Below are 113370 nucleotides of genomic sequence, written 5' to 3' on the forward strand. Positions count from 1 at the left end.
CGACGGCGCGGCCAAGGACGCCGCGCACCAGAAGATCGCCGACGGGGCCGACGTCATCGACATCGGCGGCGTCAAAGCGGGTCCGGGCAGCACCGTGGACGCCGACGAGGAGATCGCGCGCGTCGTGCCGTTCATCGAATGGCTCCGCGGCGAGTACCCCGACCAACTCATCAGCGTCGATACCTGGCGCGCGAACGTGGCCAAGCAGGCCTGCGCGGCCGGGGCCGACCTGATCAACGACACCTGGGCCGGCGCCGATCCGGGACTGCCCGAGGTGGCCGCCGAATTCGGCGCGGGACTGGTCTGCTCGCACACCGGCGGGGCCGTGCCGCGAACCCGGCCCTTTCGCGTCAACTACGGCGTCACCGAACGCGGCGTGGTGGACGACGTCATCGCCGAGGTCACCTCAGCGGCGCATCATGCCGTCGATGTCGGCGTCGCGCGGGACGCCATCCTGATCGACCCGACGCACGATTTCGGCAAGAACACTTACCACGGTCTTAGTTTGTTGCGCCACGTAAAAGATCTTGTAAATACCGGATGGCCAGTCCTGATGGCCCTCAGTAACAAGGATTTCGTGGGGGAGACTTTAGGTGTCGAACTGACCGAGCGCCTGGAGGGGACGCTGGCCGCGACGGCACTCGCCGCCGCTGACGGCGCCGCCATGTTCCGGGTGCACGAGGTGGGCCCCACCCGACGCGTGCTGGAAATGGTCGCGTCGATCCAGGGCGGGCGTCCACCGAGCCGAACAGTGAGGGGACTCGCGTGACCCTAATGCCCGAGATGACTGCTGAATCCATCGCTCGCCATGCGTGGCTGGCCGAACGCAGCTGGAGCCGGCCGGCGTGGACCATCGCCGAGCTCGAGGCCGCCAAGGCTGGCCGGACCGTCTCTGTCGTGTTGCCCGCGCTGAACGAGGAAGACACCGTCGCCGACGTCATCGACAGCATCAGCCCGCTGCTGGGTGGTCTGGTCGACGAGCTCGTCGTGCTCGACTCCGGTTCCACCGACGAGACCGAACTGCGTGCCATCGAGGCCGGCGCCCGGGTCGTCAGCCGGGAACAGGCGCTGCCCGAGGTGCCGGTACAGCCCGGCAAGGGTGAGGCGCTGTGGCGCTCGCTGGCGGCCACCACCGGCGACATCATCGTGTTCGTCGACTCCGACCTGCTCGACCCCGACCCGATGTTCGTGCCCAAGCTCCTGGGCCCCCTGCTGCTCGCCGACGGGGTGCATCTGGTCAAGGGCTTCTACCGGCGGCCGCTGAAGGTCGGCGGCACTGAAGACGCCAACGGCGGCGGCCGGGTCACCGAACTCGTGGCACGGCCCCTGTTGGCATCCCTGCGGCCCGAGCTGACGTGCCTGCTGCAGCCGTTGGGCGGCGAATACGCCGGCACCCGGGAGCTGTTGACGTCGGTCGGGTTCGCGCCGGGCTACGGCGTCGAGATCGGTCTGCTGATCGACACCTACGACAAGCTGGGCCTCGACGCCATCGCGCAGGTCAATCTCGGGGTGCGCACGCACCGCAACCGGCCGTTGAACGAGTTGGCCTCGATGAGCCGTCAGGTGATCGCGACGTTGCTGTCGCGCTGCGGCATCAGCGACTCGGGCGTCGGCCTGACACAGTTCTTCGCCGACGGCGACACCTTCACGCCCCGCACGTCGACGGTGTCACTGATCGACCGTCCCGCCATGAACACCCTGCGCTGACCCGCCCTCGCGGCGCTTGTCGGTGCCATCCGGCAGGATCGTCGGTGTGACACTGATTTTGATCTACCTCGTGGTGCTGATCCTCGTCGCGGTGGTGCTCTTCGCGCTGGGCACCGTGCTGTTCGGGCGCAGCGAGCAGCTGCCGCCGCTGGCACGCGGCACCACGGCCACCGTGCTCCCCGCATCCGGTGTCACCGGCGCCGACGTCGACGCCGTCAAGTTCACGCAGACCCTGCGCGGCTACAAGACCAGCGAGGTCGACTGGGTGCTGGACCGGCTGGCGCAGGAACTGGACTCGCTGCGCGGCGAGCTGACAACGCTGCGGGCGCAGACCGCGGACGCCGACCAATGACGAGTGCCGAGCGGACCCGCTGCGGGTGGGTCAACATCGGTGAGTCGGCGGACGCGGTGCTGTACCGCGACTACCACGACACCGAATGGGGGCGTCCGCTGCGCGGCACCCAGGCGCTGTTCGAACGGGTCTCGCTCGAGGCGTTCCAGAGCGGCCTGTCGTGGCTGGTCATCCTGCGCAAGCGGGAGAACTTCCGGGCGGCGTTCAAGGGGTTCGACGTGGCCACGGTCGCCGGCTTCGGGGAGAAGGACATCGACCGGCTATTGGCCGACCCGGGCATCGTCCGCAACCGCGCCAAGATCGAGGCGACCATCGCCAACGCCCGCGTGATCGACGGGGGCCTGGACCTCGACGAGCTGCTGTGGTCGTTCGCGCCACCGGCGCGGCCGCGGCCGGCCGACCTGGCGCAGGTTCCGGCGACCACACCGGAGTCGGTGGCCATGGCCAAGGAGCTGAAGCGCCGCGGTTTCCGGTTCGTCGGCCCGACCACGGCGTATGCGTTGATGCAGGCCACCGGGATGGTGGACGACCATGTCGAGGCCTGTTGGGTGCCCCGTTACAGCTTGTCGGAGGCGTGACGGGCGGGTCTTTCACACCCTCAGGTAGCGATAGGGAACAATAGACATAGTTCAGTTGCAGTTCAGTGCCGTGATCCGACCCACTGAGTGGGTAGATCCGGCCTTGATCCGGGACCGTGGATGCGGTCCGGGCGCGTGCGGAGGGAGCACCCGATGGCGGCGATGAAGCCCCGGACCGGCGACGGTCCACTGGAAGCAACCAAAGAGGGGCGCGGCATCGTCATGCGGGTACCGCTGGAGGGTGGCGGTCGTCTGGTGGTCGAGCTGACCCCGGATGAGGCCGCAGCCCTGGGCGACGAACTGAAGAACGTCACCAGCTAGTTCAGCCGCAGACGCTCCGATAGATGTCGAGCGTCTGCTGGGCGACCTGCATCCAGGAGAACTCCTCGATGCACCGCCGACGGCCGGCCTGCCCGAACGTGCGGGCCTGTTCCGGGTTCCGGACCAACGCATTGACCGCGTCCGCGAGCCCTGTCTCAAACCCCACCGCATCCGCGGCGTCGTAGTGCACAAGTGACCCTGTGCTGCCTTCGTCGACCACCTCGGGAATGCCGCCGACGTCCGAGGCGACCACGGCGGTGCCGCAGGCCATCGCTTCGAGGTTGACGATGCCGAGCGGTTCGTAGACCGACGGACAGACGAAAACTGTTGCCGTCGCCAGGATTTCGCGGATCTTCTCGAGCGGCAGCATCTCCTGGATCCAGTGCACGCCGGCGCGCGTCGCGCTGAGCTCTTTCACCGCGGCCGCCACCTCGGCCGCGATCTCCGGGGTGTCGGGTGCGCCCGCACACAGCACCAGCTGCACGTCCGGGTCGAACCGGTGGGCCGCCGCGATGAGGTGACCGACACCCTTCTGCCGGGTGATCCGCCCGACGAACGCCACGATCGGCCGGTCCGGGTCGATCCCGAGGTCAACCAGGGTCTGGCCCGCCTCGACCGGATACCAGTCGTCGGTGTCGATCCCGTTGCGCACCACGTGCACTCGCGCGGGGTCCAGCTGCGGGTAGGTGGCCAGGACGTCGGCCCGCATGCCGGCACTGACCGCGATGACGGCGTCGGCCGCTTCGATCGCCGTGCGCTCGACCCACGAGGAGATGCGGTAGCCGCCACCGAGCTGCTCGGCCTTCCACGGCCGCCGCGGCTCGAGCGAGTGCGCGGTCAGCACGTGCGGGATGCCGTGGAGCAGCGCGGTGAGATGCCCGGCCATGCCGGTGTACCAGGTGTGCGAATGCACCACGTTCGGCATGGCAGCCGGCCCGGCGAACGCGTTGTTGACCATCGCCAGATCTGCCGACAGCGTCGTCAGGGCCGCATTGGCGCCGGCGAGCAGGGGATCGGGCTGGGCCACGAAGGCGTCCCGCCGCTGCACGCCCATGCAGTGCACGTCGACGTCGCACAGCTTCGTGAGCTGCCCGACGAGCTCGGTCACATGCACGCCCGCGCCGCCGTAGACCTCCGGTGGATACTCCCGCGTCATCATCGCCACCCGCATGTCGATGACGTTAACGCGTGCGACGGGTTGGGGCGTATGTCTGGCCGCTTCGGTTGGTGGCTACTAGGTTTGGTGGCATGAGGGAACAGCCGCAGGTGCTGGGAATCGTCTTGGCCGGCGGTGAGGGCAAACGGCTGTATCCGCTGACGGCGGACCGCGCAAAGCCCGCCGTCCCGTTCGGCGGCGCCTACCGCCTCATCGACTTCGTCCTGTCGAACCTCGTCAACGCCCGATACCTGCGGATTTGTGTTCTGACGCAATACAAGTCGCACTCACTGGACCGGCACATCTCGCAGAACTGGCGGCTGTCGGGCCTGGCCGGCGAGTACATCACCCCGGTCCCGGCGCAGCAGCGCCTGGGCCCGCGCTGGTACACCGGCTCGGCCGACGCCATCTATCAGTCGATGAACCTCATCTACGACGAGGACCCCGACTACATCGTGGTCTTCGGGGCCGATCACGTGTACCGCATGGACCCCGAGCAGATGGTGCGGTTCCACATCGAGAGCGGAGCGGGCGCGACGGTCGCCGGCATCCGGGTGCCGCGCGCCGAGGCGTCGGCGTTCGGCTGCATCGACGCCGACGAGTCCGGCCGCATCCGCAGCTTCGTCGAGAAGCCGGCCGACCCGCCGGGCACGCCCGACGACCCCGAGCAGACGTTCGTCTCCATGGGCAACTACGTGTTCACCACCAAGGCGCTCATTGACGCCATCCGGGTGGACGCCGAGAACCACGACTCCGACCACGACATGGGCGGCAACATCATCCCGCAGATGGTGGCCGACGGAATGGCCGCCGTCTACGACTTCAACGACAACGAGGTGCCCGGCGCCACCGAGCGCGACCACGGCTACTGGCGCGACGTCGGCACGCTCGACGCGTTCTACGACGCCCATATGGACCTGGTGTCGGTGCACCCGGTGTTCAACCTCTACAACCGGCGCTGGCCCATCCTCGGTGAGTCGGAGCATCTGGCCCCGGCCAAGTTCGTCAACGGCGGCTCGGCCCAGGAATCGGTCGTCGGCGCGGGCAGCATCATCTCGGCTGCGTCGGTGCGCAATTCGGTGTTGTCGTCCAACGTCGTGATCGACGACGGCGCCATCGTGGAGGGCAGCGTGATCATGCCCGGCGCCCGCGTCGGGCGCGGTGCCGTGGTGCGGCACGCCATCCTGGACAAGAACGTCGTCGTCGGCCCCGGCGAGATGGTCGGCGTGGACCTGGAGAAGGACCGCGAACGCTTCTCGGTCAGTGCCGGCGGCGTCGTCGCGGTCGGTAAGGGCGTCTGGATCTAGACGGCCGCATCGGGCGTCCGGCGGCGTCTGCGGCGGAGTAGCGCCACCGCCGCCCAGACCAGCAGCGCGAGCGCGACGACAACCAGCACCGGCAGCACGATCGCGACGATCACCAGCCCGACGCTGGCCACGTCTTCCACCGTGCTCAGCACGGGTGCCGCGAGCCCGCCGGTGGCGACATTGGCGACGGGCCGCACCGTCGACTTGGTCAGCGACACCACGAGCGCGGTGACGGCCCCGATCACCACGGGAATCCACTGACCGGAACTGGCGAACGCGCCGGGATCGGTGACGGCGGCAGTCTGTGCCGCGGTGCCGGAGCCGAAGACGATGCCGCCGGACGTCGGCCGCACGAACGTCTGGATGACGTCGTTGACGCTGTCGAGGGCGGGCACCTTGTCGGCGACGATCTCGACGACCAACAGCACGGCCACGATGCCGATCACCCAGCCGTTGGTCAACCACGCCCACGGGTGCGGGAGCTCCACGAGGTTGGTGAAGCGTCCCAGCAGGCCCATCGCCAGCAGGGGAATGTAGGCGTTGAGGCCCGACGCGGTGGCCAGACCGAGGCCGGTGAACAGTTCCACCCGTTCAGTCTCCGGGATTTGTGCACGATTTCCCGCGCTGTCCGCGGATTTTCGTGCACAAATCCCGCGGTGTCACCAGACGTAGGGGAGCAACCGGTAGCGCACCTTGTGGGTGTAATCGACGTAGCCGGGCAGTTCGGCGCGCAGCATCTTCTCCTCGTCGAAGATGCGCGCCATGAGCGCCGGGGCGGCGGCCAGCACCGGGATGAGCCCCCAGTAGGAGCCCAGTGCCAGCGGGGTCGCGAGCATCATGATCAGTGCGCAGATGTACATCGGGTGCCGCACGATGCCGTACAGGCCGGTGGAGATGACCGGCTGGTTTTCCTCGACCGAGATGCTCGCGCCCGCGAAGTTGTTCTGGATGACGACCCACTGGGCCGCCAGCAGCGACACCGCGACGACGACGTTGCCGAGGATGACGACGGCCGTCGGCACGTAGGACCACCCGAAACGCCAGTCGAGTGCGCTGACGATGCCGGTTCCGATCACCGACGCGAGGATCGCCCAGATCGCCACCTTCTGAATCGGGCGCGTCTCGGCCGTCGGGCCGCCGTGCATCCGTCGCGCCAGCGCCTCGGGGCGCTTGATGGCCAGGTACATGCTCGGGCCCATGGTCGCGACCATGAAGACCGCGATGAAAACCCAAGCCTGCCAATAGTGGATGGTGCCGGCCGGCACGCACAGCAGCACCGCGAAGAAGACGATGCCCCCGGCCGCCGAGGCGAGCGCCTGCAGAGCGAGTTTCATGATTTCTCCTACCGTAGATCACGGCGCCGGAAAGCCAAGGCGCCCAGGATGATCAGAGTTGCGTCCAGAGCCAGCAGCCAGACCAGTGGCGTCGCGGTGAAGGTACCCGAACCAACCCGCGGGATATGGCTGAACGGATCGAGGTCCAGCACCCAGTGCGGTGAATTCGCCAGCGAACCAAGCAGATACACCGCGATGAAGCCGACCAGGGCGCCCCACGCCACCGGAGTGAATCGCGGCGCTGCCCCGAACAACACGGTCGTCACTGCGATCAGGAGCCAGATGGCGGGCAGTTGCACTGCTGCCGAGCCCAGCACCAGGGGCAGTTTGCCGCCGAGGTCGTCGGCCGCCGCGCCGTACGTCAGGCCGGCCAGCAGGCCCGACGTCAGCATCGCGACCGTGGTGCCGGCGAGCGCGATGGCCAGATAGCCGGTCAGCCAACGGATCCGGCTCACGGCTCCGGCGAGTAACGTCTCGGCGCGCTGGCCGGTCTCCTCTTGATGCGGCCGCAGGGCCAGCGATACCGCGAACGCGGCGGCGACCATGCCGAGCATGTTGAAGGCGATCGAGATGAACGCTTCCTCCAGTGCGCTGGTACCGCCGAGACGCGTGATGATGTCGCGTGCCGAGCCGCTGCCGCCCAGCTCGTCGCCGATGCCGTGTACGACGCTGCCGACGAGCAGCCCGTACAGCCCCAGCCCGACGGTCCATACCAGGACCGAGCCGCGGGTCAGCCGCCAGGCCAACCCTGTTGGGCCGCTGAGCATTCCGGTGGCCCGAGGCCGGCCGCGCCGCTCGGCGAACATCCCGGCTCCGACATCGCGGGCGCCCTGCAATTGGTACGCCAGTACCACCAGGGCGACGGTCAGTGTCAGGTGCAGTGCCAGCACACCGAACCGGTCACCGGCATACGGGCGGACCAGCAGTGACCAGCCCAGGGGAGAGGCCCAGGACAGTTCGCTGCCACTGGCGTCGCCCACCGCGCGCAGCGTGAACGCGGCGCCGAGAACGCCGAAGGCGATACCGCGGGCGACGCGCGCGCTGGCCGAGAGCTGCGCGGCCACGGCGGCGACGGCGGTGAACACCAACCCGGAGGCGGCCAGCGCGCAGCTGAACGCCAGTGAACCCGCCACGGGCACATCGGTATTCAGGAGGCCGAGGAAGCCGAGCCAACCGGTGAGCAGCGAGCCGCCACCGGTCAACAGCAGCGCGGCGGTCAGGCTCGCGTTGCGGCCGACGGCCGTCGAGTCGATGAGTTCGGTGCGGCCGGCCTCTTCATCGGCGCGGGTGTGCCGGATCATCGTGAGGATCACGGCGACGGCGATCAGCACGTGGAACATGCCGGCTTTCCAGATGCCGGCCGCGCCCAGGCTGTCGTTGTAGATGTTGCCGTAGATCGCGCGCTGGGCCGGGCTGGCCATGATGCTCGCCGCGAATCCGGCGCGGGCCGCCGCGGTGGGGTAGACGGCCTCGATGCTGCCGATGTACACCGTGGACAGTGGCAGAGACAGCAGCAGCACCCACAGGGGCAGCACGATCCGGTCGGTGCGCAGGTAAAGACGAAGCAGCCCAAGGGTTCCGGTGAAGCTGGAGGCCCCGGCGGCCGGCCGGGCGGGCCGGGCCGGGGCGGTCCAGGACGGCGGTCATGCCCGCACCTGCTCGGGTTCGCGGCGGTTCCGGCCACTGTCGTAGTGCCGCAGGAACAGATCCTCCAGCGTGGGCGGCTGGCTCACCAGTGAGCGCACACCGGCATCGCCGAGTGCCTTGATGACCGCGCCGAGACTCTCCGATTCGACGCGGGCTGTGAGCATCCGGCCGTCGAAGAAGATGTCGGAAACCCCTGGGAGGTGGTCGATCCGGCCCGGGTTGTTGATCATGTCGGCCTTGATGGTGGTGCTCGACAGGTGCCGCATCGACTCCAGCGTTCCGCTCTCGACGGTCCGGCCGGCCCTGATGATCGTCACCCGCTGGCACAGTCGCTCGGTCTCGGCCAGGATGTGGCTCGACAGCAGGACGGTGGTGCCCCGTCCGGCGGCCTCGGCGACGCACTGCTGGAAGATGTTCTCCATCAATGGATCCAGGCCGCTGCTGGGTTCGTCGAGTAACAGCAGGTCGGCGTTGGAGGCGAAAGCCGAGACCAGGGAGATCTTCTGCCGGTTGCCCTTGGAGTACGTACGGGTCTTCTTGGTGGGGTCCAGGTCGAACCGCTCGGTGAGTTCGGCGCGGCGTTTTTCGTCGATGCCACCGCGCATCCGGGCCAGCAGATCGATTGTCTCGCCGCCGGTCAGCGTCGGCCACAGCGTGACATCGCCTGGTACATAAGCGATGTGGCGGTGCAATGCCACGGAGTCGGTCCACGGGTCACCGCCGAGCAGCCGGACCGAACCGGAGTCGGCGCGAACGAGCCCCAGCAGGATGCGGATCGTCGTCGACTTGCCTGCGCCGTTGGGCCCCAGGAAGCCGTGCACCTCACCCCGCTCGACCCTCAGGTTCAGTCCGTCGAGTGCCCGGACCGCCCCGAAGTTCTTTGTCAGGGTGTCGATTTCGATAGCGGCGTTCACATTCACTCCTCGGTGCTGGTGACGATGGGTTGGCCTGATTCCTGTTGCGCCAGAAAGGCTTCGTACATCGTCGAATCGGCCATCAGGCCCTCGGTGTACACCTCGAGTGCGGGCAGCACCATGTCCTGCGCGTAGTCGTGCAGCACCTGGCGATAGTCCGTCGGGTTGTCGTGCAACTGGATGTACGTCAGGAAGGCACCGCCACTGGTCAGGGCCAGGAAGCGGGCGCGCGCCCTGGGGTCGTGACTCGGCTTGATGGTGCCGGCGCGGACGCCCTCTTCGAGATAGCCTTCGGTGTTCTCGATCATGTTCTGCCACAGCGACTTCGACAGTTCGCCGCCGGTCTGCAATGCCTGCATCAGGTAGGCGGTCATGGGTGCGAAGGATTCGATCTCGGCGAGCTGCGCGAACCACGCGCTCGGGCTGGCGTTCTGCATCGACTCGGTCTTGGCGGCCCGGACGGTCTCGATGACGTAGGCGTCGCAGGCTTCGCGCAGTTTCTCCTTGGAGCCGAAGTGGTGGATCACCAAAGCCGCGCTGACCCCGGCGGCCGTCGCAATGCTGCGGACGCTGGCCGAGAACCCGTGCTGGCCGAACTGTTCGATGGCCGCATCGCGGATACGGGCGACGGTGGTGAGGTCCTCGACTGAACGCATGTTCAATACGCTAAACACGCGTTCAGTCGGTCGTCAAGGATCTGACCCGTCAAGAGCTCGTAAAGATTCGACAGCGACGTCAACGGCGCGGCGTGAGCCGATGCTTGGCGGCCGTTGATCCAGCGGCGAGCGTGCGTGTCTGCAGCCGCCACGCCGTCAGGCGTGTGCATTTTGGTCCCGCTCAGCGGCGGCGAACGTGCGCGAACAGCACGGGTGGAGCGGCGTGTCTAGGTGCAGACACGCACGCTCGCGGGAATGGCTAGTCGCGGACGGCGGCCAGGAGCCCGTCGCCCAGCGGGACCAGGACCGGGGTCAGCCGCTCGTCCTCGGCGATGGCGCGGGTGGCCTCCCGCACGGCCGTCACGTCGCGGTCGTTGGCGGCGGCGTCGCCGGCACGGCCGCCGAGCGCGGCGCGGTGCACCACGATCACGCCGCCCGGTCGCAGCAGGCGGACGCCCTCGGTGACGAACTGCGGCTGGTCCACGGGCTCGCCGTCGATGAACACCAGGTCGTAGGACTCGTCGGCCAGCCGGGTGAGCACTTCCTGCGCGCGGCCCACGATCAGCCGGGTCCGCGACGGCCCGACACCCGCGGCGACGAACGCCTGCTTGGCCAGCCGCTGATGCTCGGGCTCGATGTCGATGGTGGTCAGCACGCCGTCTTCGCGCATGCCGGACAGCAGCCACAGCCCGCTGACGCCGGCGCCGGTGCCGACCTCGACGACGGCCTTGGCCGACGCGATCTTCGCCAGCACGCTCAGCAGTGCGCCGACCGCCGGGGTGACGGGGTTGGCCCCACTCTCCTCGGCCCGCTCCCGGGCCGCGGCGGTGATGGGTTCTTCGGTGATGGACCGCTCGGCGTGCTTGACGATGGCCTCGGCCGTGCTCGCTTTGGGAGCGGCAGCAGCGACGGGCTGGGCCGGTGCCTGGGCGGGTGCCGCCGGGGCCGGCTGCGCCGGGTCAGGCTGGTTGCTACCGGCCGAAACCGTCGGGTCATCGGTGCTGGACATGTGCGCAGCGTAACGAACGCCCAGCGTGCCGCCGCTCAGTACACGCGCAATACGGCCGCGCTCTCGGGCGGCGGCGGAGCAATCCTGAGCGGCGACGCGCCACGCCCGAGACCCAAGGTTAAGTTTTGGCGAACATATAACGGGTATTCGCAGGTCATGGAGCTGACGCGGGGTTTCTCAGGAAAAGTTCAGTTTGCTCATACATCAACCTCACCAGGGTGGGGAACCGTAATCGCCATGCACGCGAGTGTGAACGATCTGCAAGCCGATTCCGGAGTTCGGCAGTCGCCGGACATCCGCGGAATCGGGAATATCGGACTCCAGGTACCGGTTTCTGCTGATGCGTCATGTGCCAACGACGCGGAAACTACGGAACTGGAGATTGCCACGACCGCCATGCCGGCCCCCACAAAGCTCGCCCCGACCCACATGTCCCATGTCCCGGTCGCCGACGCCGAAGTGGATTGGGCTGAAGTCAGCGACGAATTGACCGGCACCGCCGTCTTCGATGCCACCGGCGATGTGGCCACCATGCCGTCCTGGGACGAGCTGGTCCGCCAGCACGCCGACCGGGTGTACCGGCTGGCCTACCGTCTGTCGGGTAACCCGCAGGACGCCGAGGACCTCACGCAGGAGACGTTCATCCGGGTGTTCCGCTCGGTGCAGAACTACCAGCCCGGCACCTTCGAAGGCTGGCTGCACCGCATCACCACCAACCTGTTCCTGGACATGGTCCGCCGCCGCACCCGCATCCGGATGGAGGCGCTGCCCGAGGACTACGACCGCGTGCCGGCCGATGACCCGAACCCCGAGGAGCTGTACCACGACTCGCGGCTGGGACCGGACCTGCAGGCCGCGCTCGACTCGCTGCCGCCGGAGTTCCGTGCCGCCGTGGTGCTGTGTGACATCGAGGGTCTGTCGTACGAGGAGATCGGCGCGACGCTCGACGTCAAGCTCGGCACCGTGCGCAGCCGTATCCACCGGGGCCGGCAGGCGCTGCGCGAGTACCTCGCCAGTCATCCGGGTGACTACTCCGAGGCGGCCGCGGCCATCTCCGCCAAGTCCGCCTGAGCGTTGTGACGTATCCGTCCCAGGTTGTCGCGCTACATTCAGTAGTAACGGCAACACGGACGAAGGCGTGGCGCGGAGAGGAGCTCGGTGATGGTCGACCGGGGACAGTTGTTCCGTCGTGCGTTCTCCTGGCTACCCGCGCAGTTCGCCTCCCAGACTGACGGACCCGTCGGCCCACGCCGCTTCGGGTCGACGGAGCACCTGTCGATCGAGGCCATCGCCGCATTCGTCGATGGTGAGCTGCAGATGGGTGCGCATCTGCGCGCCGCCCATCACCTGTCTCAGTGCCCGGATTGCGCCGCCGAGGTCGATGCCCAGGGGCAAGCCCGGAGCGCATTGCGCGATTCGTGCCCGATCATCGCGCCCACTGCGTTGCTGGGTGCGTTGGCGAACATCCCCAACGACACATCGATGCAGTTCGCGGAAATCCAGACATCCGGAATCGATGACCAGGACTTTGCCGATCGGCCGCCGCGGGAACGTCGTCGGCGCCGGTAGGGTTGACCCTGAATTTTGAGTGACCGAGACGCCCGTCAATGCGGGTCGTGCGGATAGAGCCAGCAGATGGGGAGTGGAAAACCGGTGACGAATCAGGACATGTCCGGAGATCGCCCCCGTCTGGCTCCGCGTCCGGTGACGCGTACCCCGGTGGACCCGGCGTCGCAGCGCGCGTTCGGCCGGCCAGAGGGCTTCACCGGTTCCTTCCTCGCCGAGGATCAGATTCGTAACCAGGGCGAGTACACCCCGACCAACCAGGCGCCCGATCCCGTGCTCGCCGAAGCCTTCGGCCGGCCCGCCGGTGGCGTCGATTCCCTGCAGCGCCACCCCGCCGACGCCGGCGCGCTGGAGGCCGAGGCCCAGGACGACGACGACGCTGTTGCCGACCCGTGGCGGGATCCGTCGGCCGCGCCGTCGCTCGGCACCCCGGCACTGCCCCCGCCGCCGCCGGTGGTGGTCGCCGCTCCTGTCGGCAAGCTCGGTGTGCGTGACGTGCTGTTCGGCCGCAAGGTCTCGATGACGGCGCTCGCGGTGCTGGCCCTGCTGGCGTTGGTCATCGGCGTGCTCGGCGGTGTCGTCGGGCGCAAGACCGCCGAGGTGGTCGAGGCCTTCACCACGTCCAAGGTCACCTTGAAGACCAGTGACGGCGGCGACCTGCCCGAGGGGCGGTTCGCGAAAGTCGCTGCCGCCGTGGCGGATTCGGTGGTCACCATCGAGGCGATGGGCGACACCGACGGATCGCAGGGTTCCGGTGTCGTGGTCGACGGCCGCGGCTACGTCGTCACCAACAACCACGTCATCTCCGACGCGGCCAAGAACCCCAGCCAGTACCACATCTCCGTGGTGTTCAACGACGGCAAGCAGGTGCCGGCGAACCTCGTCGGCCGGGATCCCAAGACCGACCTCGCGGTGCTGAAGGTCGACAACGTCGACAACCTGACCGTGGCGAAGTTCGGTGACGCCGAGAAGGTCAAGGTCGGCGACGAGGTCATCGCGGCCGGCGCCCCGCTGGGTCTGCGCAGCACCGTCACGCACGGCATCATCAGCGCACTGCACCGTCCGGTGCCGCTGTCCGGTGAAGGCTCCGACACCGACACCGTCATCGATGGCATCCAGACCGACGCCTCGATCAACCACGGCAACTCGGGTGGCCCGCTGATCAACATGAACTCCGAGGTCATCGGGATCAACACGGCCGGAAAGTCGTTGTCCGACAGCGCAAGTGGTCTCGGGTTCGCCATCCCCGTGAACGAGGTCAAGGCCACCGTCGAGGTCCTGATCAAGGACGGCAAGATCTTCCACCCGACGCTGGGCCTCAACGCCAAGTCGGCCAGCGACAAGGTCGCCTCGGGTGCCCAGGTCGTGAACGTCGTCGCCGGCAGCCCCGCGGAGAAGGGCGGCATCCTCGAGAACGACGTCGTGGTCAAGGTCGGCAACCGCAAGGTCGCCGACGCCGACGAGTTCGTGGTCGCGGTGCGTCAGCTGCAGATCGGTCAGCCCGCGCCCATCGAGGTGATCCGCGACGGCCGGCACGTGACGCTCACCGTCGTTCCCAACGCAGACACCCCGGCCAGCTGATGTTCGGCAACATCGGATGGGGCGAGATGCTCGTGCTGGTCATCGCGGGCCTCGTGATCCTGGGCCCGGAGCGGTTGCCCGGCGCCATCCGGTGGACGGCCGGCAGCCTCAAACAGGTGCGCGAGTACCTCAGCGGTGCGACCAGTCAGCTGCGTCAGGATCTCGGGCCGGAGTTCGAGGACCTGCGCCAGCCCCTCAGTGAGCTGCAGAAACTGCGCGGCATGACACCGCGCGCGGCGCTGACCAAGCATCTGCTCGACGGTGACGACTCGTTCCTCACCAGCGCCTTCGACACTCCCGCGCCGCCGGACCAGACCAAGCCGCTGACCACGCCCGAGGTCAACGGCATCCCGCCCACACCGGGCGCTCCGGGGGCGGCCCCGCAGTCGCAGACGCCGCAGTTCGACCCCGACGCGACCTGACGCCGCTAGAGATTCAGGGCCTGCAGGCGGGCCGGGTCGCGGTAGCGATCGGCGTTCTCGGCGATCTCTGCTGCCGGCGGCAGGATTTCGTCCGCGGCGACGTAGACGCCGCCCGCGCGCAGTGAGTCGTCGAGCATCAACCAGATCCAGCGGGTCAGGTCGTCGACCAGCGCGTCCTGGGTGTCGCGCAGCGGTTGTTCGAGCCAGTGCCCCGCGGCGGTCTCGACGAGGCCGACGATGCCATACGACAACCGCTCGGCATCAGCCTTCACATCGAAGGCGGCCACGTACACCTTGAGGACCGCGGTCAGCAGGTTGGCGATGGTGATCTTGATGTCGGCGAACGCGTTGAAGCCCTCATCGATGGAGCATCGCTGCAGGTACCGGTACAGGTTCGGGTGTTGCGTCAGGAAGTGGACGTGCGCGCTCACGCCGGCCCTGACGATCTGCGCCATGCTGCCCTCGGGCCGCCACACCGGCGCGAGTTCGGCGGTGATCATCTCGCTGGTCCGGTGCGCGACCTCGCGTTGCAGGTCCGCGGCGTCGACGAAGTGCCGATAGAGCTTGGTCCGGCTGACGCCGACGTGGGCGGCGATCTGCTCGGTCGAGGTCTGGGGCCCGTGTTGCTCGATCACGACGAGGGCAGCGTCGATGAACTCAGCGCGCCTGCGCTCGCGTTGGCCGGCCCAGCGACCGGTGGTGGCATCCGCCATGGCTCCTTGTTTACCTCATGTACCTGCCCGGGAGTTACCTGATGCAGCCAATCAGTGGGACTCTGGCTATCTAGTGGTACGTGCCGTACCATTTACGAAACCGCGCCGGTGGGCGCCTTCATGTTCAAAGGGGAACGACGATGGATGCTGTCGCCACTTTTCGCCGGGTCGCCGGTCTGCCGGTTGCGGACACGAAACTGACGCCCGCGGTCGACTACGGATTCTTCGGACCCGACTCGGTCACCTGGCGGGTGTGGAGCTACCCGACCTCGTTGCTGCTGGGCTTCGCCCGCGCCGTGACCATCGAGCACCTCGACCCGTACCTCGCCGCGGCGGTCGATGCCAGTGGTCAGGTGTACGCCCGCACCCGGCTGCGCTACGACCGCACCATGCAGTACTTCGCCCTGGTGGCGTTCGGTGACGCCGAGGCGGTCCTGGATGCCTCGGAGATTCTGGTCAAGATCCACGGCAAGGCCATCGGCACCGAGCCGATCACCGGCAAGCCGTTCGACGCCAACGACCCGTACTCGCAGCTGTGGATCCACCTGACCGCGTGGCACTCGATCCTCTACACCTATGAGATGTTCGGGCCGGGCAAGCTGACCGAGGCCGAGGAACTGCAGTACTGGGAAGAGTGCGCGCGGGCCGCGGAATTCCAGACCATCAACCCCGACGACGTGCCGCGCACGCGCGAGGGCATCCAGCAGTACTTCGAGCAGTACCGGCCGCAGATGGCCGGCTCCGAGGTGGCCCAGAACATGATGAACTACCTCGTCGACCTGGGCTATCACATCCTGCCCGAGCGGGTGCCGAGCTGGATGCGCCGCGTGTTCAACTGGCCGATGCGCCGGGCCATCATCGCGACCATGCCGAAGTGGATGCGCACCCTCGGCGGCATCCCGCAGAACTACTCCGACGACGTCATCGCCAAGCTCATCGCGCGGCCACTGCTGCGGGCGGTCGCGGGCATCCCGCGCCTGGAACTGGCGATCCTGGACTTCACCACCCCGCACACCACGCCGATCGTCGGCCCGACGCTGATGAAGATCCCGGCCCAGAACCCCGTCACCTACACGCCGGCCGAGGCCCGCGCGAAGTGGGGCCGGACCACGCCCTTCGAGCAGTATCAGGCGCTGCTGGCCAAGCGGGCACTCGGGCAGGGCCCCAAGCCGTACGAGCACAACCACAGCGACGCGCTGCTGGAATTCGAAGCACACGCCGGCTGATTCCGGCCCATACCGACCGCACCACCGGGAGAATTCAGCATATGACGGACATCGCGTACACGGCCCTGGTGGATCAGGCGCTGAATGAGCTCGCCGAAGGCGAGAAGGCTTGGGCGGCAACGCCTCTGGCGCGCCGGCGGGAGATTCTCGACGACGTGCAGCAGTTGGCGGTGCAGCACGGCGCCGAGTGGGTCGAGGCCGCGATCCGGATCAAGCAACTGAATCCGGAGTCGCCGCTGGTCGGTGAGGAGTGGATTTCCGGCCCGTACCCGCTGGCGGCCGGGGCGGCCGCACTGTCCGCGAGCCTGGCCAAGTTGGAGGCCGGCAAGAGCCCGCTGGACGGGGCCGACTTCAGCACCGCAGCGGGCCGGACGACCGTGAACGTGTTGCCGCTCAACGTCTTCGACAAGCTCCTGCTGTCCGGATTCAGTGCCGAGGTGTGGCTGCAGCCGGGTGTCAGTCGCGACGAGGCGCTACGGACCGCCGGTCTGGCGCAGCGGGATCCCGGTAAGACCAACGGAATCGGCGTCGTGCTCGGCGCCGGAAACATCACGTCGATCGCCCCGCTCGACACCGTCTACGAGCTGATCGCCAACAACCGCGTGGTGGCGCTCAAGCTCAACCCGGTCACCGATCCGATCCTGCCGGTGCTGACCAAGGTGCTGGCGCCGTTCATCGAGCTCGGCGCGGTGCGGATTCTCACCGGGGGCGCCGACGTCGGCACCTACCTGGTGCAGCACGACGCGGTCGACCACGTGCACATGACGGGCAGTGCCCTGACGCACGACGCCATTGTCTTCGGCGTCGGCGAAGAGGGTGCCCGGCGCAAGGCCGCGGGCGAGCCGATCCTCCACAAGGACATCACCAGCGAGCTCGGCGGGGTGTCGCCGACCATCGTGGTGCCCGGCAAGTGGAGCAAGGCCGATATCGCGTTCCAGGCCAACCACATCGCCACCCAGCGGCTGCACAACAACGGCTACAACTGCGTGGCGTCGCAGGTCGTGGTGCTGTCCTCGAAGTGGGCGCAGCGCGACGAGTTCGTCGCGGCCCTGACCAAGGCCATCGCCGCCGCGCCCAACCGCGCCGCCTACTACCCGGGCTCCGATGCGCGCGTCGCCAGCGCCGAGGCCGCCTACCCGAAAGCCCAGCGCCTCGGTGACCGCGTGCTGGTGGTGGACCCCGAGGACCGCACCGCGCTGCTGGGCACCGAGTACTTCTCGCCGGTGTACGGCGTCGTCGACCTCGACAGCGACGGCGTCGAGTTCCTCCGCGAGGCCACCCGCCTGGCCAACGAGGACTTCGTCGGCACGCTGGGCGTCAACATCGTCGCGGCGCCCGCCACCATCAAGGCGCTGGAAAAGGCCTTCGACGCCATGATCGAGGCGCTGCACTACGGCACCATCGCGGTGAACGCCTGGACCGGCGTCGGTTACCTGACGCCGCACGCCACCTGGGGCGCCTTCCCCGGGCACACGCTCGATGACGTGCAGAGCGGAATCGGTGTGGTGCACAACGGTTTCCTGATCGAGAAGCCCGAGCGCACCGTGGTGCGGGGGCCGTTCCGCCCGTCGCCGCGCTCGCTGATCGGCGGCGAGCTGTCGATCTCGCCGAAGCCGCCGTGGTTCGTCAACAACCGTACGGCCGCTTCGACCGGCCGGCTCCTCACCGCGTTCGCCGGCAAGCCGAGCTGGGCCAAACTGCCCGCGATCTTCGTGTCGGCACTGCGGGGCTGACGGGTTTCTCGGGGTTACCCGGGCAAAGCCCGGTCTGTGGTCATGCCACAGGCCGGGCTTTTTTCATGAAGTGGTCGTCACCGTCTGGTCATCGAACGCTAACCTACGCTACCGTAGGTTACGGTACCGTAGGTTCGAGAGGGTGTGGACCTGACGCCGACCACCGATGAAGGGAATGACCCATGGATACCCAGGCCGCCGTGCTGTACGAACTGGAGCCCGTCGTCGCGCAGAACCTCGACCGGCACCTCGAGATGTCGCGGGAATGGTTCCCGCACGACTACGTCCCGTGGAGCCGCGGGCGGGACTTCGCGTTCCTCGGTGGCGAAGACTGGCAGCCGGAGGACTCGCCGCTCGACCCGGTCGCCAAGACGGCCCTGACCGTCAACCTGCTGACCGAGGACAACCTGCCGTCGTACCACCGCGAGATCGCCACCCGTTTCTCCCGTGACGGGGCATGGGGCACCTGGATCGGGCAGTGGACGGCCGAGGAGGGCCGCCACAGCATCGCGCTGCGGGACTACCTGGTGGTCACCCGCGGCGTCGATCCCGTTGCCCTGGAACGGCTTCGCATGGAGCACACCGTCGCCGGCTATGACGCGGGGGACCGCAGCGCGCTGTCGGTGCTGGCCTATGTGTCATTCCAGGAACTGGCTACGCGCGTCTCGCACCGCAACACCGGCCGGGCGTCGGGCTGCCCGCTGGCGGACCAGCTCCTGGCCCGGATCGCGGCCGACGAGAACCTGCACATGGTCTTCTACCGCAACCTGATGGCCGCAGCGCTCGACATCGCACCGGACGACGCGATGGTCGCCATTCGCGACGAGGTCATCAACTTCGCCATGCCGGGGGTGGGAATGGCCGACTTCGCGAAGAACGCGCTCACCATCGCCAAGGCCGGCATCTACGACCTGCGCATCCACCACGACGACGTGCTGGTGCCGGTGCTGCGTTTCTGGAACATCTTCGAGCGCAACGATTTCGGTGCGGTCGGTGAGCAGGCTCGTGAGGAACTGATCGGGTTCCTCGGGATGCTCGACGAGCGCGCGCGGTTCTACGAGGAGAAGCGCAAGCTGGCCGCCGTGGCCGGCTGAGCGGCTATCCGGGGAGCCGGATCACCTGGGCGGCGTAGGCCAGGCCCGCGCCGTAGCCCAGGAGCAGCGCCACGCTGCCGGGCTTGGCCTCGCCGGTATCCAGCAGGGTGTACATCGCCAGGGGGATCGAGGCGGCCGAGGTGTTGCCGGCATCCTGGATATCTTGGGCGACAACGGTTTCCGGACTGAGTCCGAGGCCCTTGGTGAGCAGCTCGTTGATCCGGCCGTTGGCCTGATGCGGGATGAACACGTCGATGTCGTCGACCGTGAGGCCCGCGGCCGCGATCGCGCGCTTGCCGACGTCGACCATCTGGAAGGCCGCCCAGCGGAAGACGGTCTGGCCCTCCATGCGCAGGAAAGGTCTTGGGCCGGAAGGGTTCTCGGTGTAATCGATCCAGCTGAGGTCCTGCACGATGGCGCTGGACTGCTCGCCGTCGCTGCCGGCGACGGTGGGCCCGATGCCCTGCTCCTCGGTCGGTCCGACGACCACCGCGGCGGCGCCGTCGGCGAAGATGAAGGCGTTGCTGCGGTCGGTCATGTCGATGGCGTCGGACAGCTTCTCCGAGCCCACCACCAGGATGCGGCCCGCGCTACCGGCCCGGATCATGTCGGCGGCCACCCCCAGCGAGTAGCCGAATCCCGCGCAGCCCGCGGCGATGTCGAAGGCCGGAATGCCCTGCGCGCCAATCTCGGTGGCGACCTGGGGCCCGCACGGCGGGGTGTTGCGGAAGTTGGTGCTGGTGGCCACGATGACGGCGTCGATGTCCGAGCCGGACAGCTCCGCCGCGGCACAGGCGCGCCGTCCGGCCTCGCAGGCCATCGTGACCGCCGACTCGTCGCGGCCGGCGAAGCGGCGGTTCTTGATGCCCGTCCGGGAGTAGATCCACTCGTCCGACGAATCGATGGTCTCGCAGATTTCGTCGTTGGTGACGACGCGGCCGGGGCGGTAGGCCGCCACGCTCAGCAGGCCGACGTTCTGTGCGCCGCTGCGCGTATGGATATGTGTCACTTGTGGATTCCTGTCGGACGGGGGAGGCTCAGCGCCCAGCCGGGTCGAGCCCGAGCGACATCCCGGCCAGTCCGCGCTTGCGGCTGGACAGTTTGTCGGCGATGCCGCGCAACGCGGCGCCGGCGGCGGTGTCCGGTCCGGACAGCACCAGGGGCACACCGGTGTCGCCGGCGCTCACGAGCTGCGGGTCCAGAGGGACCTGGCCCAACAGCGGAACCTCGGCACCGACTGTGCGCGTGAGGCTTTCGGCGACCTGTGCGCCGCCGCCCTCGCCGAACAGCTGCATCGTGGTGCCGTCGGGCAGGGTCAGTCCGGACATGTTCTCGACCACGCCGACGATGCGCTGACGGGTCTGGACCGCGATGGCGCCGGCGCGCTCGGCGACCTCGGCGGCGGCCATCTGCGGTGTGGTGACGACGAGGATCTCGGCGCCGGGGATCAATTGCGCCACCGAGATGGCGATGTCGCCCGTGCCGGGCGGCAGGTCGAGCAGCAGGACGTCGAGGTCGCCCCAGTACACGTCGGCCAGGAACTGCTGCAGCGCGCGGTGCAGCATCGGCCCGCGCCACACCACCGGGGTGTTGCCCTGGGTGAACATCGCGATGGAGATGACCTTCACATCGTGCGAAACCGGCGGCAGGATCATCGAATCCACCTGGGTGGGACGATCCTGCACACCCATCATCCGGGGCACCGAGTGGCCGTAGATGTCGGCGTCGAGGAGGCCGACTGACAGGCCCCTGGCGGCCAGCGCGGCGGCCAGGTTCACCGTCACGCTGGACTTGCCGACGCCTCCCTTGCCCGACGCCACCGCGTACACCCGGGTCAACGAGCCGGGCTGGGCGAACGGGATGACCGGCTCTTTGTCGTCGCCGCGCAGCAGCTTGCGCAGTTCGGCGCGCTGCTCGTCGTTCATCACATCGAGGGTCACCTTGACGGCCCCGGTGCCCGGCACGTCGGTGACGGCCGCGGTGACCCGATCGCTGATCTCGGTCTTCTTCGGGCAGGCCGACGTGGTCAGGTAAATCTCGACGTGCACCGCGCCGTCGGACTCGACCGTCACGTCCTTGACCATCCCGACCTCGGTGATCGGACGGCGCAGTTCAGGATCGATGACTTTGCCCAGTGCGGCGCGCACAGCGGCTTTCAGCTCAGCAGACATTACTCGCGAGTTTATAACTGCCGGTCAGCGCACCGGCAGCTGGTCAGGGTAGGCCCGGGAAGGCGGGCGGCGGCGGACCCATGGCTTCCGCGGGCAACGGGCCGGCGGGAGCCGGCACTGCCGGGACCGCTGCCGGGCCGGGCGCGGGTCCCGGTGCGGCGCCGACCGGGCCGGCGGCCGGGGTGCCGACGCCGACCGCGGTGATCGGGATGGGACCCGGAGGCAGCGGCGCGACGGGCGCGGGTGCGGGCGCGAGCGGGGCCGGCGGCAACTGGAACGGCGGCAGCCCGAACGGGTTCGGCGCCGGGGCGTCCAGCGCCGGGGCATCCGGGGCGGGGACGGGCACGGCGCTCGGCGAGGGGCCGCCCTGCAGGCAGAAGACCGCGCAGTTCTGTTTCGGTTCGGCCGGCCCGGGCAGCGGACCCATGCGGCCCATCTGCAGCGCGGGCGTCATCGCCAGCGGGTCGTCGGACGGCAGTCCCATCGCGTTGATCGGCAGCCCCGGCCCGAGTCCCTCGGGGTTGTCCAGGTGCTGGTCGCCGATGGCGGGCGGCGGGCCGACGATCGGCGGCAGGTCGACCGGCGCGATGCCGGTGACGTAGGCCTTGGCCCAGCCGAGCACGTTCTGGGCGTAGGGCATCGAGTTGTTGTAGCGCAGGATCGCGGTCAGCACCTGGGACGGATCACGCAGGTTCAGCCCGCCGCTGCACAGGTAGCGGGCCGCGGCCAGGGAGGCGTCGTAGACGTTCTGCACGTCGGGCTTGCCGTCGCCGACAGCGTCCGCGGCGTACCGGGCCCACGTGCCGGGCAGGAACTGCATGGGCCCCAGCGCCCGGGCATAGGTCACGCGTCCGGCCGAGATGCTCTGCACGATGACCTCGTTGCCGGCCAGCGTGCCGTCGAGGACGGGCCCCAGGATCGGGGTGAGCGCGGTGCCCCGCGCGTCGGTGGCGCCGCTGTTGGCGTGGCCCGACTCGATGCGGCCGATACCGGCCAGCAGGTTCCAGCTGATACCGCAGCCCGGTGCGCTGGTCGCCATGATCTTCTCGGCGGTGCGGTAGGCGTTGAGGACGATCGGCGGGATGCGCAGCCCGCCGGGGGCCATCACGAGCGACGCCGGCGGCGGCGACAGGGCAGTGGTCGGGTCCATGTGCAGCGCGCGGGGCATCTGATCGGACGCGACGACCGTCATCCCGGCCCGATTGCGGGGGCCGGGCGTGGTGGGTGTGACGGCGGCCAGCGGCGTGACGCCCGTGGTGGCGCTGGTGTGCGCGGTTGTTTGCCGAGTTGGCGCCGAACCGCCGACGGCAAGCATCAGGACGAGCGGCGCGACGACCGCGACACCGGCCAACGGCCGGCGCAGCGCCCTGGCGATCTGCCGACGCCGACCGGGCCCGGCTTCGGTGGCGGCGTCGTTGTCATCGCCAACCGCGGCGTCGTAATCCTCGATGGCGTCGTCAGCCGGCTCGGAATCGCCGGGAAATGCGTGGGATTCAGTAGTAGGCGCAGCGTTGTCCGCGGAATCAGCGGTGTCGCCCCCGATGTGCACTGAGCCATCCTATGAAAGTGGAATACCGGAGTGACCCCGGTGACCTGTGTTGTGACCCAAGTCACCATACCTACTCCGCGGTCGGTTGTCGTAGCAATGATTCCGGAGAATGGAATCTCTTATTCGGCCGCGGTGGCGGAGTCGGCGGAGTCGGCCCGAGTGCCGCTGAAAGCGTCGTCTTCCTCGACCGGCGGCCGGGATTTTCCGGTCTTGCGTTTGCCGGATCCGCCCTTGCCGCCGTTCTGCTGAGCAATCAATGCCCGCAGCTCGTCGAGTTCGCGGCGGAGGTAGTCCCGGGTCGCCACCTCGCCGACGGCCAGCCGCAGCGCGGCCAGTTCGCGGGCCAGGAATTCGGTGTCGGCCTTGGTCTGGGCGGCGCGCCTGCGGTCCTCTTCGAGCGACACGCGGTCCCGGTTCTCCTGGCGGTTCTGCGCGAGCAGGATCAGCGGCGCGGCGTACGCGGCCTGGGTCGAGAACGCCAGGTTCAGCAGGATGAATGGATACGGGTCGAATTGCAGGCTGATCGCGATCAGGTTGAAGGCGATCCAGATGACCACGATCACCGTCTGGATGAGCAGATATTTGCCCGTGCCCAGGAACCGGGCGATCGACTCACTGAACTGGCCGACGGCCTCGACGTCGACCCGCGGGGTCAGCCGGAAACGGGACGTGCGCGGGATGTCCAGGCGCTGCCGCGCCGAAGGCTCGCTCACCGGCCGGCTCCCGAGATGTTGTCAGTGATGGCCTGCGTCGAGTCCGGCCCTGGTTCGTCCGCGCTCCGCCAGCCCGACGGCAGCAGGTGGTCGAGCAGGTCGTCGACGGTGACGGCGCCCAGCAGATGATTCTCGTCGTCGACAACCGGCGCGGACACCAGGTTGTAGGCGGCGAAGTAGCGCGTGACCTCGGCCAGCGAGCTGGTGGGGGACAGCACCGGCAGGTCTGTGTCGAGGATCCCGCCGACCTGGGTGGCCGGTGGTTCGCGCAGCAGCCGTTGCGTATGCACCAGGCCCAGGTACCGTCCGGTCGGCGTCGCGGTCGGCGGCCGGGCCACGAACGTCATCGACGCCAGGGCCGAGGTCAGCTCCGGGTCGCGGACGCGGGCCAGCGCCTCGGCGACGGTGGTGTCGGGGGTGAGCACGACGGGCTCGGGCGTCATCAGACCACCGGCGGTGTCGGGGGAGTGCTGCAGCAGTCGGCGCACCGGCTCGGAGTCCTCGGGGTCCATGCGGTCCAGCAGTACGGCGGCCCGGGTGGCGTCGAGCTCACCGAGGAGGTCGGCGGCGTCGTCGGGGTCCATCTCTTCCAGCACGTCCGCGGCCCGCTCGGTGCCGAGCTGGTTGAGCAGTTCGGCCTGCTCGGGTTCGGAGAGTTCCTGCAGGATGTCGGCCAGGCGGTCGTCGTCGAGGGCCTTGACGACTTCGTGCCGGCGCTTGACCGGCAGATCGCGCAGGGCGTCGGCGACCTCGACGGGACGCTGCCCCTCGAACTGCTCCAGCAGCTGTGCCACGCCTTGTCCCGGCAGCGCGAGCGCCGACGGCGTCAGCCCGGTGACGTTCTTCCAGTCGACGACGTGCACCGTGGTGCGCCGGCCCAGGCGGCGGTGACGCACGGCGACGCGGGTCACCAGCCAGTCACGCGACCGGGCCTGCTCGATCGCGAGATCGACCACGACGACGTCGAGGCCGGTGAGCTGTTCGAGCTCCGGGTCGGTCACGCGGACGCGGGTGTCCAGAATCTGCCCGAGGACCAGGGCCTCGCCGGGGCGCTGTTCGAACCGGCGCAGCGAGATGGTCGCTCCCGTGAGGGTGACGGAGTTGTGCTCGATGGACGTCACCCGCAGGATCGGCACGAAAATCCTTCGGCGCGTGGTCAATTCGACCACGAGGCCGAGCACCCGCGGTTGCTGGCGGACGATGCCCATGCTCACGACCACGTCGCGGACCCGGCCGACCGACTCTCCGTCGGGGCCCAGCACGACCAGTCCAGCGAGTCTGGCCACGTAGACCCTGTTGACCGCCACCATGCACCACAGGGTAGAGAGTGGGGTCGTGGAGAACCTGTATCGGCCCCGCCGTACATGCCTGTCCGTCCCCGGTAGTAGCGACAAGATGATCGCCAAGGCCAAGACGCTGCCCGCGGACCAGGTGTTCCTCGACCTCGAAGACGCGGTCGCGGCTGACGCCAAGGCCGCGGCGCGAACCCGGGTGGCGCAGGCGTTGTGCGAGCCGGGCTGGGCGGGCCAGCTGCGCGGCCTCCGGGTCAACGACTGGACCACACCGTGGACGTACGCCGACGTGATCGAGGTCGTCACCGCGGTGGCGCGCGGTGGCGGCGAGCTTGACGTCATCGTGCTGCCGAAGGTCAGCGACGTGTCGCACGTGCAGGCCCTCGATCTGTTGCTGACGCAGCTGGAGCGCACCCACGGACTGCCCGTCGGCGGCATCGGCATCGAAGCCCAGATCGAGGATGCCAGGGGGCTCGTCAACGCCGACGCCATCGCCGGCGGACCGCGGGTCCAGGCCCTGATCTTCGGGCCGGGCGATCTGATGGCGAGCCTCAACATGCGCACCCTGGTCGTGGGGGAGCAGCCCGTCGGTTACGGCGTCGGCGATGCCTATCACCACGTGCTGATGACGATCCTGGTCGCAGCGCGGGCGCACGGCATCAACGCCATCGACGGCCCGTACTTCAAGGTGAAGGACACCGAGGCGTTCACGCGCGTCGCCGGGCAGACCGCGGCGCTGGGGTACGACGGCAAGTGGGTGCTGCACCCCGACCAGATCGCCGCCGGAAACGAGATCTTCAGCCCGCGGCAGGCGGACTACGACCACGCCGAGCTGATCCTCGAGGCCTACGAATGGCATACCTCGCAGGCCGGCGGCGCCCGCGGCGCGGTGCTGCTGGGCGACGAGATGATCGACGAGGCCAGCCGCAAGATGGCGCTCGTGATCGCGGGCAAGGGCCGCGCCGCCGGCATGACGCGCACCGGTGCGCGGTTCACTCCGCCCGCGTGAGCGGGTCGGCTAGCCGCCGAGGATCAGGACGACCAGGAACAGGTTGAGCAGGAACGCCAGGGCGCCGCACGCGATGCCGATCACGGCCAGCAGGCTCCCGCGGGTGCCGCTGCCAGGGATGCGCTCGTAGGCGACCACCCCGAGCCCGACGCCGATGAGCGCCACGGGGCCGAACACCACGCCGGCCAGCGCACACACGACCGAGCCGACCGCCAGCCGGTTCACCCGCGCGCCGATCACAAGGTCGGGTCTTGGCGTGATGCCCAGTCGACCAGCACCACGAAGCCGACCAGGCCGACGATGAGGGTGATGGCACCGATGACGATGCCTGCGATCGCCATGTTCCTGCCGTTGGTCTGCGGCCGGCCTTTGCTCTGCGCCAAGGCGACGACGCCCAGGATGATGCCGAGCAGCGAGCCGGCCGGGCCGAACACGAAGCAGATGAAGTAGAGCGGCAGTGCGATCAGCGAACTCACCAGCGACCCGATGGCCATGCCGTCGCTCGACCTCGGTGCCGGGTACGACGAGTACAGCGGCGGCGGCAGGTAGCCGGCCGGCGGCAGGAATCCCGGTGGCGGTGGGAATCCCGGTGGCGGTGGGGGCGTCACCGGTGGCGGTGGGCCGTACGGGCCGGCGGGCGGGGTGCCGTAGAAGCCCGGCGGCGGGCCGGGAGGTGCGGGATAGGGTCCCGTCGGCGGCTGCGGTGGGGCCGGTGGCATGGGCGCGGGCGGACCCTGCTGCCACGGCGCGGAGGTGGGCCCGGGGTCTTCGGTCGCGGGGTATTCGTACACCGGGTAGTCGCTGGTCGCTTCGGCATCGGTGCCGGTCGGCCGGGGCGCGGAATCGGCTGGCCCCGACGGATCCCAGGAGGGTTGGCCCGACTGCCCGCCCGGACTTGTCATGCCGACCAACCTAGCGCACGAGTTCATGGCATCGTGGTAGCCGAAACGCGTTCCGAGGCGAGTGACAGGAGACCAGGGGAATGACGAATCCGCTGCAGCCCGACCGGACCCCGGGCCCGGGTGGACAGCCCGGATTGCCGACTCCGCCCAAGGGCTGGCCCATCGGTTCGTACCCCACCTATGCCGAGGCGCAGCGCGCCGTCGATTACCTGTCGGACCAAGAGTTTCCGGTGCAGCACGTGACCATCGTGGGCGTCGACCTGATGCAGGTGGAGCGCGTCACCGGGCGGCTCACCTGGCCGCGGGTGCTGACCGGCGGCATCCTGACCGGGGCGTGGCTGGGTCTGTTCATCGGGCTGGTGCTCGGGCTGTTCGGCACCAACGCGTGGGGCTCGCTGCTCACGGGCCTGATCGCCGGCATCTTCTTCGGCTTGATCACCTCGGGCGTGCAGTATGCGATGTCGCGCGGCACAAGGGATTTCAGCTCCACCATGCAGCTCGTCGCGGGCCGATACGACGTCTTGTGCGATCCGGTGTGCGCCGAACAGGGCCGCGATCTGCTGGGGCGGCTGTCGCTGTAGGGCCCTCCGGCCTCGGTCGCCATATCCGCCACTAGGTGGCGATATGTTGCATGGCACACCTGCCGCGCTCTACGGTTTGCGCGCGGGAGGTTCCCGTGAGACAGGAGGCGTCCGTGGTGCGCGCGGGAAAGCTGCGGGCTGCGCTGGCAGCGGGTGCGGCGGCGTGCACGGCCGCCACGTTGGTCTCCGCCTGCGGTTCCGGTGCGGGCGGCACCGTCGTCAGCGTGTACACGTCGGCCAATGAGAAGGCGACGTTCTCGGCCCTCGCCAGGCGGTGCAACGCCGAACTCGGCGGCCGCTTCAGCATCAAGCAGGTCAGTCTGCCCAAGGGCGCCGACGATCAGCGGCTGCAACTGGCGCGCCGGCTGACCGGCAACGACAAGAACCTCGACATCATGGGCCTGGACGTCGTCTGGACGGCGGAGTTCGCCGAGGCCGGCTGGGCCGTGCCGCTGTCCGACGACCCGGCCGGGAAAGCGGAAGCCGACGCCGCCGACGACACCTTGCCCGGACCGCTCAAGACCGCGCAGTGGCAGGGCCGGCTGTTCGCCGCACCCATCACGACCAACACCCAAATGCTCTGGTACCGGGCCGATCTGATGCCCGAAGCGCCGGCCACCTGGGACGACATGGTGGCGCAGGCGACGCGGCTGCATGCCGCCGGGGGACCCAGCTGGATCGCCGTGCAGGCCAAGCAGTACGAGGGTCTGGTGGTCTGGTTCAACACCTTGCTGACCAGTGCCGGCGGCAGCGTGCTGTCCGACGACGGCAAGACCGTCACCCTGACCGACACACCTGAGCACCGCGCCGCGACCGTCAAGGCGCTGCAGGTCATCAAGTCGGTGGCCACCGCACCCGGCGCAGACCCGTCGATCACCCAGACCGACGAGGGAACGGCGCGGCTCGCGCTCGAGCAGGGCAAGGCCGCGCTCGAGGTGAACTGGCCGTTCGTGCTGCCGTCGCTGCTGGAGAACGCGGTCAAGGGCGGCGTGCCGTTCCTGCCGCTCGACGAGCACGCGGAGCTCAAGAGCGCCATCAACGACGTCGGAACCTTCGCGCCCGACGATGCGCAGTTCACCACCGCCTACGACGAGAGCAAGAAGGTGTTCGGCTTCGCGGATTACCCAGCGGTGCAGCCCGGGGTGCCGGCCAAAGTCACCATCGGCGGGCTGAATCTTGCTGTGAGCAAGACCAGTACGCACAAGGCCGAGGCCTTCGAGGCCATCCGGTGCATGCGCAGCGCGACCAACCAGCAGTTCACGTCGGTGGAGGGCGGCCTGCCCGCGGTCCGCGCGTCGCTGTATGACGATGCCAAGTTCCAGGCCAAGTACCCGCAGTACGCGGTGATCCGCCGCCAGCTCGCCGATGCCGCGGTCCGTCCGGCCACGCCGCAGTATCAGGCGGTGTCGACGCGGATTTCGGCGACGCTGGCTCCGATCACCAAGATCGACCCGCAGCGCACCGCCGACAAGTTGGCCTCCGAGGTGCAACAGGCGATCGACGGCAAGGGGCTGATCCCGTGAGTCGTGGAACTGCCGACAGGCGCCTCGCCTATGCGCTGATCGCGCCCGCCGTGCTGGTGATGCTCGCGGTGGCCGCGTATCCCGTCGGCTACGCGGTGTGGCTGAGCCTGCACCGGGACAACCTCGCCGCGCCGGCGGAGACCCGCTTCGTGGGTCTGGACAACTACACGACAATCCTCACCGACCACTACTGGTGGACGGCCTTCGTGGTCACCCTCGGCATCACGGTGGTGTCGGTGGCCATCGAGTTCGTGCTCGGCATGACGCTCGCGGTGGTGATGCACCGGACCGTCTTCGGCAGCTCGGTGGTGCGCACCGCCATCCTGATTCCGTACGGCATCGTGACCGTGGCCGCTTCCTACAGTTGGTATTACGCGTGGACGCCGGGCACCGGCTACCTCGCGAATCTGCTGCCCACGGGCAGCGCGCCGCTGACCGAGCAGCTGCCGTCGCTGGCCATCGTGGTGCTTGCCGAGGTGTGGAAGACCACGCCGTTCATGTCGTTGCTGCTGTTGGCGGGGCTGGTGCTGGTGCCCCGGGACCTGCTCGACGCCGCCCAGATGGACGGCGCGGGTCGCTGGCAGCGGTTCGCCAAAGTGACGCTGCCGCTGATGAAACCGGCGATCCTCGTGGCCTTGCTGTTCCGCACGCTGGATGCGTTCCGCATCTTCGACAACATCTACGTGCTCACGGGCGGCACCAACAACACCGGCTCGGTGTCGATCCTGGGTTACGACAATCTCTTCAAGGCGTTCAACATCGGCCTGGGATCGGCGATCAGCGTCCTGATCTTCGCGACCGTCGCGATCATCGCGTTCATCTACATCAAGATCTTCGGTGCCGCGGCGCCCGGTGCGGAAGCCGAGGTGCGGTGACATGAGCGATCAGACACGTGGCGGCAGGTTGGCCGGCTGGGGCGTGGTCAACGTCCTGGTGGTGGTCTACGCGCTGCTGCCGGTGCTGTGGATCTTCTCGCTGTCACTCAAGCCGACGTCAACGGTCAAGGACGGCAACCTGATTCCGCGTCAGGTCACGTTCGACAACTACAAGGGCATCTTCACCGGCGGCGGCTTCGGCTCGGCACTGATCAACTCGATCGGCATCGGGCTGATCACCACCGCCATCGCGGTCACGATCGGTGGCATGGCGGCCTACGCCGTGGCGCGGCTGGACTTTCCGGGCAAGCGACTGCTGGTCGGCCTGTCGTTGCTGATCGCGATGTTCCCGCAGATCTCGTTGGTGACACCGTTGTTCAACATCGAGCGCACCGTCGGGCTGTTCGACACCTGGCCGGGTCTGATCCTGCCGTACATCACCTTCGCGCTGCCGCTGGCGATCTACACCCTGTCGGCGTTCTTCCGGGAAATCCCTTGGGATCTGGAGAAGGCCGCCAAGATGGACGGTGCCACGCCGGGGCAGGCCTTCCGGAAGGTCATCGCGCCACTCGCCGCGCCCGGCATCGTCACCGCAGCGATCCTGGTGTTCATCTTCGCCTGGAACGACCTGCTGCTGGCGTTGTCGCTGACCGCCACCCAGCGCGCCATCACCGCGCCGGTGGCGATCGCGAACTTCACGGGCAGTTCGCAATTCGAGGAGCCCACCGGTTCCATCGCCGCCGGGGCGATGGTCATCACGGTGCCCATCATCATCTTTGTTCTCATCTTCCAACGACGGATCGTCGCGGGCCTGACGTCCGGTGCGGTGAAGGGGTAGTCCATGGCCGAAATCGTTCTGGAGAACGTCACCAAGAGTTACGACGGCGGCGCAACGGCCGTGCAGGACCTGTCGCTCACGATCGCCGACGGTGAGTTCCTGATCCTGGTCGGGCCGTCGGGATGCGGAAAGTCGACGACGCTCAACATGATTGCCGGCCTGGAGGACATCAGCTCCGGCGAACTGCGCATCGGTGGCGAACGGGTCAACGAGAAGGAGCCCCGCGACCGGGACATCGCGATGGTGTTCCAGTCCTACGCGCTCTACCCGCACATGACGGTGCGGCAGAACATCGCGTTCCCGCTCACTCTCGCGAAGATGCCGAAGGCCGAGATCGCCGCCAAGGTCGAGGAGACCGCGAAAATCCTTGATCTGACGGCACTTCTGGACCGCAAGCCCGCCCAGCTGTCCGGTGGACAGCGTCAGCGAGTGGCAATGGGACGTGCCATCGTGCGTAGCCCCAAGGCCTTCCTGATGGACGAGCCGCTGTCCAACCTGGACGCCAAGCTGCGGGTGCAGATGCGCACCGAGATCGCCCGGCTGCAGGCCCGCCTCGGCACCACCACCGTCTACGTCACGCACGACCAGACCGAGGCGATGACGCTGGGGGACCGGGTGGTGGTGATGAGCGGCGGTGTCGCGCAACAGGTCGGCACCCCTGACGAGCTGTACAACGAGCCGGCGAACCTGTTCGTCGCCGGCTTCATCGGCTCCCCGTCGATGAACTTCTTCCCGGCCACACGGACCGACGTCGGGGTGCAGCTGCCCTTCGGTGAGGTCACCTTGAGCGACGAGGCCCGCGCGGCGCTGGACCAGCAGCGGCCGTCGGCCGACCTGATCGCGGGTGTGCGTCCCGAGCAGTTCGACGACGCCTCGGTGATCGACGCCTACGCGCGCATCCAGTCGCTGACCTTCGAGGTCGACGCCGAGCTGGTGGAATCGCTCGGCGCGGACAAGTACGTGCATTTCCGGCTCGAAGGGGCCGGCGCTCAAGCCGCCCAGCTGGAGCAGCTCGCCGACGACACCGCGGACGCCGGATCGAGCGAAAACACCTATGTGGCACGGGTTTCGGCCAAGTCGCCCGCGACGGCGGGCAGCCGGATCGAGCTGGCCCTGGACACCTCCAAGCTGACGCTGTTCGACCCGGCCACGGGCCGCAACCTGTCGTTGCCGCAGTGACCGACGTCCTCGGCGCGGTTCGTGCCCGTCTGACAACGCATTTCGCCGATCGCGGCAGCACCGCCGATCCGGTGGGCGCCAGCGTCACGTTCCTCGGTGCCGACCCCATCGAGGTACTGCGTTACGGGCCGACCGACGGGGACGTGTATCACTATGCGTCCCTGGGCTGTTCGCGCTACCCCATGACGGACCCGATGGACATGGTGGCCGACGGGATCAGCGGCCCGCGGGCGGAGGCGGTGCTGTCCCTGCGCGGTCCGACCCCGACGGCGCTGGCTCGCTCGATCGCGGTGTTGGCGTCGGCACCGGCCGTCGAAGGCCTGATCCTGGAACCGGATGCGCTGATCGATCTGCAGCAGCCGGTCTGGCAGGGGGCGGCGTTCACCGCATTCCTGTTGGGCGTCAGCGAGATCGGTGACGTCGAGCTGCCTGAGCCGTACCAGCCGGTGCGGATCCTCAGCGCCACACCGATCACCGCGACCGAGGCCGCCTGGGTGCGGCTCAAAGGCGCCGCCGCCATGCGGGATGCGTGGCAGCAGGACGGCGTCGACGTCCTCGATCAGCGACGCCGGGCCGCCGAACCTCGGGCCTAGGACGTGTTGTTCGGACAGGTGACGTCGGCCCACACGACGTCACCCTCGGCCGGTTCGTCGGAGGACGGGTTGTTGACGCGGACCACGGTGCAGCGGGGCAGGAGCACCGGCTTGTTGCCGTTGAGCCAGTTGATCCTGACGGTGTAGCCCTCGGCCTCGAGGTCTCTGATCACGGCGTCCGCGCCATTGGCGTGGGCGGCGGGTGCGGTGATGCCGGTGAGCACACCACTGGCAACGACCAACGCGACTACGGTGGAGCTGCGCCCAATTTTCATTGGAAGATCATGCCCGAACGGTTGTCACCGGCGGTCCGTTTTGCTAGAGGACGGTGTCACTCAGCGCGGTGCGAACCTCGGCCACGGCGCGTTCGGCCGCGCGTACCGCTCCTTCGAGGTAGCTCTCGAACTCGGGCGCGGTCTCGGTGCCGGCCCAGTGCAGCCGATCCACCGGGACGGTCGCGGCGTCGGTGTATCCCGTCAGCACCCCCGGTGCGCGCGTGCCGACACAACCGTTGATCCACGGTTCGTCGACCCAGGACTTCTCCACCACTTCAACGGGATTCGCCGCTTCGGGGCCGAACAGCGTGACCAGGTCGCGCACGAATGCCGCGTGGCGCGCCGCGGGATCGTTGAGTACCTCGTCGGTCCAGGTGAAGCCCGGACCTGCGCCTGCCGTGCCGACGAAGACCAGCAAGACGCCCACACTGCCGTCCGCCGGGGAGTTGTCGACCACGAAATGCGCGATCGGCAGGTCGGTGAGGGCCGATCCGTTGAAGCCCTGCTTGCGCCAGAACGGCTTGTCGTAGACCGCGAACACCTTGGTTTCGGTGCCGTTGTGCCAGGCCCGCTGCAGGGCCGAGCGACGCACCGGCAGTTCGGGAGTGACACGAATCCGGCCCGCGTCGGCCGGGCTCATGGCCACGATGACGCGCCGACAGCGCACGTCCGCACGCGCCGACCGGACCAGCACCTCGTGGTCGAGCTGGTGAATCTCGGTGACGGGAGAGTCCAGCAGCACCCGGTCATCCAGCCGGTCGGCGAGCGTCGTGGACACCAGCTGCATGCCACCGACCACCCGGGAGTCCTGTGCACCGTCTCGGGTGTTGACCATGAAGCTGATTCCGCCCGAGGTGGCGATCTGGTGCAGCACCTTGAGCAGTGAGACCCGGTGCGGGTCTTCGGCATACATCATGGTGAAGCAGGTGGTGAACAGGTGTCGTGCCTCGTCGACGAGGCAGTTCGTGTCCAGCCAGTGGCCGAGCGTCGTACTGTCCCAGGCGCCGGCCTTCTTCGCCGTCCACGGTGTCTTGGCGGGCACCCGCTTGGCCATTCGTTCCAGCCGGAACTGGGCCTGCGCGAAGTCGAGCAGGGCGAGGGGGCCCAGCGGCGGGATGGTGCCCGTGTAGGTGCGACGCTTCCCGTGCTGCAGGTAGATGGTGTTTCCCGCGGTGTACGTCTGGAAGGTCGACAGTCCCAGCTCTTCGATCAGCGCGTACATCCGCGTGTGCAGGGCGCCGATCCATTGACCGCCACCATCGGTGACGGCGCCGTTGCCGACGTCGACATTGACGGTCCGGCCGCCCACCCGATCACCGGCTTCGAGTACCACTACCGAAAGTCCTTGTTGGGAAAGCCGATACGCCGCGGTGAGGCCGGACAGCCCGGCGCCTACGACGACCACGTCGACGTCACGGTCGACACTCTGTGGGTTGGTCATTTCTCGCTGCCTCCTGGCCGCCCGCTCGTAAAACCAAAACTCGATTCGATATTGAGTTTAGGTGTCGGCGATCGTCGCCGTCAAGGAAAAATCGATCCGAGATCGGTTTTGGGCCGGACGGCAACATCAGCCAACCCGGGCCCTGCGTGCCAAGCGAATTGCCGTCAGCGGCTACGGCGCGCGCTCATCGCCCGAGCTGAATTACAGCCAGTGGTTGTGGCGGAACGTCCGGTACAACGCCGTGCACACCAGCACCATCACCGTCAGCACGGCGAAATAGCCGTAATGCCAATGTAGTTCGGGCATGTTGTCGAAGTTCATGCCGTAGATGCCGGCGATCATCGTGGGCATCGCGGCGATGGCGACCCACGCCGAGATTTTGCGCATGTCCGCGTTCTGTTCCATCCCGACCTTGCCGAGCGCGGCCTGCACCAGTGAGCTCAGCATGTCGTCGAACCCGGTGATCTGATCGGCGGCCTGGCTGTTGTGGTCGTGGACGTCGCGGATGTAACGGCGGACTTCTTTGGAGATCAGGTCGTTGTGGTCGGACAGCAGTCGCTGCAGCGCCATCGTCAGCGGATTCACCGAGTGCCGCAGCTCGACCACTTCGCGCTTGAGCAGGTAGATGCTCTCGATGTCGGTCTGGGTGTGTGAGGAGAAGACGCTCTGTTCGATGGTGTCGATGTCGGTCTCGACCAGCGCGGTGACTTCGAGGTAGCTGTCCACCACATGGTCGGCGATGGCGTGCATCACCGCGTACGGCCCCAGCGTGAGGATGGTGGGCGACTCGTCGAGCCGGTGCCGCACACCGGCCAGTCCGCTGTGCTCGCCGTGCCGCACGGTGACGACGAAGTCGGGCCCGACGAACACCATGATCTCGCCGGTCTCGACGATCTCGCGGGCATTGGCCACGGACTCGTGTTCAACGTAGCTGACCGTCTTGAGCACCAGGAACAGGGTCTGGTCGTACCGTTCCAGCTTGGGCCGCTGATGGGCGCAGACCGCGTCTTCGACGGCCAGTTCGTGCAGCCCGAAGACATCGGCGACGGCCTGCATCTGGTGCTGGTCGGGCTCGTGGAGCCCGATCCACACGAAGGCCTCGGCGCCGGCCGCGCGCAGTTCGCGCACCTTGGCGACGGCGGCACCGTGGGTGTACTTGCCGGGCAGCCGCGCGCCCATGGAGTAGACGCCGCAGTCGACAGTGGCGCGGGCGACCGGAACGTGGATGGAGCTGGCATCGGGGCCGGCGTGCGTCTTTTTCGGGACGGGACGGAAGTTCGATGGTTGGAGCGCGCGGAACGAGGGCATGCGGCTGACCTCCCGTGGGGCGGACTTCTCGGATCTGTAGACCAGTCGCAAATGCTACGCGGAACCGGCGAGTAACAATTGAGTGAAGTAGCCTGACGCGGTGTCAGATAAGTCAGGTGCTGTGCGCACACCCCAGGTGGTCATCGAAGATGCGGAAATTTTCGCCGCCCACGAAGGGGGCAAGCTCTCCGTAGCCCTCAACGAGCCGCTGGATACCCAGCGTGCGTTGTCGATCGCCTACACCCCCGGCGTCGCGCAGGTCAGCCGTGCCATCGCGGCCGACGCGACCCTGGCCAAGAAGTACACCTGGGCCAATCGCCTGGTCGCGGTCGTCAGCGACGGTAGTGCCGTGCTGGGCCTCGGCGATATCGGTCCGGCGGCCTCGCTGCCGGTCATGGAGGGCAAGAGCGCCCTGTTCAAGACCTTCGGCGGTCTCGACTCCATCCCGATCGTGCTGGACACCAAGGACCCCGACGAGATCGTCGAGACCCTGATCCGGCTGCGTCCGACGTTCGGCGCCGTCAACCTGGAGGACATCTCCGCGCCGCGATGTTTCGAGATCGAGCGCCGCGTCATCGAGGCGCTGGACTGCCCCGTCATGCATGACGACCAGCACGGCACCGCCATCGTGGTCCTCGCCGCGCTGCTGGGCGCCACCAAGGTGCTCGAGCGCGACATGCACAACCTCAAGGTCGTGGTCTCCGGCGCCGGTGCGGCCGGTGTGGCCTGCACCAACATCATGCTGGCCAGCGGCATTCGCGACATCATCGTCCTCGACAGCAAGGGTGTCGTGCACTCCGGTCGTAACGACCTGAACTCCTTCAAGGCCGAACTCGCCGGCCGCACCAACCCCCGTGGCGTCACCGGTGGCATCGCCGAGGCGCTCGACGGCGCCGACGTCTTCCTCGGTGTCTCGGCCGGCCTGGTGCCCGAGGAATTCATCGCCGAGATGGCGCCGAACAGCATCGTGTTCGCCCTGTCCAACCCGGACCCGGAGATCCACCCGGATGTCGCGCGCAAGTACGCCGCGGTGGTGGCGACCGGTCGCAGCGACTTCCCGAACCAGATCAACAACGTGCTGGCGTTCCCGGGCGTGTTCCGCGGCGCCCTGGACGCCGGTGCCCGCCGGATCACCGAGGCCATGAAAGTGGCTGCCGCAGAAGCCATCTTCTCGGTTGTCGGTGACGATCTGTCGGTCGACTACATCGTGCCCAGCGCGCTCGACCCGCGCGTGGGGCCGGCCGTGGCGGCCGCGGTGGCGGCTGCCTCGCAAGCCTGAACACCATGAGCCGCCGGGTCGCGGCGGGCGGTGTGGCGCTGGCCGCACTGCTCACCGCGGCGACGGCGGGCTGCAGCAGCGGGCAGTCCGTGCCGGGGCCTCCGGCGTTGACCGTCGGCGCGGCGCCGACCGCCGAGTCGAAACTGCTCGCGCATCTGTACTCGGCGGCGCTGGGGTACTTCGGTATCCCGACCCGGGTGCACCTGGTCCCGGATCCTGTTGCGGCACTTGACTCCGCCGATGTGACGGTGGCGCCCGGGCTGACCGGTGAACTGCTCACCAGATTCGTCCCGCATGCCACGGCACGGGCCGACGAGCAGGTGTACCGGTCGATGATCTCGGCGCTGCCCGAAGGTGTCGCCGCCGCCGACTACACGGCGTCGGCACAGGACAAGCCGGCCGTCGCGGTCACCGCGGCGACCGCGGACCGCTGGGGCAAGCGGGATGTCGCGGCGCTGCCGGGGCACTGCGGCGGATTGTCCGTCGGGGTGGTGACGGGCGACGCGCATCCGGCTCGGGTGGGGGACTGCGTCCTGCCCGCTGCTCGTGAATTCAAGGACAGCGCAAGCCTTTTCGCCGCGTTGCAGGCGGGTGCGGTGACGGTGGCCTGGACCTCGACGGCGGCGCCCGCGGTACCGTCCGGGGTGACGGTGCTGACCGACCGGACGTCGCTGATCCGCGCCGAGAACGTGGTGCCCTTGTACCGGCGCAATGTCCTGGCCGAGCAACAGGTGTTGGCGCTCAACGGCATTGCCGGCGAACTGGACACCGCGACGCTGACCGACATGATCGGTCAGGTCGACAAGGGTGCCGATCCGGCAGCCGTGGCGGGTGCGTGGCTGGCCCAGCACCCGCTGGACCACTAGCCGCGCGGGCAATCCGCGGTCAGGGGTTCACATGCCCTCGCGCTGCTCACCAGTAGTGGGTGACCCTGGTGCGAAGTGCGTGGTTTCAATCACGGGGGAGCAGTAGCCGTCCTGATTGAAGCCACGCACCGTTCCGCGCCGCGAAACGTCCCTGGCTTCAACAACAACTCGCGGATCGTCGTCCCGGTTGCACTCAGGGACTTATCGCCGCGCCGCTGTTGGTGAACAAGTCCACTCCGTGTCTCGGCGCCCGAGGGCAGGAGTCGAACGACTGGGCCCGGGAGTCAACCGAGCTTCGGCAGCACCCGTCCGGCGATGGCCGCGAAGAGGCCCTGGTAGGCGCCCGACCCGGTGATGCGGACGATCACGTCGACGATCTTGGCGTCGGGCCCGACCAGCACCCGGGCGTGGCCCTTGCGGACCGACTCGAGAATGATCTGTGCGGCGCGTTCGGGCGTGGTCAGGGCCGCCCTGTCGAAGAGCTTGTTCAGGCCCGCGGAGTCGATGTCGGACGCCGCGGTCGAGTTGCGCACGATGTTCGTCTTGATGCCGCCGGGGTGCACCGTGGTGACCTTCACCGGATGCCCGGCGAGCTTCATCTCCTGGCGCAGCGCCTCGGTGAAGCCGCGGACGGCGAATTTGGCTGCGTTGTAAGCGGATTGGCTGGGCACCGCGAACAGGCCGAAGATGCTCGAGACGTTGACGACGTGCCCGTCACCCGAGGCGATCAGGTGCGGCAGAAAGACCTTGGTGCCGTTCACGACGCCCCAGAAGTCGACGTCCATGACCCGTTCGATGTCCTTGAACTGGCTGACCTCGAGATCACCGGTGAAGGCGATGCCGGCGTTGTTGTAGATCTGGTTGACCTTGCCGAAGTGCTTGACCACCTCGTCGGCGTAGAGCTCGAAGGCCTCCCGCTCGGCGACGTTGAGCCGGTCGGCTTTCACCGGCGCGCCGATGGCCTTGACCTGTTCCTCGGTCTTGGCCAGGCCCTCGGTGTCGATGTCACTGATCGCCAGCGACGCACCCGAGCGCGCCAGCTCGATGGCCAGCGCCTGACCGATACCCGACCCGGCTCCGGTGATCACACAGACCTTGCCGGCGAATCCCTCCATGACCGCTCCTTTGCGTTGGGTGGTGGGTGTCAGTGCGAGCGCGACGGCATCACGCGGGACGTGACGCGGGAGAACAGATCCTGGTATGCGCCCGAGCCGGTGGCCCGGATGATGAGGTCCAGCAGCTTGGCGTCCGGTCCGACGAGCACGCGGGCGTGGCCCTTGCGGACGGCCTCCAGGATGATCTTGGCGGCGCGTTCGGGCGTGGTCTTGGCCAGCTTCGCGTCGAAGGTCTTGGCCAGTTCCTTCGGGTCGATGCCTTCGACCGCGGTGGAGTTGCGCGCAATGCCGGTCTTCACGCCACCGGGGTGCACGGTGGTGACCTTGACGGGGTGGCCGGCGAGCTTCATCTCCTGGCGCAGCGCCTCGGTGAAGCCGCGGACGGCGAACTTGGAGGCGTTGTAGGCGGCCTGGCCGGGGACGGCGAACAGGCCGAAGACGCTCGAGACGTTGACGACGTGCCCGTCGCCGGAGGCGATGAGGTGCGGCAGGAATTCCTTGGTGCCGTTGACGACGCCCCAGAAGTTGACGTCCATGACCCGTTCGATGTCCTTGAACTGGCTGACCTCGATGTCGCCGGTGAAGGCGATGCCGGCGTTGTTGTAGATCTGGTTGACCTTGCCGAAGTGCTCGGCGACGGCGTCGGCGTAGAGGGCGAAGGCCTCGCGCTCGGTGACGTTGAGGCGGTCGGCTTTGACGGGGGCGCCGATGGCCTTGATCCGCTCCTCGGTCTCGGCGAGGCCCTCCGTGTTGACGTCACTGATCGCCAGCTTGGCGCCCGAGCGGGCGAGCTCGATGGCGAGGGCCTGACCGATACCCGATCCGGCTCCGGTGACGACACAGACTTTCCCGGCGAAGCCCGACATGTTCACTCCCTTGTGGTCGATGCGCGTGCTGCTAGCGACAGTAGCCGGTACCGCCGGTGTCGGATAGCACCGGGTGGCGCTGCGAGAGCTGCGGTACCAAACGGTACCAAACCGCCCTCAACCTGTGAATCATGCTAGGAAATGGCCGGTGCGGGCCCATTTTCATCGACGCACGCCGCCCCTGCCGCGACGCTCGCTGCATTGCTTCTCTTCTTCGACCCGACGGCAGGGAGTTGATTCCGATGACAGCATCGTGGGGCCTGACCGGACCGCAGTTTCTGGGCGTCTATCTCGTCACGTATCTGCTTGCGCTGGCGTTGATGTACGGCTTCCGGGCCGTGTTGACGCGCTCGGGAACTGCGGAAACCGATGCCCCGAATCCGCGACCGCTACTGGACCCTTATGAGACTGCATATCTGGCCGGCGGGCCGGGCCGTACCGTCAGCACGGCGATCGCGAACCTGGCCTTGAGCGACCGGCTTCTGGTTTCCCGCGGCGGCACGCTCACCGTCGCCGCCGGCGCCACGCTGATCGACGACGTGGACGCTGCCGTCGCCGACGGCGTGTCCGCCACGCACCGCCGGAAGACGGCGATGAAGCGGCTGCGCAAGCATCCCCGGATCGTGGCGATCGGTGAGCGGTTGCGTGCCCGGGGCCTGCTTCTCGACAGCGGGTCGACCACCATCCTGCGGGCGTGTGCGCTGCTGCCGTGCGCGGTGTGGGTCGTCGGTGTGCTCCGGTTGATCAACGGCATCGAGCTGCACCACAAGGTCCTTCTGCTGTTCGTTTTCCTGGTGGCAACCGGTCTGTCGACACTCGTCCTGGTGCGCGCGTTCCTTGCCGATGCGGCACACCGCCCGTCCGCCGAAGGGCAACTCGCCCTGCAGGGCATGCGCAACCGGTATGAGTCCGGGGTGGCCCTGACCGAACCTGCGGCCGAGACCGGACGCACCGATGCGGCCCGTCAGGCACAGGTGGTCGGCGTCGCGCTGCTCGGGTTCGTCGCGCTGACCGACGACGATCTGCGTACCTCGTTGCTCGGCAGCGTCGGTGTCGCGGGCGGCGGCGGTTGCGGCAGCGGCAGCAGCTGCGGCGGTGGCGGTGGGGGATGCGGCGGCGGTGGCTGTGGCGGCTGCGGCGGGTGCGGCGGATGACCACCGGAGCTCCCGGGCCTGCCGTCGGTATCGGCTGGCGGCCCGAGATCGACCTCACCATCGAGCGACTGCCCGGTGTCGAGTTCATGGAGGTGATCGCCGAAGGCATCCGGCCCGGCGCCCTGCCGGCTTCGCTGGAGGCGGTCCGTAGTCGCGGAATTCCCGTTGTGCCACATGGAATTTCGCTCTCGTTGGGCGGTGCGGAGCGGCCCGACCCCGCCCGGCTCGAGCACCTCGGCGCGTGTGCGGCGGCCCTGGGTGCCCCGTTGGTGAGCGAGCACATCGCCTTCGTGCGCGCCGGAAACCGCGAGGCCGGGCATCTCCTGCCGGTGCCGCGTAGCCGTGCCGCGCTCGACGTCGTCGTGGCCAATGTCCGGATCGCTCAGGACGCGTTGGCCGTCCCGCTGGCCCTCGAACACGTGGCCTCCGTCGTGTCCTGGCCCGACGACGAGTTCACCGAAGCGCAGTTCCTGTGCGAGATCATCGAGCGCACGGGCGCGCTCCTGCTGCTGGACGTGGCCAACCTGTACACGTCCGCCGTCAACTTCGGTGCTGATCCGATCGCTGCGCTCGACACGTTGCCGTTGGATCGGATCGCCTATGTGCACGTCGCCGGGGGAGCCTTGCGCGACGGCATCTGGCACGACACCCACACCGCCGACGTCGCCGAGCCGATCCTGGATCTGCTCGCCGAGCTCGCGAGCCGAACCGTGCTGCCCGCCGTCATGCTGGAACGCGACGGCGCCTACCCGGCGCCCAGCGTGCTGGCTCGGGAGTTGGCCGCCATCAGGTCGGCTGTCGGACGAGTCGGCGATGACGTGGTGCGGCCCTGGGCCGCGGGACCACAGCGGCGACCCGGTCGAGTGGGGGCCGAGCCGTCGGACCTCACCCGGAGGGCGCTGGCCGATGCCGAGGACACGCTGCTGCAGGCACTGCTGGGGCTGTCCGGCCCGCCGGCGGGATTCGATGCCGACCGTGTTGCGGTGGCCGGCGCTGCATTGGCCCACAAGCGAGCCCATACTCAGCCGAAAATGAGCTTGGGTGCGAAATTCCGGCGGAAGTTCGCACCCAAGCTCAGGTTCGACGCTACGGGGCGAACGCCTCGTCGATGATCGCCTGCTGCTCGATGGCGTGCACCTTCGAGCTGCCCGACGACGGCGCGCTCATGGCCCGGCGGGAGATGCGCTTGATGCCGGTCAGCTTCTCGGGCAGCAATTCGGGCAGGCTCAGGCCGAAGGTCGGCCAGGCGCCCTGGTTGGCCGGCTCTTCCTGCACCCAGAAGTACTGCTGCACGTTCGGGTACTGGTCCAGCGTGGCGTTGAGCCGGCGCTTGGGCAGCGGGTACAGCTGCTCGATGCGCACGATCGCGATGTCATCGCGCTTGTCCTTGGCTTTGCGCGCCACCAGCTCGTAGTACAGCTTGCCGCTGGTGAGCAGCACCCGGGTGACCTTCGACCGGTCGCCGACGCCGTCTTCGTAGGTCGGCTCCTCGAGCACCGAGCGGAACTTGATCTCGGTGAAGTCCTTGATGTCGCTGACCGCGGCCTTGTTGCGCAGCATGGACTTCGGGGTGAAGACGATCAGCGGGCGGTGGATGCCGTCGAGACCGTGCCGGCGCAGCAGGTGGAAGTAGTTGGCCGGGGTCGACGGCATGGCGACCGTCATCGAACCTTCGGCGCACACCTGCAGGAACCGCTCGATGCGGCCCGACGTGTGGTCCGGGCCCTGGCCTTCGTGGCCGTGCGGCAGCAGCAGCACGACGTCGGACAGCTGGCCCCACTTGGCCTCGCCGGAGCTGATGAACTCGTCGATGATCGACTGCGCGCCGTTGACGAAGTCACCGAACTGGGCTTCCCACAACACCATGGCGTCGGGGTTGCCCACCGAGTAGCCGTACTCGAAGCCCACCGCGGCGAACTCCGACAGCGCCGAGTTGTAGATCAGCAGCTTGCCGCCGGTCGGGGTGCCGTCGGTGTTGGTGGCCAGCAGTTGCAGCGGGGTGAACTCCTCGCCGGTGACGCGGTCGATGAGCACCGCGTGCCGCTGCGTGAAGGTGCCGCGCTGCGTGTCCTGTCCGGAGAACCGGATCAGCCGGCCCTCGGCGACCATCGAGCCCAGGGCGAGCAGCTCGGCGAACGCCCAGTCGATCTTGCCCTCGTAGGCCATCTCGCGGCGCTTCTCCAGCACCGGCTTGACGCGCGGGTGGACGTTGAAGCCCTCTGGCACCGCCAGGTGCGCGTCGCCGATGCGGGCCAGCAGCGACTTGTCGACCGCCGTCAGCAGGCGCTGCGGGATGGTCTGGTCGGTTTCCACCGACTCGCTGGGCGCGAGCTCGTGCTTCTCGAGCTCGCGGACCTCGTTGAAGACCCGCTCCAGCTGGCCCTGGTAGTCGCGCAGGGCGTCTTCGGCCTCTTTCATGGAGATGTCACCACGGCCGATGAGGGCTTCGGTGTAGGTCTTGCGGACGCCACGCTTGGTGTCGATGACGTCGTACATGTACGGCTGGGTCATCGACGGGTCGTCGCCCTCGTTGTGACCGCGGCGGCGGTAGCACAGCATGTCGATGACGACGTCCTTCTTGAACGCCTCACGGAAGTCGACGGCGAGGCGGGCCACCCAGGCGCAGGCCTCGGGGTCGTCGCCGTTGACGTGGAAGATCGGCGCGCCGATCATCTTCGCCACGTCGGTGCAGTACTCGCTGGAGCGCGAATCCGTTGGCGCCGTGGTGAATCCGATTTGGTTGTTCACGATGATGTGGACGGTGCCGCCGGTGCGGTAGCCCTTGAGCAGCGCCAGGTTGAGGGTCTCGGCGACCACACCCTGGCCGGCGAACGCGGCGTCGCCGTGCAGCATCATCGGCATGATCGAGAAGCGGCCATGGGCGTCGCTGTCGTCGTGCTCGTCGCCGACGAGCAGGTCCTGCTTGGCACGGACCAGGCCCTCCAGAACCGGGTCGACGGCCTCGAGGTGGCTGGGGTTGGCGACCAGCGACACGTCGATCTCGTTGTCGCCGAACATCTGCAGGTAGTGGCCGGTGGCGCCGAGGTGGTACTTGACGTCGCCGGAGCCGTGCGCCAGCGCCGGGTTCAGGTTGCCCTCGAATTCGCTGAAGATCTTCGAGTACGGCTTGCCGACGATGTTGGCCAGCACGTTGAGGCGGCCGCGGTGCGGCATGCCGATGACCACTTCGTCGAGGTTGTGTTCGGCCGCCTGGTCGATGGCGGCGTCCATCATCGGGATGACGGCCTCCGCGCCTTCCAGCGAGAAGCGTTTCTGCCCAACGTATTTGGTGTGCAGGAAGGTCTCGAAGGCCTCGGCGGCGTTGAGCTTGGACAGGATGTACTTCTGCTCGCCGACCGTGGGCTTGTCGTGCTTGACCTCGACGCGCTCCTGCAGCCACTTCTGCTGCTCGGGTTCGAGGATGTGGGTGTACTCGACACCGACGTGGCGGCAGTAGGCGTCGCGCAGCACCGACAGCACGTCGCGCAGCTTCATGAACTGCTTGCCGGCGAAGCCGTCGACCTTGAACTCGCGGTCCAGGTCCCACAGCGTCAGGCCGTGGGTGTTGACGTCGAGGTCGGGGTGGCTGCGGAAGCGGGTCTTGTCCAGCCGCAGCGGGTCGATGTCGGCCATCAGGTGACCGCGGTTGCGGTAGGCCGCGATCAGCTCGATGATGCGGGCGTTCTTGTGGGCGATCGAGTCCGGGTTGTCGATGCGCCAGCGCACCGGCTCGTAGGGGATGCCCAGCTCGCGGAAGATCTCGTCGTAGAAGTCGTCGTCGAGCAGCAGGTGGTGCACGGTGCGCAGGAAGTCACCGGACTCGGCGCCCTGGATGATGCGGTGGTCGTAGGTCGACGTCAGGGTGATGAGCTTGCCGACGCCGAGCTCGGCGATGCGCTCTTCGCTCGCGCCCTGGAACTCGGCCGGGTACTCCATGGCGCCGGCGCCGATGATGGCGCCCTGGCCGCGCATCAGGCGTGGCACCGAGTGCACGGTGCCGATGGTGCCCGGGTTGGTCAGCGAGATGGTGACGCCGCTGAAGTCCTCGGCGGTCAGCTTGCCGTCGCGGGCGCGCCGGACGATGTCTTCGTACGCGGCGATGAACTGGCCGAATTGCATTGTCTCGCAACGCTTGATGGCCGCGACGACGAGCTGGCGCGAACCGTCCTTGTTCTGCAGGTCGATGGCCAGACCGAGGTTGGTGTGCGCCGGTGTGACGGCCGTCGGCTTGCCGTCGACCTCGGCGAAGTACCGGTTCATGTTCGGGAACTGCTTGACGGCCTGGACGATCGCGTAGCCCAGCAGGTGGGTGAAGCTGATCTTGCCGCCGCGGGTGCGCTTGAGGTGGTTGTTGATGACGACGCGGTTGTCGATCATCAGCTTCGCGGGGATGGCGCGGACACTCGTGGCGGTCGGCACGTCCAGCGACGCGTTCATGTTCTTGACGACGGCGGCCGCGGCACCGCGCAGCGTCTGCGTCTCGGCGTCCTCTGCGGGCGCGGGTCCGGCGGCGGCCTTGGCGGGGGCAGCCTTGGCAGGGGCGGCCTTGGCAGGCGCGGCAGCCGGAGCGGCAGGGGCCGCGGCGGGAGCCGGCGCGGCCGCCGGAGCCGCGGGTGCGGCGGCGGGCGCGGGGGTTGCCACGGTTACGGAATCCGTTGTGTCCGTGATGGGTTCGGGGTTGTAGTCACGAAGGAAGTCGTGCCAACTCGGGTCCACCGAGGACGGGTCCTCACGGAATTTGCGATACATCTCTTCGACCAGCCACTCGTTCTGACCGAATGGTGAAGGTGATGTGCTCACGGCCGCTATTCGCCTCGTTTCCTTCTGTCCGACGAGCGCCGGACCTCAGCCCGGCGTACCCGCCCTCTGTTGTGTTGGCGGTCGCCCGCCCCCGTGCCGCCTAAGGCTAACCCGTCGGCCGATTCCGCGGACGGCGGAAGCCCACCTATTGGTGGATCAATCTGCGGAGGGTTTGCTATCCCGCGCCTCGGGCAGCACGAGCAGCGTCTGGCGCCACCGTGCGGGGGCGGGCCCGAACGCCGCGCGGGCGTTCTCGATGATCTTCTTGCTCATCAACCGGTTGCCGACGCCGCCGATCACCGCGCCGACGCCCACCGGCAGCAGCTTGCCGAAGGCGATGGCGCCGCGCTTGAGTGTGTACTTCTTCACGAAGAACTTCAGCAGCCGCGAATTCAATTGCGAGACAGCCGGTAGCGGTACGGTCGCCGCGCCGTCGGCCAGCCACGCGCCGCTGGTGCGGCCGGTGCCGAGCAAGTCTCCGATGGCGTGCTTGCCTTCATCGCCGACGAGAACGGCGAGTACCAGCGCGCGACGACGCTCCCGCTCGGTGACCGGGATGCCGTGCACTTCGGCCACCGCAAGGGCGAACACCGCGGTCGCTTCGAGGAACACCACGGTCTCGCCGGCGACCGCCGACATCGCGACGAGCGTGCCGATGCCGGGGAAGGCCGCGGCCGATCCGACGGCGGCACCGCTGGCCATGGTCGCGGCCATGTAGTGCTTCTCGAGCTTGGTGATGATCTCGGCCGGGGTGGCACCGGGGTTGTGCTCCCGTAGCCGGTTCACGTAGGCGGCCACAGCCGGCGCCTGCACCCGGGCCCCGCCCTCGAGGATGTGCGAGAGCGCCTTGGCGGCAGCGCCAGGGTTCTCGGCGTGGGCGTCATGCTTCACAGGCAACTGCCCCTTCATGCTGGAGCGAGCACTCATCGGCCGGCCTCTCCATCTCCGTACACAGGAATTCAGGCTAACGCGTGGTCAACGATCGGCGCGCCATCTGAGTGCCCGGCACCAGCTGAGCCGGCGATCACATCTGAATGCTGCCGATTTGCCGGGAAGAAAAAACCGGTATGCATTGCTAACCATATTCATGGCAGCATCGCCCCTTGTGGATCTGACAGCGGTAGGCGACGCGACCGAGAGTGGCGTGCCCGCCGAGGCCCCGGAGGTACGTCCGGCGCCCAGCCGTACCCGGATGATCGTGGTGCTGGGCCTGTTGGTCGCACTCGGCCCGCTGACCATCGACATGTACCTGCCGGCGCTGCCCCGCATCGCCTCTGAGCTGGGTTTGTCGTCGTCGGTCGCGCAGCTGACGCTGACCGGGACGCTGGGCGGCCTGGCCCTCGGCCAGCTGATCGTCGGTCCGCTGTCGGACGCGCTGGGCCGTCGGCGGCCGCTGGTCGCCGGCATCCTGCTGCACATGGCGGCCTCGCTGCTGTGCCTGTTCGCGCCGAACATCGAGGTGCTGGGCATCGCCCGCGCACTGCAGGGTGTAGGTGCCGCCGCGGCATCTGTGGTGGCCGTCGCTGTCGTGAGTGACCTGTTCGAAGAGTCGGTCGCGGCCGTCGTGATGTCGCGGTTGATCCTGGTCCTGGGCGTGGCGCCGGTGCTGGCGCCGTCGCTGGGCGCGGCCGTGCTGCTGCGCGGTTCGTGGCACTGGGTGTTCGCCGCGCTCGCCGTGCTGGGCGGCGCGATCCTGGCGGTGGCGGTGCTGGCCCTGCCCGAGACCCTCGCCGTCGCCGACCGGCGCCCGCTGCAACTGCGCGCCATCCTGCGGACGTACGTCGAGGTGCTGAGCGATATCCGTTTCGTGGTGCTGGTCCTCGTCGGTGCCCTGGGCATGTCGGGCCTATTCGCGTACATCGCGGGTGCCGCCTTCGTGCTGCAGGGCCGCTACGGCCTGGATCAGCAGACCTTCGCCCTGGTGTTCGCGGCCGGTGCCATCGCGCTGATCGGTTCCACGCAGTTCAACGTCGTGCTACTGCGCCGGTTCGAGCCGCAGAAGATCGCTGTGGTCGCCCTGATCGCCGCGTCGGTGTTCGGCCTCGTGTTCGTCGCGCTGGCCGTACTGCATGTGGGCGGGCTGGCCGGTTTCCTGATCCCGGTGTGGGCGATGCTGGCCGCGATGGGGCTCGTGATTCCGAACACACCTGCCGTCGCGCTGGCTCGTCACCCGGATGCCGCCGGCACCGCTGCGGCCGCGCTGGGTGCTGCCCAGTTCGGGCTCGGCGCGGCAGTGGCGCCGCTCGTCGGCGCGCTGGGCAACGGTGAGTTGGCGCTCGCGGGCGTGATGACGACGGGCGTCGTGGTCGCCCTGTTCGCGCTGCTGGCCGTCGGCGACAAGGGCGAATCGGGACACGAACGCCACCGCCATTAGGTCTGTGGTCGCGGCGCCGAACTGCTGACTTGTTCGGATCCGCGACTGTCCGTAGCGTCGAAGTCGAGACCGGCACATCGGCCGGCCACCAGACTTGATACCGACTGCATGCATACGTTGATTTCCGCCGGAGTTCGTCGGTGAGTGCTGCGCAAGTGAGTCGGCCGTGGCATGCCCTCTGGGCCATGATGTTCGGCTTCTTCATGATCCTGGTCGATTCCACGATCGTTGCCGTCGCCAACGTCGTCATCATGCAGAAGCTCGGCACCGACTACGACGGTGTCATCTGGGTGACCAGCGCCTACCTGCTGGCGTATGCGGTACCGCTGCTCGTCGCGGGCCGGCTCGGTGACCGCTTCGGGCCGCGCAATTTGTACCTGACGGGCCTGGCGGTGTTCACGCTGGCGTCGTTGTGGTGCGGTTTGTCCGGCAGCATCGGGATGCTGATCGCCGCACGCGTCGTGCAGGGTCTGGGCGCGGCGCTGTTGACGCCGCAGACCCTGTCCACGATCACGCGAATCTTCCCGCCCGAACGCCGGGGCGCGGCCATGAGCGTGTGGGGTGCCACGGCCGGGGTGGCGACGCTGGTCGGCCCGCTGGCCGGTGGCGTCCTGGTCGACCACCTCGGCTGGCAGTGGATCTTCTTCGTCAACGTGCCGATCGGCATCGTCGGCCTGGCGCTGGCCTGGGTGCTGGTCCCGCAGTTGCCGACCGAACGGCACCGCTTCGACATCCTCGGCGTGGTGCTGTCGGGCGTCGGCATGTTCGGCATCGTGTTCGGCCTGCAGGAGGGGCAGACGCACGACTGGGCCTGGTGGATCTGGCTGGTGATCCTTGCCGGTCTGGGCTTCATGGCCGCCTTCGTGTACTGGCAGTCGGTCAACCCGGACGAGCCGCTGATCCCGCTCACGGTGTTCCACGACAACGACTTCTGCCTGTCCAACGTGGCCGTGGCCACCATCGGCTTCTGCGTCACCGCGATGATCCTGCCGGTGATGTTCCATGCTCAGGCCGTCCTCGGCCTGAGCGCGACGGAGTCGGCTCTGCTCACCGCGCCCATGGCGGTGGTGTCCGGGATGCTGGCGCCGCTCGTGGGCAAGCTCATCGACCGCTACCCGCCGCAGCCGATCGTCGGATCGGGCTTTTCGGCGCTGGCGATCGGGCTGACGTGGCTGTCGTTCGGGCTGACCCCCGATACCCCGCTGTGGCAGCTGGTGCTGCCGTTCATCGCCATGGGCATCGGCATGGCGTTCATCTGGTCGCCCTTGGCGGCCACCGCCACCCGCAACCTGCCGCCGCGGCTGGCCGGCGCCGGATCCGGCGTCTACAACGCGACGCGGCAGGTCGGTTCGGTACTCGGCAGCGCCGGCATGGCTGCCTACATGACGTCCCGGATCAGCGCCGAGATGCCGACCGGCGGACGGCCCGTCGCCGGCGAAGGCACACCGGTGACCCTGCCGCCGTTCCTGCACGAACCGTTCGCCACCGCGATGTCGCAGTCGCTGCTGCTGCCGGCGTTCGTCGCGTTGTTCGGTGTCGTCGCCGCGCTGTTCCTGCGGGGTCAGACGACGGCGGCGCCGCTGGTGCGACCCCGGACCTCCGTGCCGGAACCGCCCGAGCCCAACTACTTTCCCGATGACGACGACTACGTCGAATACACCGTCGACCGCACCGAGTTCGACGCCGTGGACGATTCCGACCCGTGGGACTGGTACGACGTGCCCGCCGAACCCGACGAGGACTACGCGCCTTACGAGTCCGAAGACGCCGACGAGCCGCGCACCTCACCTATCGCGATGCGCGTCGACCACTGGCACAGCCCGCGTCGGCCGGAGGTCATGAAAGCTGAGGCGCCTTCGGCACCGCGCCGGGGGCGGCATTACCGCGAAGACGACGAGGCCGACGACCCAGGCGTCTACGGTTTGCATTCGATGTAGTGCCGCACGGGGTGGCACCGGCTCGCGAACGTAACCGCAGGGCGATTCTCGGCCATCATTTGCGCCGTGGCGTTACCGTCGCGGCCGGCAGTGCTCAGTAGACGCGGCTGCCCTGCGCAGACAGCACGAAACCGTGGGTCTTCCGGTCCTGGCCCCAGGCCTCGCCGGGATTCTGGATTTCACAGGTGAGGGCGCCGTCGCCCGCCGTCGCGCACACTTCGTCGTTCTCGTCGACCGAGCCTTTGGCACCGGGGACGACGATCTTCTGGCCGGGGGCCAGCTCCCGGTAACTGGCCGGGTCGACGGGCACGCCACCGTTTTGCGTTTCCTTCTGCTTCACATCGGCCTGGCCGAAACTCGCCACGCTGCCGGCCGCGACTTCCACCTGGGTCACGTCCGCGGGTACGCCCGGCAGCGTCCCCCAGCACGTGATGCTGGAGTAGTACTGCCACGAGTTCGGTCCGTCGTACAGCTCGCAGTGCACGCCGCCGGCGGTCTTGAACCGGTACGACGACCAGCCGTAGTGCTTGGGCCCGGCGTAGTCGCAGAGGTGCACCGCGGCGTAGCCGTCGAACCCGGTGATGACCGCGGGCGCGCGGCTCGGATCGGTGGTGCCGCAGGCTGGGGCGGCGTGGCCGTCGGGTGCTGAGGTGATCGCGAGCAGGGGCAGTCCGAGAGCAACAACCACGGCGAATCGGCGCACCATATTGACGCTACCGGAGCCTCTGGGACCGGATCAGCGGAACAGCACCGCGGGGTTGAGGTACCCGGTCGGGTCGAACGCCGCCTTCACCGTGCGCATGGCCGCGACGTCGGCGTCGGTGCGCGACATGGTCAGGTAGTCGCGCTTGCGGGTGCCGACGCCGTGTTCGGAGCTGACGTTGCCGCCGCAGTCGGCGATCAGGTTCATCATCGCGGTGTAGAGGGCTCGTTCGGTTTCGCCGGAGACGTTGCAGCGCACCAGGTTCAGATGCAGGTTGCCCTCGCCGATATGGCCGAACAGTACGGGGATGGCCTCGGGCGCGTGCGCTTCGGTGACCGCCACCGCCGCACGGGCGAACCGTGCGACCGAGGAAAGTGGCAGCGACACATCGAATTTCAGTGGTGGGCCATACCAGCCCAGCACCTCGCCGATGGATTCGCGAACCTGCCACAGCCGCTGGCTTGCGCCGGCATCGACGCCCACCGCGGGATCACCCGTCAGTTCGGCATCGCTCAACACGTCGGCCAGCAGGTCGGTTTGGTCTGCCTCGCCGGCCATTTCGACCAGCAGCTGCCAGGCGCCGCCGACGGCGGCGTGCACACCGAGGTGCTCCGCGGTCAGGGCGCTGGCGCGTGCGTCGACCAGTTCCAGTGCCGCGATGCCGTCGGTGTCCCGGAGCCGTCGCCCGGTGGTGATCAGGGCGTCGAGGTCGTCGAACCCGGCCACCGCGGTCACCCGATGGGGCGGGACGGGGTGCAGCCGTAGGTCGAGGCCGGTGATGACCCCGAGCGTGCCTTCGGCGCCGACGAACAACGAGGTCAGGTCGTAACCGGTGTTGTCGCTGCGCACCTGGCTGTGCCGCCGCACCAGCGTGCCGTCGGGCAACGCCACCTCGAGGCCCAGAATCTGTTCGCGCATGTTGCCGTAGCGCACGGTCCGCAGGCCGCCGGCATTGGTCGACGCCATACCGCCGACGGTGGCCGAATCGCGGGACGCGAGGTCGACGCCGAACACCAGGCCTGCGGCGGTCGCGGCGCGCTGCACCGCGGCGCAGGTCGCTCCGGCGCCGACCCGGATGCGACGTTCCTCGGTGTCGACAGCTCCGACCGCCGACAACCGTTCGGTGGAGAGCAGGATGTCGTCGTGCTCGGGAACGGTGCCGGCCACGAGTGACGTCCGCCCGCCCTGCACCGTGACGCAGGCGCCCGCATCGCGGCACGCACGCAGCACTGCGGCAACTTCGTCCTCGCTGCCGGGGCGGACCAGCGCCTGGGCGTGGCCTCGGTAGCGCCCGGTGTGGTCGACGACGCGTCCGGCGAGCACGTCGGGATCGGTCGTGACGTACCCGGTGCCGACGATCGATGCCAGCTGATCCAAGAGCGTCATGGCCGCGACACCGGCCGTCGACGGGCGATCTGGTCGGCGGCGTATGCGACAGCAGGTGGCGGGACGAGCGGCGCGGGGATGCCGATGCGGCCGGTCTTGGTCTGGAGGGTCACCATCGCGGCGGAGGGCCGGATCGCGATGACCGAACCCCAGTCGAGCGTCACCGTGCCGGTCGGGGTGGCCAGCATGAACCCCTGGTCGTTGAACCCGGAGGCCCACTGCGCGCCGGGAAACATGTTGTGGCCCAAGGCTCGATAGCTGCGGAACCAGGTCATCGCCGTGATGAGCCCGAAGAACACCAGCAGCAGGACGACCGCGATGCCAATGGCCGCCGGTATGGACCCGGCGCCGGCTGAGACTAAACCGATGCCGACGACGATGATCAACCACAGCTGCCACCGGGTCAGGGCTCGCTGGGTGGAGAGCCACGTGAAGCGCCGGCGATCGGACGGTCCCGCGGTCCAGACGTGGTGAACGGGCGGCACCGGTATGCCCGGCTGCGGCATGGTCATGCGGTCACCGACAGGAACGCGCCGAGTTCGATCATCCCGTCCGGCGTCGACGGCAGGTAGTCGGTCAAGAGCGCCGAGCGCACCACGTACGCAGCGTATTTGGCGCGGCTGATCGCCACGTTGAGCCGGTTGCGGTTCAGCAGAAAGCCCATGCCGCGGGGTACCTCGGCGATGGACGACGCCGTCATCGAGACGAACACCACGGGGGCCTGCCGCCCCTGGAATTTGTCGACGGTACCCACTTGGACGTCACCGTAGCCCGCCGCGTCTATCCGCTCGCGCAGCAGCACCACCTGCGCGTTGTACGGCGCCACGATCAGAACATCTTCGGGGCCAAGGGTTTTCGTGCCATCCTCGTCGGTCCACTGCCTGCCCACGAGTCCGCCGATGGCGGTGATGATCGCCTCGGCCTCCTCCGGGCTGTCGGTCGCATTGCCCTCGTGCTCGACGGTCATCAGGTGCACGCCGGGTTCGATACCGGCCAATCGCCGTGCGCCGCTGACACTTTCGGCCGCCAACAACCGGTTGTCGTAGGACAGTGCCGACACCGGGGCGCATACCGCCGGGTGCATCCGGTACGACACGTCGAGGAAATAGCCGCGTTCGGAGGGCAGGGTGTGGCGGCCCTCGACCAGCCAGCTCAGCGCCGACTCGTCGACCGGCTCGGGGTGTGTGCCCTGGCTGACCTGCGGCAGCTGCTGCGGGTCGCCGAGCAGCAGCAGATTGCTCGCCGCGGGTGCGACGGCGATGGTGTTGGCCAGGCTGAACTGGCCGGCCTCCTCGATGACGAGCAGATCCAGGCTGCCGCGCGGAACCCGGCCGTCGTTGGCGAAATCCCAAGCGGTCCCGCCGATCACGCAGCCGTTGTTGTCCTCGATGAAGCGCGCGTACTGGTTGTCCGGCACGTCGCTGAACGGTGCGCCCTCGGGGGCACGCTTCTTGCCGACGACCCGGCCGTCCACCCCGGCCTTGACCACGCTGCTCAGCACGTTCTCCACGACGGCGTGCGCCTGCGCCACGACGCCGATGCGCCAGTGGTCGAGGTTGACCAGGTCGGCGATGACCTTCGAGGCGGTGTAGGTCTTTCCGGTCCCCGGCGGGCCGTGCACCGCAAGGTACGACGAGTCCAAGTCCCGCAGGGCGGCGACGATATCGCGCGCTGCGTCGCCGGTGCGGGGGAGCGGGCCGGTGGACCGGGTGCGCGGGGCGGACCGCAGCAGGATGTCGAGCGGCGCATTGGGCGGCAGCGACGGCAACCCGGCGGCGAGCTCGGCGGCCGTCGTCTCGATCGAGGTCCGCAGCGGTTTGGTGTTCGGCGGCGGACCCGGCGTCAGGGCGAAGGGCAGTTGGCCGAACTCGTCGCCGTCCTTGCCGGTGCGGTGCACGATCAGCACCTCGGTGCCGTCCTCGTTGCAGTCCACCACCGTGGCGGTACCGGCGGCGCGGACGTCGGGATCGTCGGAAAGTCCTGCCGGAGAAGGGGGCTCGTAGAGTGCGAACACCTCGGCGCCGGGCCGGAGCGAGCCGGCGGCGATCTCGCCGCGCAGCAACACCTGGCGCTGCGGCTTGCGGGCCTTGGGCGGGATGTTCCAGTCGACGGCGACGTGCGGGGTTGCCGTGGACACGAAAACGTCTGTGCAGTCGGCCCATTCGTCCACCGGGTTGTTGAGCCGGTCGAAATGCTCCCACCAGAACGGCTTTTCCTCGCGCTGGTGGTATCCGCGGGCGGCCGCGATCATGGCGACGGCCTGCTGCTTGTCCGAGCGAGCCGTGGTGCCGTCGCCCGCGTACTTCGCCAGCGCACGCTGAGTGGCGTCGTCGGCCGGCGCGGCCGCCTCCGGTTGCGCGGGGCCACCGACTGCCGGGCCGCGCGGCGCGATGCCCGCGGCCCATGCCACGCCGAGCAGCCACTCGCGCAGCCGCAACGTGGAGCGGCAGTCGTAGTGGTTGTAGTCCTCGATCTCCTTGAGGACGGTCGCGGCTTCCTCGTGTTCGCCGGCCGCCTCGAGTTCGGTGTAGCGCGCGTACTGCGTGATGGAGTCGGTGGCCTTGGTGACCTCACCGACACGCAGCTCACCGCCCATGTACAGCGGCTCCAGGTACTTGATGCTGTAGCTCTCGGTCCCGACGCGAATACTCTTGCGCACCAACGGCAGCAGGTCGACCAGCACACCGCTGCGCAGCAACTCGTCCACCTCGGCCTCGCCGACGCCGTAGCGCCCGGACAGCCGCAGCAGCGTGCTCTTCTCGTAGGCCGCGTAGTGGTAGATGTGCATGTTCGGGTACCGCTTGCGTTGCTTGCGTACCAGCGCCAGGAAATCGATGAGCGCCTGCCGTTCACTGGTCCGGTCGTGCGCCCACAACGGGTGGAACTGTCCCGTCGCGGTCAGGGTGCCCCACAGGTATTCCAGGCCCCAGTCCCGGCCGTTCTCGGTCCACAGCGGGTCGCCTTCGTAGTCGAAGAACAGGTCGCCGCGGTCGGGTTCGGGCAGCGCGGTGAGTGGCTGTGGGTCGATGACCTCGAACTGCGGCTTGTCGTCGATCGGCGGCGCGACCTGCAGCCGCGCCTGCCCGACGAGATTGGCCACGATGCGCGACGAGAGCCCCGGCACCGCGCCGCTGTGCTCGGCCAGCTGGTGCATGGTGGTGATGCCGGCGTCGAGCAGCCGGGCCCGCTGGCTCACCCGCATCCCGGCCACCAGCAGCAGGTCGTCCCGCTCGCGGACTTGGACTTCGCAGTCCTCGCACTGGTGGCAGGCCCGCAGCGTGGGCGTCTCCCAGGACACCGGTGTTCCACCGGTGCGGTGCTCGTCGAGCAGCCGCTGCAGCGCCGCGCGCCGCGGCAGGTAAACGGGAAGCAGCTCGGCCACCGGATAACTGGCGATGGTGCCGTCGCCGAGCACCAGGTCCACCTCGGGGGCCACCGGCACGCCGGCCTGTGTCAGCGCGTCGGCGTAGGCCGCCAACTGCAGCAGCGCCTCGACCTTCACCGACCGGGCCAGTTTCGTGTCCCGCAGCCGGTAGCGGCCGTCCTCCAGGATCAGGAAGTCGGCGAATCCCAGGAAACGGCCGTCGAACATCGCGGCCTGATAGATCACCGGTGCCCGGCGGTCGACGGCAGCGCGGGTGGCTTCGGCCGCGGCCAGCAGCCCGGCGACGGTGTACGGCCGCGGCCGGCCGATCATCGTGACGTTGTCGCCGGACGTCTCCCGCAGCTGTTCCAGATGCCGCTGCTCATGCGCGTCGCCCAGTTCGGCGGTGCGGGCCAGCAGGTCGTCGTCCACGACGGCCTTCGGTCCCCAGCCCAGCAGCCCGTCGAACCGGCGCAGCAGCGCGTACTCGCAGCGCGCCGCGGCCGCGAGATCCGATGCGCTGTAGATGACGGGCGCAGCGTGATCGGTCGGACTGAGGAACACGTCGCCACCATATGGCAGCCCGCCGACAGACCGGGGTTACCTTGGCTGGAGTGAGCAGGATTTTCACCACGAGCGTCGCGTCGGTCTATCCCCACTACGTCAACAAGGTGGAGAAGAAGGGGCGCACGACCGCCGAACTCGACCAGGTCATCTGCTGGCTGACCGGCTTCGACCAGGCCACCCTGGCCGAGCACCTGAAAGCGGAGACGACGTTCGAGGACTTCTTCGCCGCGGCGACACTGAATCCGAATGCCACCCTGATCACCGGTCTGGTGTGCGGCGTCCGCGTCGAGAACGTCGAGGACCCGTTGATGCGGAAAATCCGCTACCTCGACAAGCTGGTCGACGAACTGGCCAAGGGCAAGGCCATGGAGAAGGTGCTGCGCAGCTAGTGCGTGTTGCCGATCAGCTCGACACCGTTGCCGTTCCAGTGGAACCGCACGATGCTCTTGAGCCCGCTGGCCGGGTTGGTGTAGCTCAGGGCGACGGTGTCGCCGGTGGTCTGGGCGAGGTCGATGCCGTTGAACCCGTAGGTGTCGGGCACCCCGGTCGGGATCAACTGGCCCAGGTGGAACATCACGGCGCGGGTGTTCGGCTGTTCGGCGTTGGTGTTCGCTTTCACAATCACCACCGACAGTGGCGCGCACTGGTTGTAGTTCCCGGCCAGCGGTTCGGGGCTCCACCCCTGTTTGCTGCGCGGGTCGGCCGGCAGCGTCGACACCGCTTTGGCGATATCCGGCGCCGTGAGGCTGACGGCGCAGGGGTCGGCCGGGGCCGCGCTGGTCTTCGGACCTGCGGCGACGGTCGGCGCGGCGGTTTTCTTGGCGGCGGCCGGCGCGGTCGGCTCGGGGGTCTTGGAGGCGGTGGAGTCACCCGACCCACAGGCGGACAGGCTTGCCGCCGCGAGTGCGGCCACCGCGATCGTCATCAGTTTCGGTTCGGCGCAGCGCACCCGGCCACCCTATAAGGCGGACCAGGGGGAGTCCGGTCAGCCATGCTGGGCGTACCTGGCCTGATAACCCTCTAGACTCCTTGCATAATGACGACGTCTTCGCCCGAGGCCGACCCGGATTCGGGCGGCCCCAACACCACAGCTGATCCCGCTTCAGAAACCTCCGCCGACACCGGCGCCGAGGTCACTTTCGCCGACCTGAACATCCGTCCGGAGGTGCTGCGGGCGCTGACCGATGTCGGCTACGAATCTCCGTCGCCCATCCAGGCCGCGACCATCCCCGCGATCCTGAACGGTTCCGACGTCGTCGGCCTCGCCCAGACCGGTACCGGCAAGACCGCCGCGTTCGCGGTGCCGGTGCTGTCCAAGATCGACCCGGCGAGCCGCAACACCCAGTGTCTGGTGCTGGCCCCGACGCGTGAACTCGCGCTGCAGGTGGCCGAGGCGTTCAGCAAGTACGGCGCGCATCTGAACGTCAACGTACTGGCGATCTACGGCGGCTCGTCCTACACGCCGCAGCTCGCGGGCCTCAAGCGCGGCGCGCAGGTCGTGGTGGGCACCCCGGGCCGCGTCATCGACCACCTGTCGAAGGGCAGCCTGGATCTCTCGCACCTGGACTACCTGGTGCTCGACGAGGCCGACGAGATGCTGCAGATGGGCTTCGCCGAGGACGTCGAGCGCATCCTCGCCGACACCCCCGAGTACAAGCAGGTTGCGTTGTTCTCGGCGACCATGCCGCCGGCCATCAAGAAGATCACCGCCCGGTACCTGCACGACCCGGTCGAAGTGACCATCAAGGCCAAGGCGCAGACCGCCGAGAACATCACGCAGCGCTACATCCAGGTGGCCGGCCCCCGCAAGATGGACGCCATCACCCGGCTGCTCGAGGTCGAGCCGTTCGAGGCGATGATCGTCTTCGTCCGCACCAAGCAGGCCACCGAGGAAGTTGCCGAAAAGCTCAGGGCCCGTGGCTTTTCCGCGGCCGCGATCAACGGTGACATCCCGCAGGCCGTCCGTGAGCGGACCATCAATGGGCTCAAGGACGGTTCGATCGACATCCTGATCGCCACGGATGTCGCGGCGCGCGGCCTGGACGTCGAACGCATCTCGCACGTGCTGAACTACGACATCCCGCACGACCCCGAGTCCTACGTGCACCGCATCGGGCGCACCGGTCGCGCGGGTCGCTCGGGCACCGCGCTGCTGTTCGTCACCCCGCGCGAACGGCACCTGCTCAACTCGATCGAGCGCGTCACCCGCAAGAAGCTCATCGAGTCCCAGCTGCCGTCGGTCGACGACGTCAATGCCCAGCGCGTGGCGAAGTTCCGCGATGCCATCACCGACTCGCTCAGTGCGCCGGGCATCGAGCTGTTCCGCCGCCTGATCGAGGACTACGAGCGCGACAACAACGTGCCGCTCGCCGAGATCGCGGCGGCCCTGGCGGTGCAGACGCAGGGTGGCGAAGAGTTCCTCATGAAGGAGCCGCCGCCGGAGAAGCGGCGTGAGCGTCCGGACCGTGACGATCGCGGGGACCGTGGCGATCGCGAGCGCAAGCCGCGCTCGACGCGCGACGACCTGGCCACCTACCGCATCGCGGTGGGTAAGCGGCACAAGGTGATTCCGGGTGCCATCGTCGGCGCGATCGCCAACGAGGGCGGTCTGAACCGCAGCGACTTCGGGCACATCAGCATCCGGGTGGATCATTCGCTGGTCGAGTTGCCCGCGAAGCTGAGCAAGGACACGCTCAAAAAGCTGGAGAACACCCGTATTTCGGGCCAGTTGATTCATCTGGAGCTCGACAAGGGTGGACGTTCCGGCGGTTACGAGGATCGTGGCGGACGCCCCGACCGGGGTTCGTACTCGGACCGCGGTGGTCGCCAGGACCGCGGCTCGGACCGGGGTTCGTACTCCGACCGTGGTGGCCGTCAGGGCGGACCGCACAAGGGCCGGGGTCGTGACGACGACCGGCGCGGTGGACACGGCGAAGGTCGAGGCGAGGGCAAGCGTAAGTACAAGTGACCCGGGTTGATTCGCTCACCGGGGTTCGTGCTGTCGCCGCACTGCTGGTGGTCTTGACCCACGCGGCGTTCACGACCGGTAAGTACACCCAGACGTACATCGGACTGATGTACTCGCGCGCGGAGATCGGTGTGCCGATCTTCTTCGTACTGTCGGGCTTCCTGCTGTTCACCCCGTGGGTGAAGGCGCTGGCTCGGGCCGATGCCGAAAAGCCTTACGACGCACCGTCGGTGCGGCGTTACGCGTGGCACCGGGTGCGACGGATCATGCCCGCCTACGTGGTGACGGTACTGGCTGCCTACGCGCTGTACCACTTCCGGACCGCCGGCCCCAACCCCGGACACACCTGGCTGGGGCTGCTCCGCAACCTCACTCTGACCCAGATCTACACCGACAACTACCTGTTCTCCTGGCTGCACCAGGGCCTCACCCAGATGTGGAGCCTGGCGGTGGAAGTTGCTTTCTACGTTGCCCTTCCGGTGTTGGCCTACCTGCTGATGGTGGTGCTGTGCCGGCGGCAGTGGCGGCCGGGCCGGCTGCTGGGTGCGCTGGGCGTCTTTGCCGCATCGAGCCTGGCGTGGCTGACGCTGGTGCACACCACGGATTTCCTGCCCGACGGCGCCCGGCTCTGGTTGCCGACCTACCTGATCTGGTTCGTCGGCGGCATGCTGCTCTCGGTGTTGTCCGTGATGGGGGTGCGGGCCTACGGATTCCTGTGCATCCCACTGGCTTTGGTCTGCTACCTCATCGCGTCGACGCCCATCGCCGGTGCCCCGACGACCTCGCCCGCCACGCTGCCGGAAAGCCTGTGGAAGGCGGTGCTCTACGCCGCCATCGCCACGCTGGTCGTCGCGCCGCTGGGCCTGGGGAACCGCGGTTGGTACGCGTGGCTGCTGGGGAGCCGGCCGATGGTGTTCCTCGGTGAGATCTCCTACGAGATCTTCCTGGTGCACCTGGTCATCATGGAACTGATCATGGTCGAGGTGATGCGCCAACACATCTGGACGGGGTCGACCTTCGCGTTGTTCACCTGGACGATGCTGTTCACGATCCCGGTGTCGTGGCTGTTGCACCGGTTCACGCGGGTGCGGAACTAGGAACAGTCGCAACAGTCGCAGCAGCCATCGCAACAGCAGCCGTCGCAGTCACAGCAGCCGTCGCAGTCGCAGCAACAGCCGCTGCAGTCGCACGCGAAGCAGCCGTCGAACCAGCCGGCCTTGCGCTGGACCCTCTCCTCGGGATTCTCTTCGCCCGTTTCGATCCCGACCACGTCGTCCAGCGGAGCTTCGCCGAATGACGCGACCGGTGGCTCGGCGTCGGGCGGTACCTCCGTCGCCCGGTATCCCGCGTCGCTGAAGGTCCGGTATACGGCCCGCCGCAACTCGCGCGTCAGCAGCCGGTGCACCAGCCGCCCGTCGGTGAACTGCACGTCGGCCAGGGCCAGCTCGATGCCGAGCACCGCGTCGTCACACATGGTCCGGACGTCTCCGATCGGTGTCGCGGTGGCGGCCACCGGATTCCACTTTCCGTGCACCTCGTCGTCGTGCAGATCCTCGACCGCGTCGAGCAGGTGCGCGACCCGCCCGAACAGCTGGCCGACCTCGTGCAGCGGCGCGACATTCGCCGGCCGGCCGGCCAGGATCGCGGTGTGGCCGAACGCCGCGGCGACGGACGTCTCGGTGGGTTCGGTGACCGCGAGCAACGAACCACCCGGTGCCGCAGCGGCTTCCAGCGCCGCCTGCCGCCCGATCGCTTCCATCAGCACGCCGGTATCGAAGCCCAGCGCGGTGCCGACATCCGTACCTTGTCGCTCCCACCGGTCGGCGATCCGTCGGGCCGCAGGCCGCACTCCTGCCGCGGCGAACACCCCGTCGCCGTCATCGACGTGGTCGCGCACCCGTGCCGCCGCGAGCACCAGGGAGACGACGGCCGCCAGCCGAACCGATTCGCCTACCGCGACATCGGCCTTGCGCATGCCGCGCAGCGGACAGCGGCCGGCCTCCCGGCGTCCGGGCGCCGCGGTGGACTGCGCCTCCATCAACGCCGACACGACGAGGCCGTCGTAGTTGGTGGCGACTCGGCCGCCCTGACCGTAGTCATCGCGAAGCGCGAGACAGAGCCCGCACAACTGGGCGGTCCAGACGGCCGCAAGTTCCTTGCCGAGCCGATGCCGGCAGGGCCGGAGGATGCCGAACACGGCTTGAAGATAGCTGTGGCCAGCACAAACCGCAGGCAATCAACCAACACCATCAATTAGGTTATGCTGCCCTAAGAGTCCAATCGGAGGGTGCAGCATGACCGAGTCGAAGCCGTCGCGCGGAATCCAGGGCGCGCTGGTCAAACTGTGGCGGGGCGGCGATTACGAGCTGACCGTCACCGGCCGCACGCAGATCACGCCGCACTACCTGCGGCTGCATTTCACCACCGGCAACCTGCTCGCCGAGCGACCGGTGCACCCGACCATGTGGGTCCGGGGCTGGTTCCCCGACGGCGACAAGGCGCACCAGCGCGGCTACACGCTGGTCAACCCCGATCCGGTGGCCGGCACCACGGACATCGACTTCGCGCTGCACGACGGCCTCGCCACCCGCTGGGCGCAGGACGCCAAGCCCGGTGACACCCTCGAGGTGACGCTGCTCGGCAGCAGCTTCGAGCTGCCCGAGCCCGCGCCGGCCGGATACGTCATGGTCGGTGACACCGCATCGCTGCCGGCCATCAACTCGCTGCTGCAGGCGATCGGCGAGGCGTCCATCCAGGTGTATCTGGAGGCGGGTCACGACGATGACCGCGATCTTCAGGTGGGCACCGGTGCGCCGGGGCTGACCGTCACGTGGGTCGACCGCAAGAACAACGGCGAGGCGCTGGTCGAGACCGTGCGGGCGTCGGCGTTCGACGCCTCCGATCACTTCGGCTGGGTGGCGTGCGACAACCGGACCACCCGCTCGGTGGTCAAGGTGCTGCGCGAGGACTACCAGATTCCGAAGAAGGCGATCAAGGCGCGCGCCTACTGGGAAGCCTGATCGCTCGGAACCAACTGGGACACCACGAATTCGTCGATCATCGCGCGTTCGTCGTCTTCGTCGGCGCCGGGGAACATCAACAGCGATACCAGGATCCGGACCAGCCAGCCGGCCCGGCGGTGCGCGGCTTCGGTCTCCAGTTCGGGCCACGACGCCGACAGGAACGCCGCCACCAGTCCGGTGATGACGTCGGACTGCGCGGCGACCTCGCCACCGATGGGTCGCTGGGTGGCGACGAACCACGATGACAGCGCCGGGCTTTCCCGCACACTGCGCAGCGCGATCGCGACGCCGTCGAGCAGCCGGGTGCGCGGGTCGGTGATGTCGGCGATCTGCTCGCCGACATGGGCGAACACCCGGAACGCCTCGCGGTGCACGTAGGCCAGGTGGAGCACGTCGCGGTTCTCGTAGTACCGGTACAACGTGGCGCGGGAACACCCTGCCGCCCTGGCGATTTCGAGCATCCCGACGGTCGCCGCGTCCTGCTCGGCGAACAGGCGGTCGGCGGCGTCCAGGATGGCCTCCGCCGCGACCTCGGTGCGGCGGCCGGCCAGCCAGTCGTTTGCCATCAGCCGATCGTAAACGGCACCGATAGCGGGCGTCGCACGTAGCTGCCCCCGGCCCACTCGATGTTGTCCTCATCGACGGTGAATTCCGGTATCCGGGAGAGCAGTTCGGTCAGTGCGACGCGGGACTGCATCCGTGCGGCCGCCGCGCCCAGGCAGTGGTGCGCACCGTGGCTGAACGTCAGGATGTTGCGCGGGGCGCGCGTCACGTCCAATTCGCCTGCGTTGGGGCCGTATTGGCGTTCGTCGCGGTTACCGGAACCGTAGAGCAGCAGGGCCTTGCGGCCGGCGGGGATGGTGGTGTCGCCGATGGTGACGTCGCGGGTGGTGGTACGGGCCAGGCCCTGGACCGGCGAGGTGAGTCGGAGCAGTTCGTCGACGGATTCGGTGATGAGGTCCGGGTTCTCCACGAGCAGCCGGCGCTGATCGGGGCGCCGGTGCAGCAGTTGGACTGAGCCGCCCAGCATCCCGGTGGTGGTGTCGTTGCCGCCGGTGACCATGGTGAACGTGAACGCGAGGATCGACAGCACGCCGCTGATGTCGCCGTCGGCGCCGATGCCCGCGGCGACCAGGTGCGACACCGTGTCGTCTTCGGGCTCCTTGCGGCGGCGCTCGATCAGCGCGGTGAAGTACCCCATCATGTCGCCGAGCGCGCTGCCCAGCGTCTCGAGCGCACCGCCGAGGCCGCCCTCGGCGGTGTTGGCCGCGACGATGGCCTCGGTCCAGCCGTCGAACTGGTCGCGGTCGGCTTCGGGAACACCCAGGTAGTGCGCGACGACCATCGACGGCAACGGCTTGAACAGCTCGGCCACGATGTCACCGCCACCGGCGGCCTTGAGCTTCTCGAGTCGCTGCACCACGAACTCGCGCACCTTCGGCTCGACGGCCTCCACCTGGCGCGGTGTGAAGCCGCGCGACACCAGCTTGCGGAATTCGGTGTGCACCGGCGGGTCCGTCATCACCATCGGCGGGTTGTCTTGCAGGCCAATGAGTTCCAGCTCGCCGTAGTTGACGGTCAAGCCCTGCGCCGAGGAGTACGTCTGGTGATCGCGCGCCGCGGTCCAGATGTCGGCGTGCCGGGACAGCACGTAGTAGTCGGCGCCGGGATTGTCGGTGGGTACGACATGGTGGACGGGATCGTGGTCGCGCAGCGCGCGGTACATCGGCCAGGGATCGACCCACCCGGCGGAATCGGCAAGCTGGAACGCCACGGGGGAGCCGGACGTCTCGTGAGACAAAATCGCCGTCATGTCTTATGTGTACGGCGGCGGGGCTGATGTGTCAAGGGTCCATCGGCACGCGCCATGAACACCGCCGAGGTGTTGTGGCGCTGCTGTCCGGCTAGATGCCCGCCCCCGGATTCAAGATGTTGTCGGGATCCAGTGCCGCTTTGATCCGGCGGTTCAGTTCCATGACCTCCGGGCCGAGTTGACCGGCCAGCCAGGGCCGCTTGAGCCGGCCGACGCCGTGCTCGCCGGTGATGGTGCCGCCGAGCGACACGGCCAGGTCCATGATCTCGCCGAACGCGATGTTGGCCCGCCGGGTGTTCTCGGCGTCGTTCGGGTCGTGGACGATCAGCGGGTGGGTGTTGCCGTCCCCGGCGTGCGCAATCACCGAGATCAGCAGGTCGTGCTTGCGGGCGATCTCACCCACGCCGTCGACCAGGTCCGCCAGCGCGGGCAGCGGCACCCCGACGTCTTCCAGGAGCAGTGGGCCCTTGGCCTCCACGGCCGGGATCGCGAACCGCCGAGCGGCCACGAAGGCCTCGCCCTCGTCGGGGTCGTCGGTCAAAAACACCTCTGTCGCACCGGCTTCGGTGAACACGCGGGCCATGAACTCGGTGTCCTCGACGCCCGCCGGGCCGCGGTCGTCGGAGGCCGCCACCAGCATGGCCTTGGCGCCGCGATCCAGGCCCATCTTGAGCTTGTCCTCGACGGCGTTGATGGCGACGTCGTCCATGAACTCCAGCATCGACGGGCGAATCCGGCCGGTGACGGTCACGACGGCGTCGGCGGCCGCGCGCACCGAGTCGAAGCTCGCCACCACGGTGCACCCGCGGTGCTGTGGTGGCAGCAGGCGCAGGGTCGCCTCGGTGACGATGCCGAGGGTGCCCTCGCTGCCGACGAAGAGTTTGGTGAGGCTCAGTCCCGCAACGTCTTTCAGCCGCGGGCCGCCGAGCCGCACCGCCGTGCCGTCGGCCAGCACCACCTGCAGGCCCAGGATGTAGTCGGTGGTGACGCCGTACTTCACGCAGCACAGGCCGCCGGCATTGGTGGCGACGTTGCCGCCGATGCTGCAGATTTCGAACGACGACGGATCCGGCGGATACCAGAGGCCATGGGCCGCAACGGCTTTCTTGACCTCGGCGTTGAGCAGGCCGGGCTGCACCACGGCGGTGCGGGTCGCCGTGTCGACGACGATGTCGCGCATCCTTTCGGTGGTGAGGACGATGCCGCCGTCGACGGCGGTCGCCCCGCCGGACAGGCTGGTGCCGGCGCCGCGCGGCACCACCGCGATCTTGTGCGCGCTGGCCCACCGCAGGACCGTCTGCACCTCCTCGGTGCTGCGCGGCCGTACCACCGCGATGGGGGTGCCGGCGTCGGGATCGAGCGCGCGGTCCTGTCGGTAGGACGCGACGATGTCGGGATCGGTGACGACGGCGTCGGCGGGCAGGTCGGCGATGAGGCTGGGCAGCGCGGTATGCACGCGGGCAAGTCTAGGAGCCCGGTGGTGACCAGCGAAGACTCGCGTCATGTGCCGGGGGCATTAATCCCATGTAACGCCCGTGTTACGGGTATCGTCAGCTATGTGTACAGCAAGGCCTTGTTGGCCGAGATGGGAGCGCTGCGCGACAGCCGTCGCGGAGCGCATGTGTCTGCGACCGCGATCGAGCTCCACGTGCGCGCCGTGAGTCATAGCGTGCGCACGCGCCGGCCGGCTTTCGTGGCCGACGAGGCGCTCGATCTGATCGCGTCAGGGTCGGTGACAACCGTTGCGGCACTCGAGCTTTGGATGGCTGGCCTCTGGCAGCGGGTGCCCGGCGGCTACCTGATCGACGACCGTGAACTGATCGCCCACCTGTCATCTGGTCCGGTGCGGCGCTGGGTGCGCCGGGTGTGGCTCAAGCTCAACAGTGAGTCGGTCATCCCGTTCTGACGGCACCTGCAGTTGCGCGGACGCCGCGTAATGCGGCAAACAACAGGTCGTTCAGCATGTCGATGAGGTGGTCGCGGTCGACGGAGATCGCCCCGACGAGGACCGCGGTGAGCGTCTCGGCGACCCCACCGATGACAAATTGCGCCGCCAGTTGCAGATCGATCGGCCGCGGGTCTGTCGCGGAGCCGCTGAGCCCGGCGACGATGCCCGCGAATCGCTGAGCTTCCGAGAGGCGGCGCGGGCCGAGGACGGGTGAGGACGCGGACTCGATCAGGACGATGCGGCCCTTGCGCCGATCGGTCAGTGCGACGTCGACAAGTGCGCTGAGCGCCGCGCGCGACCGTGCGCGGGGGCCGCCCTTGGTGTCGGCGATCGCGGCGAGTCCACGCTCTTCCACTTCGGCGGTGATCTCGTCGAAAACCGCGATGTGCAGGTCCTCGATGCGTGGAAACGACTCGGCGAAGTAGCGCGCCGCCAGGCCGGCCTGCTCCGCTACGCCACGCAGGGTGGTCGCGGGGATGCCCTTGGTGCCCATCAGCTCCAGGCCTGCCGCGATGAAGCGACGCCGCCGATCGGCGATGCGGTCGGCGCCACTCATGCCGCCGTACTGCCGCGCCTCACTCACGTCACCAATCTTGACACACGCGTTGACAGATGGTTGCCTCATCTCATCTATCAACGCTTGATGACAGATTGGATGCGCGCATGACCATGACTGCATCGCCCGTGGGGGCCGGCGTGGAGCCGTGGCACCCGAGCCAGCCGCATGCCGAGCTGGCGGCCGACGTCCGGTGGTGGTTGGGCTCGCCGCTGAGCCTCGGGCTCTTCGGGCGCCTGGCACTCGACCAGGTGGCATACCGCCCGATCGCGGCAGCGGTCGATTGGTCGGGACGATTTCAGGAGAACTTCACCGACCGGGGTATCCGGTCGCTCGCCTTCGGCATGCTGATGCTGTTCGGCGACGAGGCCGACCGGCGCGGGGACACCGAGGAACTCAAACGGCTGCATGCCGGCGTGCGGGGAACCGGCAACGGTGAGTTCGCCGACACGCGGTTCAGTGCACTCGACCCCGAACTCTGGAATTGGATCGCCGTCAGCTCGCTGAATCTGTTCTACCGGGGCTACGTCGCGGTCCGCGGCGAGAACCTCGATGCCGAGCAGCGCGAGGCGGTGTATCGGACCCTGCGGTGGATGATGAGCTATCTGGAGCTGCCCAGCGCGCGGGCCAAACTGCCCGAGACCCTGGCCGACATGGAGGCGTACTACGACCGCGTCGCCGAACAGCACCTGGCGGACAACGCATTTCTGCAGTATGCCGACGAAAGCTTCGACACGCTGCCCGTGCCGGCCTTGCTGCCGAAGCAACTGCGGGTGCTCCTGCTGCCGCTGTGGAACGTGCTGACACCGATCGCGTTGCGGGTGCCGAAGGTGTTGGGCCGGCGCCATGCCCACCCGAAGATGCGGGAGCTGCTCGATATTCGGTCGACGCCCTTGAACCGGCTCGAATACGCCCTGTATCTGAAGGCCTCTCAGGTGGCCTGGCGGTACCTACCGCGGGCCGTCGTCCTCGATCCGCTGGCATACAACCGCTACCGCTACGAACGGCTGCGGTCGGCCTACCACCGCGTGCAATTGGACAGCTTCGCCGCTTAGCCGCGCCGCCAAGAGGGCAGAATCTTGGGGTGCTGCCACATCCCCGAACCGGAGTGTTGTTCCCGTCCCCGGTCCCGGCCGGCGCGGGCTGGCCCGGGGACCCGGCCGACGCCGACACCCCCGTCGCCCGCACGGCGGCGCAGGTCCGGGCCAGGGCCCGTCGCTGTGCCAGTCTGGCCGACCTCGACGCCCAGGTGTCGGTGTGCCGGGGCTGTCCTCGTCTGGTCACCTGGCGTGAGGACGTCGCCATGCGCACGGTGGCCAAGCGCAAGGCCTATGCCGCCGAACCGTACTGGGGCCGGCCGGCACCGGGGCTCGGCGTGGACCGGCCGCGCATCTGGGTGCTGGGTCTGGCGCCTGCCGCCCACGGTGCCAACCGGACCGGCCGGGTGTTCACGGGCGACCGGTCGGGCGACTTTCTCTTCGCTTCGCTGCACCGCGTCGGCCTGGCCAGCAGCGCCGACAGTATCGATGCGGCAGATGGCTTGACCCTCAACGACATTCGGGTGGTGGCCGCCGTCCGGTGCGCCCCGCCGGACAACGCGCCGACGCCGGAGGAACGTCTCACGTGCGAGCCGTGGCTCAGCGCGGAGTGGCGGCTGACGGGTCAGGACGTCCGGGTCGTCGTCGCACTCGGTGGCTTCGCCTGGAAGGCCGCGCTGGAGTTGACGGGAGCAGGACGGCCGTATCCGAAGTTCGGGCACGGCGCGCTTGCCGTGCTGCCCGACGGGCGGCGGCTCCTCGGCTGCTACCACCCGAGCCAGCAGAACACCTTCACCGGCCGGCTCACCCCGGCCATGCTGGACGACGTGTTCAGCACGGCCAAGGGAATCGCATCCCGCCCCGAAGGGTTGGAATAGATCGTGCAGTTGTCTGTCCTCGATCTCGTCCCGGTCCGTAGCGACCAGTCCACCGGCGATGCCTTCGCCGCCACCGTTCGCCTCGCCAAGGTCGCTGATGAGCTGGGCTACACCCGCTACTGGGTGGCCGAGCACCACAACATGCCCGCGGTCGCCGCCACCAGCCCGCCCGTCGTCCTTGGCTACCTGGCCGCGCAGACCACTCAGATCCGACTCGGCTCGGGCGGCGTGATGCTGCCCAACCACGCGCCGCTGGCCGTCGCCGAGCAGTTCGCGCTCTTGGAGGCGGCAGCGCCGGGCCGCATCGACCTCGGCGTCGGCCGGGCGCCGGGTACCGACCCCGTCACCTCGATCGCGCTGCGCGGCCCGGCCGGGCGCACCGACGAGGACATTCAGCGCTTTCCCGAGTACCTCGACGACGTCGTCGCGCTGATGAGCCCCGGCGGCGTCAAAGTGTCCCTCGAGGGACGAAACCTGTTGGACAAGAACTACATCCTGAAGGCCACCCCGTCGGCGGTGAGCCCGCCGAAACTGTGGCTGCTGGGCTCGTCGATGTATTCGGCGCACCTCGCCGCGGCCAAGGGGCTGCCGTACGTGTTCGCCCACCACTTCTCCGGGCAGGGCACCGAGGAAGCCCTGGCCACGTACCGCGAAGAGTTCCGGCCCAGCGAATTCGCGGACAAGCCAACCACGTTCATGACCGTCAACGCCTGCGTGGCCGAGACGCGCGACGAGGCCGAACAGCTGATCCGCCCCAACCTGCAGATGATGGCATGGCTGCGCACCGGCGAGCCGCTGCGTGCGCTGGATCTGGTCGAAGACTCGGAGCACAACCAGCTCACCGCCACGCAGCAGGCCATCGTCGCCGCGGGAATGGAGCGGGCCGTCGTCGGCGCACCCGCGGAGGCCGCGGACCAAATCCGCGACCTGGCATCGCATTTCGGTGTCGACGAGGTGATGGTCAGCCCCGTCGCCGCCGCTCGCCGGGGCTGCGATCCAGCCACCGCCCCGGCTCGCGAGACGACGCTACGGCTGCTCGCCGAGCAGCTGCTCTAGCGGGGCGTCAGCGCGACCACCGGGATCGGCCGGGTGGTGCGCTTCTGATATCCCGCGTACCGGTTGGCGTTGTTCTTGTTCACGATCTGCCACAGCCGCGCGTAGTCGGGGTCGTCCTTGCCGACCACGCGCGCGGTCACCGGGATCCGCTTCGTCCCGACGTTGATCTCGATCTCGGGCTTGGCCTTCAGGTTGAAGTACCAGCCGGGCGCCGTCGGCTCGCCGCCCTTGGACGCGACCACAAGGTAGGCGTCGCCGTCCTTCGCGTAGGTCAGCGATGTGGTGCGTGCCAGGCCCGTCTTGGCGCCGACGGTGTGCAGCAGCAGGCTCGGCGGGACGCCGGGGAACTGGTGCCCGATCCGGCCTTCGGTCTTCTGGTAGATCCGGTCGTGCATTTTCAGCAACGGGAGACCGAGGTATTTCTCCCACAGGGGCATGCTCATGGCTGCAAGTCTGCCTGCGGATCAGACAGCCGCGCCACCGCCTCCAGTAGGATCTTTCCGCTGGTCTCCCGGTCCGGATCACGGCGCAGCAGCATCCCTTTGGCAAACGCCAGCTTGTCGCCCAGCTTGCGCGGGACGACGTGCAGGTGGATGTGGAACACCGTCTGAAATGCGGCTTTGCCGTCGTTGATCGCGACGTTGTTACCGTCGGCGTGGAGGCCGGACTCGCGCGACGCCTGGGCGATGCGCTGACCGAGCTTGGCCATACCGGCCACCACGTCCGGCGGGGTGTCGACGAGGTTCTCGTAGTGCTGCTTGGGGACCACCAGGGTGTGGCCGCGGGAGAACGGGCGAATGTCCAGGAACGCCACGTAGTCGGTGTCTTCGTAGACGCGCACCGCGGGCGCCTTCCCGGCGACGATGTCGCAGAACACACAGGCCATCAGTTCACGGTAGGCCAACCGGGGTCAGACGTTGGAGGCCGCCCACTCCGACAACCGGCGGTCGCGTTCGGCGGCGTCGACCTCTTCGACGCGCGTCATCACCGCCCAGCGCTGACCGAACGGATCGACGATCGACGCGAACCGGTCACCGGTGACGAAGGTCTGTGTCGCTTCCCGGATCGTCGCGCCGGCCCGCTCGGCCCGGTCGACCACCGCGTCGACATCGGGGCAGTACAGCACCACCGAATGCGTGACCGGACCGCTGCGGGGCGGCGCCACCAGTTCGTAATCGGGGTTGGGATCGGACAGTTGCAGCCGGCCGGTACCGAAGTCCAGCTCGGCGTGGGCCACCTTGCCGTCGCTCGCGTCCATCTTCTCGATCAGCCGCGCGCCGAACACCTCGACGTAGAAGTCGATCGCGGCGGCGGCCCCATCGATCACCAGGAACGGGGTGAGGCTGGTGTAGCCCTGGGGAATTGGTTGCACGCTCATGGCACCCAGTTTCGTAGGGTCAATGGTGTGGCGGCTTGGAAAAACCCGACAACAGCTCCCAAGCTGGGTGTGGTCGGCCGTGCCAATACCGGCTCGGTGTTCGACCTGCAGCAGTGGCAGCCGTCCGCCGGGGCAGCGGTCTGGGTCGAGAACTTCTGGTCCGTCACTTGGGATTTACGGGACGCCGAGCCGTTCGACAGCACCGTCATCACCTTTCCCGCGGTGCACCTGACGCACGAGTGGGGCACCGACGAGGTCCGGCACGGTCACCGGTTGCCGGCGACGCTGGTGCACGGCGTGGTCGAGCGGGTGTTCACCACCACGCTGTCGGGGGCAGGTTCAGTGGTGGGCGCCAGATTCCGGCCCGGCGGCTTCGCGGCCCGGTTCGGCCGGGACGCCGGCGCGCTGACGGGCCGCGTGCTCCCGGTGGGTGCGGAATTACTGGGCGCCGCAGTCCCTTTCGCCGACGATATCGACCGGGCCGCAGCGGCTCTCGACGCCGCGATCGGCAACCATACCGATGTGGACGCCACGTATCGGGATATGACGCGATTGCTCGACCGGGTCCGCGCCGATTCACAGCTGCACCGGGTCGAGCAGGTGATGGCACTGTCTCCCTGGAGTGAGCGGACCACGCAGCGGGTGTTTCGCCGGTACGTCGGGGTGCCGGTGAAATGGGTGCTGTGCCGCTACCGCCTGCAGCACGCGGCACTGCAGATCGAGACGGTGCCGGACCTCGACTTCGCCGACCTGGCAGTGCGATTGGGTTGGTACGACCAAGCGCACTTCATCAACGACTTCCACGCCATGCTCGGCTGCACGCCGGGGGAGTACGCCACAAAACACCGCCGATGATGGGTAATCTGCGCCGCATGGACCCTCGTGACCTGGCGTTCGCCGGCGCCGCCGAACAGGCCAGGATGCTCGCCGCCGGTACGGTGACCGCACCCGAACTCGTCGAACTGTACCTGGAGCGGATCGCGCGCATCGATGCCGAATTACGTTGTTATCGAACAGTTCTGGCCGGCAGTGCCAGGGCCCAGGCGCAGGCCGCGCAGGCCCGGCTGGACGCAGGGGAACGGCTACCGCTGCTCGGCGTGCCGATCGCCATCAAGGATGACACGGATGTGGCGGGCGAACTGACCACGTTCGGCAGCAGCGCGCACGGACCGGCCGCCACCACGGACGCCGAGGTGATTCGGCGGCTACGCGATGCCGGCGCGGTGATCCTGGGCAAGACCACGGTGCCCGAGCTGATGATCTGGCCCTTCACCGAGACACTGACCTACGGCACCACGCGAAACCCCTGGAATCCGGAGTATGCGCCGGGCGGCAGCAGCGGGGGCAGTGGCACCGCGGTCGCCGCCGGGCTGGCGGCAATGGCGCTGGGATCGGACGGGATGGGCTCGATCCGGATTCCCGCCACCTGGTGCGGGTTGTTCGGCATCAAACCGCAGCGCGACCGCGTGCCGCTGAGCCCGCACGACGATTCGTGGTGCGGCCTGGTCGCCTACGGGCCGTTGGCCCGCACCGTCGAAGACGCGGCCCTGTTCCTCGACGCCACCACCGACGGCGGCTTCGTGGCGGCCGCACGACAGGCACCCGGACGCTTGCGGATTGCGTTGAGCACCAAGGTGCCACCGCTGGTGACGGCACGGGTGGGCGCCAAGCAGCGCGCCGCGGTGGAGCAGGCGGGCGAGCTGTTGCGCGAATTGGGCCACGACGTCGTCCAACGAGATCCGGACTATCCGCGGTCGGCGGTGTACGGCCACGCCCTGCCGCGCTACTTCCGCGGTGTCTACGACGACGTGTCCGCGCTGCCGCATCCGGAGCGACTGGACCGCCGCACCCGGTCCTTCGCCCGGATCGGTGGGTTGATCTCGCAGCGGCGCATCGACGCGATCCGCGCCGCCGAACCCGCGCTCGCCGCTCGGGTGCAATCCGTTTTCGACAGTGTCGACGTGGTGATCACCCCGGGCGCGGCGACCGGACCGTCGCGGGTCGGGCAGTACCAGCGCCGCGGCGCCGTCTCGACGCTGGCGTCGGTCGCTGCGCGCGTGCCCTTCCAGGCCATGTTCAATGTCACCGGTCAACCGGCGGCCGTGGTGCCGTGGGGGCTGGACAATAACGGTGTCCCGACGTCGATTCAGTTGGTGGGCAGGCCCTTTGACGAGGCGACGCTGCTGTCGCTGAGTGCGCAGATAGAAGGTGCGCGGCCCTGGGCGGGCCGGCGGCCTCCGGTCGGTTAGCGCGCGCCGAGCGCGGCCTGGATGTCGGGCTTCATCTGCAGGAGTTGCTGACCCCAGTAGGCCCAGGTGTGCGTGCCCGTCGGCGGGAAGTTGAACGTGGCGTTGTGCCCGCCCGCGGCCTGGTACGCGCCCTGGAACTTGGTGTTCGACGCGAGCGTGAAACTCTCCAGGAACTGCTGTGGCACACCGCTTGTCGCGCCCGCCAGGTCGTCCGGCGTGCCGGTGCCGCAGTACACCCACAGCCTGGCGCCAGACGAGGCGATCCTGCCGACGTTGACCGTCGGGTCGTTGCGCGCCCATGCCGGATCACCGGGAGGCCCCCACATGGCGCCGGGGTTGAAGCCGCCGGAATCGTTCATCGCCAGCCCGACCAGCGACGGCCAGAACGAGTCGGACAAGTTCAGGAATCCGGACAGTGAACCGGCGTACCGGAATTTGTCCGGGTGGTCCGCCACGTACATGAGTGCGGTCGATCCGCTCATCGACAGCCCGACCACCGCGTTACCGCCGGTTGAGATGTGCTTGTTGGCGGCCAACCACGCCGGCAATTCCCTGGTCAGGAAGGTTTCCCACTTATAGGTCTGGGTGGTGCCGTTGCCGACGGCCGGCTGATACCAGTCGGTGTAGAAGCTCGACATGCCGCCGACCGGCATCACGACGGACAGGCCCGAGCCGTTGTACCACTCGAACGCCGGGGTGTTGATGTCCCAGCCGTTGTTGTCGTCTTGCGCGCGCAGGCCGTCCAACAGGTAGAGGGCGTGCGGACCGCCGGCCTGGAATTCGACTTTTATGTCGCGGCCCATGGCCGCCGATGGGACGTTGAGGTATTCGACGGGCAATCCGGGTCGGGAGAACGCGCCGACCGGCGTCGGTGCGATCAGACCACCGATCGTCAGCGCCGTCAGCGCCGCACCCAGATACTTCGTGAATCCCGGCAGGTTCTTGGCGATGCGTGACATGGGTAAACCCCCTGGGTCCGGATGCGGATACACACCACATTCGCGCGGCATACCCCCATCGGCCGAGGTGAAACGTTCAGCGGATCATTTGCCACGCCGCGAGTTTGTCGGCGAACGACATGGTCAGCGCTCCGCTGCTCGACGGCAGGCGGGCGGCGGGCAGCGCGATGTCGGCGCGCTGAAACAGCGTGTACGCCGTCAGCCCGTTGACGAAGCCCCGCTCGATCGTCGGGTGTTGCGTCAGGAACGCGTCGAAATCATTGAGCACCAACGTCTTTCGGTCGATATTGGCGTCCAGGCTGCCGACTCGACGGCAACTGTGCACGACGTCCCACAGCGCCACCCCGGCGGCGGTGACGGCGTCGAGGCGCTCGGCATAGGGCAGCTCCGCGTCGAACCCGATGAGCGCACCCAGCAGCCGCCAGAACTGGTTCCGCGTGTTGGCGTAGTACTCGCCGGTGTCCAGCGACTTCTCGCTGGGAAACGAGCCGAGGATCAGCACCCGTGGGTCGGCGCCGACAATCGCCGGCAGCCCCGTGCGTAGCGGCATCTCTGGCTCGGTCATGTGCCCATTCTGCGGGGCTGCCAGGCGCGATAGGTTGGCCGGGTGAGTGAACAAGCTGCCGAGCCGGTCGACCGTGCCGAGCTGACCGACTGGCTGCTGTCCGAGGGGTTCACCGAGGACCAGATCAACGAGTCGTTCGCGCCGATGCTGCTGCCTTCGCGGCGGGCGTTGGGTGATGACGGCACCAGGTTGTCGGCCCGGCAGATCAGCGAGCGGTGGGGCGTGAATCTGGACCTGCTGCAACGAATTCTGCATGCAGCCGGCCGGCCCCGGTCCGAAGACCTGGACGCCGAGCTGTTCCTGCCGGTCGACAGCGACCTGGTCGGCTACGCCCAGCGGTTCCTCCGGCTCGGCCTGCCGGAGGATCAGGTCGTCGCGGTCGTCCAGGTCATGGCCGAAGGTCTGTCCCGCACCGTCGAGGTCATGCGTTTTGCCGCGTTGTCCGCGATTCTGCAACCGGGTGTCAGCGAACTCGACGGCGCGAAAGCCACCGCGGCGCTGATCGGCGAGGCCGCGCCGCTGCTCGGGCCGATGATCCAGGACATGCTCCGGACCCAGTTGTTGCACGCCATGCTGGAAGAGGAGGTCAGCGCCACCGAACGGATGGCCGGACGGCCGCTGCCCGGGTCCGGGCAGGTGTCGGTGGCCTTCGCCGATCTCGTCGGGTTCACCAGTCTGGGGGAGGAACTGCCGCCGGAGGATTTGGAGCAGTTGTCGCAGCGGCTGGCCGATCTTGCGCGCGATCTAGCCGAGCCGCCGGTGCGGTTCGTCAAGACCATCGGGGACGAGGTCATGCTGGTCAGCGCTGAGCCGGTCCCGCTGCTGAACATGGTGCTGCAGCTCGTCGACGCGGCCGAGAAAGACGAATTCCTGCCGCGCCTCAAGGCGGGCATGGCGACGGGGCCAGCGGTGAGCCGGGCCGGGGACTGGTTCGGCCGGCCGGTCAACCAGGCCAGCCGGGTCACGGGAGTGGCCCGGCCCGGGTCGGTTCTGCTGGCTGAATCCGCACGTGAGGCAGTCGGCGACGCGCCGGATTTCGAGTGGTCTTTCGCCGGTGCACGACGGCTCAAAGGCATCCGTGACGAGGTGAAACTGTTCCGCGCCCGCCGCGGCGTGGAGTAACCGCGGCACCGATGCCCCTCGTATACCGGCTTGCACGAAGGCCGAGACGCGGCTTACATGGGTAGGCATGCCAGACATTGATCGTCGCAGCATGCTGTCGATGGCGGGGCTGGGCCTGCTGGCCGCCACGCTTCCCAGGGCCGAGGCCCACGCTGATACGCCCGGAAAACTCATCTTCGAGGACAACTTCGACGGCCCTGCCGGATCGTCGCCCGACACCTCGAAATGGGAGATCGCGACGGCCCGTGAGTCGATGGAGAACCCGACGTATTGGGAGATGCCCGAACGCGTCGGCCAGTACCGGAACGACCGCAAGAACCTGTTCCTGGACGGTAAGTCCAACCTGGTGATCCGGGCGGCCAAGGACGGGAACACGTACTACAGCGGCAAGATTTTCGGCACCTTCAAGGCCGGCATCGGCCATACCTTCGAGGCCCGGATCAAGCTCAACTGCCTGACGCCGGGCTGCTGGCCGGCCTGGTATCTGGCCAACAACTCGCCCGGAATCGGCGGCGAGGTCGACATCATGGAGTGGTACGGCAACGGGAGCTGGGCCCACGGTACGACCGTGCACGTCAACCTCAATGGCGGCGAACATGTTTCGCACAACATCACGCCGGACAGTGCCTGGCACAACTGGCGCTGCCAGTGGGACGACGCCGGGATGCGGTTCTGGCTGGACTACACCGACGGCGCGCAACCGTACTTCAATGTCCCGGCAAAGTCGTTGCCCAACTGGCACTTCAACGACCCCGGCTACACGCTGTTCCCGATCCTGGGCCTCGCCGTCGCCGGGTCCGGTGGCGGCGACCCGTCAGGGGGAACGTACCCGGCCGAGATGCTGGTCGACTGGGTGAAGATCTGGTAGTTACCTGCTCGGTTTGAAACTGCGGAGCCGCAGGCTGTTGCTCACGACGAACAGTGAGCTGAAAGCCATTGCCGCACTGGCGATCATCGGGTTCAGCATGCCCGCGGCCGCCAGCGGAATCGCCGCGACGTTGTAGGCGAACGCCCAGAACAGGTTGCCCTTGATGGTCTTGAGGGTGGCGCGGGACAGCCGGATCGCGTCGCCCGCTGCCCGCAGGTCGCCACTGACCAGGGTCAGGTCCGAGGCCTCGATCGCCACATCGGTGCCGGTACCCATGGCCAGTCCCAGGTCGGCCTGGGCAAGGGCGGCAGCATCATTCACGCCGTCGCCGACCATCGCCACGACCCGGCCCTGATCCTGCAGGCGCTTGATCTCGTCGACCTTGTCCGCGGGCAGCACCTCGGCGATCACCGTCGCGATGCCGACTTCGGCGGCCACCGCGCCGGCCGCGCGGGCGTTGTCCCCGGACAGCAGGACCGGGGTCAGTCCCAGCTTCTCGAGGTCGGCAATGGCTTCGGCGGCAGTGTCTTTCACCTTGTCGGACACCACGATGACGCCGGCTGTGGCGCCGTCGATCGCGACCCACACCGGGGTACGGCCTTCCGCCTCAGCCGTGTGCGCAACGTTCTCCAACTCCGGGGTGGCCGCCGTGGCCAGCCAGCTGTACCGCCCGACGGCGACCTCGTGACCGTCGACTACGCCAGTGACGCCGCGGCCGTCGTGGTTGACGAAGTCGGTGACCGCCGGCAGCGGCCCGTCGGCGGCGGCCCGGGTCGCGATGGCCTGGGCGATGGGGTGTTCGGACGCGTGCTCCAAGGCTCCGGCGAGCCGTAACACGTTGTCGGACTGGGCATGTACTGCCGCCACCGTCATCTTCCCGGTCGTCACCGTTCCAGTCTTGTCCAGCACGACGGTGTCGACCTTGCGGGTCGATTCGAGTACTTGCGGGCCCTTGATCAGGATGCCCAGCTGCGCGCCGCGGCCGGTGCCGACCAGCAGGGCCGTCGGTGTGGCCAGGCCCAGGGCACAGGGGCACGCGATGATCAGCACCGAAACGGCGGCGGTCAGCGCGGCACTCACCGTGCCGCCGGCGACCAGCCAGCCGATTAACGTCAGCAGCGCCAGCCCGATCACCACCGGCACGAACACCGCCGACACCCGGTCGGCGAGGCGCTGCACGTCGGCCTTGCCGCTCTGCGCATCGGCCACCAGGCGCGCCATCTGCGCCAGCTGTGTGTCGGCGCCGACACGGGTGGCCTTGACCTCAAGGCGCCCACCGGCATTCACCGTTGCGCCGGCCAGCTGATCGCCGGGGCCGACCTCGACAGGCACCGATTCGCCGGTCAACATCGACGCGTCGACGGCAGACGTTCCCGTCACCACCACGCCGTCCGTGGCGATCTTCTCGCCCGGGCGGACGACAAAGACATCTCCGACAGCCAGTTCCTCGATGGGCACCCGGGTTTCGTAGCCGTCACGGAGCACCGCGACGTCCTTGGCGCCGAGATCGAGCAGCGCGCGCAGCGCGGCCCCGGACTGCCGCTTGGCGCGGGTCTCGAAGAACTTGCCGGCCAGGATCAAGGTCGTGACGGTGGCGGCGACCTCGAGGTAGAGGTGGTCGCTGCCCATGGCCAGCATCCATACCGACCACAGGTACGACGTGAGCACACCCAGCGACACCAGGGTGTCCATCGTCGCCGCGCCGTGCCGCAGGTTGGTCCACGCGGCGTGATGCAGCGGCCAGGCGCCCCAGAACACCACGGGGGTGGCGAGGGCCAGCGCCCACAGCGCCCAGTGCGGGAATTGCAAGGCCGGAATCATGGACAGCGCGATGACGGGGATCGTGAGGGCCAGTGACGCCAGCAGGCGCGGCAGGTAGGCCGGTTCGGCGGGGGTATCGGCCTTGTCGACGCTCGCGGTGTAGCCGGTGGCCTCGACGGCCGCGACAAGATCGTCGGTGGTCACGCTGTCCGGGTAGGTGATGGCCGCCTGCTCGGTCGCGAAGTTCACGCTGGCGTGAACACCGTCGATCCGGTTGAGCCGCTTCTCGATTCGGGCCGCACACGACGCACACGTCATGCCGCCCACGGACAGGGTGACCGACGTGGTCATGCTGGTTGGACGACGTCGTATCCGGCGTCTTCGATGGCGGCGGCAACGGCGGCCCGATCGGCCTCGCCGTCCACTCGTACGGTCCCGGCCTTGAGGTCCACCTCGACGCCGGTTACGCCGGGCAGCGGCTCGACAGCTGAGGTGATGGACGCGACGCAGTGTCCGCACGACATTCCCTGAACTTCAAGTACCTGACTCATGCCTGGAGTATATACCCATAGGGGGTATAGGTAGGGCTGTGATTCGGGTCTCGGATTCGGGTGTCGGCTGAATCTCTTCCTTTAGTCGCCTCGGGTGGCATCCTGGTTCCATGGCGCGCAGAGAAATTGACCCGGTCCGGGCGAAGAGTGCCCTCGCGGTAGCGAAGGAACACCCGGGCATGCTGCTGTTCCTGGCGTCGCCGGTGATTGCCGCCATCGTCCTGGTCGGTGTCTTCGTCAGTCCGGGCTGGGCGGTGTTCCTGGCGTTGGTGGCGCTCGGGGCGGCCGTCTTCGGCGGTTCCGCGCTGCTGCGTAAGCGCTGATAGCCCCTTTTTGCGGCGTACGTTCACTTGGGGTGAAAGGCCGTTTCGTTACAGCTGTAACGGTGTAATCATGTAAGCATGAGGCAACGTCATTCAGGCCAGGACCGCCGTGGCGGCTGGCAACAAGCGCAGCAGCCTGACGCGGGCGACGCCGCCGACTGGTTCGCCGGCCGGCTCCCGGAAGAGTGGTTCGCCGGCGACCCGGAGGTCACGGTGGACCGCGAGGAGATCGTGGTGATCGGGCGACTGCCCGAGCCGGAGAATCCGGAAACGGCCGCCCGGGCCTCCGGGCGCGTGGCGCGGTTCCGGGAAGAGACCCGGGCCGAGCGCATGCGGATCGCCGACGAGGCCGAGGCCCGCTACGGCCGCAAAGTGGCCTGGGGTGTGTCGGTCGGGGAGTCGGAGCGAATCCTGTTCACCCACTTGGCTGTTCCGGTGATGACCCGACTGAAGCAGCCCGAGCGTCAGGTTCTCGACACCCTGGTCGACGCCGGCGTGGCCCGGTCGCGGTCCGATGCGCTGGCGTGGTCGGTCCGGTTGGTCGGCGAACATGCCGAGGAGTGGCTCGCCAAACTGCGTGACGCCATGACGGCGGTCGACGATCTTCGCGCGGAGGGTCCGCAACTCTGATCAACCATTGACGTTCGCCGCCGCTCGGGTGCAGGCTCAAGGTACTGGCCCGATGGGAGCGCGTCATGAGCGATCGGTTGTTCAATTACATCGGCGAGATGCTGTGCGGCAGCCTGAATGCCGACCTCGCGTCGGCCCGGGTGCTCGCGCCGGGTGACTTCACGAAATTCCTCACGGATGACGTGCGACTACACGCCATCCAGGGACGGTTGGCGGCCGAGGAATGGGGCACCGCGGAGCGGCATGGGCCGGTGCGGGTCCTGGCCACGCACATCATCATCACCGAGCACGGGCTGCTGTACGCGGCCGAGGTCGGCGGTCCGAATCCCGGTTACTACCTGGCGGCGCCGCGGACCCTGCTGGAACCCGTTGCCGACCACATCGCGGACAGCCCGCCGCCGTCGGGCACGGCCGCAGCCGTGGACTGCCGGATGGACCACGACCTCGCGTCCATCTGGCAGTTCGAGAGTGCGCTGCGGCATCGCCTCGAATCCGATCCGGTCATCCGGGTCCAGCTGACGGCAGCGTTCGCGGCCTGAGTCATGGGCTCGACGGCGTCCCTGCGCCGCCAAAGCCTGGTGCGCAGTGCGGTTTTCACCGTCGTCGTACCCGGCACCATGGCCGGCCTGATCCCATATTCGCTGACCGGTTGGCGGCGGATCGGTGACCTGTTCGGCGTGCCCGGCACATGGATCGGCGGCGTGGTGCTGATTGCTCTGGGCCTCCCGGTGCTGCTCGCGGCGATCTACAAATTCGCCAGTGATGGGCTCGGCACGCCCTTGCCGGCCGCGCCGACGCAGAACTTGGTCGTGACGGGGCCGCACCGGTACGTCCGCAACCCGATGTACCTCGCGGTCGCGGCCGTCATCGTTGGTCAGGCGCTGGTCCTCGGCCAGCCGGTACTGCTTTGGTATGCAGTCTTTTTCGTGCTTGGCACGGCCGCGTTCGTCTACTTCTATGAGCAACCCGCGCTGCTGAGGCAATTCGGCGACGAGTACCGGCGCTACTGCGAGTCGGTACCTGCCTGGCTGCCGAGGGTCACGCCATATCGGCCGTAGGTCTGTGGGTGGCGACGCGGTCTCTAGGCGAGTGAAATTCCCTGCTGTGCCTGCGTATTCGACACCTCGCGCCCGCGCGTCTTCCCGCGCCGCCCGCCTGCGCATCCTGCCGTCGGCATCGGCGCATTCGGTGCCGGATCGACGGCACGCCCGGGCCACGGGACCCCGCAGCCCAAGTTCGGCGGTCGCAACTGCCCTTCCGGGATCGCTCGAACCGTCACCGATGTCCTGATGTAGGCCGAAAACTCCTTGCTGTTCGAACAGATGTTCGATACAATTGGGCATGGGAATCGCACCGGATTTCAACGCTCTTCTCGATCACCTGCGTGGCGTGGCCGTCACCGACGACATGTCCAGGGACGACGCGGTGGCGGCGATGACGTGCGTGATGAAGCTGCGCAATGTGATCGATCATGTGGCGGCGATGCTGACCGGGGTGTTGGATCGCCGCGGGGTGGCGGCGGCGCAGGGGCGGACGCCGAGGGAGTTGTTGATGGCGTTGGGATGTGCCCCGTCGGTGGCCGAGCGCTTTATCCGGGTATCGGGCGCGTTGCCGGCATTGCCCACGCTCGCGGCGCATGCTGCCGACGGGGCGATCTCGGGGGAGCATGTGGATGCGATTGTCAAAGGCGTCAACCACATCCGCGCCCGCGCACCCGGTGAGGTGAGCGAGGAAGACCGGTTCGGGCAGGTGACCGATCTGTTGGGGCAGTTCTTCTCCGGGGCGACGCCCGCCGACATCGGGGCCCGCGCCCGCCGTTTGGGGAACCGGCATGCGGCCGCCGAAGGTGGGTTGCCGGCCGCGGAGGACCGGTCGGTCAACACCGTCGAGCACCGCGTCACCTCCGATGGTCGGGTGCAGGTGCGCGCGGACTTGGACGTGGAGGTGGGCGCCAAGCTGGTCGCAGCGATCGAGGAACACTCGGCACCGCGGCCCGAACCCGACGGCAGCCCCGACACCCGCACGGCGGGCAGGCGGCGGGCCGACGCGCTGGAAGCGGTGCTGGACATCGCCGCCCGCGGCGGCGACACCGCCTCGGCCCCGCGCACGCAGCTACTGGTGACCGTCCCGGCGGATGCCCCGGATTTGGCCACGCTGGAATTCATCGGGTCGATCAGCACCATGACCCTGGAACGAATCTGCTGCGACACCACCGTCACCACCATGATCGTCGACGGCGAACACGTACCCCTCGATATGGGCCGAGAGAAACGCCTGTTCCCGGCGCACCTGCGCAAAGCGCTGTATCTGCGGGATCAGTGCTGCATCAAATGCGGCGCCCCACCCGGACGCACCCACGCCCACCACATCATCCACTGGACCCACCACGGTGAGACATCACTAGCCAACGGCTGCCTGCTGTGCCCGGCCTGCCACGCCAACGTCCACCACGACGGCTGGGACGTCGTCGTGGGCCTGGACAAACACCCCTGGCTCGTCCCACCCGCGGCCGTCGACCCGCAACGAAAACCGATCCCCGCATACAACCGCCGCACCATGCGCCTCGACACAGCCGCATAACACCTAAAGCATTGCGCACCTTGACAACTCAACAGTGACAACACATCGCGGGCCTGCCTCTTCAGCGGCGGAGTGGCAGGCCCGCGCACCGGCTGAACACAGGGAACCTTCGGTGGGAGGGATGCCCGGTGGGTGGACCTAGCCCGCGACCGTCAGGCCTGCGTCATCTTCCAGTAGGCCCCGCGTCGCTGGAGCAACTCGTCGTGGGACCCACGCTCGACGATGCGCCCGGCCTGCACCACGAGGATCAGATCGGCATCTCGGATGGTGGAAAGCCGGTGCGCGATAATGAAACTGGTCCGATTACGGCGCAGCTCCGCGGTGGCTTGGGCGATCAGCAGCTCGGTGCGGCTGTCGACGGAACTGGTGGCCTCGTCGAGGATCAACAGCTGGGGTTGCCGGACCAGCGCGCGGGCAATGGTGATCAGCTGCTTCTCGCCGGCGCTGATGTTCACGCCGTTCTCGTTGAGCCGCGTCTGGTACCCGTTCGGCAGCGTGTGCACGAAGTGGTCGACGCGCGCGGTACGAGCAGCCTCGATCACCTCGGCCTCGGTGGCGTCCGGACGTCCGTAGGCGATGTTGTCGTAGATGGTGCCGGCAATCAGCCACGTGTCCTGCAGCACCATGCCGATGCGCGACCGCAGCTCGGCGCGGCTCATCGTCGCGATGTCGCGGCCGCCCAGGAGGATTCGGCCGGAATCCGGCTCGTAGAACCGCATCAGCAGATTTACCAGCGTGGTCTTTCCGGCTCCGGTCGGCCCGACGATGGCCACGGTGGTGCCCGGTTCGGCGACGAACGACAGGTCCTCGATGACAGGGGTCCCGGGTACGTAGGAGAAGTTGACCCGCTCGAACTCGACGAGGTCCGGCGGAGCCGCGGAACTGCCGGCCGCGGCTCCGCCAGGGCCGGGTGCAACCGAACCGCGGTCGGCCGCAGCCGAGCCCCGGTCCGCCGCAACCGAGCCCCGGTCCGGCACGGCCGAAACACGGCCAAGTGCCGGTCCAGCTCCGGCCTCTTCGTCAGCATCCAGGAACTCGAAAACCCGCTCGGCGCTGGCCATCCCGGACTGCATGGTGTTGTACATCGACGCGATCTGGGTCAAGGGCTGGTTGAACTGCCGCACGTACTGGATGAATGCCTGGATGCTGCCCAGGCTGATCTGCCCGGTCGCCACCTGGATACCGCCGACCACCGCGACGCCGACATAGCTGACGTTGCCGATGAACGTCGTGATCGGGGAGACCAGTCCGGACAGTGACTGCGCCCCGAAACTCGACTGGTACACATCGTCATTCAGTTCGCGGAACTTCTCCTCGGCGAGTGCCCGGTGGCCATATGTCTTGACGACGGTGAAGCCGCTGTAGGTCTCTTCGATGTGGGCGTTGAGCCGGCCGGTGTTGCGCCACTGCGCCATGAACTGTTGTCGCGATCGCTTGGTGATGATGCGCGTCGCCAGCAAGGTGAACGGCACCGTCAGCACGGTGATCAACGCCAGCAGCGGCGAAATCCAGATCATCGCCGCCAGCACCGCCACCACGGTCAGCGCCGAGGTCAGCAGTTGGCTGACGGTGATCGTCAACGACGTCTGGACGTTGTCGATGTCGTTGGTGACGCGGCTGAGAATCTCCCCACGGGGCCGGGAATCGAAGTAGGACAACGGCAGCCGGTGAATCTTGTCCTCGACGTGGGAGCGCAGCGTGAACATGGTGCGCTGCACGATGGTGTTGAGCAGTCGTGCCTCGGTCCACACCATCACCGCAGAAACCAGATACAGGAGCAGCGCGAGCGTCAGCACGTGGCCGATCGCAGTGAAGTCCACGCCCTGTCCCGGAACGACGTCGGACCCGGCGAGCAGGTCGGCAAAGGTGTTGTCGCCCCGGGCCCGCGCCGCTGCCACCGCCTGCTCACGGCTGATGCCCGCTGGCAGCCCGCGGCCCAGAACCCCGTTGAACAACAGGTCGGTGGCATGGCCCAGGATGCGCGGTCCGATCACGCCCGCGGCGATCCCGGCGATGCCCAACAGCATCACCACGATCACCCGACCGCGTTGCGGTGCCAGCTGTTTCACCAACCGCAGCGCCGTACCGCGGAAGTTCTCGGACCGCTGACCCGAAGCCAGCATGGCGGCCGACGGCGGCCGGGTCACGCCAGGCCTCCGGCCACAACCGCTTGCGAGTCGGCGAATTCGCGGTACACCGGGCACGACTCGATCAGTTCGGAATGCGTGCCGACGCCCACCACGTGGCCGTTGTCGAGTACGACGATCTGATCGGCGGCGGCGACCGTCGAAAGGCGCTGGGCGACAATGATCACCGTGGCCTCGGCAGCCACCGCGGACAACGCGTCCCGCACCCGGGCGTCGGTGTGGACGTCCAGCGCGGAGAAGGCGTCGTCGAACAGGTACACCGCGGGCCGCCGTACGACTGCGCGGGCGATGGCGAGGCGCTGGCGCTGTCCACCGGAGAAGTTCGTGCCGCCCTGTGCGACGGGCATGCCCAGCCCCTCGGGGTGGTCCGCCACGAAATCGGCCGACGCGACACCGAGCGCCGCCCACATCTCGTCTTCGGTCGCATCGGCCTTGCCGAACCGCAGGTTGTCGGCGACCGTGCCGGAGAACGCGTGCCCGCGCTGCGGCACCACCCCGATCATCGACCACAGCTGTTCGGGGTCGTAGTCCCGGACGTCGACGCCGTCGACCATCACGGAGCCGGACGTGACGTCGTACATCCGGCACAGCAGCGCCATCAGTGTCGACTTTCCGGAGCCGGTCGATCCCACGACGGCCGTCACCGTCCCGGGTGAAGCGGTCAGTGAAACGCCGTGCAGCACAGGGTCGTCGGCGGCGGGGTACCCGAAGGTGGCTGCTTCCACCCGTACCTCCCCGCGCCGGACCTCCGGTACCACGGGCACAGCGGGCGACACGATCGTCGGCTCGGTGACGAGCACGTCGGTGATCCGCTCGGCGCACACCGACGCCCGCGGCAGGATCACGAGCACGATGGTCACCATCAGCACGGCCATCAGGATCTGCATGAAGTACGAGAGGAACGCGATCAGCGAGCCGACCTGCATCTGGCCGTGATCGATGCGGATGCCGCCGAACCAGATCACCGCAACGCTGGACAGATTCACCACGAGAGTGGTCGCGGGCAGCATCAGTGCCTGCCACCGCCCGACGGTCAGCGTGGTGTCGGTCAGGTCGTGATTGGCGTCCGCGAACCGGGCGCGTTCGGCGTCGTCGCGCGAGAAGGCCCGAACCACGCGAATGCCGGTGAGTTGTTCGCGCAGCACCCGATTAATGTTGTCGATCAACCGTTGCATGCGGCGGAACAGCGGCAGCAGCCGGGAGATGATCAGGTAGTTGCACACCGCCATCACCGGCACGCTGACGAGCAGCAGCCACGACAGGCCGGCGTTCTGGTGCACGGCCATCGCGATGCCGCCGATGCACATGATCGGCGCGGTGATCAGCATGGTGCAGGTCATCTGCACCAGTACCTGGATCTGCTGGACGTCATTGGTGGTGCGCGTCATCAGCGTCGGCGCCCCGAACCGCACGGCTTCGGCATTGGACCAGCCGAGCACCTGGCGGAACACGGCCCAGCGCAGGTCGCGGCCGAAGCCCATGCCGGCGCGGGAACCGAAGTAGACCGCGCCGATGGCGCACAGGACCTGCATCGCACTGACGGCGAGCATGACGGCGCCGAGCCGCCCGATCACACCGGTGTCGCCGCGCGCCACGCCGTGGTCGATGATGCGGGCGTTGAGCGTCGGCAGATACAGCGAGGCCAGCGTGCTGATCAGTTGCAGCGTCGCCACCACCGTCAGCTGCCGCCGATACGGCCTCGTGTACTGCCGCAGCAGTGCCCAGAGCATGCGGTTACTGTGGCACACCCGGGAATGCTTATAGAAAGACCAGGTCAGTCGGCATGTCGGTGGTTGACCTCAGAACCTGCCGCTACAGTGCATGGCGTGACCCGCAGACAGGTGAAGACTGCCGCCGCGACCGTGCTTGCCGCGGCGATGATTCCGGCGATGTCCGCCTGCTCGGACGACGGCAACGGCGGCACCGCTCAGGCGGGCGGCCAGTCGGGCCCCGCTGCCTCGGGCCCGGCAAAGCACGGCCCGATGTTCCCGGTGTGCGGCGGCGTCAGCGATCAGACCGTCAGCCAGCTGACCCAGGTCACCGGCCTCGTGAACACCGCGAAGAACTCCGTGGGGTGCCAGTGGCTGGTCAACGGTGGCATCCTCGGCCCGCACTTCTCCTTCACCTGGTACCGCGGCAGCCCGATCGGCCGCGAACGCAAGACCGAGGAACGGACACGGGCCGACGTCAGCGACATCAACATCAACGGCCACTCCGGTTTCGTCGCGCTCGGTGAGGACCCGATGATCGGCAAGAGCCTGTGTGAGGTCGGCATCCAGTTCGACGACGACTTCATCGAATGGTCCATCAGCTTCTCCCAGAAGCCGTTCCCCGAACCGTGCGACATCGCCAAGGAACTGGCCCGGCAATCGATTGCGAACGCGAAATGACACGACGGAAACTGGCTGGAGCGGTCGCCGTGATGTCGGCGCTGGCGCTGGTGGGTTGCGCCCGCTCGGTCGAGGGCACCGCGATGAAAGAAGGCGCCGGCGGCGGCAGCGAGCATTCGGCGGATTCGTACCCGAACCTGCTCAAAGAGTGCGACGTGCTGACCAATGACGTGCTGGCCAAGACGGTTGGCGCGGATCCGCTGGACATCCAGAGCACCTTCGTGGGTGCGGTGTGCCGGTGGCAGGCGCTGAACCAGTCCGCGGGCCTCATCGACATCACCCGGTTCTGGTACGAGCAGGGCAGCCTCGATGAGGAGACCAAGGTCGCCCAGCATCTGAACTACAAGTACGAGTCCAAAGCGATCGCCGGCGTGAAGTCGATCATCATGCATCCGAACGACCCCAACGGTTCGTGCGGCGTGGCCAGTGACGCTGCCGGTGTCGTGGGCTGGTGGGTCAATCCGCAGGGGCCGGGCGCGGACACCTGCGGAATGGCCACCAAACTGATGGAGCTGACGCTCGCCACCAACTCCTAACGGGGGATGTGGAACTGGTCCAGCGTGGCGCTGCGCAGCTCCAGCTGCGACCAGTGCCGGTCGGTGTGCAGAACCGCGATAGCTGACGTCGGGTACTTCATCGCGATCTGGCCGGCGGCGTCAGGGTCGCTCGTGTCGAGCGACGCCAAACTCAGCGCGAGCGACGACATGACCGGTTCGTGGCCGATCACCAGCACCGTGTTCGCCGCCTCCGGCGCGCCGTTGATGACTTCGATGGCGATGCCGGCCGTCGCGTCGTAGAGGCGTTCGACATAGGTCACGGGTGCGGTGATGCCGGTGCGTTCGAGCGTCTGCCGGGTTCGGGTGGCGGTCGAGCAGAGGACGGCGTCGACGGCCGGGAGATGTTCCCGAATCCAGTCGCCCGCCAGTGCCGCTTCGCGGACACCGCGCTTGGCGAGCGGCCGGTCGTGGTCGGCGACCCCGCCGGGGTAGTCGGATTTCGCGTGCCGCAGCAGGATCAATGTTCGGGTTCCCGTCACCCGCCCACCGTAGATCCCCGGAGTTGTCAGTGCCGGGTTTTACACTCGCCGCATGCGTTTCGTCCACACCGCCGACTGGCAGCTCGGTATGACCCGGCATTTCCTGGGCGGTGAGGCGCAGCCGCGCTACTCGGCCGCACGTCGTGACGCCGTGGCGCGCCTCGGGGCGTTGTGCACCGAGGTGGGTGCCGAGTTCGTCGTCGTGGCGGGGGATGTCTTCGAGCACAACCAGCTCGATCCGCGTGAGGTCAGCCTGTCGCTGGAGGCCATGCGCGCCATCAAGATTCCGGTGTTCCTGCTGCCGGGCAACCACGATCCGCTGGATCCGGCGTCGGTGTACACCAGCACGCTGTTCCTGGCCGAATGCCCGCCCAACGTCACGGTGCTCGACGGCGTACACGATCTGCGGCCCGGGGTGCAGATCGTCGGCGCGCCGTGGCGCTCCAAGGCGCCCACCACGGACCTGACGGGCGACGCGGTGGCCGACCTGCCGGCCGACGGCATCACCCGAATCGTGGTGGGGCACGGCGGGGTCGACGTCCTCGATCCCGATCCCACGAAACCGGCACTGATCCGGCTGGACACCGTCGAGGCCGCGGTACGGCGGGGCGCGGTCCACTATGTGGCGTTGGGGGACAAGCACTCTCGCACCGAGGTCGGCAGCACCGGCCGGGTGTGGTACTCCGGTGCGCCCGAAGTGACCAATTACGATGACATCGAAGCGGATTCGGGCCACGTCCTGGTGGTCGACGTCGATGACACGGATCAGTCGGTCACGGTCGAGTCCCGCCGGGTGGGGCAGTGGCGGTTCGTCACGCTGCGCCGGATCGTCGACACGGATCGCGATATCGCCGATCTGGACCTGAACCTCGACGGCCTGCCGGACAAGGAGCGCACCGTCGTCCGGTTGGCGCTGACCGGCTCACTGACCATCTCCGACAAGGCCACCCTCGATGCCTGCCTCGACCGCTACGCGCGCCTGTTCGCCGCGCTGACGACGTGGGAACGACACACCGACCTCGTCGTGGTCCCGGCGGACGGCGAATTCTCGGACCTGGGCATCGGTGGGTTCGCCGCGGCGGCGGTCGACGAATTGGTCGGCACCGCAAGCACTTCGGGCGACGACGCCGACGACGCACGCGCGGCGCTCGCGCTGCTGCTGCGCCTGGTCGATCGGGGGAGTGCGGCATGAAGTTGCACCGGCTGGTCCTGACCAACTACCGCGGCATCACCCACCGCGAGATCGAATTTCCCGAGCGCGGCGTGGTGGTGGTCGCCGGCGCCAACGAGATCGGCAAGTCCTCCATGATCGAGGCGCTCGATCTGCTGCTGGAGTCCAAGGACCGCTCGACCAAGAAAGAGGTCAAGCAGGTCAAGCCGACGCATGCTGACGTGGGCGCCGAGGTGACGGCCGAAATCTCCACCGGCCCTTACCGGTTCGAGTATTACAAGCGGTTCCACAAGAAGGCCGAGACCCGGCTGACCATCCTCGCGCCGCGCCGCGAGCAGCTCACCGGCGACGAGGCGCACGACCGGGTGCGGGCGATGTTGGAGGAGACGGTCGACACCGAACTGTGGCGGGCCCAGCGCATTCTGCAGTCTGCCGCCACGGTGCCGGTCGACCTCGCCGGATGCGACGCGCTGGCTCGGGCACTCGATGTCGCGGCCGGCCAGGCCGGTGCACTCGAGGGCGCGCTGTCGGGCAACGAGCCGCTGCTGGTCGACCGGATCGACGCCGAGTTCTTGAAGTACTTCACGCAGACCGGCCGCCCCACCGGTGTGTGGGCCGAGGCAACAAAAAGCCTGAAGGCCGCGCAGGCGGAGGTCTCGGCGCGTGCCGCCGCGGTGGCCGAGGTCGACGAGGCGGTCCGCCGCCACGGCGAGCTGGCGAAGGAATTGGTAACGGCCACTGAGCAACTGGCGGCCGCCGAGGTGCGGCTGGCGGCGGCTCGGGAAGCGGCCACTGCGGTGGCTCGAGTCCGCGACGACCTTGCCCAGGCACGCGTGCAGGCGCAGGCGGCGGTGGCGACCGCGACGGCAGCACGCAGTGCTCTCGACGAGCGGCAGCGGCTGCAGGCCGACGTCGAACAGCGGACCGCCGGCATCGGTGAACTGACCGCCGCCGCCGAGCACGCCGCGCAACAGCAGGTGGCCGCGGCGCAGCTGCAGCAGGCCGCCGACACCGCCGTGGCGGTGGCGCGGTCCGTGGTGGAGGCCGGTCGTGTCCGCCTGGATGCGGCGCGGCAGGTGGTGGACCAACTGTCCCAGCGCGCTGAGGCGGTTCGGCTGTCCGGCCTGCTGGAGCGGGTGCAGGTTGCCGCCGACGAACTGGCGGCGGTGGCCGATCAGCTGGGCAAGATCACGCTGACCGCGGCGGGCATGCGGGCCATCGAAACCGCCGCCGCCGCGGTGGACCGGGCTGCCGCGGCCGCTGAACTCGCCTCGGCGCGAATCGAATTGGTGGCTCACGGCGACGTCGAGCTGCGCGTGGGTGACCAGGACGTGACGCTGTCCGCCGGGTCGGAGTGGGTCACGAGCGCGGGCGGCCGGACCGATGTCGAACTCCCCGGGCTGGTGACGGTGCGGGTGCTGCCCGGTACCCCGGCCGCGGACACCAGCGCCGTTCTCGACGCGGCGCGCACTGCGCTGGCGGCTGCGCTCCAGCCACACGGGGTGGCTGACGTCGAGGCCGCGCGGGCCCTGGACGCCCGGCGGCGCGAACTCGAAGCCGAGCGTGATCGGCTGACCGTCACCCGGCAGACGCTGCTGGGCGCCGACACGGTCGAGGCGCTCGCGGCTCGGCTGGCGGGGCTGCGGGAGCAACTGGGCGACACCGACGCCATCGACGTCGGGGCGGCACGAGCCGAGCTGGAAGCCGCCGACGCCGAACAGCGCCGGGCGACAACCGAGTACGAGCAATGCCGCGACACGGCCACCGCCGCGGCCGCCGCGGTGGCGGCCGCGTTGACCGCGGCGACGGTCGCCCGCGAGAAGGTGACGGCGGCGACGGCCGCGCTCACCGAGGCCACGGAGCGACTGACCCGGCAGCGCGAACTGGAGGACGACGCGGCCTTGACCCAGCGCGTCGCGGCGCTGGGGGAGCAGGCTGCCGCGGCCACCGCGCGCGAACAGGAACTCGCCGCGGCGCTGGCTGCCGCCGCGCCCGACGCCGTCGACGCGGAACTGGCGGCGGCCACCGCGGATTCGGCCCGGCTCGGTACTCGGCGCCGCGAACTCGATGACCAATTGCGGGATGTGGCAGCGCAATTGAAGGTGTACGGGACACAGGGCCGCCAGAGCCAGCTCGATGCCGCCGAGATCGCGCTGCGGCATGCGGAGTCCGAGCATGCAGCGGTGGGGCGTCGAGCCCGGGCCGCTGAACTGCTGCGGACGGTGATGGGCCGGCACCGTGAGCAGGCCCGGCAGCGGTACGTGGCACCGTTCCGCACCGAGGTGGAACGGCTGGGGCGCATCGTGTTCGGGGACAGCTTCGCCGTCGAGGTCGACAGTGATCTGCGAATTTGCAGTCGCACCGTCGCGGGCACCACCGTGCCGTACGAGAGCCTCTCCGGTGGGGCCAAGGAACAGCTGGGGATCGTCGCCCGGCTGGCCGGCGCGGCGCTGGTGGCCAAGGAGGACACCGTCCCGGTGATCATCGATGACGCACTGGGGTTCACCGATGCGGGCCGGTTGACGCGCATGGGTGAGGTGTTCGACGCGGTCGGCGGCGACGGCCAGGTGATCGTGCTGACCTGCAGCCCCGAGCGTTATGCCAGCGTCGGCGACGCGACGCGCATCGAGCTCACCGCTTAGGCCCCGGGTAGGCCGCGTTTCGTGACAGACTGCGGCGGTGATCGCTGACTTCGTCGTCGTGGGGACCGGCTCGGCCGGTGCGGTGCTGGCTGATCGACTGAGTGCCGACGGCACCGCGCAGGTGGTGGTGCTGGAGGCCGGGGCCGTCGACAAGAACCAGTTCATCCGTATCCCGGCGGCTTTCGCGAAGCTGTTCCGCGGCGAGTTCGATTGGGATTACTCGACAGAACCGCAGCCCGAGCTCGCCGGCCGCCGCATCTACTGGCCGCGCGGCAAGACCCTCGGCGGCTCGTCGTCGATGAACGCCATGATGTGGGTGCGCGGCCTGCCCGCGGATTACGACGAGTGGGGTGAGCTCGCCGGCGAAGAGTGGTCGTACGCGGCCGTGAAGAAGTATTTCGACCGGATCGAGGCCGGGCCGCTGGTGCTCAGCCCGCAGCGCAGCCCGCGCGGCGTCACGGCCGCGTGGCTGGAGGCCGCCGAGCAGTCCGGTCACGAGGGGTTCGTCGAGACCCGGGTGTGTCAGCGCCGCGGCGCGCGGTGGAGCACCGCCGACGCCTATCTGCGGCCGGCGCTGCGCAGGTCGAACCTGCATCTGCGCACCGGCGCGACGGCGACCCGCGTGCTGATCGAGGACGGCCGGGCGGTCGGCGTCGAGTACGAGGCGGACGGCCGTCGTCAGATCGTCCGGGCGCGCCGTGAGGTGATCCTGTCCGGCGGCGCGATCAACAGCCCGCAGCTGCTGATGCTGTCCGGCATCGGTCCGCGCGAACATCTCGCCGAGCACGGCATCGACGTGGTCCACGACGCGCCGGGCGTCGGGTCGAACCTGCTGGACCACCTGGTGGTACTGCTCGGGTTCGACGCCAATTGCGAGACCCTGATCAGCGCGGAAAAACCGGTGCAGCTGCTCAACTACCTGGCCCGCCGCCGCGGCATGCTGACCTCGAACGTCGGTGAGGCATATGGCTTCGTCCGCAGTGATCCTGAACTCGCGCAGCCCGACATCGAGCTGATCTTCGCCCCGGCACCGTTCTTCGACGAGGGCATCGGCGACGCCTACCCGCGCGACGCGGTGGCGATGGGGCCGATCCTGGTGAAGCCCAAGAGCACCGGCACCATACGGCTGGCCTCGGCCGATCCATTGGCCAAGCCGATCATCGACCCGCGCTACCTGTCCGACCCCGAGGGTGCGGACCGCAAGGCACTGCTGGCGGGCCTGCGGATGCTGGCGGACATGACCCAGGCCCCGGCGCTGAAGGGACTGCTCGGCGACATCGCCCGCCCGGTGGGTGCGCACGATCTCGACGACCGCACGCTGGAGCTGGCACTGGCCACCACGTCGCACACGCTGTATCACCCGACCACCACGTGCCGGATGGGCAGCGACGAGGCCAGCGTGGTCGACCCGCAGCTCCGCGTCCGTGGGGTTGCGGGGCTGCGGGTCGCCGATGCATCGGTGATGCCGACCATCATCCGGGGCCACACTCACGCCCCGAGCGTGCTGATCGGTGAGAAGGCCGCCGACCTCATCACCGCCTGAGGTCAGAAGTAGGCGTTGGCGGGAATCGCGGTGCCGTGCAACAGGTTCTGCCCGACCACCCGAGCCTTGTAACCGACGGGGTTGTGCAGCGTGATGGTGCGGATGTTGCGCCAGTGCCGGTCGAGGTTGCGTTGCCGGCTGGCCGCGCTGGCACCGCCGAGCTCCAGGAGCTTGGTGGCGGCGCGCGGCGCGATGTCGTCCAGGTGCACCTTCACCTTCGCCGCCTGCAGCTGGGCCGTCGCGACCAGTGCCGCGTCGGGCACACCGTCCGGACCGGTCGAATCGATGGCCGCTCCGATCGCCGCCGCCGCATCCAGCACTGCGGCCCGAGCGATGTAGGCGGAGCTGGCCAGTTCGCCGAGCTGGCGCTGCAGCAGCGGGTCGTCGGTCGGTGATGCGGCAGAGGCGTGGCTGAAGCTGCGCTCGCGAGACCGCAGGAGCGTGATCCCGTCGTCCACGATGTTCTCCAGGATTCCGGCCACCACGGCGTGGATGTACAGCTGCAACAGGGTGTACTGCACCGACGGCACGGGCTCGGCGTCGTACCGCGTGTCCGTGAGCACTTCGTCGGGCAGCACCGTCACGTCCTGGAACCGCGTGGTGCCGGTGCCGGTACGGCGCTGACCGAAACCGTCCCAGTCGTCGATGATCGTCACGCCGGCGCGATCGGCCGGGACGATGACGGTCGCCACCGAATCATGATCGGTGGTCGCTGTCACGGTCAGGTAGTCCGAGAACAGGGTTCCGGTGCTGTAGAACTTCTCGCCGGTCAAGATGAATCCGCCGTCGTGGCCCGGCGTCAAGCGGGTGTTGAACACCAGGCTGCCCACCGCGTGGGAGCCCTTCTCACTGAACGCATTGCCGAACACCTTGCCGTTGGCCACCTTGTCCAGCCAGGCCCGGGACCCGGGCTGGTCCAGGGTGCGCAGCCGCTCCTCGACGAACCAGAAATGCGTACGGAAGATGTGCGCCACCACCGGATCGGCGCGGGCGACGTCGATGACGGCGGAAAACAGTTGCGGCACCGTGAGTCCGGCTCCGCCCAGCTCGGTGGGCAGGCGCAGGGTGCCGAATCCGGCCCGCTTGAGCGCGGCCACCTGGTCGAATGGATTCACGTCGTCCAGATCGCGGTCTTTGGCGCCCGCTGCGATATCGGCCAGCAGGTCGGTCCACGTTGTCGTGTCGGGGAGGTCGAGGATGGTCATGTCCCAGTTCTACGTACCAGGACAGTCACAGGCACGGCTTACGCTCGCGCCGAACCAAACGCGGCAGAATGAGTGTCGATGACCATGAACGCCAAGCGCCGCAAGGCGCACGACAAGCTCGCGGCGCTGCCGGGGGTACGGTCGGTGCGGCGACCCGTCCGGTCAAGTGGCGCAGAGGAATTCGATCTGTTCTACGTGCGGACCGGGCCGCTCAGCGAGCATCCGCTGGTGGTCATTCCGGGCGGGCCGGGTGCGGCGTCCATCGGGCACTACCGCAATTTGCGCCGCCGGGCGACGGCCGCCGGTCTGGACGTCATCATGGTCGAGCACCGGGGCGTCGGCATGTCCCGACACGACGACGACGGCGCCGACCTGCCCACTGAGGCGCTGACCATCGAGGCCGCGGTCGACGACATCGCGGCGGTCCTGGACGACGCCGGCGTCGAGTCCGCGGTGATCTACGGCACGTCCTACGGCAGCTACCTGGCCGCCGGCGTCGGCGTGCGCCATCCCGCCCGCGTGCATGCCATGGTGCTGGACTCACCGCTGCTGTGCGCCGACGACATCGACGCGGTGCGCGAGGCCACCCGGGCCGTGCTGTGGGACGGCACCGAACCGGCGACGGAGGGGCTCGCCAAGAGGGTGCGGGACCTGGCCGCCGACGGGCAGCTGACGCCCTGGGTCGTGCAACTGGCGACGGGTCTGTACGGCCTGGTCGGCCCGGAAGTGCTGGAGCAACAGCTCGAGTTGCTGCTCACCGGACGCGGGCTCCTCTGGGGCGCCATCGGGCACAGCACCAAGCTGCTGTTCGAGAGCAAGACGCCGTACCGGCATGAGCCCGACCTGGTCGAGCACATCGGCTACCAGGAGCTCAACTATGCCCCCGAGCCCGACGGTCTGCCGCTCGACCCGGCGCTGGCATACCGCGAATCGGCCACCGGCGACCCCGATTTCGTTGCCGAACCTTTCGACCTGGTGGCCGCGATGCCGGGATTCGACTGGCCCACCGTGGTGATCTCCGGCGGCCGGGACTTGATCACGCCGCCGGCCATCGCCCAGCGGGTCGCCGACCTGATTCCGGACGCTGTGCTGCTGGAACTGCCCAGCGCCGGACATAGCGTGCTCGACATGCGTGAGGGTGCGGCACTGACCATCGCCACTGCCGTGTGTGCCGGCGAATATGCGGAATTGCCGGACCGGGCAACGGAATTGGACAATATGCCGCCGGACTTCACGGTGCGCCTGATGGTCAAGGGCATCGCGACGGCCGCGGCCGCCGAGTCGCTGGTGCCGGCCGGGCTGCCACGGGCCATCAGGCAGCTCAGGACTTGGTGAAGCCGATCGTCATGTAGTTCAGGTCACCCAGCCCAGCTGGGCCGTAGTTGGCCAAAGTGCTTCGGACCGCCGCATTTCCGGGGGATTGCGCGAGCGGCAGGCTGAACGTTTCGGCCCACAGCATGCGGTCCAGCTGGTTGGCCAGGGCCTGTGCCTTGACGGGATCGAGTTCGTCGAGCGTCTGCTCGATCTTGGCGTCGATCTCGGGCGTGCCGATCTTGCCGAAGTTGCTCTCGCCGCCCGAGGCATAGATCTGGGTCAGACCGCTCAAGGGGAAGGCGTCGCCCTGCCAGGCGAAGGCGGCGATATCGAAGTTACTCGGAATGATGTACTGGCTGAAGAAGTCTGCGCCGGAGGACACCACGAGTTCCAGCTTGACGCCGATATCGGCGAGGGTTTTCTGCGTCAGCTGCCCGATCTGCCGGCCGCTCGGGGCGTCGTAGAAGACGATCCGCACCTTCAACGGCTTGCCGTCCTTCTCCCGCACCGAGCGGCCCGCGGGCAGCTTCCAGCCCAGCGCGTCGAGTTCCCGCCGTGCCGCCTCCGGGTCGAAAGGCGTCCCGCCGCTGTTGTTCTGGTAGCCCGCCTGCCCCGCGACGTAAATGTGGTTGTTGAGCGGCACCGGGTTGTCCACCAGACCGTGCTGCAGGACCGTCACGATGGTCTTCCGGTCGATGCCCATGGCGACGGCGTGGCGCAGTGCGGGGTCGGCGAGCGGCGAGCCGGGCGCGCCGTTGAAGGTCAGGTGCGACCAGGTGGGCCCCGGCGCGGTGCGGATGTCGACACCTTTCGTGCGTCGGGCACGCACCATGTCGTCGATCGAGCCCAGCCCGGTGGCATCGATGGCGTTGTTCTGCAGCGCCGGGATACGCGCGGCGTCGTCGAGCACGAGGAACGTGATGCTGTCCAGCAGCGGCCGGGCGCCCCACCATTTCGGGTTGCGCGTCAGCGTGATTCGCTGCGCGCCGCGGTCGACGTTCGAGACGACGAACGGGCCGGCCGACGGCCCGGGCCTGTTCAGCTGCCCCTTGTTGAACACCTCGGGATCGGTCGTCGAGACCTTGGGCAGCAGCATGCCGTTGCCCGCGAACATGCCGCGCCAGTCGGCATACGGGCGGGCGAAGGTCATGACGGCCTGTCGGTCGTCGACGCCGCGGGTCACCGAGGCCACCCGCTCGCTGCCGTTGGGGCTCGCGATCTGGAACCGGGGGTCTTTGCCGGTCGTCGCGGTGACCTGGGCGGCGATGTCCTCCCAGGTGATCGGGGCGCCGTCGCTCCAGACGGCCTTGGGGTTGATGGTGTAGGTGACGACCTGCGGATTGGTGCCGGTGAGCTGGATGTCCGTGAAGTAGTCGTGGTTGACGGTGGTCGAACCGTCGGGTCCGACGATGAATGCCCGGGGCAGCGTGGGCCGCAGGATCGCGGCGGTGTCGACGGTGTTGCCGTCGATGTTCAGCGTGTTGAAGTTGTCCGGGAACGCGGTGAGCGCCAGCCGCAGATTGCCGCCTTCCCTCAGGGTCGCGGGGTCGTGTGGGTTGAGGTCGTTGGCCGCACCGAGTTTCGGTGCGCCGGCGCTGGACCCGCGGTACTCGCTCGAGCAGCCGGCCATCAGGGCGATCAGGGCGATGAGGGCCACCACCAGTTGACTGCGACGGGACGTCATCATTCCCCTCCCGGCTGCGGTACGGCATCGAGCAGCCGCTGGGTGTACGGGTCCTGCGGAGCGCTGAAAACCTGTGCGGCATCGCCCTGTTCGACGACGGCGCCCTTGTACATCACGGCCACGGTGTGGGCCAAGTGGCGGACCACCGAAAGGTCATGCGAGACAAACAGATACGACAGGTCGAAACGCTCTTGCAGGTCCAGCAGCAGGTTGATGATGCCGGCCTGGATCGAGACGTCCAGCGCCGACACCGGTTCGTCGAGCGCCAGGATCTTGGGCTGACGCGCCAGGGCCCGGGCGATGCCGATGCGCTGCTTCTGGCCACCGGAGAACTCGGCAGGGTAGCGGGCGGCGTCCTCGTGCCGCAGCCCGACGATGCCGAGCAGTTCGGTGACGCGGTCGTCGATCCGGTTCTTGTCGAAACCGCCGACCCGCAAGGGTTCGGACAGGACGTCGAACACCGGAAGCCGCGGGTCCAGCGCCGCCACGGGGTCCTGGAACACCACCTGCAGGTCGCCGCGCAGTTCGCGGCGCGTGTCGCGGGTCAGGCCGGCCACGTCCTGGCCGAGCACCGTGATCGAACCCGATTGCGGCGCGGTCAGATTCAGGATCTGGTGCAGCGTGGTGGTCTTGCCGGAGCCCGATTCACCGACGATGCCCAGGGTCCGGCCCTGCCGCAGCTGCAGGCTGACGCCGTCGACGGCACGCAGCTCGCCGACGTTGCGCCGCAGCAACCCGCCACTGAGCTTGAACGTCTTGACGAGGTCGTTGACCGCGAGCACCACCGGCCGCTCGGCGCCGTCATCCGCGACGATCTCGGGTTCGGTTGCCACCCCGTAGATTTCGGCTGCGCTGCGGCCGGTCACCTGGTCGGTGTGGATGCACGCGGCGGCCTGTCCGGGCGCGACCTCCAGCAGCGCGGGTTCGGCCGCCCGGCAGTCGTCGTCGGCCAGCGGGCAGCGGGGCGCGAAGGGGCAACCCGGCGGGAGTGCCGCCATCGACGGCGGCGCGCCGGGAATCGGCACCAACCGCGAGCCCTGCGGCGCGTCGAGCCGTGGCACCGAGCCCAGCAGGCCGACGGTGTACGGCATCACCCGGTCGCGGTACAGGTTCGCCACCGGCGCGGTCTCGACCGCCCGGCCGGCGTACATCACCATTGCGCGGTCGGCGAATTCGGCGACGACACCGAGATCGTGCGTGATCATCAGCACCCCGGCGCCGGTGACGTCACGTGCGGTGCGCAGCACGTCGAGGATCTGCGCCTGCACGGTGACATCGAGCGCCGTGGTGGGTTCGTCGCAGATGATGAGATCGGGGTCGTTGGCGATCGCGGTGGCGATGACGACGCGCTGGCGCTCACCGCCGGACAGCTCGTGCGGGAACGCGCGTGCGCGGGCCGTGGGCTGCTTGATGCCGACCAACTCCAGCAGTTCGACCGCCCGGGCGCGCGCGGCCCGCCGGCCCATCGAACGGTCGTGCACGCGAAGGGCTTCGGCGATCTGGTCGCCGACGGTGTACACCGGCGTGAGCGCCGACATCGGGTCCTGGAACACCGTGCCGATCACCCGGCCGCGCACCTGGGACATCGCGTCGTCATCGAGCCCGACGAGCTGCTTGCCCTGCAGTTTCACCGAACCGGTCACCTGGGCGTGCTCGGGCAGCAGCCCCACCACCGCCATGGCGGTCGCGGACTTACCGGCGCCGGACTCACCGACCAGGGCCAGCACCTCGCCGGGCGCGATGTGAAAGTTCATGCCGCGCACGGCCGAGACGTCCTCGTCAGACGTCTGGAAGGTGACGGTGAGGTCGCGGACCTCGAGCAGCGGCGTGGTCATCGCTTCACCTCCGCCGGCCGCCGCCGACGCGGCCGTGCCGAGGGATCGAGCGCGTCACGCAGGCCGTCGCCGATCAGGTTGGCGCACAGCACGATCAGGACCAGGACGCCGGCCGGGAACAGGAACACCCAGGGGAACGTGGTGACCGACGGGGTGCCGTCGGCGATCAACGTGCCCAGGGACACGTCGGGCGGCTGCACCCCGAAACCCAGGTAACTCAAACCGGTTTCGGCCAGGATCGCGATGCCGACGTTGAGGGTGGTGTCGATGATCAGGATGGACGCCACGTTGGGCACGATGTGCCGGGCGATGATCCGGGCGTGGCTGACACCCATATACCGTGCGGCCGTGACGAACTCGCGTTCGCGCAGGCTCATGGTCAGACCGCGCACCATGCGCGAGCTGATCATCCACGAGAACGCCGCCAGCAGGACCACCAGCCACAGCACCGTGCTCTGGTGCCGGATGCGGGGCGTGACGATCGCGATCAGGATGAAACCGGGGATCACCAGCAGCAGGTCGACGATCCACATCAACACCCGATCGCGCCAGCCACCGAAGTAGCCCGCCACCGAGCCGACCGTCGCGGCGATCACCGTCGAGATCACGGCCACACAGACGCCGATCAGCATCGACTTCTGCATGCCGCGCAACGTCTGCGCGAACACGTCCTGGCCGAGGGCATTGGTGCCGAACAGATGCCGGCCGTCGGGAGGCTGCAGCAGCGCGTCGAAGTCCATGTCGGTGTACGAGTAGGGGAGCAGCGGCGGCAGGGCATAGCAGCCGACGAACAGCGCCACCAGCAGCACGAGCGACACCACCGCGGGGCGGTTGCGGACGAAGCGCCGCGCCACCAAGGTGCGGCGCGATGCGAACCGGGCGCGCGGCAGCCCGAACTGGACACTCATGAGACCCGCACCCGGGGGTCGAGGGCGGCGTAGACGACGTCGGACAGCAGGCCGCCGATCAGGATCGTCGTCCCGGAGAACAGGGTGAACGCCGCGACGATGTTGGCGTCCTGGCCGTTGATGCCCTGCACCATCCATTCACCCATGCCGTGCCAGCCGAAGATCTTCTCGACGAACACCGCACCGGTGACCAGGCCCGCGACGCCGTAGGCGAACAGCGTGGCCATCGGGATCAGCGCGGTGCGCAGGCCGTGCTTGAAGAGCGCCTGGCGCCGGGTCAGGCCCTTGGCGCGGGCGGTCCGGATGAAGTCCTGGCCGAGTACGTCGAGCATCGCGTTGCGCTGGTAGCGGCTGTATCCGGCGATGGCGCCGAGGGCCAGGGTGGTGGTGGGCAGCACCAGGTGCTGCAGCCGGTCGACGAATCCGTGCCAACCGCCGGCCGCGTAGGGCGAGGTCTCGCCGGTGTACTGGAACAGTTGGAAGCCCAGCACCTCGTTGACGCCGAGCGCGCCGAGGATCAGCATGTTCGCGATGACGAACGTCGGGGCGCTGAGAATCAGCAGCGCCAGCACGGTGATGGTGCGGTCGGAGAATCGGTACTGCCGGATGGCGCCCCACGCCCCGATGATCACGCCGATGATGGAGCCCAGGATCGACCCGATGGCCACCAGCCGCAGGCTGGTCCACACCCGTCGTCCCAGTTCTTCTGAAACCGGTTGCCCGGTAACGGTTTTCCCGAAGTCCCCATGTACCGCGCCGGACACCCAGTTGGCGTAGCGCGGCAGCAGTGGCTTGTCGAGGCCCAGGTCGTGGGCCTTGGCGTCGATGACGGATTGCGGTGGCCGCGGGTTGCGCTGCAGCAGGCTGTCCAGCGGGTGGAAGGTCACTGACGTCAGCGCGAAGGTCAGGAACGTCGCCAGCGTCAACAGGATCGCGTAGTTGACCAATCGGCGGATCAGGAACCGCGTCATGGGTTGCTCGCTGGAAACCGCATCTGGACAGGTTAAGAGATCCCGGCGCACTAGCGCGGGATTGGCACCTGATGGCCGCGGCCGCCCTGTTCGCGGGCTGGTGACCCGGCGAGTTCGGATTCTGTGGAATACCTGACGGCCGAGACGACTTGAAAATATTTGACCGGCTGCGGGCCCCAACGGTGTGGCGAATACGTGGCGGATCGCGTCTAGGTGGGAGACCCGCGATGAGTCAAACCAAGCATTCTGAAATCAACAAGAACTGGGCCGCCGGCGTCATCGCCGGGAGCATGGCTGTCTGTGCGATGGCCGTGGCGTTTGTCGGGGCGCAGGCGCAAACTCTGCAATCGACATCGGCCAACGGCACGTCGGTCAGTTCGGTCGTCAGCGCCACGACGGTCGGGCCGATCATCAGCGCCGCGCCGGCCATCACCGGACCCGCTCCGCTGTACCCGGGACAGGATCCGGGCTGATGAGGTCTGGGTCGTGGCGGAGAGGCCTCCGCCGCGGCCCAACTCCCGCGCTGCGGCTATGCAGGCGAACTGCCAGAAGCGATTCAGTGTGTTGCCAGATTGGCGGCGTTGACTCGAAGGCATGAAAGGCCGCGCCCCGACGGTGCGGCGCAGCGCAGTGGTCCCAAGTACACGGGAGGCAGACCATGAGTCGACCAGAGACTTCTGGCATCACCTTGAAATGGGCAATCGGCATCATCGGCGGAAGCGCGGCACTAGGCGCCGCGGCGGTATGTGCCGGGGTGCTGGCGGGCCCCTCCGAGACGACGTCGGCCAACAGCACGTTGATCACGTCGACCAGCACGACCGCACCGGTCACCTTTGCGGCGCCGTCGATCACGGGCAAGGCTCCGCTGTGGGCCGGGCAGTCGCCGGACACCAACCCCCAGGGTTAGCCACTCGGCCCGATTCACAGCTCGCGCATAGATTCGCCACAGTCGCGCCCCACACCGGTGCGAATAATGGAAGCTGTGACAGGTCCCAGCAGCACCGCCCGTGACAGTGAAGCCCCGCGTGTCGTCATGCACCGGGCCGACGGCAAGCCGATCAGCGTCCTCGTGGTCGACGACGAGCCCGTCCTCGCCGAGCTCGTGTCCATGGCACTGCGCTATGAGGGCTGGGACATCGCCACGGCCGGCGACGGCGCGACGGCGATCGCGCTGGCCAAGGACAACCCGCCCGACGTGGTGGTGCTAGACGTCATGCTGCCCGACATGAGCGGGCTCGATGTGCTGCGCAAGCTGCGCGAACAGATCCCGGGCCTGCCCCTGCTGCTGCTGACGGCGAAGGACTCGGTCGAGGACCGCATCGCCGGCCTGACCGCGGGCGGCGACGACTACGTGACCAAACCGTTCAGCATCGAGGAAGTGGTGCTGCGGCTGCGTGCGCTGCTGCGGCGCACCGGTGTGGCGAATGAGGCCGGTGACGCGCAGATCGTCGTCGGCGACCTGGTGCTCGACGAGGACAGTCACGAGGTGACGCGCGCCGGCGAACAGATCACCTTGACCGCGACCGAGTTCGAACTGCTGCGGTACATGATGCGCAACTCCAAGCGGGTGCTGAGCAAGGCCCAGATTCTCGACCGCGTGTGGAGCTACGACTTCGGCGGCCGCTCCAACATCGTCGAGCTCTACGTGTCGTACCTGCGCAAGAAGATCGACAGTGGCCGCGAGCCCATGATCCACACGCTGCGCGGCGCCGGATATGTCCTCCGACCCGCTCGCTGAGGCCGGCACGCGCATCTGGCAGCCGCGCACCTGGTCGCTGCGGGTGCGGCTGCTGGTCACCCAGGTTCTGCTGCTGGCGCTGGTCATCGTCGGCGTCGGCGCCGCGACCGAGTTTGCGCTGCAGCGCTTTCTGCTGCACCAGCTGGACGACCAGGTGCTGGAGGCGGGCCGGCGCTCGGCCGCCATCTTCGAGCTGCCACCGCCGCCCATGGCGCCGCCGTTGACCGGTGGGGTGCCGCGGCCGTCGATGGATCCGCATTTCCGGATGCGCTTCGACCCCGAAGCCGGCCCCGGTCCGGGCTTCCTCAACGCGCCCGGACAGGCCGTCGGCACCATCGGAGCGGTGGTGTTCCGTGGCCAGGTCGACGCCGGTGTCATCACCTCCGAGGGCAGTCGTGACTCGGTGACCACCACGGCCACAGCACAATTGGCGCAGGTGCGACCGGATCGGAAGATCCGCACCATGGACATCGACGGTGTCGGGACGTACCGGGTCATCGGCCTGCATCCGCGGCACGGCGGTCCGCAGACCATCGTCACCGGCCTCCCTACTCGGCACGTCGACAACACGCTGCTGTGGGTGCTCGGCATGTTCTGTGCGGTGGGTGCGCTGGCGCTGATCGGGGCGACGGTGGTCGGGGTGTGGATCATCCGCCGCCAACTCGCCCCGCTATCACGGGTTTCCGCGGCCGCACGCGATGTGGCCGACCGGGAACTGGACCGCGGTGAGGTCCAGTTGCCGACGGAGATCGTGCACGTCGATCCCGTCGCCGCGCACACCGAGGTCGGCCAGTTGGGTTCGGCGCTCAACCGCATGCTGGACCGCATCGCCGGCGCGCTCGCGGCCCGTCATGCCAGTGAGACGCGCGTGCGCCAGTTCGTGGCCGACGCCAGTCATGAACTCCGCACGCCGCTCGCCGCGATCCGCGGCTATACCGAACTGGCGCAACGCAAGAGCGACGAACTGCCTGCCGATGTCGCGCACGCCATGAACCGCGTCGAATCCGAGACGGTCCGGATGACCCGGCTCGTCGAGGACATGCTGCTGCTGGCCCGTCTCGATGCGGGCCGGCCGCTGGAGATGGAGAACGTCGACCTGTCCCAGCTGGTCGTGGACGCAGTGAGCGACGCCCACGTCGCCGGCCCCGACCACAACTGGTCGCTGGATCTGCCCGAGGAACCCGTCACCATCGAGGGCGATCCGGCGCGGCTGCACCAGGTACTGGTGAACCTGCTGGCGAATGCACGCACGCACACGCCGGCGGGTACGTCGGTGACCATCGCGCTGTCCGCCGATGCGAACGCCACGGTGATCAGCGTCGCCGACGACGGCCCGGGTATCCCAAAGACGTTGCAGCCCGAGGTGTTCGAGCGGTTCGCCCGTGGTGACTCGTCGCGATCCCGGCAGGCCGGCAGCACCGGCCTGGGGCTGGCCATCGTCGCCGCGGTCGTGAAAGCGCACGGCGGCACCATCAGCGTCGACAGCGGACCCGGCGCGACGGTCTTCACCGTGCGCCTGCCCGCGGGCCCGGCGGCCGCAGGCTCACAGCCGCCGCACAGCATTGCCTCGACGTCCGCCTAATCAACGCTCCCACAATGAGACTGGTGACTCGCGAACTATGCCGCCGCCCGCTCGGCGAACAACTCCAGCTCGGGCTCCTGCTGGCGGGTACCGCTGTGTTGTACCTGTGGAACCTGTCGGTGAGTGGGTGGGCCAACAGCTTCTATTCAGCGGCCGCGCAGGCCGGTGCCAGCGACTGGACCGCAATGTTGTTCGGCGCCAGCGACTCCGGCAATGCCATCACCGTCGACAAGACTCCCGGCGCGCTGTGGGTGATGGACCTGTCGGTGCGGCTGTTCGGGCTCAGCTCCTGGAGCATCCTGGTGCCGCAGGCCCTGATGGGTGTGGCGGCGGTGGCGGTGCTGTATGCCGCGGTGCGCCGCGCCGCCGGGCCGGCCACCGCCCTGCTGGCCGGTGCGGTGTTCGCGCTGACACCGGTGGCCACCTTGATGTTCCGGTTCAACAACCCCGACGCGCTGCTTGTCCTGCTGCTGGTGATCGGCGCCTACTGCGTGCAGCGTGCCTGCGAAGAGGACGCGGGCCGTTGGTGGTTGGTCGCCGCCGGGGTGGCCGCGGGGTTCGCGTTCCTGGCCAAGATGCTGCAGGCGTTCCTGGTGCTGCCGGCCTTCGCGGCCGCGTACCTGGTCGCCGGGCCGTCTCCGGTGCGTACCCGGCTGTGGCGGCTGCTCGGCGGCACCGCGGCGATGGTCGTCTCCGGCGGTTGGTACCTGGCGCTGGTCGAGCTGTGGCCGGCCGCGTCGCGCCCGTATGTCGGCGGATCGCAACATGATTCGATAATCGAACTGGCACTGGGCTACAACGGTGTGGGCCGGCTGAACGGGAACGAGCCCGGTGGCCTGGGCAACCCGAACTTCGATGTCGGCTGGGACCGGCTAATCGGCGCCAGCATGGGCAGCTACGCCGGTTGGCTGCTGCCCGCGGCACTGATCTGTCTGGTCGCGGGACTGGTAATCACCCGGCGCGCCCCGCGGACCGATGCGACGCGGGCCGCCCTGATCCTGTGGGGCGGGTGGCTGGTGCTCACCGCCGCGGTGTTCAGTTTCGCGAACGGCATCGTGCACCAGTACTACACGGTCGCGCTGGCGCCGGCCATCGGCGCGTGCGTGGGTATCGGATCGGTTCTGTTGTGGCGCAACCGCGCTGCGTTGGTGGCCCGGCTGACCATGGCCGGCACCGTGGTGGCCACGGCGGCGGTGGCGGCGGTACTGCTGGATCGCGCTGACATCAGCTGGTTGCGGACCTCGGTGCTGATCGTGGGCGCCGTCGCCGCGCTGCTGTTGCTGGCGCCGCCGCGATTCGGACCCGCGCGCCTGGTGGTGGCCGCGACGGTCCTGGTGTCCCTGGCGGCACCCACCGCGTATTCGGTTGCCACCGCTGGTGTTTCGCATACCGGGGCGATGCCGTCCGTGACCGGTCCCGGCGGACACGGTTCGGGGTGGGGGCCGCCTCCTCCCGGGCGTATGAAGGCCCGGGGCCCCGCCGGTGGGCCGGGTCGTGCGATGGGCGCTCCGCCGCAAGGCTTCCGGCCGGGCGGCGGGCTCTTCGAGTCTCCCAAGCCCAGCGCTGCCGTCAGCGCACTGCTGAGCGCCGACGCCGCGAACTACCGCTGGGCGGCCGCCGTCATCGGCTCCACCAACGCCGCCGGCTACCAGCTGGCGGCCCGCGTCCCGGTCATGGCGATCGGCGGCTTCAACGGCACCGACCCCGCGCCCACGCTCGCTCAGTTCCAGCAGTACGTCGCCGCCGGACAGATCCACTACTTCATCGAAGGCGACGTCAACATGGGCTGGGGACACCACGGCCAGGACGATGACAAGCAGGAATCGCGCCAGATCGCCACCTGGGTCAGCGCACACTTCACCGCCACCACCGTGGACAACACCGTCGTCTACGACCTGACCCGGCCGCGCTGATCCCGCGGTGCGGGTGGTCGGCGGCTCGAAACACATAGCTGGCCCATAGCTTCACCCCATGGCGGCCTAAACCTGCGGTCCAAAAATCAATGTCATGACGAACCTGGTCGAGCGCGACGCCGAGCAACGCTTCACTACGCGCCCAAATGCCGCCCTCGCCGCACGCGCTGCCGGCGTCCCGGTGCTGGACATCGTGGTCCCCGTCTACAACGAGCAGGTCGCGCTGCCCGGCTGCATCCGCCGCCTGCACCGCCACCTGGAAGAGCACGTCCCGTACCCGGTGCAGATCACCATCGCCGACAACGCCAGCATCGACGCCACCCCGCAGGTTGCCGCCGAGCTGGCCCTTGAGTTCGACAACGTCCGCGTCGTGCGGCTCGAGCTCAAGGGCCGCGGCCGCGCGCTGCACGAGGTGTGGTCGCACTCGCAGTCCCCGGTGCTCGTCTACATGGACGTCGATCTCTCCACCGACCTGGCGGCCCTCGGCCCGCTGGTGGCCCCGTTGATCTCGGGCCACTCGGACCTGGCCATCGGCACCCGGCTCGCCCGCTCCTCCCGCGTCGTGCGCGGGCCGAAGCGGGAGTTCATCTCGCGCTGCTACAACCTGATCCTGCGTGGGGCACTGTCGGCCAAGTTCTCGGACGCCCAGTGCGGCTTCAAGGCCATCAGGGCCGACGTGGCCCAGGCGCTGCTGCCGCTCGTCGAGGACACCGGCTGGTTCTTCGACACCGAGCTGCTCGTGCTGGCCGAGCGCACGGGACTGCGGATCCACGAGGTCCCCGTCGACTGGGTCGACGACCCCGACAGCCGCGTGGACATCATCGCGACCGCGGCCGCCGACCTCAAAGGCGTCGGCCGCCTGCTGCGCGGCTTCGCCAACGGCAGCATCCCGGTCAACACGATTGCCGCCCAGCTGGGTTCGTCGACCAAGGCGGCCGCGCCCGGCTCGCTGCTGCGTCAGGTCGTCCGGTTCGGGACCATCGGCGTCGCCTCGACGCTGGCCTACCTGCTGCTGTTCATGATGATGCACACCGCGCTCGGCGCGCAGACCGCCAACCTGATCGCCCTGCTGCTCACCGCGATCGTCAACACCGCCGCCAACCGGCGGTTCACGTTCGGCGTGCGCGGTGGGGGAGCGGCGAGTGCGACCCGGCACCAGTTCGAGGGATTGATCGTCTTCGGTATCGCCCTGACCATCACCAGCGGGGCGCTGGCCGGGCTGCACGTGTTCGCACCGCACGCCCACCATCTCCTCGAGCTGAGCGTGCTGGTGGCCGCCAACCTGGTTGCCACCGCAGTGCGGTTCGTGCTGCTGCGCGGTTGGGTGTTCCACCCGCGGCGTCAGAGCTAGAGCGTCCACCCAGTGCGCGAATTGACCTGCCTACCAACTGCTTCAGAGGAGACCCGCTCGTGATCGCCACCGCGCCTGCCAAGGCTCACCTGCCGAAGGCTCGCCGCCGCCCGGCCGTGTGGGGCCGCCCGGTCTGGGAACGGACCGCACTGCTGACACTGCTGGCCGGGACGGCCGTGCTGTACCTGTGGGCGCTCGGCTCGTCGGGCTGGGCCAACTCGTACTACGCCGCCGCGGCCCAGGCCGGCACCCAGAACTGGGAGGCGCTGCTGTTCGGCTCGTTCGACGCCGGCAACGCGATCACGGTCGACAAGCCGCCGGCCGCCCTGTGGCTGATGGGCCTGTCCGGCCGGCTGTTCGGATTCAGCGCGTTCAGCATGCTGCTGCCGCAGGCCCTCATGGGTGTGGCGTCGGTCGGGATGCTGTACGCGACGGTCCGTCGCACCAGCGGCGCGGCCGCCGGACTGCTGGCCGGCCTGGTGCTGGCGGTGACTCCCGTTGCGGCCCTGATGTTCCGGTTCAACAACCCCGACGCGCTGCTGGTGCTGCTGCTGATCAGCGCGGCCTACTGCACGGTGCGGGCAATCCAGTCCACCGACTTCGCCGTGTCCGCGCGGTGGATGACGCTGACCGGCGTCATCGTCGGTTTCGCCTTCCTGACCAAGATGCTGCAGGCCTTCCTGCCGGTACCGGGTCTGGCCCTGGCATTCCTCGTCGCCGCGCCGTTCAGCGTGGGACGCCGGATCAGCGCGCTGCTGATGTCCGGTGTGGCCGTGGTGGTTTCGGCCGGGTGGTACATCGCGCTGGTCAGCCTGTGGCCGGCCGACGCCCGTCCGTACATCGCCGGGTCGACCGACAACAGCCTGCTGCAGTTGGCGTTGGGCTACAACGGCATCGAGCGGATCACCGGCGGTGACCGTCCCAGCGGCGGCCCTGGTGGCCCCGGCGGCGGCATGCGGGACAACCTGTTCTTCGGCGGCCACGCCGGCATCACACGGCTGTTCGGCCCGTCGATGGGCGTCGAGGTGTCGTGGTTGCTGCCCGCGGCGTTGCTCGGCCTCGTGCTGCTGTTGTGGACCAGTCGCCGCGCCGCGCGGACCGACCTGGCACGCGCGGGTGTATTGCTCTGGGGCGGTTGGCTTCTGGTGACCGGTGCGGTGTTCAGCTTCATGGACGGCACGGTGCACCCGTACTACAACGTCGCGCTCGCCCCTGCGGTCGCCGCGTTGGCCGGCATGGTGGTCGCGCAGCTGTGGCAGCGCCGGGAGACGTTGTCGGCACGGCTGTTGCTCGCACTCATCTTGGTCGTTTCGGCCGGATGGGCGTTCGCGCTGCTGTCCCGCACCCCGGACTGGATGCCCGCCCTGCGGTGGACCATCGCGGTGGTGGCGGTCCTGGCGGCGGTGGCCATCGTGGCGGTTGGGGCGCGCTCCGGACGGGTCACGGCCGTCGTCGCCGGCATCGCGGTCGCCGCGGCCCTGGCCGGGTCGGCGTCGTTCACGATCTACAACGTGGCCGCAGCCCACAGCAGTGGCCCCGGCTCGATGTCGGGTCCGCCGCGGCCCGGCGGTGATTCGTGGCCGGGTGGCGGCCCGGGCGGCCCCCACCGCGACGGCCCCAACGCCGAACTCGAGAACTTGATCCGTGGTGCCGACAACCGTTGGGCCGCAGCGACGGTCGGGTCCTTCCAGGCCGGCGATCTGGAGTTGAGCACCGGCAAGTCGTTGATGGCGATCGGCGGATTCTCCGGCGGGGACAACGCGCCGACCCTGGCGCAGTTCCAGCGGTACGTGGAGGACGGCCAGATCCACTACTTCATCGCCGCCGATCACAAGGGACCCGGCGGCCCCCGGCGCGAGCGGGGGAGTGCCGCCGAGATCACCGCATGGGTGACGGGGCACTTCGCCAAGCTCGACGTCGGTGGCGCGACGGTCTACGACCTCGAGGCGCCCCACTGATCGGAGCACGCGTCTATGCCTCGGATTGCAGTCAGCAGGTGACTGCGATCCGAGGCATTGCGTCTCCTCGGCCTCGATCGGGCGGCCTCGCTCAGCCGATCTTGTACGTGCCGACGGCCTTGGCCACCGGGTCGCCGCCCGGTGTCTCGATCTCGACCTCGCAGTGCACCAAGGACTTTCCGCGGTGCAGCACGCGCCCGACACCGATCAGGTCGGTCGACCGGGCGGGCGCCAGGTACTGGACCGACATCGAGATCGTCACCCCGCGAAGCGATTCGGGTTCGCGTTCGGTCGACCACGCCGCCGCCATGACCGTGACATCGGCCAGCGCGGCGATGGCGCCGCCGTGCACCATGTCGGCCAGCGTGGTGTTGGTCGGGTCCCACGGCATCCGCAACCGGACCTCCGGGGCGTCGAGCGCTTCGGCGACGATGCCCAGCTTGGCGACGAGCGGTGACTGCGGGATGAACTGCGCCATGACCTCGGCGCCGGTACTCGGGCTCATGTCATGGAAGTCTGCGCGCGGCGGGTAGTCGGTTCAATTACCTGGCAGGTAGTGATGGCGACCCGGCGTGAAGCGTGGGGTGGCGTGCTCGTTCGGGGCAGAGACGGCGATCGGGAAGCCGGCAGCCGCCGGCGACGTTGTTTCACCTGATCTCGGTGGTTACAACCGTTGACACTGCGCCACCGGGCACGTAAATTCCGACCATGGTTCTTAACTTGACCAGTTCTACCAACTTTACGGGGAAATGATGACCGTCACTCCCGACGCCGCCGAGGCGTCCAAGGTGGACCAGCGGGCCGCCAAATACGAATTGAGCCATCTGCGATCGCTGGAGGCCGAGGCCATCCACATCATCCGCGAGGTCGCCGCGGAGTTCGAGCGGCCGGTGCTGCTGTTCTCCGGTGGCAAGGACTCGATCGTGATGCTGCACCTGGCCATCAAGGCGTTCGCGCCGGGCCGCCTGCCGTTCCCCGTCATGCACGTCGACACGGGCCACAACTTCGAAGAGGTCATCGCCACCCGCGACGCCCTGGTCGAGAAGTACAACCTGCGCCTGGTCGTGGCCAGCGTGCAGGACGACATCGACGCCGGACGCGTCGTCGACAACGGTCCCTCGCGTAACCCGCTGCAGACCGTGTCGCTGCTGCGCGGTATCCGCGAGAACAAGTTCGACGCCGCCTTCGGTGGCGCCCGGCGCGACGAGGAGAAGGCCCGCGCCAAGGAGCGTGTCTTCAGCTTCCGTGACGAGTTCGGCCAGTGGGACCCCAAGAACCAGCGCCCCGAGCTGTGGAACCTGTACAACGGCCGGCACCGCAAGGGCGAGCACATCCGCGTCTTCCCGCTGTCGAACTGGACCGAGTACGACATCTGGGCCTACATCGGCGCCGAGGAGATCGCGCTGCCGAGCATCTACTACGCGCACGAGCGCCAGGTCTTCGAGCGCGACGGCATGCTGCTGGCGGTGCACGAATACCTGAAGCCGAACGACGACGAGCCCGTCATCACCAAGACCGTCCGGTTCCGCACCGTCGGTGACGTCACCTGCACCGGTTGCGTCGAGTCGGAGGCTTCGACCGTCGAGGAAGTCATCGCCGAGACCGCGGTGTCCCGACTGACCGAGCGCGGCGCGACCCGCGCAGACGACCGGATTTCTGAGGCCGGCATGGAAGACCGTAAGCGGGAAGGCTACTTCTGATATGGCAACGTTGCTTCGTATCGCCACTGCTGGCTCCGTCGATGACGGCAAGTCCACCCTGATCGGCCGGCTGCTCTATGACAGCAAGGCCGTCATGGAGGACCAGCTGGCCGCCGTCGAGCGCACCTCCAAGGAACGCGGCCACGGCTACACCGACCTCGCACTGGTCACCGACGGCCTGCGCGCCGAGCGGGAACAGGGCATCACCATCGATGTCGCCTACCGCTACTTCGCCACGGCCAAGCGGAAATTCATCATCGCCGACACACCGGGTCACATCCAGTACACCCGCAACATGGTCACCGGTACCTCGACGGCGCAGCTGGCCATCGTGCTGGTCGACGCCCGCCACGGGCTGCTGGAGCAGTCGCGCCGGCACGCCTTCCTGGCCTCGCTGCTCGGCATCCAGCACATCGTGCTGGCGGTCAACAAGATGGACCTGATCGATTGGGACCGTGAGCGTTTCGAGAAGATCCGCGACGACTTCCACGAGTTCGTGGCCCGCCTCGACATCCAGGACGTCACCACCATCCCGCTGTCGGCGCTGGCCGGCGACAACGTGGTGACCAAGTCGGACAAGACGCCGTGGTACGAGGGCCCGTCGCTGCTCAGCCACCTCGAAGAGGTGTACATCGCCGGTGACCGCAACCTTATGGACGTCCGCTTCCCGGTGCAGTACGTCATCCGCCCGCAGACCCACGAGCACGCCGACCACCGCAGCTACGCGGGCACCATCGCCAGTGGCGTCATGCGCCCCGGCGACGAGATCGTCGTTCTCCCAACGGGAAAGACCAGCACCATCACCGCGATCGACGGCCCCACCGGTCCGCTCGAGGAGGCCTTCGCGCCCATGGCGGTATCGGTGAGCCTGGCCGACGACATCGACATCTCGCGCGGCGACATGATCGCCCGTGTGCACAACCAGCCGCACACCACGCAGGAATTCGACGCCACCGTGTGCTGGATGTCCGACGACGCGAGCCTCGAGCCGGGCCGGGACTACATCATCAAGCACACCACCCGCACCACGCGGGTCCGAGTCACGGACCTCGACTACCGGCTGGACGTCAACACCCTGCACCGCGACAAGAGCGCAACGGCGTTGAAGCTCAACGAACTCGGCCGCGTCACGCTGCGCACGCAGCAGCCGCTGCTGCTCGACGAGTACTCGCGCAACTCGGTGACGGGCTCGTTCATCCTGATCGACCCGGACACCAACGGCACCGTCGCCGCGGGCATGGTGCGTGACACCACGCCGGCGGCCAACCGGTCGGCCAGCCCGAACGCGGTACGGCACGCCAATCTCGTCACGGCAGAGGACCGGTTGTCGAAGGGCAGCACGGTGTGGTTCACCGGCCTGTCCGGTTCGGGCAAGTCGTCGGTCGCGATGCTGGTGGAGCGCAAGCTGCTCGAATTGGGCCGTCCCGCATACGTTCTCGACGGCGATAACCTGCGCCACGGGCTGAACTCGGATCTGGGCTTCTCCATGGCCGACCGCTCGGAGAACCTGCGCCGCCTGGCCCACATCGCCACGCTGCTGGCCGACTCCGGCCAGATCGTGCTGGTGCCGGCGATCAGCCCGCTGGAAGAGCACCGCGAGCTGGCGCGAAAGGTCCACACGGACCAGGGATTCGAGTTCTTCGAGGTGTTCATGGACACCCCGTTGGCCGACTGCGAGGCCCGCGACCCGAAGGGGCTGTACGCCAAGGCGCGTGCCGGTGAGATCACGCACTTCACCGGTATCGACAGCCCGTACCAGCGGCCGAAGAACCCGGACCTGGCGCTGGTGCCGGGCGATCTGGATGCCCAGGCGCAGCGCGTCGTCGACATGCTGGTGGCGCCGCGATGACCGATCACGAGGTTGCCGAGCGGCTGGCCACCCGCGCGGGTGACCTGCTGCTGGACGTGCGGGCCGAGTTCGCCACGGCCGACGCTTCCGAGCGGAAAGCGGCGGGGGACAAGCGCTCTCACGAGTTCCTGATGACGGAGCTCGCGCGCTTGCGTCCCAATGACGCGGTGCTCTCGGAGGAGGCGACGGAGG

Annotated in this window: 106 protein-coding genes and 1 pseudogene (2 of these 107 only partly in view); 59 read left to right on the forward strand and 48 right to left on the reverse strand. The window is 68.4% G+C overall.

Annotated features, from left to right (window positions below; all coding sequences use genetic code 11):
- The 5 genes from folP to ACJH6I_RS14010 form a co-directional block, all read left to right on the forward strand.
- Positions 1-769: the 3' portion of a dihydropteroate synthase gene (gene folP, locus ACJH6I_RS13990; RefSeq protein ID WP_212814939.1), read on the forward strand. It extends 56 nt beyond the left edge of the window; 769 of the gene's 825 nt are visible here — the last part of the coding sequence; the start codon falls outside the window, past its left edge; its stop codon occupies positions 767-769.
- A 5-nt stretch (positions 770-774) separates the two neighbouring features.
- Positions 775-1707 (forward strand): glucosyl-3-phosphoglycerate synthase, encoded by a 933-nt coding sequence (locus ACJH6I_RS13995; protein ID WP_212814938.1) that lies wholly within the window; start codon positions 775-777, stop codon positions 1705-1707.
- A gap of 46 nt (positions 1708-1753) precedes the next feature.
- A complete protein-coding gene (locus tag ACJH6I_RS14000) occupies positions 1754-2059 on the forward strand; it encodes a DivIVA domain-containing protein (RefSeq protein ID WP_212812640.1) in 306 nt (101 codons plus the stop codon).
- On the forward strand, positions 2056-2637 hold the full coding sequence (locus ACJH6I_RS14005) for a DNA-3-methyladenine glycosylase I (RefSeq protein ID WP_212812639.1): 582 nt from the start codon (positions 2056-2058) through the stop codon (positions 2635-2637). Before ACJH6I_RS14000 ends, ACJH6I_RS14005 begins: the two co-directional genes overlap by 4 nt.
- 153 nt (positions 2638-2790) lie before the next feature.
- On the forward strand, positions 2791-2958 hold the full coding sequence (locus ACJH6I_RS14010) for a DUF3117 domain-containing protein (protein ID WP_005059648.1): 168 nt from the start codon (positions 2791-2793) through the stop codon (positions 2956-2958).
- A gap of 1 nt (position 2959) precedes the next feature.
- Here the strand turns inward: ACJH6I_RS14010 and glgA are convergent, their stop codons facing one another.
- Complete coding sequence (gene glgA / locus ACJH6I_RS14015) at positions 2960-4129, reverse strand: glycogen synthase (RefSeq protein ID WP_212812638.1); 1170 nt, start codon at positions 4127-4129, stop codon at positions 2960-2962.
- Positions 4130-4206: 77 nt separating this feature from the next.
- On the opposite strand from glgA, the gene glgC reads away from it, so the two are divergent.
- Positions 4207-5421, forward strand: a complete 1215-nt coding sequence (gene glgC / locus ACJH6I_RS14020; RefSeq protein WP_064857802.1) for a glucose-1-phosphate adenylyltransferase — start codon at positions 4207-4209, stop codon at positions 5419-5421.
- Here glgC and ACJH6I_RS14025 read toward each other — a convergent pair.
- The 6 genes and pseudogenes from ACJH6I_RS14025 to ACJH6I_RS14050 form a co-directional block, all read right to left on the reverse strand.
- Entirely contained in the window at positions 5418-6008 is a 591-nt protein-coding gene (locus ACJH6I_RS14025) for a DUF4126 domain-containing protein (protein WP_212812637.1), read from the reverse strand. The two genes, glgC and ACJH6I_RS14025, sit on opposite strands and share 4 nt — an antisense overlap.
- A 72-nt stretch (positions 6009-6080) precedes the next feature.
- Positions 6081-6755, reverse strand: a complete 675-nt coding sequence (locus ACJH6I_RS14030; RefSeq protein ID WP_212812636.1) for an isoprenylcysteine carboxylmethyltransferase family protein — start codon at positions 6753-6755, stop codon at positions 6081-6083.
- Between the two features lie 8 nt (positions 6756-6763).
- Positions 6764-8377, reverse strand: a pseudogene (locus tag ACJH6I_RS14035) (ABC transporter permease); the annotation flags it as partial.
- Between the two features lie 21 nt (positions 8378-8398).
- Positions 8399-9322 carry an ABC transporter ATP-binding protein gene (locus ACJH6I_RS14040; protein WP_212812634.1) on the reverse strand — a complete coding sequence of 308 codons (924 nt, stop codon included), beginning with the start codon at positions 9320-9322 and terminating at the stop codon, positions 8399-8401.
- On the reverse strand, positions 9319-9972 hold the full coding sequence (locus ACJH6I_RS14045) for a TetR/AcrR family transcriptional regulator (RefSeq protein WP_212812633.1): 654 nt from the start codon (positions 9970-9972) through the stop codon (positions 9319-9321). Before ACJH6I_RS14045 ends, ACJH6I_RS14040 begins: the two co-directional genes overlap by 4 nt.
- A 259-nt stretch (positions 9973-10231) precedes the next feature.
- Complete coding sequence (locus ACJH6I_RS14050; RefSeq protein WP_346416949.1) at positions 10232-10981, reverse strand: O-methyltransferase; 750 nt, start codon at positions 10979-10981, stop codon at positions 10232-10234.
- 237 nt (positions 10982-11218) lie between these two features.
- Here ACJH6I_RS14050 and sigE point away from each other — a divergent pair, with 237 nt between their 5' ends.
- The 4 genes from sigE (at position 11219) to tatB (ending at position 14550) form a co-directional block, all read left to right on the forward strand.
- Positions 11219-12052: an RNA polymerase sigma factor SigE gene (sigE, locus tag ACJH6I_RS14055; RefSeq protein ID WP_406784229.1), complete on the forward strand. Its 834-nt coding sequence runs from the start codon at positions 11219-11221 to the stop codon at positions 12050-12052.
- A gap of 90 nt (positions 12053-12142) precedes the next feature.
- Positions 12143-12550: an anti-sigma E factor RseA gene (gene rseA / locus ACJH6I_RS14060; RefSeq protein WP_212812631.1), complete on the forward strand. Its 408-nt coding sequence runs from the start codon at positions 12143-12145 to the stop codon at positions 12548-12550.
- A gap of 84 nt (positions 12551-12634) precedes the next feature.
- Positions 12635-14128 (forward strand): trypsin-like peptidase domain-containing protein, encoded by a 1494-nt coding sequence (locus tag ACJH6I_RS14065; protein ID WP_346416948.1) that lies wholly within the window; start codon positions 12635-12637, stop codon positions 14126-14128.
- Complete coding sequence (gene tatB, locus ACJH6I_RS14070; protein ID WP_406775611.1) at positions 14128-14550, forward strand: Sec-independent protein translocase protein TatB; 423 nt, start codon at positions 14128-14130, stop codon at positions 14548-14550. The genes ACJH6I_RS14065 and tatB overlap by 1 nt, the downstream gene beginning before the upstream one ends.
- Positions 14551-14555: 5 nt before the next feature.
- On the opposite strand, the gene ACJH6I_RS14075 is transcribed toward tatB, so the two are convergent.
- Positions 14556-15263 (reverse strand): TetR/AcrR family transcriptional regulator, encoded by a 708-nt coding sequence (locus ACJH6I_RS14075; RefSeq protein WP_212812629.1) that lies wholly within the window; start codon positions 15261-15263, stop codon positions 14556-14558.
- Positions 15264-15403: 140 nt separating this feature from the next.
- Between ACJH6I_RS14075 and ACJH6I_RS14080 the strand changes: the two genes are divergently transcribed.
- From ACJH6I_RS14080 to ACJH6I_RS14090, 3 genes are all read left to right on the forward strand, one after another.
- Positions 15404-16489, forward strand: a complete 1086-nt coding sequence (locus ACJH6I_RS14080) for an oxygenase MpaB family protein (protein WP_212812628.1) — start codon at positions 15404-15406, stop codon at positions 16487-16489.
- Between the two features lie 41 nt (positions 16490-16530).
- Positions 16531-18222 (forward strand): aldehyde dehydrogenase family protein, encoded by a 1692-nt coding sequence (locus ACJH6I_RS14085; RefSeq protein WP_406775612.1) that lies wholly within the window; start codon positions 16531-16533, stop codon positions 18220-18222.
- Positions 18223-18404: 182 nt separating this feature from the next.
- Complete coding sequence (locus ACJH6I_RS14090; protein WP_406775613.1) at positions 18405-19316, forward strand: acyl-ACP desaturase; 912 nt, start codon at positions 18405-18407, stop codon at positions 19314-19316.
- A gap of 4 nt (positions 19317-19320) precedes the next feature.
- Here ACJH6I_RS14090 and ACJH6I_RS14095 read toward each other — a convergent pair whose 3' ends face one another.
- The 5 genes from ACJH6I_RS14095 to ACJH6I_RS14115 form a co-directional block, all read right to left on the reverse strand.
- Positions 19321-20325 carry a beta-ketoacyl-ACP synthase III gene (locus tag ACJH6I_RS14095; protein ID WP_406784230.1) on the reverse strand — a complete coding sequence of 335 codons (1005 nt, stop codon included), beginning with the start codon at positions 20323-20325 and terminating at the stop codon, positions 19321-19323.
- 28 nt (positions 20326-20353) lie between these two features.
- Positions 20354-21487, reverse strand: coding sequence for an Mrp/NBP35 family ATP-binding protein (locus ACJH6I_RS14100; protein ID WP_406775615.1), 1134 nt, complete (start codon positions 21485-21487; stop codon positions 20354-20356).
- 43 nt (positions 21488-21530) lie between these two features.
- Positions 21531-23036 (reverse strand): lytic transglycosylase domain-containing protein, encoded by a 1506-nt coding sequence (locus ACJH6I_RS14105; protein ID WP_406775616.1) that lies wholly within the window; start codon positions 23034-23036, stop codon positions 21531-21533.
- Positions 23037-23155: 119 nt separating this feature from the next.
- Positions 23156-23749: a DUF1003 domain-containing protein gene (locus ACJH6I_RS14110; protein WP_318986188.1), complete on the reverse strand. Its 594-nt coding sequence runs from the start codon at positions 23747-23749 to the stop codon at positions 23156-23158.
- Positions 23746-25059: a magnesium transporter MgtE N-terminal domain-containing protein gene (locus tag ACJH6I_RS14115; RefSeq protein ID WP_293021010.1), complete on the reverse strand. Its 1314-nt coding sequence runs from the start codon at positions 25057-25059 to the stop codon at positions 23746-23748. Before ACJH6I_RS14115 ends, ACJH6I_RS14110 begins: the two co-directional genes overlap by 4 nt.
- Before the next feature lie 25 nt (positions 25060-25084).
- Here ACJH6I_RS14115 and ACJH6I_RS14120 point away from each other — a divergent pair, with 25 nt between their 5' ends.
- The gene (locus ACJH6I_RS14120) at positions 25085-26050 is read left to right on the forward strand and encodes a CoA ester lyase (RefSeq protein ID WP_226520978.1); all 966 of its coding nucleotides are present in this window, start codon (positions 25085-25087) and stop codon (positions 26048-26050) included.
- Positions 26051-26059: 9 nt separating this feature from the next.
- Here the strand turns inward: ACJH6I_RS14120 and ACJH6I_RS14125 are convergent, their stop codons facing one another.
- The gene (locus ACJH6I_RS14125) at positions 26060-26290 is read right to left on the reverse strand and encodes a DUF4190 domain-containing protein (RefSeq protein WP_406784231.1); all 231 of its coding nucleotides are present in this window, start codon (positions 26288-26290) and stop codon (positions 26060-26062) included.
- Complete coding sequence (locus ACJH6I_RS14130) at positions 26287-26952, reverse strand: DUF4190 domain-containing protein (protein WP_318986186.1); 666 nt, start codon at positions 26950-26952, stop codon at positions 26287-26289. Before ACJH6I_RS14130 ends, ACJH6I_RS14125 begins: the two co-directional genes overlap by 4 nt.
- Before the next feature lie 80 nt (positions 26953-27032).
- Here ACJH6I_RS14130 and ACJH6I_RS14135 point away from each other — a divergent pair, with 80 nt between their 5' ends.
- The 6 genes from ACJH6I_RS14135 to ACJH6I_RS14160 all read left to right on the forward strand — a co-directional run bounded on the left by ACJH6I_RS14135 (position 27033) and on the right by ACJH6I_RS14160 (position 32541).
- Positions 27033-27533 carry a general stress protein gene (locus ACJH6I_RS14135; RefSeq protein ID WP_061004137.1) on the forward strand — a complete coding sequence of 167 codons (501 nt, stop codon included), beginning with the start codon at positions 27033-27035 and terminating at the stop codon, positions 27531-27533.
- A 113-nt stretch (positions 27534-27646) separates the two neighbouring features.
- Positions 27647-29056, forward strand: a complete 1410-nt coding sequence (locus tag ACJH6I_RS14140) for an ABC transporter substrate-binding protein (RefSeq protein WP_293021024.1) — start codon at positions 27647-27649, stop codon at positions 29054-29056.
- Entirely contained in the window at positions 29053-29931 is an 879-nt protein-coding gene (locus tag ACJH6I_RS14145; protein ID WP_138249607.1) for a carbohydrate ABC transporter permease, read from the forward strand. The genes ACJH6I_RS14140 and ACJH6I_RS14145 overlap by 4 nt, the downstream gene beginning before the upstream one ends.
- 1 nt (position 29932) lies before the next feature.
- Positions 29933-30769, forward strand: a complete 837-nt coding sequence (locus tag ACJH6I_RS14150) for a carbohydrate ABC transporter permease (RefSeq protein WP_061004140.1) — start codon at positions 29933-29935, stop codon at positions 30767-30769.
- 3 nt (positions 30770-30772) lie between these two features.
- Positions 30773-31948 carry a sn-glycerol-3-phosphate ABC transporter ATP-binding protein UgpC gene (locus ACJH6I_RS14155; protein ID WP_318986185.1) on the forward strand — a complete coding sequence of 392 codons (1176 nt, stop codon included), beginning with the start codon at positions 30773-30775 and terminating at the stop codon, positions 31946-31948.
- Entirely contained in the window at positions 31945-32541 is a 597-nt protein-coding gene (locus ACJH6I_RS14160; protein WP_318986184.1) for a suppressor of fused domain protein, read from the forward strand. Before ACJH6I_RS14155 ends, ACJH6I_RS14160 begins: the two co-directional genes overlap by 4 nt.
- Here the strand turns inward: ACJH6I_RS14160 and ACJH6I_RS14165 are convergent.
- The 3 genes from ACJH6I_RS14165 to corA all read right to left on the reverse strand — a co-directional run bounded on the left by ACJH6I_RS14165 (position 32538) and on the right by corA (position 35565).
- Positions 32538-32816 (reverse strand): hypothetical protein, encoded by a 279-nt coding sequence (locus ACJH6I_RS14165; protein ID WP_318986183.1) that lies wholly within the window; start codon positions 32814-32816, stop codon positions 32538-32540. The genes ACJH6I_RS14160 and ACJH6I_RS14165 overlap by 4 nt on opposite strands.
- A 43-nt stretch (positions 32817-32859) precedes the next feature.
- Positions 32860-34257, reverse strand: coding sequence for an NAD(P)/FAD-dependent oxidoreductase (locus ACJH6I_RS14170; protein WP_346416936.1), 1398 nt, complete (start codon positions 34255-34257; stop codon positions 32860-32862).
- 201 nt (positions 34258-34458) lie between these two features.
- The gene (corA, locus tag ACJH6I_RS14175) at positions 34459-35565 is read right to left on the reverse strand and encodes a magnesium/cobalt transporter CorA (protein ID WP_212812612.1); all 1107 of its coding nucleotides are present in this window, start codon (positions 35563-35565) and stop codon (positions 34459-34461) included.
- A gap of 136 nt (positions 35566-35701) precedes the next feature.
- Between corA and ACJH6I_RS14180 the strand changes: the two genes are divergently transcribed.
- Both ACJH6I_RS14180 and ACJH6I_RS14185 read left to right on the forward strand, forming a co-directional pair.
- Positions 35702-36844 (forward strand): NADP-dependent malic enzyme, encoded by a 1143-nt coding sequence (locus ACJH6I_RS14180; protein WP_318986610.1) that lies wholly within the window; start codon positions 35702-35704, stop codon positions 36842-36844.
- Positions 36845-36849: 5 nt separating this feature from the next.
- Positions 36850-37710 (forward strand): glycine betaine ABC transporter substrate-binding protein, encoded by an 861-nt coding sequence (locus ACJH6I_RS14185; RefSeq protein ID WP_318986605.1) that lies wholly within the window; start codon positions 36850-36852, stop codon positions 37708-37710.
- 284 nt (positions 37711-37994) lie between these two features.
- On the opposite strand, the gene ACJH6I_RS14190 is transcribed toward ACJH6I_RS14185, so the two are convergent.
- Positions 37995-38825 carry an SDR family NAD(P)-dependent oxidoreductase gene (locus ACJH6I_RS14190; protein ID WP_318986604.1) on the reverse strand — a complete coding sequence of 277 codons (831 nt, stop codon included), beginning with the start codon at positions 38823-38825 and terminating at the stop codon, positions 37995-37997.
- Between the two features lie 29 nt (positions 38826-38854).
- Positions 38855-39691 carry an SDR family NAD(P)-dependent oxidoreductase gene (locus ACJH6I_RS14195; protein WP_318986603.1) on the reverse strand — a complete coding sequence of 279 codons (837 nt, stop codon included), beginning with the start codon at positions 39689-39691 and terminating at the stop codon, positions 38855-38857.
- Positions 39692-39933: 242 nt separating this feature from the next.
- Between ACJH6I_RS14195 and ACJH6I_RS14200 the strand changes: the two genes are divergently transcribed.
- Positions 39934-40845: a TIGR04222 domain-containing membrane protein gene (locus ACJH6I_RS14200; protein ID WP_318986602.1), complete on the forward strand. Its 912-nt coding sequence runs from the start codon at positions 39934-39936 to the stop codon at positions 40843-40845.
- On the forward strand, positions 40842-41957 hold the full coding sequence (locus ACJH6I_RS14205; RefSeq protein WP_318986601.1) for a DUF692 domain-containing protein: 1116 nt from the start codon (positions 40842-40844) through the stop codon (positions 41955-41957). The genes ACJH6I_RS14200 and ACJH6I_RS14205 overlap by 4 nt, the downstream gene beginning before the upstream one ends.
- Here ACJH6I_RS14205 and ACJH6I_RS14210 read toward each other — a convergent pair.
- The gene (locus ACJH6I_RS14210) at positions 41932-45594 is read right to left on the reverse strand and encodes a multifunctional oxoglutarate decarboxylase/oxoglutarate dehydrogenase thiamine pyrophosphate-binding subunit/dihydrolipoyllysine-residue succinyltransferase subunit (RefSeq protein WP_406784239.1); all 3663 of its coding nucleotides are present in this window, start codon (positions 45592-45594) and stop codon (positions 41932-41934) included. The two genes, ACJH6I_RS14205 and ACJH6I_RS14210, sit on opposite strands and share 26 nt — an antisense overlap.
- 207 nt (positions 45595-45801) lie before the next feature.
- The gene (locus ACJH6I_RS14215; RefSeq protein ID WP_318986599.1) at positions 45802-46572 is read right to left on the reverse strand and encodes a hypothetical protein; all 771 of its coding nucleotides are present in this window, start codon (positions 46570-46572) and stop codon (positions 45802-45804) included.
- Positions 46573-46732: 160 nt separating this feature from the next.
- Between ACJH6I_RS14215 and ACJH6I_RS14220 the strand changes: the two genes are divergently transcribed.
- Positions 46733-48019, forward strand: a complete 1287-nt coding sequence (locus ACJH6I_RS14220) for a multidrug effflux MFS transporter (RefSeq protein ID WP_406784232.1) — start codon at positions 46733-46735, stop codon at positions 48017-48019.
- 185 nt (positions 48020-48204) lie between these two features.
- On the forward strand, positions 48205-49956 hold the full coding sequence (locus tag ACJH6I_RS14225; protein ID WP_318986609.1) for an MFS transporter: 1752 nt from the start codon (positions 48205-48207) through the stop codon (positions 49954-49956).
- Positions 49957-50050: 94 nt separating this feature from the next.
- Here ACJH6I_RS14225 and ACJH6I_RS14230 read toward each other — a convergent pair whose 3' ends face one another.
- From ACJH6I_RS14230 to ACJH6I_RS14245, 4 genes are read right to left on the reverse strand one after another with little or no spacing between them, the layout of a single operon-like run.
- Positions 50051-50659, reverse strand: coding sequence for a hypothetical protein (locus ACJH6I_RS14230; RefSeq protein WP_212812604.1), 609 nt, complete (start codon positions 50657-50659; stop codon positions 50051-50053).
- Positions 50660-50692: 33 nt separating this feature from the next.
- The gene (locus tag ACJH6I_RS14235; RefSeq protein ID WP_318986598.1) at positions 50693-52045 is read right to left on the reverse strand and encodes an FAD-binding oxidoreductase; all 1353 of its coding nucleotides are present in this window, start codon (positions 52043-52045) and stop codon (positions 50693-50695) included.
- Complete coding sequence (locus ACJH6I_RS14240; RefSeq protein WP_318986597.1) at positions 52042-52557, reverse strand: hypothetical protein; 516 nt, start codon at positions 52555-52557, stop codon at positions 52042-52044. The genes ACJH6I_RS14235 and ACJH6I_RS14240 overlap by 4 nt, the downstream gene beginning before the upstream one ends.
- On the reverse strand, positions 52554-55973 hold the full coding sequence (locus ACJH6I_RS14245; protein WP_318986596.1) for a TM0106 family RecB-like putative nuclease: 3420 nt from the start codon (positions 55971-55973) through the stop codon (positions 52554-52556). The genes ACJH6I_RS14240 and ACJH6I_RS14245 overlap by 4 nt, the downstream gene beginning before the upstream one ends.
- An 11-nt stretch (positions 55974-55984) precedes the next feature.
- Between ACJH6I_RS14245 and ACJH6I_RS14250 the strand changes: the two genes are divergently transcribed.
- Entirely contained in the window at positions 55985-56365 is a 381-nt protein-coding gene (locus ACJH6I_RS14250) for a DUF2200 domain-containing protein (protein WP_318986595.1), read from the forward strand.
- Here the strand turns inward: ACJH6I_RS14250 and ACJH6I_RS14255 are convergent.
- Positions 56362-56901: an LppP/LprE family lipoprotein gene (locus ACJH6I_RS14255; RefSeq protein WP_212812598.1), complete on the reverse strand. Its 540-nt coding sequence runs from the start codon at positions 56899-56901 to the stop codon at positions 56362-56364. The two genes, ACJH6I_RS14250 and ACJH6I_RS14255, sit on opposite strands and share 4 nt — an antisense overlap.
- A gap of 111 nt (positions 56902-57012) precedes the next feature.
- Here ACJH6I_RS14255 and ACJH6I_RS14260 point away from each other — a divergent pair, with 111 nt between their 5' ends.
- Together ACJH6I_RS14260 and ACJH6I_RS14265 are read left to right on the forward strand one after the other, a co-directional pair.
- Positions 57013-58944, forward strand: a complete 1932-nt coding sequence (locus tag ACJH6I_RS14260; RefSeq protein ID WP_318986594.1) for a DEAD/DEAH box helicase — start codon at positions 57013-57015, stop codon at positions 58942-58944.
- Entirely contained in the window at positions 58941-60041 is a 1101-nt protein-coding gene (locus ACJH6I_RS14265) for an acyltransferase (protein WP_318986593.1), read from the forward strand. The genes ACJH6I_RS14260 and ACJH6I_RS14265 overlap by 4 nt, the downstream gene beginning before the upstream one ends.
- Here ACJH6I_RS14265 and ACJH6I_RS14270 read toward each other — a convergent pair.
- The gene (locus ACJH6I_RS14270; RefSeq protein WP_318986592.1) at positions 60038-61141 is read right to left on the reverse strand and encodes a DUF5685 family protein; all 1104 of its coding nucleotides are present in this window, start codon (positions 61139-61141) and stop codon (positions 60038-60040) included. The two genes, ACJH6I_RS14265 and ACJH6I_RS14270, sit on opposite strands and share 4 nt — an antisense overlap.
- A 97-nt stretch (positions 61142-61238) precedes the next feature.
- Between ACJH6I_RS14270 and ACJH6I_RS14275 the strand changes: the two genes are divergently transcribed.
- Positions 61239-61964, forward strand: a complete 726-nt coding sequence (locus tag ACJH6I_RS14275) for a siderophore-interacting protein (RefSeq protein WP_318986591.1) — start codon at positions 61239-61241, stop codon at positions 61962-61964.
- On the opposite strand, the gene ACJH6I_RS14280 is transcribed toward ACJH6I_RS14275, so the two are convergent.
- The 3 genes from ACJH6I_RS14280 to ACJH6I_RS14290 all read right to left on the reverse strand — a co-directional run bounded on the left by ACJH6I_RS14280 (position 61949) and on the right by ACJH6I_RS14290 (position 65284).
- A complete protein-coding gene (locus tag ACJH6I_RS14280) occupies positions 61949-62533 on the reverse strand; it encodes a helix-turn-helix domain-containing protein (RefSeq protein ID WP_318986590.1) in 585 nt (194 codons plus the stop codon). The genes ACJH6I_RS14275 and ACJH6I_RS14280 overlap by 16 nt on opposite strands.
- Positions 62533-63780 (reverse strand): cytochrome P450, encoded by a 1248-nt coding sequence (locus tag ACJH6I_RS14285; RefSeq protein ID WP_318986589.1) that lies wholly within the window; start codon positions 63778-63780, stop codon positions 62533-62535. Before ACJH6I_RS14285 ends, ACJH6I_RS14280 begins: the two co-directional genes overlap by 1 nt.
- Before the next feature lie 91 nt (positions 63781-63871).
- Entirely contained in the window at positions 63872-65284 is a 1413-nt protein-coding gene (locus ACJH6I_RS14290) for an FAD-linked oxidase C-terminal domain-containing protein (RefSeq protein WP_318986588.1), read from the reverse strand.
- On the opposite strand from ACJH6I_RS14290, the gene ACJH6I_RS14295 reads away from it, so the two are divergent.
- Complete coding sequence (locus tag ACJH6I_RS14295; protein ID WP_244872640.1) at positions 65261-65686, forward strand: hypothetical protein; 426 nt, start codon at positions 65261-65263, stop codon at positions 65684-65686. The genes ACJH6I_RS14290 and ACJH6I_RS14295 overlap by 24 nt on opposite strands.
- Here the strand turns inward: ACJH6I_RS14295 and ACJH6I_RS14300 are convergent.
- Complete coding sequence (locus ACJH6I_RS14300) at positions 65673-66311, reverse strand: TetR/AcrR family transcriptional regulator (RefSeq protein ID WP_244872639.1); 639 nt, start codon at positions 66309-66311, stop codon at positions 65673-65675. The two genes, ACJH6I_RS14295 and ACJH6I_RS14300, sit on opposite strands and share 14 nt — an antisense overlap.
- Positions 66312-66391: 80 nt before the next feature.
- Between ACJH6I_RS14300 and ACJH6I_RS14305 the strand changes: the two genes are divergently transcribed.
- Genes ACJH6I_RS14305 through ACJH6I_RS14315 form a run of 3 tightly spaced genes read left to right on the forward strand, consistent with a single transcriptional unit; the run spans position 66392 to position 69255 of the window.
- Positions 66392-67339, forward strand: coding sequence for an oxygenase MpaB family protein (locus ACJH6I_RS14305; protein WP_318986587.1), 948 nt, complete (start codon positions 66392-66394; stop codon positions 67337-67339).
- A gap of 29 nt (positions 67340-67368) precedes the next feature.
- Positions 67369-68199, forward strand: coding sequence for a uracil-DNA glycosylase (locus ACJH6I_RS14310; protein ID WP_318986586.1), 831 nt, complete (start codon positions 67369-67371; stop codon positions 68197-68199).
- 3 nt (positions 68200-68202) lie between these two features.
- The gene (locus ACJH6I_RS14315; protein ID WP_318986585.1) at positions 68203-69255 is read left to right on the forward strand and encodes an LLM class flavin-dependent oxidoreductase; all 1053 of its coding nucleotides are present in this window, start codon (positions 68203-68205) and stop codon (positions 69253-69255) included.
- Here the strand turns inward: ACJH6I_RS14315 and ACJH6I_RS14320 are convergent.
- Genes ACJH6I_RS14320 through ACJH6I_RS14330 form a run of 3 tightly spaced genes read right to left on the reverse strand, consistent with a single transcriptional unit; the run spans position 69252 to position 70633 of the window.
- Positions 69252-69698: a nitroreductase family deazaflavin-dependent oxidoreductase gene (locus tag ACJH6I_RS14320; protein ID WP_318986584.1), complete on the reverse strand. Its 447-nt coding sequence runs from the start codon at positions 69696-69698 to the stop codon at positions 69252-69254. The genes ACJH6I_RS14315 and ACJH6I_RS14320 overlap by 4 nt on opposite strands.
- Complete coding sequence (locus ACJH6I_RS14325) at positions 69695-70141, reverse strand: HIT family protein (protein ID WP_318986583.1); 447 nt, start codon at positions 70139-70141, stop codon at positions 69695-69697. The genes ACJH6I_RS14320 and ACJH6I_RS14325 overlap by 4 nt, the downstream gene beginning before the upstream one ends.
- A 24-nt stretch (positions 70142-70165) precedes the next feature.
- On the reverse strand, positions 70166-70633 hold the full coding sequence (locus tag ACJH6I_RS14330) for a VOC family protein (RefSeq protein ID WP_318986582.1): 468 nt from the start codon (positions 70631-70633) through the stop codon (positions 70166-70168).
- A gap of 27 nt (positions 70634-70660) precedes the next feature.
- Here ACJH6I_RS14330 and ACJH6I_RS14335 point away from each other — a divergent pair, with 27 nt between their 5' ends.
- Together ACJH6I_RS14335 and ACJH6I_RS14340 are read left to right on the forward strand one after the other, a co-directional pair.
- The gene (locus ACJH6I_RS14335) at positions 70661-71488 is read left to right on the forward strand and encodes a helix-turn-helix domain-containing protein (protein WP_318986581.1); all 828 of its coding nucleotides are present in this window, start codon (positions 70661-70663) and stop codon (positions 71486-71488) included.
- A 17-nt stretch (positions 71489-71505) separates the two neighbouring features.
- The gene (locus ACJH6I_RS14340; RefSeq protein ID WP_318986580.1) at positions 71506-72882 is read left to right on the forward strand and encodes an amidase; all 1377 of its coding nucleotides are present in this window, start codon (positions 71506-71508) and stop codon (positions 72880-72882) included.
- Here ACJH6I_RS14340 and ACJH6I_RS14345 read toward each other — a convergent pair.
- Positions 72879-73841: an alpha/beta hydrolase family protein gene (locus tag ACJH6I_RS14345; RefSeq protein ID WP_318986579.1), complete on the reverse strand. Its 963-nt coding sequence runs from the start codon at positions 73839-73841 to the stop codon at positions 72879-72881. The genes ACJH6I_RS14340 and ACJH6I_RS14345 overlap by 4 nt on opposite strands.
- A gap of 76 nt (positions 73842-73917) precedes the next feature.
- Positions 73918-74406: a DNA-deoxyinosine glycosylase gene (locus tag ACJH6I_RS14350; protein ID WP_318986578.1), complete on the reverse strand. Its 489-nt coding sequence runs from the start codon at positions 74404-74406 to the stop codon at positions 73918-73920.
- Positions 74407-74448: 42 nt separating this feature from the next.
- Here ACJH6I_RS14350 and ACJH6I_RS14355 point away from each other — a divergent pair, with 42 nt between their 5' ends.
- The gene (locus ACJH6I_RS14355; RefSeq protein WP_318986577.1) at positions 74449-75528 is read left to right on the forward strand and encodes an adenylate cyclase regulatory domain-containing protein; all 1080 of its coding nucleotides are present in this window, start codon (positions 74449-74451) and stop codon (positions 75526-75528) included.
- A 67-nt stretch (positions 75529-75595) separates the two neighbouring features.
- Positions 75596-76396 carry a family 16 glycosylhydrolase gene (locus ACJH6I_RS14360; protein ID WP_318986576.1) on the forward strand — a complete coding sequence of 267 codons (801 nt, stop codon included), beginning with the start codon at positions 75596-75598 and terminating at the stop codon, positions 76394-76396.
- Here ACJH6I_RS14360 and ACJH6I_RS14365 read toward each other — a convergent pair whose 3' ends face one another.
- Entirely contained in the window at positions 76397-78508 is a 2112-nt protein-coding gene (locus ACJH6I_RS14365) for a heavy metal translocating P-type ATPase (protein ID WP_318986575.1), read from the reverse strand.
- Positions 78505-78708, reverse strand: coding sequence for a cation transporter (locus ACJH6I_RS14370; RefSeq protein ID WP_212812576.1), 204 nt, complete (start codon positions 78706-78708; stop codon positions 78505-78507). Before ACJH6I_RS14370 ends, ACJH6I_RS14365 begins: the two co-directional genes overlap by 4 nt.
- 110 nt (positions 78709-78818) lie before the next feature.
- Here ACJH6I_RS14370 and ACJH6I_RS14375 point away from each other — a divergent pair, with 110 nt between their 5' ends.
- The 5 genes from ACJH6I_RS14375 (at position 78819) to ACJH6I_RS14395 (ending at position 82241) form a co-directional block, all read left to right on the forward strand.
- Entirely contained in the window at positions 78819-79031 is a 213-nt protein-coding gene (locus ACJH6I_RS14375) for a hypothetical protein (protein ID WP_318986574.1), read from the forward strand.
- 78 nt (positions 79032-79109) lie between these two features.
- Positions 79110-79661 (forward strand): hypothetical protein, encoded by a 552-nt coding sequence (locus tag ACJH6I_RS14380; protein ID WP_318986573.1) that lies wholly within the window; start codon positions 79110-79112, stop codon positions 79659-79661.
- Positions 79662-79726: 65 nt separating this feature from the next.
- Positions 79727-80200 (forward strand): glucose-6-phosphate dehydrogenase, encoded by a 474-nt coding sequence (locus tag ACJH6I_RS14385; protein WP_318986572.1) that lies wholly within the window; start codon positions 79727-79729, stop codon positions 80198-80200.
- A 78-nt stretch (positions 80201-80278) separates the two neighbouring features.
- Positions 80279-80719, forward strand: coding sequence for an isoprenylcysteine carboxylmethyltransferase family protein (locus ACJH6I_RS14390; protein ID WP_318986571.1), 441 nt, complete (start codon positions 80279-80281; stop codon positions 80717-80719).
- Positions 80720-81002: 283 nt separating this feature from the next.
- Positions 81003-82241, forward strand: coding sequence for a DUF222 domain-containing protein (locus ACJH6I_RS14395; RefSeq protein ID WP_318986570.1), 1239 nt, complete (start codon positions 81003-81005; stop codon positions 82239-82241).
- Positions 82242-82393: 152 nt separating this feature from the next.
- On the opposite strand, the gene ACJH6I_RS14400 is transcribed toward ACJH6I_RS14395, so the two are convergent.
- Together ACJH6I_RS14400 and ACJH6I_RS14405 are read right to left on the reverse strand one after the other, a co-directional pair.
- Positions 82394-84364 (reverse strand): ABC transporter ATP-binding protein, encoded by a 1971-nt coding sequence (locus ACJH6I_RS14400; protein ID WP_318986608.1) that lies wholly within the window; start codon positions 84362-84364, stop codon positions 82394-82396.
- Between the two features lie 20 nt (positions 84365-84384).
- On the reverse strand, positions 84385-86118 hold the full coding sequence (locus tag ACJH6I_RS14405; RefSeq protein WP_318986569.1) for an ABC transporter ATP-binding protein: 1734 nt from the start codon (positions 86116-86118) through the stop codon (positions 84385-84387).
- A 147-nt stretch (positions 86119-86265) separates the two neighbouring features.
- Between ACJH6I_RS14405 and ACJH6I_RS14410 the strand changes: the two genes are divergently transcribed.
- Entirely contained in the window at positions 86266-86778 is a 513-nt protein-coding gene (locus ACJH6I_RS14410) for a DUF3558 domain-containing protein (protein ID WP_212814925.1), read from the forward strand.
- The gene (locus tag ACJH6I_RS14415) at positions 86775-87314 is read left to right on the forward strand and encodes a DUF3558 domain-containing protein (protein ID WP_212812568.1); all 540 of its coding nucleotides are present in this window, start codon (positions 86775-86777) and stop codon (positions 87312-87314) included. The genes ACJH6I_RS14410 and ACJH6I_RS14415 overlap by 4 nt, the downstream gene beginning before the upstream one ends.
- Here the strand turns inward: ACJH6I_RS14415 and ACJH6I_RS14420 are convergent.
- Entirely contained in the window at positions 87311-87814 is a 504-nt protein-coding gene (locus tag ACJH6I_RS14420; protein ID WP_318986568.1) for a histidine phosphatase family protein, read from the reverse strand. The genes ACJH6I_RS14415 and ACJH6I_RS14420 overlap by 4 nt on opposite strands.
- 52 nt (positions 87815-87866) lie before the next feature.
- On the opposite strand from ACJH6I_RS14420, the gene ACJH6I_RS14425 reads away from it, so the two are divergent.
- The 3 genes from ACJH6I_RS14425 to ACJH6I_RS14435 are packed head-to-tail and all read left to right on the forward strand — an operon-like array spanning position 87867 to position 93170.
- A complete protein-coding gene (locus tag ACJH6I_RS14425) occupies positions 87867-89006 on the forward strand; it encodes an exonuclease SbcCD subunit D (protein ID WP_318986567.1) in 1140 nt (379 codons plus the stop codon).
- Entirely contained in the window at positions 89003-91627 is a 2625-nt protein-coding gene (locus tag ACJH6I_RS14430; protein WP_318986566.1) for an AAA family ATPase, read from the forward strand. Before ACJH6I_RS14425 ends, ACJH6I_RS14430 begins: the two co-directional genes overlap by 4 nt.
- A 37-nt stretch (positions 91628-91664) precedes the next feature.
- The gene (locus tag ACJH6I_RS14435) at positions 91665-93170 is read left to right on the forward strand and encodes a GMC family oxidoreductase N-terminal domain-containing protein (protein ID WP_318986565.1); all 1506 of its coding nucleotides are present in this window, start codon (positions 91665-91667) and stop codon (positions 93168-93170) included.
- A gap of 2 nt (positions 93171-93172) precedes the next feature.
- Here ACJH6I_RS14435 and ACJH6I_RS14440 read toward each other — a convergent pair whose 3' ends face one another.
- Positions 93173-94375 carry an acyl-CoA dehydrogenase family protein gene (locus ACJH6I_RS14440; protein ID WP_318986564.1) on the reverse strand — a complete coding sequence of 401 codons (1203 nt, stop codon included), beginning with the start codon at positions 94373-94375 and terminating at the stop codon, positions 93173-93175.
- Positions 94376-94453: 78 nt separating this feature from the next.
- On the opposite strand from ACJH6I_RS14440, the gene ACJH6I_RS14445 reads away from it, so the two are divergent.
- Positions 94454-95710 (forward strand): alpha/beta fold hydrolase, encoded by a 1257-nt coding sequence (locus ACJH6I_RS14445; protein ID WP_318986563.1) that lies wholly within the window; start codon positions 94454-94456, stop codon positions 95708-95710.
- Here the strand turns inward: ACJH6I_RS14445 and ACJH6I_RS14450 are convergent.
- From ACJH6I_RS14450 to ACJH6I_RS14465, 4 genes are read right to left on the reverse strand one after another with little or no spacing between them, the layout of a single operon-like run.
- Complete coding sequence (locus ACJH6I_RS14450) at positions 95697-97373, reverse strand: ABC transporter family substrate-binding protein (protein ID WP_318986562.1); 1677 nt, start codon at positions 97371-97373, stop codon at positions 95697-95699. The genes ACJH6I_RS14445 and ACJH6I_RS14450 overlap by 14 nt on opposite strands.
- Positions 97373-99208 carry an ABC transporter ATP-binding protein gene (locus tag ACJH6I_RS14455; protein WP_318986561.1) on the reverse strand — a complete coding sequence of 612 codons (1836 nt, stop codon included), beginning with the start codon at positions 99206-99208 and terminating at the stop codon, positions 97373-97375. Before ACJH6I_RS14455 ends, ACJH6I_RS14450 begins: the two co-directional genes overlap by 1 nt.
- Positions 99205-100116, reverse strand: coding sequence for an ABC transporter permease (locus ACJH6I_RS14460; RefSeq protein WP_318986560.1), 912 nt, complete (start codon positions 100114-100116; stop codon positions 99205-99207). The genes ACJH6I_RS14455 and ACJH6I_RS14460 overlap by 4 nt, the downstream gene beginning before the upstream one ends.
- Positions 100113-101087: an ABC transporter permease gene (locus ACJH6I_RS14465; protein ID WP_318986559.1), complete on the reverse strand. Its 975-nt coding sequence runs from the start codon at positions 101085-101087 to the stop codon at positions 100113-100115. The genes ACJH6I_RS14460 and ACJH6I_RS14465 overlap by 4 nt, the downstream gene beginning before the upstream one ends.
- Before the next feature lie 227 nt (positions 101088-101314).
- Between ACJH6I_RS14465 and ACJH6I_RS14470 the strand changes: the two genes are divergently transcribed.
- From ACJH6I_RS14470 to ACJH6I_RS14500, 7 genes are all read left to right on the forward strand, one after another.
- Positions 101315-101560: a hypothetical protein gene (locus ACJH6I_RS14470; RefSeq protein ID WP_318986558.1), complete on the forward strand. Its 246-nt coding sequence runs from the start codon at positions 101315-101317 to the stop codon at positions 101558-101560.
- Positions 101561-101745: 185 nt separating this feature from the next.
- The gene (locus ACJH6I_RS14475; protein WP_212812556.1) at positions 101746-101994 is read left to right on the forward strand and encodes a hypothetical protein; all 249 of its coding nucleotides are present in this window, start codon (positions 101746-101748) and stop codon (positions 101992-101994) included.
- 126 nt (positions 101995-102120) lie between these two features.
- Positions 102121-102825, forward strand: coding sequence for a response regulator transcription factor (locus tag ACJH6I_RS14480; protein ID WP_212814924.1), 705 nt, complete (start codon positions 102121-102123; stop codon positions 102823-102825).
- On the forward strand, positions 102803-104407 hold the full coding sequence (locus ACJH6I_RS14485; protein WP_318986557.1) for a HAMP domain-containing sensor histidine kinase: 1605 nt from the start codon (positions 102803-102805) through the stop codon (positions 104405-104407). Before ACJH6I_RS14480 ends, ACJH6I_RS14485 begins: the two co-directional genes overlap by 23 nt.
- Positions 104408-104421: 14 nt before the next feature.
- Positions 104422-106320: an ArnT family glycosyltransferase gene (locus ACJH6I_RS14490; protein WP_406784233.1), complete on the forward strand. Its 1899-nt coding sequence runs from the start codon at positions 104422-104424 to the stop codon at positions 106318-106320.
- Between the two features lie 94 nt (positions 106321-106414).
- Complete coding sequence (locus ACJH6I_RS14495; protein ID WP_318986555.1) at positions 106415-107671, forward strand: bifunctional glycosyltransferase family 2/GtrA family protein; 1257 nt, start codon at positions 106415-106417, stop codon at positions 107669-107671.
- Positions 107672-107730: 59 nt separating this feature from the next.
- On the forward strand, positions 107731-109629 hold the full coding sequence (locus ACJH6I_RS14500) for an ArnT family glycosyltransferase (protein ID WP_406784234.1): 1899 nt from the start codon (positions 107731-107733) through the stop codon (positions 109627-109629).
- A gap of 91 nt (positions 109630-109720) precedes the next feature.
- Here ACJH6I_RS14500 and ACJH6I_RS14505 read toward each other — a convergent pair whose 3' ends face one another.
- Positions 109721-110134 carry a PaaI family thioesterase gene (locus tag ACJH6I_RS14505; protein ID WP_110772304.1) on the reverse strand — a complete coding sequence of 138 codons (414 nt, stop codon included), beginning with the start codon at positions 110132-110134 and terminating at the stop codon, positions 109721-109723.
- A 244-nt stretch (positions 110135-110378) separates the two neighbouring features.
- Between ACJH6I_RS14505 and cysD the strand changes: the two genes are divergently transcribed.
- The 3 genes in view from cysD to ACJH6I_RS14520 are tightly spaced (at most 1 nt apart) and all read left to right on the forward strand, a layout consistent with a single transcriptional unit that may run on beyond the window.
- Complete coding sequence (gene cysD / locus ACJH6I_RS14510) at positions 110379-111329, forward strand: sulfate adenylyltransferase subunit CysD (protein ID WP_212812552.1); 951 nt, start codon at positions 110379-110381, stop codon at positions 111327-111329.
- Position 111330: 1 nt separating this feature from the next.
- Positions 111331-113178, forward strand: a complete 1848-nt coding sequence (gene cysN, locus ACJH6I_RS14515; protein WP_318986554.1) for a sulfate adenylyltransferase subunit CysN — start codon at positions 111331-111333, stop codon at positions 113176-113178.
- A protein-coding gene (locus ACJH6I_RS14520) for a 3'(2'),5'-bisphosphate nucleotidase CysQ (protein ID WP_318986553.1) crosses the window boundary here: on the forward strand, positions 113175-113370 show its 5' end (the start). It continues 551 nt past the right edge of the window; only the first 196 of its 747 coding nucleotides appear in the window; the start codon lies at positions 113175-113177; its stop codon lies off the right edge, out of view. The genes cysN and ACJH6I_RS14520 overlap by 4 nt, the downstream gene beginning before the upstream one ends.

This window comes from Mycobacterium sp. SMC-13, assembly GCF_045311035.1.
Taxonomy (GTDB): Bacteria; Actinomycetota; Actinomycetes; order Mycobacteriales; family Mycobacteriaceae; genus Mycobacterium.

Coding starts and splice junctions, on each gene's coding strand:
- ACJH6I_RS13995 (WP_212814938.1), top strand. CDS start 775: ATGCCCGAGATGACTGCTGAATCCATCGCTCGCCATGCGTGGCTGGCC.
- ACJH6I_RS14005 (WP_212812639.1), top strand. CDS start 2,056: ATGACGAGTGCCGAGCGGACCCGCTGCGGGTGGGTCAACATCGGTGAG.
- ACJH6I_RS14010 (WP_005059648.1), top strand. CDS start 2,791: ATGGCGGCGATGAAGCCCCGGACCGGCGACGGTCCACTGGAAGCAACC.
- glgA (WP_212812638.1), bottom strand. CDS start 4,129: ATGCGGGTGGCGATGATGACGCGGGAGTATCCACCGGAGGTCTACGGC.
- glgC (WP_064857802.1), top strand. CDS start 4,207: ATGAGGGAACAGCCGCAGGTGCTGGGAATCGTCTTGGCCGGCGGTGAG.
- ACJH6I_RS14030 (WP_212812636.1), bottom strand. CDS start 6,755: ATGAAACTCGCTCTGCAGGCGCTCGCCTCGGCGGCCGGGGGCATCGTC.
- ACJH6I_RS14045 (WP_212812633.1), bottom strand. CDS start 9,972: ATGCGTTCAGTCGAGGACCTCACCACCGTCGCCCGTATCCGCGATGCG.
- ACJH6I_RS14050 (WP_346416949.1), bottom strand. CDS start 10,981: ATGTCCAGCACCGATGACCCGACGGTTTCGGCCGGTAGCAACCAGCCT.
- sigE (WP_406784229.1), top strand. CDS start 11,219: ATGCACGCGAGTGTGAACGATCTGCAAGCCGATTCCGGAGTTCGGCAG.
- rseA (WP_212812631.1), top strand. CDS start 12,143: ATGGTCGACCGGGGACAGTTGTTCCGTCGTGCGTTCTCCTGGCTACCC.
- tatB (WP_406775611.1), top strand. CDS start 14,128: ATGTTCGGCAACATCGGATGGGGCGAGATGCTCGTGCTGGTCATCGCG.
- ACJH6I_RS14075 (WP_212812629.1), bottom strand. CDS start 15,263: ATGGCGGATGCCACCACCGGTCGCTGGGCCGGCCAACGCGAGCGCAGG.
- ACJH6I_RS14080 (WP_212812628.1), top strand. CDS start 15,404: ATGGATGCTGTCGCCACTTTTCGCCGGGTCGCCGGTCTGCCGGTTGCG.
- ACJH6I_RS14085 (WP_406775612.1), top strand. CDS start 16,531: ATGACGGACATCGCGTACACGGCCCTGGTGGATCAGGCGCTGAATGAG.
- ACJH6I_RS14090 (WP_406775613.1), top strand. CDS start 18,405: ATGGATACCCAGGCCGCCGTGCTGTACGAACTGGAGCCCGTCGTCGCG.
- ACJH6I_RS14100 (WP_406775615.1), bottom strand. CDS start 21,487: ATGTCTGCTGAGCTGAAAGCCGCTGTGCGCGCCGCACTGGGCAAAGTC.
- ACJH6I_RS14115 (WP_293021010.1), bottom strand. CDS start 25,059: ATGGTGGCGGTCAACAGGGTCTACGTGGCCAGACTCGCTGGACTGGTC.
- ACJH6I_RS14130 (WP_318986186.1), bottom strand. CDS start 26,952: ATGACAAGTCCGGGCGGGCAGTCGGGCCAACCCTCCTGGGATCCGTCG.
- ACJH6I_RS14135 (WP_061004137.1), top strand. CDS start 27,033: ATGACGAATCCGCTGCAGCCCGACCGGACCCCGGGCCCGGGTGGACAG.
- ACJH6I_RS14150 (WP_061004140.1), top strand. CDS start 29,933: ATGAGCGATCAGACACGTGGCGGCAGGTTGGCCGGCTGGGGCGTGGTC.
- ACJH6I_RS14155 (WP_318986185.1), top strand. CDS start 30,773: ATGGCCGAAATCGTTCTGGAGAACGTCACCAAGAGTTACGACGGCGGC.
- ACJH6I_RS14165 (WP_318986183.1), bottom strand. CDS start 32,816: ATGAAAATTGGGCGCAGCTCCACCGTAGTCGCGTTGGTCGTTGCCAGT.
- ACJH6I_RS14170 (WP_346416936.1), bottom strand. CDS start 34,257: ATGACCAACCCACAGAGTGTCGACCGTGACGTCGACGTGGTCGTCGTA.
- corA (WP_212812612.1), bottom strand. CDS start 35,565: ATGCCCTCGTTCCGCGCGCTCCAACCATCGAACTTCCGTCCCGTCCCG.
- ACJH6I_RS14185 (WP_318986605.1), top strand. CDS start 36,850: ATGAGCCGCCGGGTCGCGGCGGGCGGTGTGGCGCTGGCCGCACTGCTC.
- ACJH6I_RS14190 (WP_318986604.1), bottom strand. CDS start 38,825: ATGGAGGGATTCGCCGGCAAGGTCTGTGTGATCACCGGAGCCGGGTCG.
- ACJH6I_RS14195 (WP_318986603.1), bottom strand. CDS start 39,691: ATGTCGGGCTTCGCCGGGAAAGTCTGTGTCGTCACCGGAGCCGGATCG.
- ACJH6I_RS14200 (WP_318986602.1), top strand. CDS start 39,934: ATGACAGCATCGTGGGGCCTGACCGGACCGCAGTTTCTGGGCGTCTAT.
- ACJH6I_RS14205 (WP_318986601.1), top strand. CDS start 40,842: ATGACCACCGGAGCTCCCGGGCCTGCCGTCGGTATCGGCTGGCGGCCC.
- ACJH6I_RS14210 (WP_406784239.1), bottom strand. CDS start 45,594: ATGTATCGCAAATTCCGTGAGGACCCGTCCTCGGTGGACCCGAGTTGG.
- ACJH6I_RS14215 (WP_318986599.1), bottom strand. CDS start 46,572: ATGAGTGCTCGCTCCAGCATGAAGGGGCAGTTGCCTGTGAAGCATGAC.
- ACJH6I_RS14220 (WP_406784232.1), top strand. CDS start 46,733: ATGGCAGCATCGCCCCTTGTGGATCTGACAGCGGTAGGCGACGCGACC.
- ACJH6I_RS14225 (WP_318986609.1), top strand. CDS start 48,205: ATGATGTTCGGCTTCTTCATGATCCTGGTCGATTCCACGATCGTTGCC.
- ACJH6I_RS14235 (WP_318986598.1), bottom strand. CDS start 52,045: ATGACGCTCTTGGATCAGCTGGCATCGATCGTCGGCACCGGGTACGTC.
- ACJH6I_RS14240 (WP_318986597.1), bottom strand. CDS start 52,557: ATGACCATGCCGCAGCCGGGCATACCGGTGCCGCCCGTTCACCACGTC.
- ACJH6I_RS14250 (WP_318986595.1), top strand. CDS start 55,985: ATGGCAGCCCGCCGACAGACCGGGGTTACCTTGGCTGGAGTGAGCAGG.
- ACJH6I_RS14255 (WP_212812598.1), bottom strand. CDS start 56,901: ATGACGATCGCGGTGGCCGCACTCGCGGCGGCAAGCCTGTCCGCCTGT.
- ACJH6I_RS14260 (WP_318986594.1), top strand. CDS start 57,013: ATGACGACGTCTTCGCCCGAGGCCGACCCGGATTCGGGCGGCCCCAAC.
- ACJH6I_RS14275 (WP_318986591.1), top strand. CDS start 61,239: ATGACCGAGTCGAAGCCGTCGCGCGGAATCCAGGGCGCGCTGGTCAAA.
- ACJH6I_RS14280 (WP_318986590.1), bottom strand. CDS start 62,533: ATGGCAAACGACTGGCTGGCCGGCCGCCGCACCGAGGTCGCGGCGGAG.
- ACJH6I_RS14285 (WP_318986589.1), bottom strand. CDS start 63,780: ATGACGGCGATTTTGTCTCACGAGACGTCCGGCTCCCCCGTGGCGTTC.
- ACJH6I_RS14290 (WP_318986588.1), bottom strand. CDS start 65,284: ATGACGCGAGTCTTCGCTGGTCACCACCGGGCTCCTAGACTTGCCCGC.
- ACJH6I_RS14305 (WP_318986587.1), top strand. CDS start 66,392: ATGACCATGACTGCATCGCCCGTGGGGGCCGGCGTGGAGCCGTGGCAC.
- ACJH6I_RS14320 (WP_318986584.1), bottom strand. CDS start 69,698: ATGAGCATGCCCCTGTGGGAGAAATACCTCGGTCTCCCGTTGCTGAAA.
- ACJH6I_RS14325 (WP_318986583.1), bottom strand. CDS start 70,141: ATGGCCTGTGTGTTCTGCGACATCGTCGCCGGGAAGGCGCCCGCGGTG.
- ACJH6I_RS14330 (WP_318986582.1), bottom strand. CDS start 70,633: ATGAGCGTGCAACCAATTCCCCAGGGCTACACCAGCCTCACCCCGTTC.
- ACJH6I_RS14340 (WP_318986580.1), top strand. CDS start 71,506: ATGGACCCTCGTGACCTGGCGTTCGCCGGCGCCGCCGAACAGGCCAGG.
- ACJH6I_RS14345 (WP_318986579.1), bottom strand. CDS start 73,841: ATGTCACGCATCGCCAAGAACCTGCCGGGATTCACGAAGTATCTGGGT.
- ACJH6I_RS14350 (WP_318986578.1), bottom strand. CDS start 74,406: ATGACCGAGCCAGAGATGCCGCTACGCACGGGGCTGCCGGCGATTGTC.
- ACJH6I_RS14360 (WP_318986576.1), top strand. CDS start 75,596: ATGCCAGACATTGATCGTCGCAGCATGCTGTCGATGGCGGGGCTGGGC.
- ACJH6I_RS14365 (WP_318986575.1), bottom strand. CDS start 78,508: ATGACCACGTCGGTCACCCTGTCCGTGGGCGGCATGACGTGTGCGTCG.
- ACJH6I_RS14370 (WP_212812576.1), bottom strand. CDS start 78,708: ATGAGTCAGGTACTTGAAGTTCAGGGAATGTCGTGCGGACACTGCGTC.
- ACJH6I_RS14375 (WP_318986574.1), top strand. CDS start 78,819: ATGGCGCGCAGAGAAATTGACCCGGTCCGGGCGAAGAGTGCCCTCGCG.
- ACJH6I_RS14380 (WP_318986573.1), top strand. CDS start 79,110: ATGAGGCAACGTCATTCAGGCCAGGACCGCCGTGGCGGCTGGCAACAA.
- ACJH6I_RS14385 (WP_318986572.1), top strand. CDS start 79,727: ATGAGCGATCGGTTGTTCAATTACATCGGCGAGATGCTGTGCGGCAGC.
- ACJH6I_RS14390 (WP_318986571.1), top strand. CDS start 80,279: ATGGCCGGCCTGATCCCATATTCGCTGACCGGTTGGCGGCGGATCGGT.
- ACJH6I_RS14395 (WP_318986570.1), top strand. CDS start 81,003: ATGGGAATCGCACCGGATTTCAACGCTCTTCTCGATCACCTGCGTGGC.
- ACJH6I_RS14400 (WP_318986608.1), bottom strand. CDS start 84,364: ATGCTGGCTTCGGGTCAGCGGTCCGAGAACTTCCGCGGTACGGCGCTG.
- ACJH6I_RS14405 (WP_318986569.1), bottom strand. CDS start 86,118: ATGCTCTGGGCACTGCTGCGGCAGTACACGAGGCCGTATCGGCGGCAG.
- ACJH6I_RS14410 (WP_212814925.1), top strand. CDS start 86,266: ATGATTCCGGCGATGTCCGCCTGCTCGGACGACGGCAACGGCGGCACC.
- ACJH6I_RS14415 (WP_212812568.1), top strand. CDS start 86,775: ATGACACGACGGAAACTGGCTGGAGCGGTCGCCGTGATGTCGGCGCTG.
- ACJH6I_RS14425 (WP_318986567.1), top strand. CDS start 87,867: ATGCGTTTCGTCCACACCGCCGACTGGCAGCTCGGTATGACCCGGCAT.
- ACJH6I_RS14430 (WP_318986566.1), top strand. CDS start 89,003: ATGAAGTTGCACCGGCTGGTCCTGACCAACTACCGCGGCATCACCCAC.
- ACJH6I_RS14440 (WP_318986564.1), bottom strand. CDS start 94,375: ATGACCATCCTCGACCTCCCCGACACGACAACGTGGACCGACCTGCTG.
- ACJH6I_RS14445 (WP_318986563.1), top strand. CDS start 94,454: ATGACCATGAACGCCAAGCGCCGCAAGGCGCACGACAAGCTCGCGGCG.
- ACJH6I_RS14450 (WP_318986562.1), bottom strand. CDS start 97,373: ATGACGTCCCGTCGCAGTCAACTGGTGGTGGCCCTCATCGCCCTGATC.
- ACJH6I_RS14455 (WP_318986561.1), bottom strand. CDS start 99,208: ATGACCACGCCGCTGCTCGAGGTCCGCGACCTCACCGTCACCTTCCAG.
- ACJH6I_RS14460 (WP_318986560.1), bottom strand. CDS start 100,116: ATGAGTGTCCAGTTCGGGCTGCCGCGCGCCCGGTTCGCATCGCGCCGC.
- ACJH6I_RS14465 (WP_318986559.1), bottom strand. CDS start 101,087: ATGACGCGGTTCCTGATCCGCCGATTGGTCAACTACGCGATCCTGTTG.
- ACJH6I_RS14470 (WP_318986558.1), top strand. CDS start 101,315: ATGAGTCAAACCAAGCATTCTGAAATCAACAAGAACTGGGCCGCCGGC.
- ACJH6I_RS14475 (WP_212812556.1), top strand. CDS start 101,746: ATGAGTCGACCAGAGACTTCTGGCATCACCTTGAAATGGGCAATCGGC.
- ACJH6I_RS14480 (WP_212814924.1), top strand. CDS start 102,121: ATGCACCGGGCCGACGGCAAGCCGATCAGCGTCCTCGTGGTCGACGAC.
- ACJH6I_RS14485 (WP_318986557.1), top strand. CDS start 102,803: ATGTCCTCCGACCCGCTCGCTGAGGCCGGCACGCGCATCTGGCAGCCG.
- ACJH6I_RS14490 (WP_406784233.1), top strand. CDS start 104,422: ATGAGACTGGTGACTCGCGAACTATGCCGCCGCCCGCTCGGCGAACAA.
- ACJH6I_RS14495 (WP_318986555.1), top strand. CDS start 106,415: ATGACGAACCTGGTCGAGCGCGACGCCGAGCAACGCTTCACTACGCGC.
- ACJH6I_RS14505 (WP_110772304.1), bottom strand. CDS start 110,134: ATGAGCCCGAGTACCGGCGCCGAGGTCATGGCGCAGTTCATCCCGCAG.
- cysD (WP_212812552.1), top strand. CDS start 110,379: ATGATGACCGTCACTCCCGACGCCGCCGAGGCGTCCAAGGTGGACCAG.
- cysN (WP_318986554.1), top strand. CDS start 111,331: ATGGCAACGTTGCTTCGTATCGCCACTGCTGGCTCCGTCGATGACGGC.